This window comes from Burkholderia sp. CpTa8-5, from assembly GCF_017815045.1.
In the GTDB taxonomy this organism is placed as follows: Bacteria; Pseudomonadota; Gammaproteobacteria; order Burkholderiales; family Burkholderiaceae; genus Burkholderia; species Burkholderia sola.
In genome coordinates this window covers 56025-157946 of record NZ_JAGIQD010000015.1, presented here as the reverse complement: position 1 = coordinate 157946, position 101922 = coordinate 56025, and the positions used below count along the sequence as shown (strand labels likewise).

Annotated in this window: 90 protein-coding genes, 1 tRNA gene and 1 pseudogene (1 of these 92 cut by a window edge); 45 read left to right on the top strand and 47 right to left on the bottom strand. The window is 68.2% G+C overall.

All coding sequences use genetic code 11. From position 1 onward, the window contains the following. Positions 1-1015: 1015 nt before the first annotated feature. The 3 genes from J8I35_RS22695 to J8I35_RS22685 all read right to left on the bottom strand — a co-directional run bounded on the left by J8I35_RS22695 (position 1016) and on the right by J8I35_RS22685 (position 2799). Entirely contained in the window at positions 1016-2230 is a 1215-nt protein-coding gene (locus J8I35_RS22695; RefSeq protein WP_209926954.1) for an integrase arm-type DNA-binding domain-containing protein, read from the bottom strand. A gap of 163 nt (positions 2231-2393) precedes the next feature. Further along, a tRNA-Arg gene (locus tag J8I35_RS22690) sits at positions 2394-2468 on the bottom strand. A gap of 148 nt (positions 2469-2616) precedes the next feature. Further along, the gene (locus J8I35_RS22685; RefSeq protein ID WP_006478164.1) at positions 2617-2799 is read right to left on the bottom strand and encodes a rubredoxin; all 183 of its coding nucleotides are present in this window, start codon (positions 2797-2799) and stop codon (positions 2617-2619) included. Between the two features lie 199 nt (positions 2800-2998). Here J8I35_RS22685 and J8I35_RS22680 point away from each other — a divergent pair, with 199 nt between their 5' ends. From J8I35_RS22680 to J8I35_RS22660, 5 genes are all read left to right on the top strand, one after another. Then, complete coding sequence (locus J8I35_RS22680) at positions 2999-3403, top strand: DUF4399 domain-containing protein (protein WP_209926953.1); 405 nt, start codon at positions 2999-3001, stop codon at positions 3401-3403. 228 nt (positions 3404-3631) lie between these two features. After that, the gene (locus J8I35_RS22675; RefSeq protein WP_209926952.1) at positions 3632-5617 is read left to right on the top strand and encodes an ATP-binding cassette domain-containing protein; all 1986 of its coding nucleotides are present in this window, start codon (positions 3632-3634) and stop codon (positions 5615-5617) included. Between the two features lie 220 nt (positions 5618-5837). After that, positions 5838-7820 carry a DNA topoisomerase IV subunit B gene (gene parE / locus J8I35_RS22670; protein ID WP_050017499.1) on the top strand — a complete coding sequence of 661 codons (1983 nt, stop codon included), beginning with the start codon at positions 5838-5840 and terminating at the stop codon, positions 7818-7820. Positions 7821-7896: 76 nt separating this feature from the next. Beyond that, a complete protein-coding gene (gene parC, locus J8I35_RS22665; protein WP_124637646.1) occupies positions 7897-10218 on the top strand; it encodes a DNA topoisomerase IV subunit A in 2322 nt (773 codons plus the stop codon). A gap of 262 nt (positions 10219-10480) precedes the next feature. Further along, complete coding sequence (locus J8I35_RS22660; protein ID WP_050017501.1) at positions 10481-10939, top strand: CopD family protein; 459 nt, start codon at positions 10481-10483, stop codon at positions 10937-10939. Between the two features lie 59 nt (positions 10940-10998). Here J8I35_RS22660 and J8I35_RS22655 read toward each other — a convergent pair whose 3' ends face one another. Beyond that, positions 10999-11883, bottom strand: coding sequence for a LysR family transcriptional regulator (locus tag J8I35_RS22655; protein WP_209926951.1), 885 nt, complete (start codon positions 11881-11883; stop codon positions 10999-11001). A 112-nt stretch (positions 11884-11995) separates the two neighbouring features. Between J8I35_RS22655 and J8I35_RS22650 the strand changes: the two genes are divergently transcribed. After that, positions 11996-12442, top strand: coding sequence for a multidrug/biocide efflux PACE transporter (locus J8I35_RS22650; protein WP_050017503.1), 447 nt, complete (start codon positions 11996-11998; stop codon positions 12440-12442). A gap of 45 nt (positions 12443-12487) precedes the next feature. Here the strand turns inward: J8I35_RS22650 and J8I35_RS22645 are convergent, their stop codons facing one another. From J8I35_RS22645 to J8I35_RS22615, 7 genes are all read right to left on the bottom strand, one after another. Then, positions 12488-13693, bottom strand: coding sequence for a chromate transporter (locus J8I35_RS22645; protein WP_050017504.1), 1206 nt, complete (start codon positions 13691-13693; stop codon positions 12488-12490). Positions 13694-13895: 202 nt separating this feature from the next. Continuing rightward, positions 13896-16235, bottom strand: coding sequence for an EAL domain-containing protein (locus J8I35_RS22640; RefSeq protein WP_050018122.1), 2340 nt, complete (start codon positions 16233-16235; stop codon positions 13896-13898). A 216-nt stretch (positions 16236-16451) separates the two neighbouring features. After that, positions 16452-17336 carry a PhzF family phenazine biosynthesis protein gene (locus tag J8I35_RS22635; protein WP_124651413.1) on the bottom strand — a complete coding sequence of 295 codons (885 nt, stop codon included), beginning with the start codon at positions 17334-17336 and terminating at the stop codon, positions 16452-16454. A 13-nt stretch (positions 17337-17349) separates the two neighbouring features. Beyond that, entirely contained in the window at positions 17350-17808 is a 459-nt protein-coding gene (locus J8I35_RS22630; protein ID WP_006478174.1) for a RidA family protein, read from the bottom strand. 45 nt (positions 17809-17853) lie between these two features. Beyond that, entirely contained in the window at positions 17854-19035 is a 1182-nt protein-coding gene (locus tag J8I35_RS22625; RefSeq protein WP_050018120.1) for a PLP-dependent aminotransferase family protein, read from the bottom strand. Between the two features lie 165 nt (positions 19036-19200). Next, on the bottom strand, positions 19201-20109 hold the full coding sequence (locus J8I35_RS22620; RefSeq protein ID WP_209926948.1) for a DMT family transporter: 909 nt from the start codon (positions 20107-20109) through the stop codon (positions 19201-19203). Positions 20110-20156: 47 nt separating this feature from the next. After that, a complete protein-coding gene (locus tag J8I35_RS22615) occupies positions 20157-20849 on the bottom strand; it encodes a VOC family protein (protein ID WP_124554821.1) in 693 nt (230 codons plus the stop codon). 230 nt (positions 20850-21079) lie between these two features. Between J8I35_RS22615 and J8I35_RS22610 the strand changes: the two genes are divergently transcribed. The 4 genes from J8I35_RS22610 to J8I35_RS22595 all read left to right on the top strand — a co-directional run bounded on the left by J8I35_RS22610 (position 21080) and on the right by J8I35_RS22595 (position 25747). Then, positions 21080-22540, top strand: a complete 1461-nt coding sequence (locus tag J8I35_RS22610) for a PLP-dependent aminotransferase family protein (RefSeq protein ID WP_050018117.1) — start codon at positions 21080-21082, stop codon at positions 22538-22540. Positions 22541-22767: 227 nt separating this feature from the next. Further along, a complete protein-coding gene (gene htpG, locus J8I35_RS22605) occupies positions 22768-24666 on the top strand; it encodes a molecular chaperone HtpG (protein ID WP_050018116.1) in 1899 nt (632 codons plus the stop codon). Between the two features lie 8 nt (positions 24667-24674). Further along, entirely contained in the window at positions 24675-25271 is a 597-nt protein-coding gene (locus J8I35_RS22600) for a chorismate lyase (RefSeq protein WP_175978831.1), read from the top strand. Continuing rightward, on the top strand, positions 25271-25747 hold the full coding sequence (locus tag J8I35_RS22595; protein WP_209926941.1) for a DNA-deoxyinosine glycosylase: 477 nt from the start codon (positions 25271-25273) through the stop codon (positions 25745-25747). Before J8I35_RS22600 ends, J8I35_RS22595 begins: the two co-directional genes overlap by 1 nt. 64 nt (positions 25748-25811) lie before the next feature. On the opposite strand, the gene J8I35_RS22590 is transcribed toward J8I35_RS22595, so the two are convergent. Together J8I35_RS22590 and J8I35_RS22585 are read right to left on the bottom strand one after the other, a co-directional pair. Beyond that, complete coding sequence (locus J8I35_RS22590; RefSeq protein WP_124554825.1) at positions 25812-26135, bottom strand: helix-turn-helix transcriptional regulator; 324 nt, start codon at positions 26133-26135, stop codon at positions 25812-25814. Next, entirely contained in the window at positions 26132-26494 is a 363-nt protein-coding gene (locus J8I35_RS22585) for a type II toxin-antitoxin system RelE/ParE family toxin (RefSeq protein ID WP_209926939.1), read from the bottom strand. Before J8I35_RS22585 ends, J8I35_RS22590 begins: the two co-directional genes overlap by 4 nt. A gap of 389 nt (positions 26495-26883) precedes the next feature. Here J8I35_RS22585 and J8I35_RS22580 point away from each other — a divergent pair, with 389 nt between their 5' ends. The 3 genes from J8I35_RS22580 (at position 26884) to J8I35_RS22570 (ending at position 29790) form a co-directional block, all read left to right on the top strand. After that, positions 26884-27801: a spermidine synthase gene (locus J8I35_RS22580; protein ID WP_050018112.1), complete on the top strand. Its 918-nt coding sequence runs from the start codon at positions 26884-26886 to the stop codon at positions 27799-27801. 199 nt (positions 27802-28000) lie between these two features. Continuing rightward, positions 28001-28243, top strand: a complete 243-nt coding sequence (locus J8I35_RS22575) for a DUF3311 domain-containing protein (protein ID WP_006490660.1) — start codon at positions 28001-28003, stop codon at positions 28241-28243. Beyond that, complete coding sequence (locus tag J8I35_RS22570; RefSeq protein ID WP_050018111.1) at positions 28240-29790, top strand: sodium:solute symporter family protein; 1551 nt, start codon at positions 28240-28242, stop codon at positions 29788-29790. The genes J8I35_RS22575 and J8I35_RS22570 overlap by 4 nt, the downstream gene beginning before the upstream one ends. 89 nt (positions 29791-29879) lie before the next feature. Here J8I35_RS22570 and J8I35_RS22565 read toward each other — a convergent pair whose 3' ends face one another. The 5 genes from J8I35_RS22565 to J8I35_RS22545 all read right to left on the bottom strand — a co-directional run bounded on the left by J8I35_RS22565 (position 29880) and on the right by J8I35_RS22545 (position 35006). Continuing rightward, positions 29880-30335 (bottom strand): VOC family protein, encoded by a 456-nt coding sequence (locus tag J8I35_RS22565; protein WP_209926937.1) that lies wholly within the window; start codon positions 30333-30335, stop codon positions 29880-29882. 242 nt (positions 30336-30577) lie between these two features. Beyond that, positions 30578-31531 carry a transaldolase gene (tal, locus tag J8I35_RS22560; protein WP_050018123.1) on the bottom strand — a complete coding sequence of 318 codons (954 nt, stop codon included), beginning with the start codon at positions 31529-31531 and terminating at the stop codon, positions 30578-30580. A gap of 168 nt (positions 31532-31699) precedes the next feature. After that, the gene (locus J8I35_RS22555) at positions 31700-32911 is read right to left on the bottom strand and encodes a benzoate/H(+) symporter BenE family transporter (RefSeq protein WP_050018109.1); all 1212 of its coding nucleotides are present in this window, start codon (positions 32909-32911) and stop codon (positions 31700-31702) included. 55 nt (positions 32912-32966) lie between these two features. Then, positions 32967-34142 (bottom strand): VWA domain-containing protein, encoded by a 1176-nt coding sequence (locus J8I35_RS22550; RefSeq protein WP_050018108.1) that lies wholly within the window; start codon positions 34140-34142, stop codon positions 32967-32969. Between the two features lie 21 nt (positions 34143-34163). After that, positions 34164-35006: a MoxR family ATPase gene (locus tag J8I35_RS22545; protein WP_050018107.1), complete on the bottom strand. Its 843-nt coding sequence runs from the start codon at positions 35004-35006 to the stop codon at positions 34164-34166. A gap of 242 nt (positions 35007-35248) precedes the next feature. On the opposite strand from J8I35_RS22545, the gene J8I35_RS22540 reads away from it, so the two are divergent. Together J8I35_RS22540 and J8I35_RS22535 are read left to right on the top strand one after the other, a co-directional pair. Continuing rightward, positions 35249-35608 carry a cytochrome c gene (locus tag J8I35_RS22540; RefSeq protein WP_006478192.1) on the top strand — a complete coding sequence of 120 codons (360 nt, stop codon included), beginning with the start codon at positions 35249-35251 and terminating at the stop codon, positions 35606-35608. A gap of 40 nt (positions 35609-35648) precedes the next feature. After that, positions 35649-36008 (top strand): cytochrome c, encoded by a 360-nt coding sequence (locus J8I35_RS22535; RefSeq protein WP_006478193.1) that lies wholly within the window; start codon positions 35649-35651, stop codon positions 36006-36008. 106 nt (positions 36009-36114) lie between these two features. Here the strand turns inward: J8I35_RS22535 and J8I35_RS22530 are convergent, their stop codons facing one another. Continuing rightward, entirely contained in the window at positions 36115-36549 is a 435-nt protein-coding gene (locus tag J8I35_RS22530; RefSeq protein ID WP_006490655.1) for a DUF1841 family protein, read from the bottom strand. Positions 36550-36774: 225 nt separating this feature from the next. Here J8I35_RS22530 and J8I35_RS22525 point away from each other — a divergent pair, with 225 nt between their 5' ends. Further along, positions 36775-37704: a DMT family transporter gene (locus tag J8I35_RS22525; RefSeq protein ID WP_050018106.1), complete on the top strand. Its 930-nt coding sequence runs from the start codon at positions 36775-36777 to the stop codon at positions 37702-37704. 103 nt (positions 37705-37807) lie between these two features. On the opposite strand, the gene nth is transcribed toward J8I35_RS22525, so the two are convergent. Further along, on the bottom strand, positions 37808-38452 hold the full coding sequence (gene nth, locus J8I35_RS22520; RefSeq protein ID WP_050018105.1) for an endonuclease III: 645 nt from the start codon (positions 38450-38452) through the stop codon (positions 37808-37810). Then, positions 38449-39467, bottom strand: a pseudogene (gene rsxB, locus J8I35_RS22515) (electron transport complex subunit RsxB). The gene nth and the pseudogene rsxB overlap by 4 nt, the downstream one beginning before the upstream one ends. Positions 39468-39622: 155 nt before the next feature. On the opposite strand from rsxB, the gene J8I35_RS22510 reads away from it, so the two are divergent. Then, a complete protein-coding gene (locus J8I35_RS22510) occupies positions 39623-40255 on the top strand; it encodes a TetR family transcriptional regulator (RefSeq protein WP_050016340.1) in 633 nt (210 codons plus the stop codon). Between the two features lie 110 nt (positions 40256-40365). Here J8I35_RS22510 and phaZ read toward each other — a convergent pair whose 3' ends face one another. After that, the gene (phaZ, locus tag J8I35_RS22505) at positions 40366-41856 is read right to left on the bottom strand and encodes a polyhydroxyalkanoate depolymerase (RefSeq protein ID WP_124651425.1); all 1491 of its coding nucleotides are present in this window, start codon (positions 41854-41856) and stop codon (positions 40366-40368) included. 212 nt (positions 41857-42068) lie between these two features. After that, a complete protein-coding gene (locus tag J8I35_RS22500) occupies positions 42069-43898 on the bottom strand; it encodes a glycoside hydrolase family 15 protein (protein WP_050016342.1) in 1830 nt (609 codons plus the stop codon). A 166-nt stretch (positions 43899-44064) separates the two neighbouring features. Between J8I35_RS22500 and J8I35_RS22495 the strand changes: the two genes are divergently transcribed. After that, positions 44065-45312, top strand: coding sequence for a lactonase family protein (locus J8I35_RS22495; RefSeq protein ID WP_209926933.1), 1248 nt, complete (start codon positions 44065-44067; stop codon positions 45310-45312). Between the two features lie 122 nt (positions 45313-45434). On the opposite strand, the gene J8I35_RS22490 is transcribed toward J8I35_RS22495, so the two are convergent. Together J8I35_RS22490 and J8I35_RS22485 are read right to left on the bottom strand one after the other, a co-directional pair. Further along, entirely contained in the window at positions 45435-49745 is a 4311-nt protein-coding gene (locus tag J8I35_RS22490; protein WP_209926931.1) for a DNA translocase FtsK, read from the bottom strand. Positions 49746-49922: 177 nt separating this feature from the next. Further along, a complete protein-coding gene (locus tag J8I35_RS22485; RefSeq protein ID WP_050016347.1) occupies positions 49923-50468 on the bottom strand; it encodes an META domain-containing protein in 546 nt (181 codons plus the stop codon). Positions 50469-50684: 216 nt separating this feature from the next. On the opposite strand from J8I35_RS22485, the gene purT reads away from it, so the two are divergent. The 4 genes from purT to J8I35_RS22465 all read left to right on the top strand — a co-directional run bounded on the left by purT (position 50685) and on the right by J8I35_RS22465 (position 54517). After that, positions 50685-51899: a formate-dependent phosphoribosylglycinamide formyltransferase gene (purT, locus tag J8I35_RS22480; RefSeq protein WP_050016349.1), complete on the top strand. Its 1215-nt coding sequence runs from the start codon at positions 50685-50687 to the stop codon at positions 51897-51899. A gap of 18 nt (positions 51900-51917) precedes the next feature. After that, a complete protein-coding gene (locus J8I35_RS22475) occupies positions 51918-52103 on the top strand; it encodes a DUF6726 family protein (protein ID WP_050016351.1) in 186 nt (61 codons plus the stop codon). Positions 52104-52196: 93 nt separating this feature from the next. After that, on the top strand, positions 52197-52577 hold the full coding sequence (locus tag J8I35_RS22470) for an MliC family protein (protein WP_124637629.1): 381 nt from the start codon (positions 52197-52199) through the stop codon (positions 52575-52577). 446 nt (positions 52578-53023) lie between these two features. After that, positions 53024-54517 carry a DEAD/DEAH box helicase gene (locus J8I35_RS22465; RefSeq protein ID WP_209926929.1) on the top strand — a complete coding sequence of 498 codons (1494 nt, stop codon included), beginning with the start codon at positions 53024-53026 and terminating at the stop codon, positions 54515-54517. A gap of 265 nt (positions 54518-54782) precedes the next feature. On the opposite strand, the gene gluQRS is transcribed toward J8I35_RS22465, so the two are convergent. Together gluQRS and J8I35_RS22455 are read right to left on the bottom strand one after the other, a co-directional pair. Continuing rightward, on the bottom strand, positions 54783-55679 hold the full coding sequence (gene gluQRS, locus J8I35_RS22460; protein WP_209926927.1) for a tRNA glutamyl-Q(34) synthetase GluQRS: 897 nt from the start codon (positions 55677-55679) through the stop codon (positions 54783-54785). Positions 55680-55714: 35 nt separating this feature from the next. Continuing rightward, positions 55715-56569, bottom strand: a complete 855-nt coding sequence (locus tag J8I35_RS22455; RefSeq protein WP_209926926.1) for a sulfurtransferase — start codon at positions 56567-56569, stop codon at positions 55715-55717. A gap of 216 nt (positions 56570-56785) precedes the next feature. Here J8I35_RS22455 and dnaE point away from each other — a divergent pair, with 216 nt between their 5' ends. The 3 genes from dnaE to J8I35_RS22440 all read left to right on the top strand — a co-directional run bounded on the left by dnaE (position 56786) and on the right by J8I35_RS22440 (position 63047). Then, positions 56786-60319, top strand: coding sequence for a DNA polymerase III subunit alpha (gene dnaE, locus J8I35_RS22450; protein WP_209926925.1), 3534 nt, complete (start codon positions 56786-56788; stop codon positions 60317-60319). Between the two features lie 311 nt (positions 60320-60630). Then, entirely contained in the window at positions 60631-61719 is a 1089-nt protein-coding gene (locus J8I35_RS22445; RefSeq protein ID WP_209926955.1) for a glycosyltransferase family 9 protein, read from the top strand. Between the two features lie 149 nt (positions 61720-61868). Next, complete coding sequence (locus J8I35_RS22440; RefSeq protein ID WP_209926924.1) at positions 61869-63047, top strand: glycosyltransferase family 9 protein; 1179 nt, start codon at positions 61869-61871, stop codon at positions 63045-63047. 138 nt (positions 63048-63185) lie between these two features. Here the strand turns inward: J8I35_RS22440 and J8I35_RS22435 are convergent, their stop codons facing one another. From J8I35_RS22435 to J8I35_RS22425, 3 genes are all read right to left on the bottom strand, one after another. Beyond that, positions 63186-64466, bottom strand: coding sequence for an O-antigen ligase family protein (locus tag J8I35_RS22435; RefSeq protein ID WP_209926923.1), 1281 nt, complete (start codon positions 64464-64466; stop codon positions 63186-63188). A 132-nt stretch (positions 64467-64598) separates the two neighbouring features. Then, positions 64599-65441 (bottom strand): glycosyltransferase, encoded by an 843-nt coding sequence (locus J8I35_RS22430; protein ID WP_209926922.1) that lies wholly within the window; start codon positions 65439-65441, stop codon positions 64599-64601. Positions 65442-65561: 120 nt separating this feature from the next. Continuing rightward, positions 65562-66314 carry a glycosyltransferase family 2 protein gene (locus J8I35_RS22425; RefSeq protein WP_050016370.1) on the bottom strand — a complete coding sequence of 251 codons (753 nt, stop codon included), beginning with the start codon at positions 66312-66314 and terminating at the stop codon, positions 65562-65564. 224 nt (positions 66315-66538) lie between these two features. Here J8I35_RS22425 and msbA point away from each other — a divergent pair, with 224 nt between their 5' ends. Together msbA and J8I35_RS22415 are read left to right on the top strand one after the other, a co-directional pair. Beyond that, entirely contained in the window at positions 66539-68290 is a 1752-nt protein-coding gene (gene msbA / locus J8I35_RS22420; RefSeq protein WP_244137952.1) for a lipid A export permease/ATP-binding protein MsbA, read from the top strand. A gap of 104 nt (positions 68291-68394) precedes the next feature. After that, the gene (locus tag J8I35_RS22415) at positions 68395-68784 is read left to right on the top strand and encodes an RcnB family protein (protein ID WP_050016374.1); all 390 of its coding nucleotides are present in this window, start codon (positions 68395-68397) and stop codon (positions 68782-68784) included. 79 nt (positions 68785-68863) lie between these two features. Here J8I35_RS22415 and J8I35_RS22410 read toward each other — a convergent pair whose 3' ends face one another. From J8I35_RS22410 to J8I35_RS22390, 5 genes are all read right to left on the bottom strand, one after another. Continuing rightward, on the bottom strand, positions 68864-69430 hold the full coding sequence (locus J8I35_RS22410; RefSeq protein ID WP_124631394.1) for an FUSC family protein: 567 nt from the start codon (positions 69428-69430) through the stop codon (positions 68864-68866). A 41-nt stretch (positions 69431-69471) separates the two neighbouring features. Next, positions 69472-70731, bottom strand: coding sequence for an MFS transporter (locus tag J8I35_RS22405; protein ID WP_209926921.1), 1260 nt, complete (start codon positions 70729-70731; stop codon positions 69472-69474). Continuing rightward, entirely contained in the window at positions 70728-71699 is a 972-nt protein-coding gene (locus J8I35_RS22400) for a PRC-barrel domain-containing protein (RefSeq protein WP_124554842.1), read from the bottom strand. The genes J8I35_RS22405 and J8I35_RS22400 overlap by 4 nt, the downstream gene beginning before the upstream one ends. Before the next feature lie 91 nt (positions 71700-71790). Next, positions 71791-71943 carry a hypothetical protein gene (locus J8I35_RS22395; RefSeq protein WP_209926920.1) on the bottom strand — a complete coding sequence of 51 codons (153 nt, stop codon included), beginning with the start codon at positions 71941-71943 and terminating at the stop codon, positions 71791-71793. A gap of 138 nt (positions 71944-72081) precedes the next feature. After that, positions 72082-72417 (bottom strand): 50S ribosome-binding protein YggL, encoded by a 336-nt coding sequence (locus J8I35_RS22390; RefSeq protein WP_209926919.1) that lies wholly within the window; start codon positions 72415-72417, stop codon positions 72082-72084. A gap of 210 nt (positions 72418-72627) precedes the next feature. Between J8I35_RS22390 and J8I35_RS22385 the strand changes: the two genes are divergently transcribed. Further along, positions 72628-72807 carry a hypothetical protein gene (locus tag J8I35_RS22385; RefSeq protein WP_050016386.1) on the top strand — a complete coding sequence of 60 codons (180 nt, stop codon included), beginning with the start codon at positions 72628-72630 and terminating at the stop codon, positions 72805-72807. A 2-nt stretch (positions 72808-72809) separates the two neighbouring features. Next, positions 72810-73190 (top strand): DUF1493 family protein, encoded by a 381-nt coding sequence (locus tag J8I35_RS22380; protein ID WP_209926918.1) that lies wholly within the window; start codon positions 72810-72812, stop codon positions 73188-73190. 85 nt (positions 73191-73275) lie between these two features. On the opposite strand, the gene rng is transcribed toward J8I35_RS22380, so the two are convergent. The 9 genes from rng to upp all read right to left on the bottom strand — a co-directional run bounded on the left by rng (position 73276) and on the right by upp (position 81151). Continuing rightward, positions 73276-74745 carry a ribonuclease G gene (gene rng, locus J8I35_RS22375; protein ID WP_050016390.1) on the bottom strand — a complete coding sequence of 490 codons (1470 nt, stop codon included), beginning with the start codon at positions 74743-74745 and terminating at the stop codon, positions 73276-73278. Between the two features lie 8 nt (positions 74746-74753). Then, positions 74754-75386 carry a Maf family protein gene (locus tag J8I35_RS22370; RefSeq protein WP_050016392.1) on the bottom strand — a complete coding sequence of 211 codons (633 nt, stop codon included), beginning with the start codon at positions 75384-75386 and terminating at the stop codon, positions 74754-74756. A 51-nt stretch (positions 75387-75437) separates the two neighbouring features. Further along, complete coding sequence (gene rlmH / locus J8I35_RS22365; protein WP_006478222.1) at positions 75438-75908, bottom strand: 23S rRNA (pseudouridine(1915)-N(3))-methyltransferase RlmH; 471 nt, start codon at positions 75906-75908, stop codon at positions 75438-75440. A gap of 19 nt (positions 75909-75927) precedes the next feature. Next, a complete protein-coding gene (gene rsfS, locus J8I35_RS22360) occupies positions 75928-76371 on the bottom strand; it encodes a ribosome silencing factor (RefSeq protein WP_209926917.1) in 444 nt (147 codons plus the stop codon). A gap of 4 nt (positions 76372-76375) precedes the next feature. Next, positions 76376-77101, bottom strand: coding sequence for a nicotinate-nucleotide adenylyltransferase (locus tag J8I35_RS22355; protein ID WP_245170367.1), 726 nt, complete (start codon positions 77099-77101; stop codon positions 76376-76378). Between the two features lie 14 nt (positions 77102-77115). Next, positions 77116-78039, bottom strand: coding sequence for an oxygen-dependent coproporphyrinogen oxidase (gene hemF / locus J8I35_RS22350; protein WP_050016398.1), 924 nt, complete (start codon positions 78037-78039; stop codon positions 77116-77118). Between the two features lie 118 nt (positions 78040-78157). Continuing rightward, a complete protein-coding gene (gene purD, locus J8I35_RS22345; protein WP_050016400.1) occupies positions 78158-79438 on the bottom strand; it encodes a phosphoribosylamine--glycine ligase in 1281 nt (426 codons plus the stop codon). Between the two features lie 105 nt (positions 79439-79543). Further along, on the bottom strand, positions 79544-80272 hold the full coding sequence (locus J8I35_RS22340; RefSeq protein ID WP_006478227.1) for a YebC/PmpR family DNA-binding transcriptional regulator: 729 nt from the start codon (positions 80270-80272) through the stop codon (positions 79544-79546). Positions 80273-80500: 228 nt separating this feature from the next. Then, the gene (gene upp / locus J8I35_RS22335; RefSeq protein ID WP_006478229.1) at positions 80501-81151 is read right to left on the bottom strand and encodes a uracil phosphoribosyltransferase; all 651 of its coding nucleotides are present in this window, start codon (positions 81149-81151) and stop codon (positions 80501-80503) included. Positions 81152-81361: 210 nt separating this feature from the next. Here upp and J8I35_RS22330 point away from each other — a divergent pair, with 210 nt between their 5' ends. Together J8I35_RS22330 and J8I35_RS22325 are read left to right on the top strand one after the other, a co-directional pair. Further along, a complete protein-coding gene (locus J8I35_RS22330; protein WP_050016403.1) occupies positions 81362-82141 on the top strand; it encodes an SDR family oxidoreductase in 780 nt (259 codons plus the stop codon). Positions 82142-82193: 52 nt separating this feature from the next. Continuing rightward, entirely contained in the window at positions 82194-82586 is a 393-nt protein-coding gene (locus J8I35_RS22325; RefSeq protein WP_050016404.1) for a methylglyoxal synthase, read from the top strand. A gap of 308 nt (positions 82587-82894) precedes the next feature. Here J8I35_RS22325 and J8I35_RS22320 read toward each other — a convergent pair whose 3' ends face one another. Both J8I35_RS22320 and J8I35_RS22315 read right to left on the bottom strand, forming a co-directional pair. Then, positions 82895-83326, bottom strand: a complete 432-nt coding sequence (locus tag J8I35_RS22320; protein ID WP_209926915.1) for a hypothetical protein — start codon at positions 83324-83326, stop codon at positions 82895-82897. A 101-nt stretch (positions 83327-83427) separates the two neighbouring features. Further along, positions 83428-83781 carry a Rap1a/Tai family immunity protein gene (locus J8I35_RS22315; protein WP_209926913.1) on the bottom strand — a complete coding sequence of 118 codons (354 nt, stop codon included), beginning with the start codon at positions 83779-83781 and terminating at the stop codon, positions 83428-83430. 501 nt (positions 83782-84282) lie between these two features. Here J8I35_RS22315 and J8I35_RS22310 point away from each other — a divergent pair. The 14 genes from J8I35_RS22310 (at position 84283) to J8I35_RS22245 (ending at position 100146) form a co-directional block, all read left to right on the top strand. Continuing rightward, positions 84283-85257, top strand: coding sequence for a quinone oxidoreductase (locus J8I35_RS22310; RefSeq protein ID WP_209926912.1), 975 nt, complete (start codon positions 84283-84285; stop codon positions 85255-85257). A gap of 303 nt (positions 85258-85560) precedes the next feature. Then, complete coding sequence (gene kdpF, locus J8I35_RS22305; protein WP_006752209.1) at positions 85561-85653, top strand: K(+)-transporting ATPase subunit F; 93 nt, start codon at positions 85561-85563, stop codon at positions 85651-85653. Beyond that, the gene (gene kdpA / locus J8I35_RS22300; protein ID WP_209926910.1) at positions 85650-87455 is read left to right on the top strand and encodes a potassium-transporting ATPase subunit KdpA; all 1806 of its coding nucleotides are present in this window, start codon (positions 85650-85652) and stop codon (positions 87453-87455) included. Before kdpF ends, kdpA begins: the two co-directional genes overlap by 4 nt. Positions 87456-87509: 54 nt before the next feature. Continuing rightward, the gene (kdpB, locus tag J8I35_RS22295) at positions 87510-89594 is read left to right on the top strand and encodes a potassium-transporting ATPase subunit KdpB (RefSeq protein ID WP_050016412.1); all 2085 of its coding nucleotides are present in this window, start codon (positions 87510-87512) and stop codon (positions 89592-89594) included. Positions 89595-89619: 25 nt separating this feature from the next. Beyond that, positions 89620-90201, top strand: coding sequence for a potassium-transporting ATPase subunit KdpC (gene kdpC, locus J8I35_RS22290; RefSeq protein ID WP_209926908.1), 582 nt, complete (start codon positions 89620-89622; stop codon positions 90199-90201). A gap of 150 nt (positions 90202-90351) precedes the next feature. Beyond that, complete coding sequence (locus tag J8I35_RS22285) at positions 90352-93195, top strand: sensor histidine kinase KdpD (RefSeq protein ID WP_050016416.1); 2844 nt, start codon at positions 90352-90354, stop codon at positions 93193-93195. Then, complete coding sequence (kdpE, locus tag J8I35_RS22280) at positions 93188-93886, top strand: two-component system response regulator KdpE (RefSeq protein ID WP_050016417.1); 699 nt, start codon at positions 93188-93190, stop codon at positions 93884-93886. The genes J8I35_RS22285 and kdpE overlap by 8 nt, the downstream gene beginning before the upstream one ends. 152 nt (positions 93887-94038) lie before the next feature. Beyond that, positions 94039-94320, top strand: coding sequence for a DUF333 domain-containing protein (locus tag J8I35_RS22275; RefSeq protein WP_050016419.1), 282 nt, complete (start codon positions 94039-94041; stop codon positions 94318-94320). Between the two features lie 152 nt (positions 94321-94472). Then, positions 94473-94793, top strand: coding sequence for a quaternary ammonium compound efflux SMR transporter SugE (sugE, locus tag J8I35_RS22270; RefSeq protein WP_089488688.1), 321 nt, complete (start codon positions 94473-94475; stop codon positions 94791-94793). Positions 94794-95010: 217 nt separating this feature from the next. Continuing rightward, on the top strand, positions 95011-95628 hold the full coding sequence (locus J8I35_RS22265; protein ID WP_050016423.1) for a DUF4126 domain-containing protein: 618 nt from the start codon (positions 95011-95013) through the stop codon (positions 95626-95628). After that, positions 95625-98240, top strand: a complete 2616-nt coding sequence (locus J8I35_RS22260) for an FtsX-like permease family protein (protein ID WP_124554854.1) — start codon at positions 95625-95627, stop codon at positions 98238-98240. Before J8I35_RS22265 ends, J8I35_RS22260 begins: the two co-directional genes overlap by 4 nt. A 44-nt stretch (positions 98241-98284) precedes the next feature. After that, on the top strand, positions 98285-98695 hold the full coding sequence (locus J8I35_RS22255; protein ID WP_006488211.1) for a group II truncated hemoglobin: 411 nt from the start codon (positions 98285-98287) through the stop codon (positions 98693-98695). Between the two features lie 105 nt (positions 98696-98800). Further along, positions 98801-99532 carry an alanyl-tRNA editing protein gene (locus tag J8I35_RS22250; RefSeq protein ID WP_124554855.1) on the top strand — a complete coding sequence of 244 codons (732 nt, stop codon included), beginning with the start codon at positions 98801-98803 and terminating at the stop codon, positions 99530-99532. Then, positions 99529-100146, top strand: a complete 618-nt coding sequence (locus tag J8I35_RS22245) for a DUF924 family protein (protein ID WP_209926907.1) — start codon at positions 99529-99531, stop codon at positions 100144-100146. The genes J8I35_RS22250 and J8I35_RS22245 overlap by 4 nt, the downstream gene beginning before the upstream one ends. 162 nt (positions 100147-100308) lie before the next feature. On the opposite strand, the gene J8I35_RS22240 is transcribed toward J8I35_RS22245, so the two are convergent. Next, positions 100309-101922, bottom strand: partial view of a glycosyl transferase gene (locus J8I35_RS22240; RefSeq protein ID WP_209926905.1) — the 3' portion only. 279 nt of this gene lie beyond the right edge of the window; the window shows 1614 of its 1893 coding nt (coding positions 280-1893); its start codon lies off the right edge, out of view; it ends in the stop codon at positions 100309-100311.

Genomic DNA, 101922 nt, shown 5'->3' with positions numbered 1-101922 from the left:
TTGATCTCGTGCTCGCGAATCAGCGCCTCTCAGAGGTCAAGTTCTGATCGTCAAGACGGCCTCAGATTGACGCTTACGGTTTATCTCCAGTATCTCCAGCGTTCTCCAAATCGTTTGGAGACACGCGAAGCCTTACCCCACAAGGCTTTGCGGCCGATTCAGGCGTTTATCTCCAAATCTCCAACTCGTTTTGCACTGAGCGGACAGGCGTCGTCTGTCTGCGTCGACCATGAAGCCAGACGGGGCGCGGCTCTCCGGGATTTGACGGGCGTCGGAGGCGTGTTTTCGAGGGGGTGTTCGCGATGCGCCCCGATCGAGCATTGTTGCGTCGGCCGCAAGTGTCGGGGTGGCCGGAAAGCGGGGGACCCTGCGTCTAGGGCAAAGACGCGGGGGCTCACACCCGCGTGTTTTTTCTACTGTCGGCGCTCCTAAGGGGGGACATATTCATAGATCGAGTCCAATCCACAATCTATGGTCAGTCCGATGAAAGAGCGGATTTTTGCCCGCTCGGCCCACCATTACTTGTGACAAAATGTTTCTGCAGACGATGCTAGGAGAGGCGCTATCAATCGGGGGAGTTCGTGTCGCGACCTCTTTATGTGCGACGCAGCGCGCTGGCCGTTTGCCAGCAAAACAGGAGGCAAACAAGATGACTAGTTTGTTCATAAATGAAAAGCCTGCGGGGTTCACCGTCGAGCCGGCACATTCAACCGTTCCACTTGGGACTTTCAGGACTCAGGCGGAAGCGATTGATTGGGCAAAGAGAAATCACCCAGCAAGCGCTTTGCATGTCGCTCGTGTCCGACATCTGAGTGACAAGCGCATCCCGGACCATTGGCGTCGCGTCTAATCGCTCGAATATGGTTGATCCTTCTATTCGCAGTGACCTGCCATAATCAATAAGATAGAGCTAATAGACAGGCTTAATCTGTGGCTCAGTCCGCAAGCGGTGGACTCTACCCGCTTGCGGACATACTGAAATGCAGTGAGCGACAGTCGCGCACGACGGACGAATCTATCTTGCCGTCGCGATTGGGATGATTTCAGCCCCGGCTTTGAGCTTGTCGAGGTGATCTCCCCACGTCTGCATCATTCGCCTACGCTCTGGCAGGTATTCAGCGTGAACGTAGGCGGCCGTCACTTGATTTCGTTCGGCGTGCGCCATCTGGCGCTCTACAACGTCCCGACCGAAGCCGAGTTCACGCAGAGCTGTAGCCGCCAGTCCGCGAAAGCCGTGCCCGGTCATCCGCGACTTGTATCCCATGCGATAGAGCGCGTAGAGCATGGTGTTGTTCGAAATGTGGCTCCGGCCTTGCACGCTATAGAACACGAATCGATGCTGGGCGTTGAGCGCGCGGAGCTGGGCGAGCACGTCGAGCGCTTGCCGTGATAGCGGCACGATGTGCGGGTCGCGCATCTTCATGCGTTCAGGCGGAACGCGCCACTCTGCGGCGGCCTCGTCAAACTCCGACCACTCTGCACGAATCATTTCCGTTGTCCGCACGAAGGTCAGCGCCATCAGGCGGAGCGCGAGCCGGGTGACTAGGTCGCCTTGGTAAGCGTCGATGTCTCGCATGAGCTGCGGTATCTCTGTCGCCTTGACGCGGGCCATGTGCTGCACGCCGGGGCCTTTCTTCAAGACTGTCTGCGCATCGATGTCGGCCGCCGGATTCCTGGAGCATCTACCGGTCATGATCCCGTACTGGAAGACCGCGCGCGAGCGCTGGAGGATCCGCTTCGCCGTCTCGCGCACTCCGCGTGCCTCGACCTCGCGAACAATGCTGAGCATCTGCGGGGAATCGATCTCCGCGATCGGGCGAGGGCCGATCTTCGGGAACACGTCGACCTCAAGCGAATTCAGCACCTTCTCCGCGTAGCCGTCGCTCCAGCCCGGACGCTGGGAGTCGAACCACTCGCGGGCTACCGCTTCGAATGAGTTGGCCGCCGCGATCTCGGCGGCCCGTCTTGCGTCCTTCTTCGCCTCGCCCGGATCGATTCCGGCCGCGATCTGCTCGCGGGCCTCGTCGCGTTTCTTCCGTGCCGTCGCGAGCGTGACGGCCGGATAGACGCCGAGGGCGAGCGTCTTCTGCTTGCCAAGGAAGCGGTATGAGAAGCGCCAGTACTTCGCGCCGTTCGGTTGGACGAGCAAGAACATTCCGTTGCCGTCCGTGAGTTTGTACGGGGCCGCGCTGGCCTTCGCGTTCCGTACCTGCACGTCAGTGAGAGGCATTGTTGGTATCTGTGTTGTTGGTATCTGCTGATACCAACAAAAATACCAACACTTTCTCCGGCTGTCACTGAGCAACCTTGAGTAACGATGGGAGCTAGAAGACCGCCGGACGGGCCTCAGCGGGCGATTTCTTGTGAATCTTGGGGATGGTTTGGGGCTTGACTGGTCCCCCCGACAGGAATCGAACCTGTATCTAGCGCTTAGGAGGCGCTTGTTCTATCCATTGAACTACGGGGAGAGCCATATCCGGGCAATCGCGCGAAAAACCGCGAGCCGGACGGCGGTGTGGACAGCGCGCAGAGTATAGCAAACGCGCGGCGCGTCGGCGGGGCGGAATGCACCCGCGACGCGCGTATCGCGAGATCACCCGCGACCGAAACAGAAACTCAGAAATCGACGACGACGAAATCTTCCTTGCCCACGTCGCACAGCGGGCAGCGCCAGTCCGCGGGAATGTCGGCGAAACGCGTGCCGGCCGGAATGCCTTCGTCGGGCAGCCCTTCCGCTTCGTTGTAGACCCACCCGCAAATCAGGCAGACCCAGCTCTGGTATTCGGTTACTTCGCTCATGTTGCGCTCGGGATAAAGAAAATTCGGCGATGCCGTCCGCAGCCTCGCTGGCGGACGAAAGGCGCAATGTTACCGGAATTTCGTCGAACGCCAGCGCAACGTCGTTTTAAACGTACGCATCGCGAACAACGCAACTGAAACACGCCCGCTGTTCGTGCGGTGTATGCTTCCGAGGCTGTCCAATCATAAGGAGAATGCGATGCTGAACAGAAAGTGGATCGCAGGTGCGGTATGCGTCGCGGCGATGGCCGTGTCGACGATCGCGCGGGCCGAGGCGCGCGTGTATTTCGAAGCGCCGAGCGACGGTGCGACGGTGTCGAATCCGGTGCATGTGAAGTTCGGTCTCGAAGGCATGGCGCTGAAGCCGGCCGGCGACATGACGCCGGATACCGGTCACCATCACCTGCTGATCGACGGCCGGCCGATTCCGAAAGGCGACGTGATCCCGGCGAGCGAACGTTCGCTGCATTTCGGCAAGGCCCAGACCGAGACCGACGTGAAGCTGCCGCCCGGCCAGCACACGCTGACGCTGCAGCTCGGTGACGGCGCGCACCGTTCATACGGTCCCGAACTGAGCTCGACGATCACGGTCAACGTGAAATAACCGTGCATCCCGCGCTGGCGCGCGATGCGCCGCGGGGGATCTGCCGATCGGCCGGCCCCTGGGATCCGGCCCGCATCCGCGTGCTCATGCGGGCACGCAAACCGTAGCCGGCATCCGAAAACCGGAGGTCGGCCACACCGCCCACGATACCGCGTCGGCGCCCATCGGAAACGCCCCGCGGCACTCGTCCATCCAGCCGAGCCGATGCCGGCCTCCGCGCCCGGTACAATGGGCGCTTCCGATTTCTCTCTTCGCCGTCTCCCCATGTCGCTCTATTCCATTACCGGCGCGCAGCTCGCGTTCGGTCACGTCGCGTTGCTCGATCACGCGGATTTCTCGCTGGAAGCCGGCGAGCGGGTCGGCCTGATCGGCCGCAACGGCGCGGGCAAGTCGTCGCTGCTGAAGATCGTCGCCGATCTCGCGAAGCCCGACGACGGGCTGGTCACGCGCCAGCAGGAGCTCGTGACCGTCTACGTGCCGCAGGAGCCCGAATTCGAGCCAGGCGCGACGGTGTTCGACGCGGTCGCGTCGGGGCTCGGGCATACGCGCGAATTGCTCGAAGAATACGATTCGATCGCGCACCGCCTCGCGGAGATACCGGAGGGCGCCGAACACGATGCGCTGCTCGCGCGGATGAACGCGCTGCAGTCGTCGCTGGACGCGCACGACGCGTGGAGCTGGCGTACGCGCGTGTCGATGACGCTCGCGCAAATCGGCCTGACGGACGGCGACGCGAGCGTCGACGCGCTGTCGGGCGGGATGCAGAAGCGCGTCGCGCTGGCGCGCGCGCTGGTGCTGCAGCCCGATGTGCTGCTGCTCGACGAACCGACCAACCACCTCGACTTCGACGGCATCCGCTGGCTCGAGGAGCTGCTCGTCGCGCAGCGCGCGGGCCTGCTGTTCATCACCCACGATCGTGCGTTTCTCGATCGCGTCGCGACGCGCATCGTCGAGCTCGATCGCGGCCGGCTGCTGTCGTACCCGGGCAATTTCTCCGCGTACCAGACGCGCAAGGCGCAGCAGCTCGAAGTCGAGCGCGTGGAGAACGAGAAGTTCGACAAGCTGCTCGCGCAGGAAGAAGTGTGGATCCGCAAGGGCGTCGAAGCGCGCCGCACGCGCAGCGTCGGCCGCATCGCGCGGCTCGTGCAGATGCGCAACGAGCGCGCGGAGCGCCGCAATGCGCAGGGCAACGTGAAGCTCGACGTCGCGCAGGGCGAGAAGTCCGGCAAGATCGTCGCGGAGCTGACCGACGTGACGAAGCGCTACGGCGGCCGCACGGTGGTCGACCGCTTCTCGACGACGGTCATGCGCGGCGACAAGATCGGCTTCGTCGGCCCGAACGGCGCTGGCAAGACGACGTTGCTGAAGCTGATTCTCGGCGACCTGAAGCCCGACGAAGGCACGGTGCGCACCGGTACGAACCTGCAGGTCGCGTATTTCGACCAGATGCGCGCGCAGCTCGACCAGGAGAAGAGCCTGGCCGACACGATCAGCCCCGGCAGCGAATGGGTCGAGATCGGCGGCGTGCGCAAGCACGTGATGAGCTATCTCGGCGATTTCCTGTTCGCGCCGGAACGCGCGCGTTCGCCGGTGAAGTCGCTGTCGGGCGGCGAGCGTAACCGGCTGCTGCTCGCGCGCCTGTTCGCGCGCCCGGCCAACGTGCTGGTGCTCGACGAACCGACCAACGACCTCGACATCCCGACGCTCGAACTCCTCGAAGAACTGCTGGCCGACTACGACGGCACGGTGCTGCTGGTCAGCCACGATCGCGCGTTCCTCGACAACGTCGTGACGTCGGTGATCGCGGCCGAGGGCGACGGCAAGTGGCGCGAATACGTCGGCGGCTTCACCGACTGGCAGATCCAGAGCGAGCGCTCGGAGCAGCTCGCGCAGCAGGAAGCGGCGAAGCGCGCGGTCAAGGAGGCGGCGCCCGCGAAGGACGAACCGGCGAAGAGCGCGGCCGGCCGCAACGCGCAGCGCACGGTGAAGCTGTCGTTCAACGAGCAGCGCGAGCTCGATTCGCTGCCGGAGAAGATCGCCGCGCTCGAAGCGGAGCAGAAGACGATCAATGCGCAGCTCGAGGACGGCGCGATTTTCGCGAAGGATCCGCAGGAAGGCACGCGCCTGACCGAGCGGTTCGCGGCGATCGACGACGAACTGCTCGCCGCGCTCGAACGGTGGGAAACGCTCGAGGCGAAGCGCAAGCCGGTGTGACGCGCGCGGTGCGCGCCGATCCCGCGATTGGCGCGCCACGCGGAACCAGTAAAATACCGCGCGTCCAGGGTCGCGCCGCACACGCCGCGCGCCCGCTTTCGGAGCAGTCCAAGCACACCGTTGTTTCGATTCGCTTTTTTACGGAACTCAACGTTTTGTCCACGACGTTATCCACACGAGGTGTGGACAACGTCCCGATGAATGACGAAATTCAGCGCCTATGTCAACGAAGAAACCCAGCGCGGCCTATAGCGAAGCATCGATCAAGGTGCTCAAGGGTCTCGAGCCGGTCAAGCAGCGGCCCGGCATGTATACCCGTACCGAGAATCCGCTGCACATCATCCAGGAAGTCATCGACAACGCGTCCGACGAGGCGCTCGGCGGCTACGGCAAGCAGATCACGGTCACGCTGCACGCCGACCAGTCGGTCTCCGTCGAAGACGACGGCCGCGGCATCCCGTTCGGCATGCACCCCGAAGAGGGCGTACCGGTCGTCGAGATCGTGTTCACGCGCCTGCACGCGGGCGGCAAGTTCGACAAGGCCGCGGGCGGCGCGTATACGTTCTCGGGCGGCCTGCACGGGGTCGGCGTGTCGGTGACGAACGCGCTTGCGACGCGTCTCGACGTGACGGTATGGCGCGACGGCAAGATCGCCGAACTCGGCTTCGCCGACGGCGACGTCGTGAAGCCGCTGTCCACGCAAGGCGCGGGCCGCGGCGAGAAGAAATCCGGCACGCGCGTGCAGGTGTGGCCGAATCCGAAATACTTCGATTCGCCGAACCTGCCGCTAGGCGAGTTGCAGCGCCTGCTGCGCTCGAAGGCCGTGCTGCTGCCGGGCGTCGAGGTCGTGCTCGTCAACGAAAAGACCGGCGAGCGCCAGACGTGGAAGTATGAAGACGGCCTGCGCGGCTACCTGCTCGACGAAATGAACGGCAGCGAGCTGCTGATCCCGCTGTTCGAAGGCGAGCGTTTCGCCGATGCGCGTTCGACCGACGAAACCTTCGCCGAAGGCGAGGGCGCATCGTGGGTCGTCGCATGGAGCGAGGAAGGCTCGCTCGTGCGCGAGTCGTACGTGAACCTGATTCCCACGCCGGCCGGCGGCACGCACGAGTCGGGGCTGCGCGACGGTCTCTACCAGGCGGTGAAGAGCTTCGTCGAACTGCACAACCTGCAGCCGAAGGGCGTGAAGCTGCTCGCGGAAGACGTGTTCGCGCGCGTGTCGTTCGTGCTGTCCGCGAAGGTGCTCGATCCGCAGTTCCAGGGGCAGATCAAGGAACGGCTGAACAGCCGCGACGCGGTGAAGCTCGTGTCGTCGTTCTCGCGTCCGGCGCTCGAACTGTGGCTGAACCAGCACGTCGAGCACGGCAAGAAGCTCGCCGAACTCGTGATCAAGCAGGCGCAGGCGCGTACGCGCGCCGGCCAGAAGGTCGAGAAGCGCAAGAGCTCGGGCGTCGCGGTGCTGCCGGGCAAGCTGACCGATTGCGAGACGGAAGACATCGCGCGCAACGAACTGTTCCTCGTCGAGGGCGACTCGGCGGGCGGCTCCGCGAAGATGGGCCGCGACAAGGAATACCAGGCGATCCTGCCGCTGCGCGGCAAGGTGCTGAACACATGGGAAACCGAGCGCGATCGTCTCTTCGCGAACAACGAGGTGCACGACATCTCGGTCGCGATCGGCGTCGATCCGCACAGCCCGGACGATACCGTCGACGTGTCGAACCTGCGCTACGGCAAGATCTGCATCCTGTCGGACGCGGACGTCGACGGCTCGCACATCCAGGTGCTGCTGCTCACGCTGTTCTTCAAGCATTTCCCGCAACTGATCGAGCGCGGCCACGTGTACGTCGCGCGCCCGCCGCTGTTCCGCGTCGACGCGCCGGCGCGCGGCAAGAAGCCCGCGCAGAAGCTCTATGCGCTCGACGACGGCGAGCTCGAAGCGATCCTCGACAAGCTGCGCAAGGACGGCGTGCGCGACACGCAGTGGAGCATCAGCCGCTTCAAGGGCCTCGGCGAAATGAGCGCCGAGCAGCTGTGGGACACGACGATGAATCCCGACACGCGCCGCCTGATGCCGGTGAAGCTCGGCGAGCTCGACTACGAGGCGACCGTCGCCCGGATGACGATGCTGATGGGCAAGGGCGAGGCAGCCGCGCGGCGCGGCTGGCTCGAGGAAAAGGGCAACGACGTCGAAGCGGATATTTAAGCGTTAAGCGGAGCTTCCGCGCGGCCGGGCATGACGCCCGGCCCGGCCTCACGCCACTTACGAATACGGAATTCAGATGGACGACAATACTTCCGATCTCTTTGCCAGCCCCGACGCGCCCGAGAGCGACGCGCTGACGCTCGGCAACTACGCGGAGCAGGCGTATCTCAGCTACGCGGTCAGCGTCGTGAAGAGCCGCGCGCTGCCCGACGTGTGCGACGGCCAGAAGCCGGTGCAGCGCCGGATCCTGTTCGCGATGAACGAAATGGGCCTCGGCCCCGACGCGAAGCCGGTGAAGTCGGCGCGCGTGGTCGGCGACGTGCTCGGTAAATACCACCCGCACGGCGACCAGTCGGCGTACGACGCGCTCGTGCGTCTCGCGCAGGATTTCTCGCTGCGCTACCCGCTGATCGACGGGCAGGGCAACTTCGGTTCGCGCGACGGCGACGGCGCGGCGGCGATGCGTTACACGGAAGCGCGGCTCACGCCGATCGCGAAGCTGCTGCTCGACGAGATCGACCAGGGCACGGTCGACTTCATGCCGAACTACGACGGCTCGTTCGAGGAGCCGAAGACGCTGCCGAGCCGCATGCCGTTCGTGCTGCTGAACGGCGCGTCGGGCATCGCGGTCGGCCTCGCCACCGAAATCCCGTCGCACAACCTGCGCGAAGTCGCGGCCGCGGCGGTCGCGTTGATCCGCAATCCGAAGCTCACGCACGCGGAGCTGATGAACCTGATCCCCGGCCCGGATTTCCCGGGCGGCGGCCAGATCATCTCGAGCGACGCCGAAATCGCGGCGGCGTACGAATCGGGCCGCGGCAGCCTGAAGGTGCGCGCGAAATGGAAGATCGAGGATCTCGCGCGCGGCCAGTGGCAACTCGTCGTCACGGAGTTGCCGCCGAGCACGTCGGGCCAGAAGGTGCTCGAGGAAATCGAGGAACTGACCAACCCGAAGCTCAAGCTCGGCAAGAAGACGCTGACGCCCGAGCAGCTGAACACGAAGAAGGCGATGCTCGACCTGCTCGACGCGGTGCGCGACGAGTCGGGCAAGGAAGCGGCGGTGCGGCTCGTGTTCGAGCCGAAGTCGCGCACGATCGACCAGACGGAATTCGTGAACACGCTGCTCGCGTACACGAGCCTCGAATCGAACGCGACGCTGAACCTCGTGATGATCGGCGCCGACGGCCGGCCGGGCCAGAAGGGCCTGCTGACGATCCTCGACGAATGGGTGAAGTTCCGCCAGCTGACGATGACGCGCCGGTGTCGCCATCGTCTCGCGAAGGTCGACGACCGCATCCACATCCTCGAAGGGCGGATGATCGTCTTCCTGAACATCGACGACGTGATCCGCATCATCCGCGAGTCGGACGAGCCGAAGGCCGCGCTGATGAGCGCGTTCGGCCTCAGCGAGCGGCAGGCCGAGGACATCCTCGAAATCCGGCTGCGCCAGCTCGCGCGGCTCGAGAAGATCAAGATCGAGAAGGAACTCGAAGCGCTGCGCGACGAGAAGGCGAAGCTTGAGGACCTGCTCGCGAACGAAAGCGCGATGAAGCGGCTGATGATCAAGGAGATCGAGGCCGACGCGAAGCAGTACGGCGACGATCGCCGCACGCTGATCCAGCAGGAAAAGCGCGCGACGTTCGAGGCGAAGGTGGTCGACGAGCCGGTGACGGTGGTCGTATCGCAGAAGGGCTGGGTGCGCGCGCTGAAGGGTCACGGGCTCGACCCGGCCGGCTTCACGTTCAAGGCGGGCGACCATCTCTACGCGGCGTTCCAGTGCCGCACGCCGGATCGCCTGATCGCGTGGGGCAGCAGCGGCCGCGTGTATTCGGTCGACGTGTCGGTGCTGCCGGGCGGGCGCGGCGACGGCGTGCCGGTCACGTCGCTGATCGAGCTCGAATCGGGCTCGCACCTGATGCACTACTACGCGGCGCCGGCCGACCAGCAACTGCTGCTCGCGTCGAGCAACGGCTTCGGCTTCCTCGCGAAGGTCGGCGACATGGTGAGCCGCCTGAAGGCCGGCAAGTCGTTCATGACGATCGATACGGGCGCGGTGCCGCTCGCGCCGATGCCGGTGCTGCCGAACGCGACGCAGGTCGCGTGTCTGTCGAGCGGCGGGCGCTTGCTCGTGTTCGGGATGGACGAGATGAAGACGCTGTCCGGCGGCGGGCGCGGCGTGATCCTGATGGCGCTCGACGACAAGGAAACGCTCGTGCAGGCGCTGGCGATCGATCCGGCCGGCGTCGTGCTGATCGGCACCGGCCGCGGCGGCAAGGTGCAGGACGACACGCTGTCGTATGCCGGGCTCGCGCCGCACATCGGCAAGCGCGCCCGCAAGGGCCGCGCGCCGGACACGAAGCTCAAGGTCGTCACCGAGTTGCGTCCGCTGCTGGGCTGACGCCGCGCGGTCGACCGGACCGTCCGGTTCACCCGGTTCGGCCGCGATCGAAGGCCGCACGTCCGCTTCGGCGGGCGTGCGGCTTTTTCTTTCCGGCGCAGGAATGCGGGTAAGCAAGCGTGGCGCTGTCACGCGGAATTTGCAAAATAGTGTGAAATCGCGTCGAGGGTCCGAACCGCCGCGCGGCTGACGGGTCGAACGTCGCTTGATGCCGCGTGCGACGCGGCCGTTCGCTGCACCCACTCATCACAGGATCGTCCCCATGTCCCACGCCGTTGCCGTCGCGCTGTTTCTTCACCTGCTGGCCGTCGCCGTGTGGGTGGGCGGGATGGTCTTCGCGCACTTCTGCCTGCGCCCCGCGCTGTCCGACCTGTCGCCGCAGTTGCGGCTGCCGCTGATCGAAGGCGTGTTCGGCCGCTTCTTCAACTGGGTGTCGGGGGCCGTGATCGTGATCCTGCTGTCCGGCGGTTTCCTGCTGATGAGCTTCGGCGGCGCGCACGCGACGTGGTCGCTGCATGCAATGGCCGGGCTCGGCGTCGTGATGATGCTGATCTTCGGGCACATCCGCTTCGCGCTGTTCCCGCGCATTCGCCGTGCGGTGCAGGCGCAGAACTGGCCGGACGGTGCCCGCGCGGTGAATGCGGTGCGGCTGCTGGTCGTCGTGAACCTCGTGCTCGGCGTCGTCACGATCGGCGCGGCCGTGCTGTCGCGCGGTTTCTGACCGGCCGGCGTCAGCCCTTCGCCCTCGGCCGTCGGCCGCACGCCCGGCGGCGCGCGCCGCTATGCGGCCAGCATCGCGTCGAGCAGCCATGAGCCGGCCGGCCCGAGCGGCCGGTTGCGCGACCAGACCGCATCCACCCGTACACGGCGCGGCCAGCCGCGCGCGCGCAGCTCGCACAGGCGGTCGCGCGCGAAGTGCTCGACCATCCAGCGCGGCAGTTCCGCCCAGCCGAACCCGAGTACGGCCATCTCCAGCAGCATCAGGTAGCTCGGCGCCAGCCAGTGCTGCGTGCCGACGACGATCCGGTCGTCGGTGCCGCGACCTTCCGTTTTCACGTAGGTATTGAGGCGCAGTTCGCGCACGTCGCGCAGCGCCGCGTGCGGCACCTCGGCGTCGCCGTATTCGGCGAGCGCGTGCGTGCGGCCGACGAACAGCCCGATCTCCGATTCCTCGGCCACCGTCGCCGCGCCGATATCGGCCGGGTAGGCCGCGCGCGCGGCCATCAGCCCGAGTTGCGCGCGACCCTGCTGGATCAGGTCGAGCACGTCGTCGTGCTCGGCGATCTGGCATTCGAGCTCGAGCGCCGGAAAGCGCCGTTCGAGCGCCATCAACGTTTCCTCGTAACGCTTCGACTGGTAGGTATCGGACACGACGAGCGTGAGCCGCGCTTCCTCGCCGTGCGCGAGCCGGGCGGCCGTGCGGTCGATCGCCGCGCTGGCCTCGAGCGCGCGCTGCACCTGCGGCAGCAGCGCGCGGCCGGCATCGGTGAGCGTCGGCGTGCGCGTCGAGCGGTCGAACAACTGCACGCCGAGATCGATCTCGAGATTCGCGATCGCTTCCGACACGGTCGACTGACGCTTGCCGAGCTTGCGGGCCGCGGCCGTAAACGAGCCGAGCAGTGCCGCTTCGGCGAATGCGAGCAGCGCTTCCGGGGCGTGGTACATGCAGGGCTCCTGGTGACTTCATATCGGTAAAACCGATGATATCAAACTGGATTCACACGGTTGTGCCGATCAGAATGGCCAGCATGAATCAAGTCATGCATCGGAGAGCATCATGAAACAGACGAATAAAACGGTGACGGAACGCCTGCTGCACGCGCTGACGTTCGAACTGGTGGCGATCGCGCTGTGCGCGCCGATCGGCGCGTGGCTGCTCGACATGCCGGTGTCGCACGTCGGCGTGCTGACGGTGATGGTGTCGTTGATCGCGATGGCGTGGAACATGACCTTCAACACGCTGTTCGACCGCTTCGAGCGGCGGGCCGGGTGGTCGCGCACGCTCGGCATGCGGATCGCGCACGCGGTGACGTTCGAGCTCGGCCTCGTCGCGATGGTGGTGCCGGTTGCCGCGTGGTGGCTGAACGTGAGCCTCGTCGAGGCGCTGCTGCTCGACCTCGGCATCGTGCTGTTCTTCCTGCCTTACACGTTCTGCTTCAACCTCGCGTACGACGCGCTGCGCGCCCGCTGGATCGCGCGCCGGGTCGCGGTGCAGGCCGGTTGACGGAGTCAGGCCGGCCAGCGCGAGCAGGGCGACGGCCGCCGCCCGTCAGTGCGCGGCCCACAGCCACACGCTGCACACGGCGGCGACCACGCCGTACACGGCATAGACGGGCACCTTGAAGCGCGTGAAGCACAGTGTCGCGAACGCGCCCGTCAGCCAGTAAACCGGGTCGGCCGGTTCTCGATGCAGGATCTTCACGACGGCGACCACGAGAAAGGCCGTCGTTGCCGCGCGCAGCAGGCGCATCCCGTGCTCGAAGCGCGAATGGCGCTTGAGCCGGAACAGATGGTTCTGCGCGAACACGACGAGGCACCCGGACGGAATGAACAGCGCGGCGGTGGCGAGCAGCGCGCCGGCCCAGCCGTCGGTCAGGTAGCCGAGAAACGGCACGACGTTCAGCAACGGCCCCGGCGCGACCGGCGACAACGCGAACGCCAGCGTGAAGTCGTGATCGGAGATGCCGGTCGCCGGCGACACGAACAGCGTCTTGAGCACCGGTAGCGCGGAGAAGCCGCCGCCGAACAGCGTCATGCCGGCGCCCGCGAGGCGCGGCCACAGCAGATCCGCCTGGTAATCGCCGGGCAGCGGCACCGCGAACAGCACGACGAGCACGCCGAGCAGCACGAGCAGGCCGCGATCGCGCCTGGACAGCGTGAAATCGACCGTGTCGCGTTGCGACGGCCCCGTCAGCCAGCCCGCTGCGAACGCGGCGAACAGAATCGCGACGAAAGCGGCCGGACTATGCGCGAAAGCAAGCAGAATCGTCGATAACGCGGCGATCGCCTGTTCGAGCCGCGTACGCGCGAGCGAGCGCAACTGCTTGACCCACGTGACGCCGATCAGCGCGGCGAGCACCATCCCGAAGTGATTGATCAGCACCGGCGCGGCCAACGAGCGCACGAGCGGCGTCTGATAGAAGATCGCGAACAGCGTCATCAGGACCGAGAACGGCAGCACGCTGGCAATGCCGGCGATCCATGCGCCGGCACGGCCATGCAGCGTCTGGCCGACCTGCACGGCGACATTGCAGCCGACGGGGCCCGGCACGAGCCACGCGAGCGCGACGAGATCGCCGAAGACGTGCGGCTCGATGCGCTGCAGCCGCTCCACGTAGTGGCGTTCGAGCTGCGCCATCATCGAAAGCCCGCCCCACGAGACGGCCGAAATGCTGGCGACGACCTTGAACAAGGTCCATAGGGATGCCGGTGCCTCTTCGACACGCGCGGTCGCTTCGACTTCGACGGTTGTCATGATTGTGTGGTTGGCGCAGGGCCAGATCTCTCGCGTAAGGCCGTGGCAACGGCCCGCCGACACGTCGGCCCTCCCGATTGTCCGCCGCGCATCGTGACACTACCATGCGCGAAAACGCTAGTTAATGAACTAAACGAACGGATCGGAAAACGTAACAATTGCGGCGGTGCGCAAACGCGCGCCGCGGCTGCGGCGGTGCGGCTCAGCCGCCCGTGCTGCCGGTCGCGCGATGCGCGACGACGTTCGGATGATCGCCGCGCACGCCGAAGCGTGCGATCAGCGCGGGAATCGCATCGGCCGGCACCGGGCGCGAGAACAGGAAGCCCTGCGCCTCGATTTCGCCGAGCGCGGACAGCCACGTGATCTGCTCCTCGGTTTCGGTGCCCTCGACGACGACGGTCAGCCCGAGCGAGCGCGCGAGATGCACGATCGACGACACCATCACGCACACGCTGCGATCGGTCGGAATCGCCTGCACGAACGAGCGGTCGACCTTCAGCGTGTCGACCGAGAAGCGGTGCAGGTACGACAGCGACGAATAGCCGGTGCCGAAATCGTCGAGCGCGATCCGGATGCCGAGCTTTTTCAGCGCGACGATCTTCTCGGACACGAGTTCCGGATATTCCATCATCGCGGTTTCGGTGATCTCGATCTCGAGCCGGTTTGCGTCGATGCCGGTGTCCTGCAGCGCCTGCGAGATCGTCTCGATCAGGTCGCCGCGCCAGAACTGCACGGGCGAGATGTTGACCGCAAGCGTCAGCGTGTCGTGGCCTTCGTCGTGCCAGCGTGCGATCTGCGCGCATGCGGTGCGGATCACGAAGTCGCCGATCGGCACGATCAGGCCGGTCGATTCGGCGATCGAGATGAATTCGTTCGCGGAGATCACGCCGTGTTCGGGATGATCCCAGCGTGCGAGCGCCTCGAAGCCGGTGATCGTGCGGTGCGTGAGGTCGATCTTCGGCTGATACGCGAGGAACAGCTGCCCCTCGGCGAGCGCGACGCGCAATTGCTGTTCCCAGCGCATCAGGTGGTCGGCGCGGTGCGACAGGTGCGGCGCATAGAACTGGTAGCAGTTCTTGCCGGCGTCCTTCGCGCTGTACATCGCGAGGTCGGCCTTTTTCAGCAGGTCGATCTCGCTTTCGTTCGCGACGGTGTGCAGCGCGATGCCGATGCTCGCGTGCAGCACGAACGAACTGCCGCGTACGTCGAACGGCTCGCTGAACATCCGGATGATCGCTTCCGCGAGCCGCACCGCGCGCCGCTCGACGTCGTCGCCCTTCATCACGACGACGAACTCGTCGCCGCCGATGCGCGCGAGCGAGCCTTCGTCGCCGACCGCATCGGCCAGGCGCGACGCGGTCATCTGCAGTACGATGTCGCCGGCGTTGTGGCCGAGCGTGTCGTTGACGGTCTTGAAGTTGTCGAGATCGATGAACAGCAGGCCGAGCCGCGACAGGCTCGCGGGCATCGACACGTCGTTGCGCAGCCCGCGCAGCGTCGCATAGCGGTTCGCGAGGCCGGTGAGCAGGTCGTATTCGGCGAGCTGCGTCATTTCGCGCTCGCGCCCGAGCAGCTTGCCGATCAGGCCCGTCGCGACGCCGAAGAACGCGAGCATCGCGAGCGTGATGAAGCTCGTCATCAGCAGGTAGACGTTGCGCGTGTGGGTGTAGTCCGCGAACTCTTCCGTCTGCGACAGCCCGACCATCACCGCGAGCGGGTAGCCGTCGAGGTGGCGGTACGACACGATGCGCGTCACGCCGTCGATCGGATCGATGATCGTGCCCGTCACGCGCTCCGCGATCGGGTAGACGCCCGACGCCGAAAACGCGCCCGGCGCATTGCTGACCGAGCCCGTGCGTCGCGCGAGCACCGCGCCCGTGTCGGACACGACCGCGATCACGCCTTCCTTGCCGATCGCCGCGTTGTTGTAGAAATCGTTCGTGAAGTAGCTCGGGTCTTCCGACACCACGACGATGCCTGCGAAGCTGCCGTCCGGATTGTTCAGGCGCCGCGTCATCTGCAGCGTCCAGTGGCTCGACACGCGGCCGAGCACGGGCTTGCTGATGAAGAGGCGGTCGTCGTTGTGCGCGAGGTGGACCTTGAAGTGCTCGCGGTCGGACAGGTTGATCGGCTGCGGATGGAGTTCGGCGGTGTTCGCGAACAGGATGCCCTTCGCGTTGACGAGCGATACCTGGATCAGCGTGTCGCTCGGTACGACGCCTTTCTCGACGGCGCTCGCGAGATTGAAGCGCGCCGGCGACTTCTCGAATTCGAACTTGACGAAGCGGGTGATCTGGTCGACCTGGTGGATCGCCTTGACCGTATGCTGTTCGAGCGCGGACGACAGGATCGCCGCGGAAGCCGCTGCTTCCTTGTACGCACTGTCCTTTTCAACGGACAGCCGCGCGATGATTACGGCCCACAGCAGCGCGAGCGCCAGCATCCCGAGCAGCGGGATGGCAAACAGCGCACGCCGGCGCGATTTGCGCGGCGCGCGCAGCGGCCGGTTCGGCGGCGTGTGGTTGGACCGGGCGGAGCTCATCGAAGAGGGCGGCGTCCTGCTCGCGTGCGCCATCCGTCTGGATGGCCGACTATGGTTCGGATTGTCCCGACGTCTGTTCGTTCGCGGGACGCGCAACCATGGACAGACCTCCGAAACAACGGATTAGGCCCGATATTACTGGCTGGAACGTTTTTGCGATAGCTGGGCAAAGCGCGGGGCGCCGGACGAGCCGGCGCCATCGCACATCGCGAAATGTCAGTCGGGCGACCGGAACGTGCCGTCGACGACCGTGACGACGTCACCGCCGATCCAGGTCGTGCCGTCCGCGTCGTAGTTGACGAAGATGCGGCCGTCGCGGCCGATCGCCGTGCCCTGGCGGGCCGTATACGACGGGCCGGGGCGGCGTTCCTGCCGCGTCAGCAGCCCGGCCAGCGCGGCGTTCGCGCTGCCGGTGACGGGGTCCTCGCCGGGGATGCCGAACTTGCCGCCCGTCATCAGGCAGCGGATCTCGAACGTCGCGGGGCCGCCTTCGGCATGCGGCGCGTAGGCGGCGAGGCCGTCCACGCCGTAGCGGTGGGTCAGCGCCGCCAGTGCGGCCGGATCGGGCGACAGGCCGATGCACGCGTCGGCCGACTTCAGCCGCACGACCAGCCACGGCGCGCCGTTGTCCACCGCGCACGGCTCGGCGTCCAGGTCGAGCGCGTCGCTGCGCAGCGCGGCGGCCAGTACCGCGTAGTCCGAACGGTCGAGCGGCGTGACGCGTGCCGGCGGCGCGGCGAACGCCCAGCCGTCGGCCTGCTCGCGCAGTGCGACGCGGCCGACCCCGCACTGCTGGATCAGCCGGCCCGGCGTGCGCGGCCGCGCGCCGCTTTCGAGGAACGCATGCGCGGTGCCGAGCGTCGGGTGGCCGGCGAACGGCAGTTCGCCGCCCGTCGTGAAGATCCGTACGCGATAGTCGGCTTCCGGATCGGTCGGCGTGCAGAGAAACGTCGTTTCCGACAGGTTCGTCCAGCGGGCGATCTCGAGCATCGCGTCGTCGCCGAGCGAATCGGCGTCGAACACCACGGCGAGCGGATTGCCCTTGAACGGCACCGACGTGAACACGTCGACCTGCTTGAAACGAACGAGACGGCCGGGCATCGCGCGGCGCCCGTTACGCGACTTCGGCGATCAGCTCGATCTCGACGCACGCGCCGAGCGGGATCTGCGCGACGCCGAATGCCGAGCGCGCATGCTTGCCCGCGTCGCCGAACACTTCGGCGATCAGCTCCGATGCGCCGTTCGTCACGACGTGCTGTTCGGTGAAGTCGAGCGTCGAGTTGACGAGGCTCATCAGCTTGACGATGCGCGTGACCTTGTTCAGGTCGCCGGTGTGCGCGTGCAGGGTGGCGAGCAGGTCGATCGCGATCGAGCGCGCGGCCGCCTTGCCGTCTTCCGTTTGGAGATCGGCGCCGAGCTTGCCGGCCCAGACCTTGCCGTCCTTCTTCGCGATGTGGCCCGACAGGTAGACCGTGTTGCCGCTTTGCGCGCTCATCACGTAGGCCGCGGCCGGTGCGCCGGCGGTCGGGAGCTCGATGCCGAGCGACTTCAGTTTGTCGTAGACGTTAGCCATGCGTTCGATTCCTCGTAGAGAGTCGTGACAGGGAAAAAAGGGGGATCAGAGGCGCTCGCGCAGCAGCTTGCCGAGGCGCGCGACGCCTTCCTCGATCTTTTCGGGCGGCACCGTCACGAACGACAGGCGCAGCGTGTTCTGCTGCGCGTTCTCCGCGAAGAACGGCGCGCCCGGCACGAAGGCGACGTGGTTGTCGACGGCCGCGGCGAGCAGCTTCATGCTGTCGATCTGCGCGGGCAGGTTCACCCAGATGAACATCCCGCCTTCCGGGCGGTTCCACGTGACGCCTTCCGGCATGTGGCGCGCGAGCGCGCCGAGCATCGCGTCGCACTGCGCGCTGTACAGCTCGCGGATCGTCGGGATGTGCTCGTCGAGGAAGCCGTCCTTGATCACTTCGTGCGCGATGCGCTGCGTGAGCGTCGGCGTGTGCAGGTCGGTGGCCTGCTTGGCCTGCACGAGCTTGAAGTGGAGTTCCTCGGGCGCGATGATGTAGCCGATCCGCAGGCCCGGCGCGAGCACCTTCGAGAACGTGCCGAGGTGCACGACGTGGTCGGGCGCCATCGACAGCATCGTCGGCAGCGGCTCGCCCTGGTAGTTCAGCGCGCCGTACGGATCGTCCTCCAGCACCGGGAACGGGCTCGACTGCGCGAACGCGGCGAGCGCGCGGCGGCGCTCGACGGGCAGGCGGCGGCCGGTCGGGTTCTGGAAGTTCGGCTGCGCGTACAGCAGGCGCGCGCCTTGCGTGAGTTCGGGGGTGAGACCTTCCGGCAGCAGGCCCTGCTCGTCGGTGGGCACCTGCACGTAGCGCGGCTCGTACAGCGAGAACGATTGCAGCGCGCCGAGGTAGGTCGGGGTTTCGACGAGGATCGGGCTGTCCGGGTCGATCAGCGCCTTGCCGAGCAGGTCGAGCGCCTGCTGCGAGCCGGTCGTGATCAGCACCTGCGACACGCGCACGCTGTAGCGCTCGGCGATCCATTCGCGCAGCGGCAGGTAGCCTTCGGTCGCGCTGTACTGAAGCGCGGCGGCCGGCGCGTCGCGCAGCACGCGGTCGGCGGCGGCGCGCATGCGTTCCGCCGGGAACGTCGCGGGGGCGGGCAGGCCGCCGGCGAACGAGATGACCTCGGGGCGTTCCGTGACCTTCAGGATCTCGCGGATCGCGGAGCTCGTCAGCTTGCGGGCGCGTTCGGAAAGCTGCCAGTGCGGCGGATGCAGGTCGTTCGGATTCATAGTCTCCTCGTTCGGATATCGTGGTCAGTCAAGAAAGGTCGTTCGGGCGCATCGCTTCGACGCTGCCGGGTGGGCAGTACGGGCACGATGAAGCCTTCGCGGCTGGGTAAGCACGGCCAGTCAGGCAAAACCGATCAGGCAAAACGTCCATTATGGCGCAGCTCATCAGCCGGCGCGAGCGGGACGCGGCGCCGTGGCGACCGCCGAGCGGCGCCCGAGCACCACGGTCGCGATCACGGCAGCCGCGAACAGCCACGTCGACGACGTGACCGTTTCGCCGAACAGCAGCGCGGAAAAGGCGATCGTGAAGAAGATCTGCAGCAGTTGCACCTGGCCGACGCGCGCGGTGCCGCCCATCGCGAGCCCCGCGTACCACGCGAAAAAGCCGATGCATTGCGAAAAGAGGGTCACGTAGCCGAACGCGAGCCACGTGCGCAGCGCGAGCGGGCCTGGATGCGCGGCGTGCTGCATCCAAGCGAGCCAGCCGACCGGCAGCACGAGGAACGGCGCCGACACGACGAGCGCCCAGCAGATCACCTGCCAGCCGCCGATCTGGCGCGCGAGGCGCGCGCCTTCCGCATAGCCGAGCGCGCCGATGCCGACCGCGACGAGCATCAGCGCGTCGCCGGCCTGCACGGTGCCGCCGCCGTCGCGCAGCGCGAACGCGATCACGAGCGCGCTGCCGGCCACCGCGCTGGCCCAGAACGCCTTCGACGGCCGTTCGTGCGACAGCCACGCCGCATACAGCGCGACGAACAGCGGTTGCAGCCCGTTGACCACCGCGCCGTGCGAGGCCGGTACCGATTTCATCGCCCATGCGGAGAACACCGGATACGCGATGATCACGCCGGCCGACGTGATCGCGAGGCTCTTCAGTTGCGCGCGGGTCGGCAGCCGCTCGCGGCGCCACCACAGCAGCAGGCCGGCCGGCACGGCGGCGGCGAGCGCGCGGCCGAGCCCGTTGAGCAGCGGATTGAGTTCGGAGACGACGATCCGCGTCATCGGCAGCGTCAGGCTGAAGATCATCACGCCGATCAGGCCGAGCAGCATGCCCCGGGTTTCGCGCGAATTCATGTCGTGGGTGTCTCCGTCTTGCAGGGTGGTTGTGATCGGGTGGGCGCTCAGCGCAGCGTGCGCGCGCCCTGCGGCGTGTCGAATTCGGCGACGAGCGCCGGTGGGCCGTCGGTGGATTCGACGTCGAGCAGGTGGGCGGCGCCGAGCCAGTCGAGCTGCTCGCGGATCGTATCCGCATGCGGGTGGACGCCCTTGAGCGCCTTCAGCGCGACGCCGTCGTTCGGCAGCGATTCGGCCGGATGGCGCGGGCTGTCCCACTGGATCAGCGACGGCACGAGGCCGTCGCCCGCGCCTTGCCACGCGGGGAAGCTGCCGTCGTCGGGCACCGTGAGGCCCCAGCTCAGGTCGCCGCGCCGCATCGCGACGACGGGCGCGATGCGGGCCGGGTACTGGCGCTGCCACAGCACAAGCTGGCGCGGGCGGTCGACGCGCGCGACCCAGTGCGCGAGAAACGGGCCTTGCGCGAGTCGCGCGTGCATCGACGGGTCGTCGAGCCCGAACAGCCGCGCGCGCGGCGGCTTCGCCTCGTCGCCCGGCGCGGGCGTGTCGGGGTCGATCGCGATCACTTCGAGGTAGAGCCCGCCCCACGCGCCGAACAGCGCATTGTGGGTCCGCATCAGCGGGTGGCGGCCGCCGCCGGCCGGTTCGATGCCGAGCGCGTCGGCGACATGGCGCACGCCTTCGTCGAGGGTGCGCGCGGCGATCACGAGATGGTCGAGTGTCAGGGAGCGGGCTGGCATGAGCGTCGGTCGGGAAGCGAAAGTTTCATGGTAGGCGGGCGACGGGCCGGACGGGGGCCGGACCAGCCGGCGCACCGGCCGCGACGCGGGCCGGCGGGCGCAGCGCCACGTGTGGCTGGGTCGGACCGGCGGCCGCACGATCGCCATTCCGGTCAACTGTAATCGTCGCTACCGGCACAGTAACGGTACAATCGGCGCGATAGCCTTCGGTACAGTTGGAGCTGCCGCCCATGTCCACCGTCCCACTCGCCCAGATTCCCGCGCCGCACGACACGGCCACGCTCACGCTCGTCGACCAGCTGGTCCAGTGGGCGCGGCGGCGTATCGACGAGCGCGTGTTCCGTCCCGGCATGCGCATGCCGTCGATCCGCAAGCTCGCGCTCGACAAGAGCGTGTCGCGCTTCACCGTCGTCGAGGCCTACGAGCGCCTCGTCGCGCAGGGCTACCTCGACTCGCGGCGCGGCTCCGGCTTCTACGTGCGCGAGCGCACGGGCGCCGGCCCGCAGCCGGCCGACGGCGTCGCGCGCACGGCCGAGGCCGCGCCCGTGCACAACACGATCGACGTCGTCTGGCTGCTGCGCAACATGCTGCACACCGTCAGCCCGGAGAAGGGCCCGGGCCTCGGCTACCTGCCGGGCCGCTGGCTCGACGGCGAGCTGATCACCGGCGCGCTGCGCGCGCTCGGGCGCCAGTCGGGCGCGCAGATGCTCGGCTTCGGCACCGCGCAGGGCTTCCTGCCGCTGCGCCAGCAACTGCAGACGCGCCTCGCCGAAGTCGAGATCGGCGCGAAGCCCGAACAGATCGTGCTGGTTTCCGGCATCACGCAGGCGATCGACCTGATCTCGCGGATCTACATGCGGCCGGGCGATGCGGTGATCGTCGGCGATCCCGCGTGGTTCCAGATGTTCGGCCGTTTCGCGGCGCAGGGCGCGCAACTCGTCGGGATGCCGTATACGCCCGACGGCCCCGACCTCGACGCGCTCGAAACCCTGGTGCAGATGTGGCGGCCGAAGATGCTCGTGATCAACTCGGTGCTGCAGAACCCGACCGGCACGTCGCTGTCGGCCGCGCAGGCGTTCCGGATCCTGAAGCTCGCGGAGGCCTACGATTTCCTCGTCGTCGAGGACGACGTGTACGGCGACCTGTGCCCGCCGAGCTACCCGGCCACGCGCTTGGCGAGCCTCGACCAGTTGAAGCGCGTGATCTATCTCGGCAGCTATTCGAAGACGCTCGCGGCGAACCTGCGGGTCGGCTACGTGGCCTGCGCGCCGGAGATCGCGAAGGCGGTCACCGACCAGAAGATGCTGGTCGGGATGACGACGCCCGAGCTCAACGAGCGCGTGCTGTACAAGATCCTGACCGAAGGGCATTACCGGCGCCACGTCGAGCGGCTGCGCGCGCGGCTCGACGGCGTGCGCGACAAGACCGCGCGGATGCTCGAGCGCACGGGGCTCGGGCTCTTCACGATGCCGGCGGCCGGGATGTTCCTGTGGGCCGACACGGGCGTCGATTCGGACGCGCTCGCGGCGGTCGCGCACGAAGCCGGCTTCCTGCTGACGCCGGGCAGCCTGTTCTCGCCGCAGCAATCGCCGTCCACGTGGATGCGCTTCAACGTCGCGAATTGCGGCGATCCGGCGCTGCCGGGGCTGCTGGCGCGTTATATCGATTCGGCGGTGCGGCGCGCGTCGTGACGCGGCGCGGCCGGCCGGCTCTTGAAATGCCCGGCGCCGTCCCCAGATACGCGCGCAAACCGCTGGCGCCAGGCGGTCGTCCCAACCGGGCCGTCCCAACCGGGCCGTCCCAGGCGGTCGTCCCAACCGGGCCGTCCCAGACGGGCCGTCCTTCATGGGTCCGCCGGCATCGCGCGCCGGGCGCCGGCGTCCCCCCTTTCCAGTTCAAGTAAGAGGAAACAGCATCCATGGCACACGAAACGATGAGCTTTCAGGCAGAGGTCAAGCAACTCCTCCACCTGATGATCCATTCGCTCTACAGCAACAAGGAAATCTTCCTGCGCGAACTGGTGTCGAATGCGTCCGACGCGGCCGACAAGCTGCGTTTCGAAGGGCTCGCGGACAGCGCGCTGTACGAGAACGATCCGAACCTGCGCATCCGCATCGGCTTCGACAAGACCGCGCGCACGATCACGATCGACGACAACGGCATCGGGATGAGCCGCGACGAGGCGATCGCGAACCTCGGCACGATCGCGCGTTCGGGCACCAAGGAATTCTTCACGAAGCTGTCGGGCGACCAGCAGAAGGACGCGGCGCTGATCGGCCAGTTCGGCGTCGGCTTCTACTCGGGCTTCATCGTCGCCGACAAGATCACTGTCGAAACGCGCCGCGCGGGCCTGCCGGCGAATGAAGCCGTGCGCTGGGAAAGCGCGGGCGAGGGCGATTTCACGATCGACGCGATCGAGCGCGCGCAGCGCGGCACGACGATCACGCTGCACCTGCGCGAAGGCGAGGACGAGCTGCTGTCGTCGCATCGCCTGAAGTCGATCATCCAGAAGTACTCCGACCACATCGCGCTGCCGATCCTGATGCGCAAGGAAGAGTGGGATCAGGAAAAGGGCGAGATGGTCCTGAAGGACGAGGACGAGACCGTCAACCAGGCGAGCGCGCTGTGGACGCGCTCGAAGAGCGACGTCACCGACGAGCAGTACACGCAGTTCTACCAGCACATCGCGCACGATCACCAGGATCCGCTCACGTGGACGCATAACCGCGTCGAGGGTCGCAGCGAATACACGCAGCTGCTGTTCGTGCCGGCGCACGCGCCGTTCGACCTGTGGAACCGCGACTATCGCGGCGGCCTGAAGCTGTACGTGAAGCGCGTGTTCATCATGGACGACGCCGAGCAGCTGCTGCCGCAGTACCTGCGCTTCGTGAAGGGCGTCGTCGATTCGGCCGACCTGCCGCTGAACGTGTCGCGCGAGATTCTGCAGGAAAGCCGCGACGTGAAGGCGATCCGCGAAGGCGTGACCAAGCGTGCGCTGTCGATGCTCGAGGAGCTCGCGAACGCGGAAGACGATGTCGGCAAGGAGAAGTACAAGACGTTCTGGGGCGCGTTCGGCCAGGTGCTGAAGGAAGGCCTGGGCGAGGATCACGCGAACCGCGAGCGCATCGCGAAGCTGCTGCGCTTCGCGTCGACGCACGGCGACACCGACGCGCAGGACGTGTCGCTCGCCGACTACGTGTCGCGCATGAAGCCTGAGCAGAGCAAGATCTACTACGTGACCGCCGATACGTGGCAGGCCGCGAAGAACAGCCCGCATCTCGAAGTGTTCCGCAAGAAGGGCGTCGAGGTGCTGCTGCTGACCGACCGCGTCGACGAATGGATGCTGTCGTTCCTGCACGAATTCGACGGCAAGCCGCTCGCGAGCGTGGCGCGCGGCGATCTCGATCTCGGCGAACTGAACGACGAGGAGAAGAAGGCGCAGGAGCAGGCCGGCGAGGCGATCAAGCCGGTCGTCGAGAAGATGAAGGAAGCGCTCGGCGACAAGGTGAAGGAAGTGCGCGTCACGTTCCGCCTGACCGATTCGCCGTCGTGTCTCGTCGCGGACGACAACGACATGAGCGGCTACCTGCAGCGGATGCTGAAGGCGGCCGGCCAGAACGCACCGGCGATGCAGCCGATCCTCGAGATCAACCCGGAGCACGCGCTCGTGAAGCAGCTGAACGCCGACAGCGCCGATTTCGGCGACTGGTGCCATCTGCTGTTCGATCAGGCGCTGTTGGCCGAAGGCGGCATGCTCGACGATCCGGCGAGCTTCGTGAAGCGGACCAACGCGCTGCTGCTGTCGCGGGCCGCGTGAACGCGCGCATGCGATTCGACGGCGCACAGGCCGGCTGGCGCGAGACGCCGCGGCCTGGCTGCACGCTCGACCAGCGCGACTGGCTGACGCGCGGCGGATCGCTGACCGCGCACCTCGCGCGGCTCGGCCGCGTGACCGTGCGCGTGACGCGCGAGGCCGTCGACGCGCCGTGGTTCGACGAGCCCGACGCGCTAGCCAGCTCGCCGCGCGCGCCGATGTGGGTGCGCGAGGTGATCCTGTCGGTCGACGGCACGCCGTACGTCGCCGCGCACAGCATCGCGCCGCTCGCGGCCAGCAAGGGCGTGTGGCAGGCGATGCGGCGGCTGCGCACGCGGCCGCTCGCGGAGCTGCTGTACAGCGATCCGCAGGTCGAGCGCTCGGCGCTCGTGAGCCGGCGCGTGATCGCCGGTCATCCGCTGTATGCGCTCGCGAGCCATGCGTTGCAGGGCGCGCGCGCGCCGCATGCGTTTGCCGCGCGGCGCTCGGTGTTCCAGCGGCACGGCAAGCCGCTGATGGTCACCGAGTGCATGCTGCCGACGCTGTGGCGCCATCTCGCCGCGCACGGCGACGGGCCGCGATCGGTCGGGTCGCACGGAGACGTGTGATGCTGCAAGGTTTTCCGCCGGTCGTCGCGCCGGATACGCACACGATGATCCTCGGCAGCTTTCCGGGCGAGGCGTCGCTCGACGCCGCGCAGTACTACGCGCATCCGCGCAACCAGTTCTGGCGATTGTTGGGTGCGGTGCTCGGCGAGCCGGGGCTGCATGAGCTCGCGTATGACGCGCGGCTCGAGCGCGTGCTGTCGCACGGCATCGGCATCTGGGACGTCCTCGATGCATGCCATCGCCAGGGCAGTCTCGATTCCGCCATCAGGAACGCGAAGCCGAACGACTTCGATTCGTTGCGCGAGCATGCGCCGTTGCTCAAGCGCGTGTGCTTCAACGGCAAGACGGCAGGGCGGTTTGCCGATGTGATCGGCGCGGCGGGTTATGAAACCCTCGTGTTGCCTTCGTCGAGCCCGGCGAATGCGATGTTGTCGTTCGAGCAGAAGCTCGAATACTGGCGCCGAATCGTACTTTGATCGACCGGGCGCTGCCGGCAGCAGGGGCGGCCAGCGCATCGGAGCGATCGAAACGACGCCGTCGTCAGGCAGCGAATACGACTTCGATGTGTCCTTCGGCTTCCGACCGACGGTCGGGCCCGACGACAATCTGCACGTCGCGTCCGAGCTTCGCCAGACATTCGAGCATCTTCGTTTCGCTCACGCCGCGGAACTGTCCGCGCAGCATGTTCGACAGCTTCGGCTGAGGAATGCCGAGCAATCGCGCCGCGTGCTGCTGCGTCCATTTGCGCGCCTTGATGATTTCCGCGATCTTCGCGGCGAGTTGCGCTTTCACCCGCATTTCGTCGGCATCGCGCATGCCCAGATCAGCGTAGACGTTCCCGCTTCCCTGTTCGATTTCGATCATCGCTTTTCTCCTGTTGCGTGGGCTTCGGCCGCTTTCAGACGTTCGCGGACGAGGTCGCTGTCCGGCCTGGGTGTCGCGATGCCGCTCGACGATTTCTTGTGGAAACCGTGCAGCACGTAGACGCTGTTTCCAAACTTCACCGTGTAGACCGCGCGGTACGCGCCGTTGTCTTCCGATTCCACGATCTCCAGCACGCCCGCCGATCCGAATCCCTTCAAGAGCTTGGCGTGATCGTGCTTGCGTCCCGTCTGCGCCAGATACAGCGCATAGCCGAACGTGTCCTGCACGGCTTCGGGCATCGCCATCAAATCCTTGCGCGCCGAGCCGAGCCAGTACAGCGGTTTGATGTATGGATCCATCGATCAATTTATCCCTATTTGGGTATAATTTCAAGGGCCACGGAGGAAGTCGGTGCGGCCGTTCGAATGCGGTGTGAGGAGCGGGGCAGGCGGGCGGCGCCCACCGACGGGCGGTCGGTTCAGCCGTCGGGTGCCGCCGAAGGGAAGCGCGATGTGAACGCCCGGCCGGGTGACCGTTGCTTCATATTGTTGCGTCGCGTGGAGAGTCGAGACAATTCAGCCGTTCGACAGAGCGCTGTCGCCGTGTATCGATGACTGAAGGAGGGGCGTCGGCGACGAACCGCGACCGCATGGGCGGTCGACCGCGCTGGCCGCCGGCGGCCTCCGCCCTCCACCAATGCTATCCTCTCGTCCGCTCATCCAGCATCACCCAGCGAGATTCAACCAACATGACCCGACTGATCAAGCGTGCGTCCGCCGAGGCGCGCGCGTTCAAGCAACGCAAGCCGTCCGCGTACAACGGCTCGGAAAAACTCCAGCCGCCGCGCGTGAAGCGCCGCCCGGACATCGACGAACACGACGACGTGCCGGTGCTCGAAGCGCCGCGCAAGCCGCGCTTCGCGCCCGTGACGTTCTCCGAAGAAGGCGGCGTGCGCTTCCTGCACTTCGGCACCGAGTGGGTGCAGGGCGCGATGCGGATCTCGAAGCCGCTGCATATCGAGCTCGAATACGCGCAGCAGATGATGGCGTGGCTGCTGTTCCTGGAAACGCCCGGGCGGATCGTCCAGCTCGGGCTCGGCACCGGCGCGCTGACCAAGTTCTCGCACCGTTTCCTGCCGCACGCGAAGGTCGAGGCCGTCGAGCTGAACCCGGCCGTGATCGTCGCCGCGCGCACGATGTTCGCGCTGCCGCCCGACGACGCGCGCCTCGTCGTACACGAAGCCGACGCATGGGATTTCGTCAACGACCCGGCCAACCGCGGCACGACCGGCGCGATCCAGATCGACCTGTACGACGCGACCGCGCGCGGCCCCGTGCTCGACAGCGTCGCGTTCTATCGCGCGGTGCGCGGCTGCCTCGCCGACGCCGGCATCGCGACGATCAACCTGTTCGGCGATCATCCGAGCTTCGTGCGCAACATGAAGCACCTGAACGCGGCGTTCGATCACCGCGTGATCGCGCTGCCCGAAGTGCACGACGGCAACCGGATCGCGATCGCGTTCTCGGGCCCCGCGCTCGACGTGCCGTTCGCGCAACTGGAAGCCCGCGCGAAGCTGATCGAGGACACGCTGAAGCTGCCCGCGCGCAAGTGGGTGAAAGCTTTGAAAGCCACGACCGGCGCACGCGACGCCGCGTTCGCGATCTGACGTCGCAGGCACCGGCGACAGGCCGGTGCAACCGCACGACAAGGGGCGGATCACCTCGGGTTCGCCCCTGCTTGACCGCGTGCTCGCGGCTCCTATACTGGCGCGAAGCCAGGGGAGCCGCAGCCTACCCGTTTTGCCGCTCCTCTCGGCGCCGTACCCGCTCAACAAGATCGATAACCGGGATAGAAGAGGAGACGTCATGGCTCACGATGCCGACGCCAACCGGGCCGCCAAGCGCTGGCTCTGGCTGCTGGTACTGCCGCTGATCGCGATGGTCTGGGTACCGTCGTACAGCAAGATCGAACCGCAATGGCTCGGTTTTCCGTTTTTCTACTGGTACCAGTTGCTGTGGGTCTTCATCAGCGCGGTGATCACCGCGTTCGTGTATTTCAAGACCAAGAACGCATGGAAGGCGAGCGGCACGCAGGGAGGTGCGCAATGAATCTCGGCGCGACCTTCGTCTTCGTCCTGCTGTTCATCGGCGTCACGATCATCGGTTTCCTGGCCGCGAACTGGCGGCGCGGCGATCTTGCCCATCTCGACGAATGGGGCCTTGGCGGACGCCGCTTCGGCACGATCGTCACGTGGTTCCTGCTCGGCGGCGATCTCTACACGGCCTACACGTTCGTCGCGGTGCCCGCGCTCGTGTTCGGCGCCGGCGCGATGGGCTTCTTCGCGCTGCCGTACACGATCCTGATCTATCCGTTCGCGTTCGTCGTGTTCCCGAAGCTGTGGAGCATCGCGAAGCGGCACGGCTACGTGACGGCCGCCGATTTCGTCAATGCGCGCTACGGCAGCCGGATGCTCGCGCTGGCGATCGCGGTGACGGGCATCCTGGCGACGATGCCATACATCGCGCTGCAGCTCGTCGGCATCGAGGTGGTGATCGGCGCGCTTGGCTTCGACACGACCGGCTTCGTCGGCGACCTGCCGCTGATCATTGCGTTCGCGATCCTCGCTGCCTACACGTACACGTCGGGGCTGCGTGCGCCCGCGATGATCGCGATCGTGAAGGACGTGCTGATCTACGTCACGATCGCCGCCGCGGTGATCGTGATCCCCGCGAAGCTCGGCGGTTTCGGGCACATCTTCTCCGCGGTGCCGCCCGCGAAGCTGCTGCTGAAGGCGCCCGACGCGATGAGCCTGAACGGCTACAGCGCGTACGCGACGCTCGCGATCGGCTCGGCGCTCGCGCTGTTCCTGTATCCGCACTCGGTCACGGCGATCCTGTCGTCGTCGTCGGGCAACTCGATCCGCCGCAACATGGCGATGCTGCCCGCGTACTCGTTCGTGCTCGGCCTGCTCGCGCTGCTCGGCTACATGGCGCTCGCCTCCGGCGTGAAGGACATGCCGCAGTACGCGCCGTACTTCAAGGCGTTCGGCCCGAACTTCGCGGTGCCCGCGCTGTTCCTCGAGTACTTCCCGTCGTGGTTCGTCGGCGTCGCGTTCGCGGCGATCGGCATCGGCGCACTGGTGCCGGCGGCGATCATGTCGATCGCGGCCGCGAACCTGTACACGCGCAACATCCATCGCGAGTTCGTGAACCGCAACATGTCGCACGACCAGGAAACGCACGTCGCGAAGCTCGTATCGCTGATCGTGAAAGTCGGCGCGGTGGCGTTCATCCTCGGACTGCCGCTGACCTACGCGATCCAGCTGCAACTGCTCGGCGGGATCTGGATCATCCAGACGCTGCCCGCGATCGTGCTCGGCCTGTACACGCGCGTGCTCGACCATCGCGGCCTGCTGGCCGGCTGGGCGGCCGGCATCGTGTGCGGCACGTGGATGGCGGTCTCGCTGAAGCTGGCGAGCTCGATCTTCACGATCCACCTGTTCGGCCTCGCGATTCCCGGCTACGCGGCCGTGTGGTCGCTGATCGTGAACCTGGTGGTGTCGGTGGCGGTGAGCGTGCTGGTGCGCGTGATGGGGATGACGCATGCGGAGGATCGCACGCGGCCGGAGGATTATCTCGACGTCGTCGAGGGCTGATACGGGCGGTGCGCGGCCGTGTGCCGCGCACGCGTCGCGCAGCAACGAAAACGCCCGCCACCGCAAGGTGGCGGGCGTTCGTTCTTGCGTCAGCCCTGCGCGCGTTTCGCGAGTTCCTCGCGCTGCGACAGATCCTCGACGTTGACCATCCAGTGCACGCCGAAACGATCCTTCGCCATCCCGAAGCCAAGCGCCCAGAACGTCTTGCCGAACGGCATCGTCACTTCGCCGCCGTCGGCGAGCGCATTGAACAGCTTCTGGCCTTCGTCGACCGTCGTCGGGTTCAGCGACAGCGAATAGCCGGCGTGCGCGGCGCCCGCTGGCTGGCTGCAGTCCCCGTCCGAGCACATGATCATCGACTCGCCGATCGTGAAGCTCGCGTGCATCACCTTGTCGGCCATCTCCGGCGACATCGGGTAATCGGGATTCGGCGGCGCGTCCTTGAAGTGCATCTTGAACATCGTCTTCGCACCGAGCGCCTTTTCGTAGAAATGAAGGGCTTCGTCGGCACGACCGTAGAACGTCAGGTACGGTTGAACTTGCATCGTTGTCTCCTGGAATGTGCGATGCCGACGCGTCGGCGCTGGCGTGGCGTCGTGCAAGACTGACTGGGGAAAAGGGTGCATCGGGAGGCGGCCGTCGTACCCGTGACGTGGATTGTAGTGCGCGCGCTTGACGATGGAATGAAAAATAAAACGGCTGCGAACACGAAATTCGCAGCCGTTTTCAGCGCGTGGGCTGACGCCTGTCGTCAGGCTTGCTGACAGCCGCTGACGCGCGGCGCGATTCAGCGCAGCGCGTCGATCAGCTTCTCGAGCTTCACCGCGTCGGCGGCGAACACACGGATGCCTTCGGCGAGCTTTTCGGTCGCCATCGCTTCGTCGTTCAGCTGGAAGCGGAACGATGCCTCGTCGATCGCGACGCGCTCGGCCGGCTTGTCCTGCAGCGTGTCCGGCGACAGCTTGCGTGCGACCGTGTCGTTGCTCTCCTGCAGCTTCTGCAGCAAATCGGGACTGATCGTCAGCAGGTCGCAGCCGGCGAGCTCGGTGATCTGGCTCGTCGTGCGGAAGCTCGCGCCCATCACTTCGGTCTTGTAGCCGAACGTCTTGTAGTACGTGTAGATGCGGCGCACCGACTGCACGCCCGGATCGTTCGCGCCGCCGTCGCGCGCTTCGTTCCATTCCGCGCCGGCCTGCTTCTTGTACCAGTCGTAGATGCGGCCGACGAACGGCGAGATCAGTTGCGCGCCGGCTTCCGCGCACGCGGCGGCCTGCACGAGCGAGAAAAGCAGGGTCATGTTGCACTTGATCCCTTCCTTCTGCAGCACCTCGGCCGCACGGATTCCTTCCCACGTCGACGCGAGCTTGATCAGGATGCGCTCGCGCCCGACGCCGGCCGCTTCGTACAGCTTGATGAGCTCGCGGCCCTTGTCGATCGAGCGCTGCGTGTCGAATGACAGGCGTGCGTCGACCTCGGTCGACACGCGGCCCGGGATCAGTTTCAGGATTTCGGTGCCGAACGCGATCAGCAGGCGGTCGATGATGAAATCGGTGCTTTCGTTGCGATGATCGCGGACGGTTTTCTCGAGGATCGGCTTGTACGCATCCTTCTGGACGGCCTTCAGGATCAGCGACGGGTTCGTGGTCGCGTCCTGCGGCTTGTATTGCGCAAGCTGCTGGAAGTCGCCCGTGTCGGCGACGACGGTCGTGTACTGCTTCAGCTGGTCGAGTGCGGTAGTCATGGCGATTCGGAAGAAGAGCGCGGGGCGCCGGGTTCTCACGGGCCGCGCGAGCGCGGCGGCGAAGCGAAGCGGCGCCGGGCGCCGCTTCCGATCCATCATTTTAGGCCCGATTCGTGTCGCGCACGTTTTGGCGCGTCGGGCGCGCGCCGCGGCGGGCGGCGAGCCGCGTCACGCGGGGCGTCGCGCGTTCAGAATCACCTGCGTGACGACGCCCGCGACGAGCCCCCAGAACGCCGGGCCGATCGACAGCAGCGTGAGGCCCGATGCGGTCACCATGAACGTGACGAGCGCCGCTTCGCGTTGTTTCACGTCCTGCATCGCGTTCGCGAGCCCGCTCATGATCGAGCCGAACAGCGCGAGCGCGGCGACCGACACGACGAGCGCCTTCGGCAGCGCGGCGAACAGCGCGGCGATCGTCGCGCCGAAGATGCCGGCGACCAGGTAGAACGTGCCGCACCACACGGCGGCCGTGTAGCGCTTCGCGCGATCCTCGTGCGCTTCGGGGCCCGTGCAGATCGCGGCCGTGATCGCCGCGAGGTTCACGCCGTGCGAGCCGAACGGCGCGAGCAGCAGCGACGCGAGGCCGGTCGTCGCGATCAGCGGCGAAGAAGGCGTCTGATAGCCGTCCGCGCGCAGCACCGCGATGCCCGGCACGTTCTGCGACGCCATCGCGACGACGAACAGCGGAATGCCGATGCTGACGATCGACGCGATCGAGAATGCGGGCATCGTGAGCACGGGCTGCGCGAGCGCGATGTGGAAGCGGCTGAAGTCGAGCAGCCCGAGGCCGCCGGCCGCCGCCGTGCCGACGATCAGCGTCGTCGGAATCGCGTAGCGCGGCGCGAGCCGCTTCACGATCAGGTAGGTGAAGAACATCGCGAGCACGAGCGCGGTCTGGAACTGCGCGGCGCGGAAGATCTCGATGCCGATCTCGAACAGGATGCCCGCGAGCAGCGCGGCCGCGATGCCGGCCGGAATGCGCTTCATCAGCGTGTCGAACAGCCCGCTCACGCCGACGGCCGTCAGCAGCAGCGCGCACACGACGAACGCGCCGATCGCCTCCGGGTAGGGCACGCCGGGCAGCGACGCGACCAGCAGCGCGGCGCCGGGCGTCGACCATGCGACGACGACGGGCGCGCGAAAGCGCAGCGACAGGCCGATGGTCGTCAGCGCCATGCCGATCGACAGCGCCCAGATCCACGACGAGATCTGCGCATCGGTGAGGTGGGCGGCGCGGCCGGCCTGGAACATCAGCACGAGCGAACTCGTGTAGCCGGTCATCATCGCGACGAAGCCGGCGACGAGCGTGGACACGGACGTATCGGCAAAAAAGCGGCGGCCGCCGGCGCGGCTCGCGCTCGCGGTGGGCGAAGGGTTCATGCTCTCTCCGGGGCGGCCGCTCGGATGCGGCCTGGGTATCTGCGGGTGGGTGTCGTTACTTGCTGAGTGCGCGCATCGCGGTTTCGAGGCCCGCGAGCGTGAGCGGATACATGCGCTGGCCGAGCACGTCGCGAATGATCGCGACCGATTGCCGGTATTCCCATAGCCGCTCGGGCTCGGGGTTCAGCCATGCATGGTGGGGGAACTGGTCGGCGAGGCGGCGCAGCCACACGGCGCCGGCTTCCGGGTTGTTGTATTCGACCGAGCCGCCGGGCTGCAGCACTTCGTACGGGCTCATCGTCGCGTCGCCGACGAAGATCAGCTTGTAGTCGGGCGTGAACTTGTGCAGCACGTCCCACGTCGCGGTGCGCTCCGAGTGGCGGCGCCGATTGTTCTTCCACAGGTGGTCGTACACGCAGTTGTGGAAGTAGAAGAATTCGAGGTGCTTGAATTCGGCCTTCGCGGCCGAGAACAGCTCTTCCGTGCGCTTGATGTGGTCGTCCATCGAGCCGCCGACGTCGAGCAGCATCAGCACCTTCACGTTGTTGTGGCGCTCGGGCACCATCCGCAGGTCGAGCCAGCCGGCGTTCGCGGCCGTGCTGCGGATCGTGCCGGGCAGGTCGAGCTCCTCGGCCGCGCCCTCGCGCGCGAAGCGGCGCAGCCGCCGCAGCGCGACCTTGATGTTGCGCGTGCCGATCTCGACCGAATCGTCGTAGTCGCGGTACGCGCGCGCTTCCCACACCTTCACCGCGGTGCGGTTGCCGTTCGACGGGCCGCCGATGCGCACGCCTTCCGGGTTGTAGCCGCCGTGCCCGAACGGCGACGTGCCGCCGGTGCCGATCCACTTGTTGCCGCCTTCGTGGCGTTCCTTCTGCTCGTCGAGCAGCGCCTTCAAACGCTCCATCAGCTTGTCGAGGCCGCCCATCGCTTCGATCTGCGCCTTCTCCTCGGGCGACAGCTCGCGCTCGAGGCGCTTCTCGAGCCAGTCGAGCGGGATGTCGAACGCCTCGGACGGCAGCGCGGACACGCCGTGGAAATACGCGCCGAACGCCTGGTCGAACTTGTCGAAGTACTGCTCGTCCTTGACGAGCGTCATCCGCGCGAGGAAGTAGAACGCGTCGATCGACGGCGAGATCAGCCCGGCCTTCAGCGATTCGAGCAGCGTCAGGTATTCCTTCACCGAGACGGGCAGCTTGGCTGCGCGCAGCGCGTAGAAGAAATTGAGCAGCATGGCCGGGCCTTCGCGGGTGGGTTACCGGTTGTGCCGGTTCATGTAGACGAGCCGTTCGAGCAGGCTCAGATCCTGCTCGTTCTTCAGCAGCGCGCCGGCGAGCGGCGGCACGATCTGCTTCGCGTCGGCACTGCGCAGCGCGTCGGCCGGGATGTTCTCGGCGAGCAGCAGCTTCAGCCAGTCGAGCAGCTCGGACGTCGACGGCTTCTTCTTCAGCCCCGACACGCCGCGCAATTCGAAGAAGCTCTCGAGCGCCGCGCGCAGCAGTTCCTCGCGGATGTTCGGGAAATGCACGGCGACGATCTTCTGCATCGTCGACGGATCGGGAAACTGGATGTAATGGAAGAAGCAGCGGCGCAGGAACGCGTCGGGCAGCTCCTTCTCGTTGTTCGACGTGATGATGACGAGCGGACGGTGCTTCGCGCGAATGGTCTCGCGCGTCTCGTACACGTGGAACTCCATCCGGTCGAGCTCGCGCAGCAGGTCGTTCGGGAATTCGATGTCGGCCTTGTCGATCTCGTCGATCAGCAGCACGCTCGGCTGCTCGGCGTCGAACGCCTGCCACAGCACGCCCTTGACGATGTAGTTCGCGATGTCCTTCACGCGCGCGTCGCCGAGCTGCGAATCGCGCAGCCGCGACACGGCGTCGTATTCGTACAGGCCCTGCTGCGCCTTGGTGGTCGACTTGATGTGCCACTGCAGCAGCGGCATGCCGAGCGCGGCGGCCACTTCCTCGGCGAGCATGGTCTTGCCGGTGCCGGGCTCGCCCTTGATCAGCAGCGGACGTTGCAGCGTCAGCGCGGCATTGACCGCGAGCTTCAGATCGTCGGTGGCGACGTACTGCGAGGACCCTTCGAAACGCATGGCGGCGCTCTTCTTCAACGGGAAAAAACCCAGTATAAGTCAGAAGGGCTGTCCGGGCGGGCCGCGCCCGCGTATCGTTGCGGGGCTGTGGCGGGGCCCGCCGGGGCGCCGTATGGACGCATTCCCCGCCGACGCGGTACAATCTGGCCGTTTTTTTGGCCTGCGTGGCGACCGACAAGCAAAACGGCGCGGGCCGTTGCCGCTTCGGCGCCAGTTTCCCCTCAAGCTAGGTTACAAGAGCTATGAACAAATTCGTCGGCAAACACGTCGTTGTCGCAGCGCTCGTGGCGCTCGCGGGCAGCGCGCAGGCGGCCGGTGTGGTCGGCAACCCGAAGGACGGGGCGAGCAAGGCCGCCATGTGCATCGGTTGCCACGGCATCCAGGACTACCGTGCGGCGTACCCGGAGGTCTACCGGGTGCCTGTCCTCGGCGGCCAGAACCAGCAATACCTCGAGAACGCGCTGAAGGCCTACCGCAAGAAGGATCGTCACTTCCCGTCGATGAATGCGATCGCCGGCTCGCTGACCGACCAGGACATCGCGGATCTGTCGGCGTACTACGCCGCCCAGAAGGCCGACACGAAGGACAACCCCTACAAGTAAAGCGCGCGCCGCCGATCTCTCCGGCGGGACAGGAGCATTCATGAACAACGCATTCAAGACGGCGGCGGTTGCACTGGCGGCCGGCCTCGCGATCGGTACCGCGCACGCAGCGGACATCTCGAAGGGCAAGGAACTGGTCGAGTCGCACAACTGCGCGGCCTGCCACGGCGCGCAGCTGAACAAGCCGATCAACGCGGAGTACCCGCGCCTCGCCGGCCAGCACGCCGACTATCTCGTGTGGGCGATGCGCCAGTACCAGATGGGGCTGACGAACCCGCTGATCGGCCGCAACAACGCGATCATGCAGGCGCAGGTCCAGAACCTGTCGGTCAGCGACATGAAGGACATCGCGTCCTACATCGAGTCGCTGAAGGAAACCGACCTCGTGTTCAAGAAGTAAGCGCGACGGGCCTCAGCGGCTCGCGCAGCAGGAATGCCCCGCCTCGGCGGGGTATTTTTTTGTCCGCGGCCCGGCGCAGGTCGATGTGCCGGCCGCGGGGCACTACTCAGTCGCGCGACGCGCGGCGCAGGATGCGCTGCAGGTACGCGTCGGTATCGGGCGGCGTGTTCGTGCGCTGCGCTTCCCAGATCGTCTCGCCGAGGCATTCCATGATCGCGTGCTGCGCGTCGTGGGTCGAGTCGAGCTTCGCGGCCAGCTTGTCGTGCGCGGCGCGGATCCCGGGCGGCTGGTCGATCGACAGCTGCTCGCTGATCGCGAGGTGCATCGACAGGTGCAGGAACGGGTTCGTCCGGCCTTCCTCGGGCGTGTAGTTGCGCGCGGCCGCGCCGTCGGCGTCGGCCAGTTCGTCGTGGTATTCGGGATGCTCGACGATCCAGTCGGCCGCGATCGCTTCCAGCGGCGTCAGGATCTCGCCTGCGCGCTGCTTGCGCCAGGTCTCGGTGAAAAAGCGACGCACGTCGTCGCGGCTTGGATTGAACATGGTGGGGAAACGTCGTGATTCGGGCGGCGTCATGCCGCGTCGCGCATTGTACGCCGGCGCGGCCGACGGCGCTGGCGGTGGCCACCAGGGCGGCTGGAGGCGGGGCGGGTGTTGCGGCCGCCCGTCGCGCAACGGGTAAGCGCGGGCTAGGCTCGCCGCCGCCGCGCCGCTACACTCCGACGATTCCCGTCACGGCGCGTTGCTCGCCCGCTTTCATCTTTCATCATGACCGCCATCGTCCGCTCCTCGTCCGCCGCGCTGCAGGGCGCGCTCTACGTCGCGTTGTCCGCCGCCGCATTCGGTGCGATGGCGATTTTCGGCCGCTATGCGTATGCGGCCGGCGTCGACGTGCTCGGGCTGTTGATCGTGCGCTTCGCGATCGGCGGCGCGGTGCTCGCGGCGATCGCGCGGCACCGCCGCGTCGCCTGGCCGCGCGGGCGGGCGCTCGCGCCGCTGGTGGCGATGGGCGCGCTCGGCTACGTCGGCCAGTCGTTCTGCTATTTCAGCGCGCTGCAGCACGCGCAGGCGAGCCTCGTCGCGCTGCTGCTGTACCTGTATCCGGCGTTCGTCACGCTGCTGGCCGCGTGGTGGCTCGGCGAGCGCCTCACGCGTGCCAAGGCCGTCGCGCTGGTGCTGTGCGTCGCGGGCTCGGCGCTGATGGTCGGCGGCGGGCACGGCGAGCCGCTCGGAATCGCGCTCGCGCTGGCCGCCGCGGTGATCTACTCGCTGTACATCGTCGGCGGCACGAAGGCGACGCGCGGCGTCGATCCGCTCGCGACCACCGCGATCATCTGCTTGTCGGCCACCGCGACGCTCGTCGCGATCGCCGTCATGCGAACGGCGGCGTTCGGCGCGCCGCCGCGCTGGCCCGCGACGGCCGGCGGCTGGGCGTCGATGCTCGCGATCGCGCTCGTGTCGACGGTCGCGGCCATGCTCGCGTTCTTTTCCGGGCTCGAGCGGCTCGGGGCCGCACGCACGTCGATGCTGTCGACGCTCGAACCGGTCGTGACGGTCGCGCTCGCGGCGCTGCTGTTCGGGGAAGCGTTGTCGCCGCTGCAGTGGGCGGGCGGCGTCGCGATCCTGGCGGCCGTGCTGGCGCTCGTGCGCGCGGGCGGCGCGGCCGCCGACGACGCGACGGCGACGTCGAATGCATGACGGGGAAGAGGAAGCCGCCGGCGCGCAACGGCGCCGGCCGGTATCGCGCGCGGCCCGAGCGGCCGGTGCGATGCGTGGATACGTCAGTCGCGGCTGACGCGCGTCACTCGTTGGGCGGCGGCGTCTTCGGCCGGAACTCGCACAGCGGCTCGATCGCGCAGTGCCAGCATTCGGGCCGGCGGGCCTTGCAGACGTAGCGCCCGTGCAGGATCAGCCAGTGATGCGCGTCCTGCAGGAATTCCTTCGGCGTGAACTTCTCGAGCGCGGTCTCGACGGCCCGCACGTCCTTGCCCGGCGCGAGCCCGGTGCGATTCGCGACGCGGAAGATATGCGTGTCGACCGCGATCGTCGGCTGGCCGAACGCGGTGTTCAGCACGACGTTCGCGGTCTTGCGGCCGACGCCCGGCAAGCCTTCGAGCGCTTCGCGATCGGCCGGCACTTCGCCGTCGTAGCGCTCGAGCAGGATCCGGCACGTCGCGACCACGTTCTTCGCCTTGGTGCGATAGAGGCCGATCGTCTTGATGTACTCGGTGACGCCTTCCTCGCCGAGCGCGACGATTTGTCGCGGGGTGTTCGCGACCGGGAACATTTTCCGCATCGCTTTGTTGACCGACACGTCGGTCGCCTGCGCGGACAGCATTACGGCAATCAGCAGCTCGAACGGCGTCGAGTATTCGAGCTCGGTGGTCGGATGCGGATTGAGGCTCTGCAGCGTTTCGTAGATCGCGCGTCGTTTGTTGGCGTTCATGGAGCGTTCTGGTCGGGCGGCGCGGCCGGGTCGTCCGGACCGCCGCTGCCTGCGTCGTTGTCGGGGTCGTTGCTGCCCGAGGCCGCGTCGGCATCGCGCTGCGCCTGCTGTTCGGCGAGCCGCTTGCGGCGCGCCTCGGCCGCGTCGATCTGCGCCTGGACGGCCGCGCTCACGCCCTCGGTGTTCTTCGGCCCGGCGCCTTGCCCGGACAGCTCTTCCTTCTTCTTGCGCGCGCGTTCGAGCGCGGCGGCGATGATCGCGCGTTTCTTCGCTTCGGCGTCGTCGGCCGGTGCGGCGGCCGGCGTGCCCGCCGAGCCGGGCTGCGCGGCCGATGCCTCCGCGGCCGGCTTCGCGGCGCTGGCCGCGCGGCGGGCGGCGGCGCGCGCTTCGGCGGCCTCGCGCTCGCGGCGCTGGCGCGCGAGCCGCAGGTCGTGGCGTTCGCGCGCGGCGTCGGCCTGTTCCTGCGACCACGCGTCCCAGCCCGTGCGATCGCCGGTCACCGGCAGCATCGCGATGCAGTCGACCGGGCACGGCGGCACGCACAGGTCGCAGCCCGTGCACAGCGACGCGACGATCGTGTGCATCTGCTTCGGCGCGCCGACGATCGCGTCGACCGGGCACGCCTGCATGCACAGCGTGCAGCCGATGCACAGGTTTTCGTCGATGAACGCGAGCGCGCGCGGATGCTCGGTGCCGTTGACGGGGTTCAGCGGAATCACCGGCTTGCCGAGCAGGCTCGCGAGGCGCGCGATGCCTTCGGCGCCGCCGGGCGGGCACTGGTTGTAGTTCGCGTTGCCGGCGGCGATTGCCTCGGCGTACGGACGGCAGCCGTTATAGCCGCACTTCGTGCATTGCGTCTGGGGAAGCAGATCTTCGATGCGATCCGCGAGTGTTTTGGAATCGGTCACGGTGACGACAGGCTGACAACAGGCGCAGCGGCGCCGAATGGCTCTCGACCGCGTCGGGCGCGGCCGGAAAGGTTTGCCAAAGCTCGATTATCGCCGATTTCCCGCATTGCGCCGGACGCCGTCTATGCGCATAATCGAACCGCTTTTTTGCAGGGGCTCAGCAGGAGGGCGGCCGCCCGCGGCGCGCCCGTTCCAGGGCGGCCGGCGCCGAGGCGGTGGGGTGTCGGTCCGAATCAAGCGGCTCACATAGCAAAGCGCCACCATGAATCAGCCAAAAATCAAAAGAGATCCTGAAGGCACGCGCCGCCGCATCCTGATGGCGGCAGCCGAAGAGTTCGCGAATGGCGGGCTGTTCGGCGCGCGCGTCGATCAGATCGCGCGCCGGGCCGAAACGAACGAGCGCATGCTCTATTACTACTTCGGCAGCAAGGAGCAGCTCTTCACGGCGGTGCTCGAACACGCGTTCTCCGCGCTGACGGAGGCCGAGCGCGTGCTGGATCTCGACGGCGTCGCGCCGGTCGAAGCCGTCACGCGGCTCGCGCATTTCGTGTGGGACTACTACCGCGACCATCCGGAGCTGCTCCGGCTCATCAACAACGAGAACCTGCACGAAGCGCGCTATCTGCACAAGTCGACGCGGATTCGCGAGATGATGTCGCCGATCGTCGCGAAGCTCGGCAACGTGCTGATGCGCGGCCAGAGGGCGGGGCTGTTCCGCGGCGACGTCGATCCGCTGCGCTTCTACGTGACGCTGTCGGGGCTCGGCTACTACATCGTGTCGAACCGCTTCACGCTCGCCGCGACGCTCGGCCGCGACTTCACCGACACCGACGAGCGCGCGGAGATGGTCCGGATGAACACCGAGGTGCTGCTCGCCTATCTGCTGCGGCGCTGACGCGACGAACGCAGGAGCCGACGAGCCGCCCCATCGCGGCCGCGGCCGAATAAAAAAACGCCGCCGTTGCGCGAAGCAACGGCGGCGTTTTTGCGTCGGGATGCGGCGCGTCAGGCGGCCTTGCGGGCCCGCACGGTTTTGGCGCGCGGGCTGCCTGCCGCGCGTTTCGCCGCGGGCGCGGCCTTCGCGGCGGGCGTCCTGGCGGGCGCGACCGTCACGGCCGGCGCCTTCACGCGCGTGCGTTTCGCGGCGGTGGCGCGCACCGCCGTTTCCGGCTCCGGCTTGGCGGCCGGCACGACGCCGATCGCGGTCGCATCCTGCGCATCGACGGGCAACTTCGTCGCGCCGTTCTTCGGCTCCGGCGCATGCTCGCGGATGAAGTCGCGCAGTTGCGGATAGATGATCGTGCGCCAGCGGCGGCCCGAGAAGATCCCGTAGTGGCCGCACTTCTCGGCGGTCAGGCTGCGGCGATCGTCCTGCGGGATGCCCGTGCACAGCTCGTGCGCGACGTGCGTCTGGCCGCTGCCCGAGATGTCGTCGAGTTCGCCCTCGATCGTCATCAGCGCGGTGTGCTTGATGTCCTGCGGACGCACGCGCTCGCCCTCGACGTCCCACGTGCCTTCCGCGAGCCGGAATTCCTGGAACACGACGCGGATCGTCTCGAGGTAATACTCGGCGGCCATGTCGAGCACCGCGTTGTATTCGTCGTAGAAGCGACGGTGCGCTTCGGCGTCGTCCTCGTCGCCGCGCAGCAGGCTCTGGTAGAAGTCCCAGTGCGATTGCGCGTGGCGCTCCGGGTTCATCGCGACGAAGCCCGTGTGCTGCAGGAAGCCCGGATACACCTGGCGGCCTTCGCCCGGATAGTTCGCGGGCACCGTGTGGATCACGTTGTTCTCGAACCACGCGGTCGAGTGTTGCGTGGCCAACGAGTTCACCGACGTCGGGCTGCGGCGCGCGTCGATCGGGCCGCCCATCATCGTCATCGTGAGCGGCGTGTCCTCGCCGCGGCTCGCCATCAGCGAAATCGCCGCGAGCACCGGCACCGTCGGCTGACATACCGAGATCACGTGGAGGTTGCGCGCGCCGATGTGACGGATGAATTCCTGGATGTACGCGATGTAGTCGTGCAGGTGGAACGGGCCGACTTCGACCGGCACCATCCGCGCATCGATCCAGTCGGTGATGTAGACCTTGTGATCCTGCAGCAGCGTGCGCACCGTGTCGCGCAGCAGCGTCGAGTGGTGGCCCGACAGCGGCGCGCAGACCAGCACGACCGGTTCGTCCTTCAGTTGCGTGACGGCGTCGGCATCGTCCGAATAGCGCTTGAAGCGCAGCAGCCGGCAGAACGGCTTCTCGATGATCGTCTGCTCGACGATCGGGATGTTGTGGCCGTCCTTGACGATCTGATGAAGGTTGAATTCCGGCTTTTCGTAATCCTTGCCGAGCCGATACATCAGCTCATAGGCGGCCGCCATCCGCGGCGCGCCGGGCATCAGCGAGAACGGGCTGGACGGATTCGCGAACGACTTCGACGCGGCCTGGGCCCAGGCCGTGAGCGGGCTCAGCATCGCCCGCTGGAATTCGTGCAGTTGGTAAAGCATGCAGGCTACTCCCGCGTGGGGGGACGGTGCGCAAGGGCGGCGTGAGGCGTCGCGGCGTGCCGTGTGGATCAGCGGCCGGCCATGTTGCATTGCAGCCGGACAATCTCGTCGATCATATCGGACAACGATCGTTTGTGCAATGCAACATTTCCCGGTTTTTTCATCAAATTTTTGCGATTTGACGATCTATGAACAAGGGCCCGCGCCGCCGCTCAGCGGCCGGTGGCCACGGCCGGCGCGGGCTGGCCGGCCGCGCGCGCCATCGCGTCTTCATGGTGCATCAGGTTCATCGCGGTATGCACGAGCGCCACGTGCGAGAACGCCTGCGGGAAGTTGCCGACGAGCCGCCCGGCCACCGGGTCGTATTCCTCCGCGAGCAAGCCCAGGTCGTTGGACAGCGCGAGCAGCCGGCTGAAGAGCCGATGCGCGTCGTCGATCCGGCCGAGCAGCGCGTAGCTGTCGACCAGCCAGAAGCTGCACGCGAGAAACGTGCCTTCGCCCGGCGGCAGGCCGTCGTCGTATTCGGTCGTGCGGTAGCGCATCACGAGCCCGTCGTGCAGCAATTCCCGTTCGATCGCGTCGACCGTGCCGACGATGCGCGGGTCTTCCGGCGGCAGGAAGCCGAGCTGCGGCAGCAGCAGCACGCTCGCATCGAGCTCGTCGCTGCCGTAGCTCTGTGCGAACGCCTGCTTGCCTTCGTGCCACGCGTTCGCGCAGACGTCCGCATGAATCCGCTCGCGCAGCGCGCGCCAGCGGTCGAGCGAGCCGGGCAGCCGGAACATTTCCGCCGACTTGATCGCGCGGTCGAACGCGACCCACGCCATCACCTTCGAGAACGTGAAATGGCGGCGGCCGCCGCGCGTTTCCCAGATCCCTTCGTCGGGTTCCTGCCAGATCTTCTCGAGGTGGTCGAGCAGCGCGCACTGCACCGACCAGACCGTGTCGTCGGCCTGCAGGCCGCCCACGCGCGCGAGATGCAGCGCGGCCATCACCTCGCCGAACACGTCGAGCTGGAGCTGGTTCGCGGCGCCGTTGCCGACGCGCACCGGCAGCGAATCCTGGTAGCCGGGCAGCCAGTCGAGCTCCATTTCCGGCAGCCGGCGCTCGCCGGCGATCCCGTACATGATCTGGATCTGCTCGGGCGAGCCGGCCATCACGCGGCCGAGCCACGTGCGCCACGCGCGCGCCTCGTCGTAGTAGCCGCCGCGCATCAGCGCGAGCAGCGTGATCGTCGCGTCGCGCAGCCAGCAGTAGCGGTAGTCCCAGTTGCGGTTGCCGCCGATCTTCTCGGGCAGCGAGGTGGTCGGCGCGGCGACGATGCCGCCGGTCGGCTCGTACGCGAGCGCCTTCAGCGTGATCAGCGAGCGGCGCACGGCGGCCGCGTAGCGGCCCTGCACCTGGCAGCGGCCCGACCATTCGAGCCAGTAGTTCTCGGTGCGCGCGAGCATCGACAGCGGGTCGCGCGCCGGCGGCAGCCGCATGTGCGACGCCGCGTAGCCGAGCGAGAACGGCACGCGCTCGTCGGCGCTCACCGTGAATTCCGCGAGCGTATGGAGGTTCTTGCCGGTGAGCGGCACCGGCGTGCGCAGCACGACGGTATCGGGGCCCGCGATGGCCTTCATGCCGTCCTCGCGGGTCAGTTGCGTGACCCACGGAATCGAGAAGCCGTAGTCGAAGCGCAACACGAGCTCCATGCGCATCTTCATCGTGCCGTGGCGGCCGACGACGATCCGCACCAGTTCGGACCAGCCGTTGCCGGGCGGCATGAAGTCGATCACGGTGACGGCGCCGTCGGCGCTTTCGTAATCGGTTTCGAGAATCAGCGTGTCGCCGCGATAGCGGCGTGTCGTGTGCGTGATCGCGGCGTCGGCGGCCGGAGCAAGCAGCCAGCGGCCGTGCTCGGGCGTGCCGAGCAGCGCCGCGAAGCAGGCGCCCGAATCGAAGCGGGGCCAGCACAGCCAGTCGACGGAGCCGTCTTTTGCGATCAGCGCGGCCGTGTGGCCGTCGCCGACGAGGGCGTAGTCTTCGATCAGGGCGGGCATGGGCAGGCGATCCTTGGGTATTCGAGTTCACAATGCGGACGTCGGCGGCCCGGACTTCACGCCCGGGCGCCGCGCCCCGTATACTCGGCCGGGCGGCGGAGCGCATGAACGGCCGGCGTTTCGTCCTATCTCAACACTTGAAGCGACTCGATGCAAGGAGGATTCAATGGCCAACCGTTTACGGGAGCGTGACGCACGCGCTTCGACACGAGGGTTGCCGCTTAGGTTCGCTCACTGGATGAAAGGTTTCGCGATCGTGCTTTCCCTGTCCGCGACCCACGCATTCGCGCAGCAATCGTCCGCCCCGGCCGACGGCGTCTACAACCTGCTCGTCGGCACCTATACGGGTGGCGGCAGCGACGGGATCTACGTTTATCGCTTCGATACCAAAACCGGCAGCGTCGCGCCGGTATCGTCGGCGAAGACCGTGAATCCGTCGTATCTGTTGCCGAGCCGCGACGGTCGCACCGTCTACGCGGTCAACGAACTCCCCGGCGACGACGGGCCCGCGACGCAGCGCGGCGGCGTCAGCGCGTTCCGCTTCGACGCGAAGACGGGCGCGCTGAGCTTCATCGAGCGCGTATCGTCGGAAGGGAACGACCCTTGCTATCTCGCGCTGTCGCCGGACGGCAAGTACCTCGTGACCGCCAACTACTCGGTCGCGGCCGACCCGGGCGGCAGCTTCGCGGTGTTTCCGCTGCGCGACGACGGCGCGGCCGGCCAGGCCGTGCTGGCGGTCCACCACGAAGGCACCGGGCCCGTGAAGGGCCGCCAGGACGGCGCGCACGTGCATTCGACGGTGTTTTCGCCGGACGGCCGCTACCTGTTCGTGCAGGATCTCGGCGCGGACAAGATCTACGGCTACCGCTACACGGTGGACGGCAGCCGCGGGCTGATCAGCCCGACCGACACGCGCTACACGCCGGTGAAGGCAGGCTCCGGCCCGCGTCACATGGTGTTCGGCGCGGACGGCCGCTTCGCGTACGTGACGAGCGAGCTCAACGCGTCGGTCGAGGTGTTCGGCTATCACGACGGCAAGCTGACGCCGGTCGAGACGGTGCCGATGACGGCGCCGGGCTTCAAGGGCAAGGTCGGCGGCGGCGCGATCCACCTGTCGCCGGACGGCCGCTTCCTGTACGCGAGCAACCGCGGCGACGCGAACGACCTGGTGATCTACGCGGTGAACCAGGCCGACGGCCGGTTGAAGCGCGTCGGCCGCCAGTCGAGCCTCGGCAAGACGCCGCGCGAATTCCTGATCGACCCGACCGGCAAGTGGCTGATCGTCGGCAACCAGGACAGCGATACGTTCTACGTGTTCAGCCGCGACGTCGAAACGGGGCAGCTCGGCGCGAATCCGCAGAAGGTCGCGGTCGGCAAGCCGGTCGACTTCAAGCTGGTGCCGGTCGCGCAGTAAATCGCGGCCGATTCCCGGTCGATGCAAGAAGGGCGCTGCCGATGCAGCGCCCTTCGTATTTGCGGCAGCCGCTTGCGCGGCGCGCGCCCGTATCGATGCCGGCGGCCGTGCTGCCGGCTTGCTCAGTCGGCCGCGGCCGGCACGAGCACCTCGCGGCTGCCGTTGATGCCCATCGCCGACACGAGGCCCGCGGCTTCCATCTGCTCGACGAGCCGCGCCGCGCGGTTGTAGCCGATGCGCAACTGACGCTGCACCGACGAGATCGACGCGCGCCGCGTGCGCACGACGAACGCGACGGCTTCGTCGTACAGCGGATCGGCTTCCGCATCCGGCGCATCGCCGAACAGGTCCTGCGTCGCGCCGTCGGCGGCCGGGCCGTCGAGAATCCCTTCCTCGTACTGCGGCTCGCCGAACTGCTTCAGGTACTCGACGATCCGGTGCACTTCCTCGTCGGCGACGAACGCGCCGTGCACGCGCTGCGGATAACCGGTGCCCGGCGGCAGGAACAGCATGTCGCCCATCCCGAGCAGCGACTCGGCGCCCATCTGGTCGAGGATCGTGCGCGAGTCGATCTTCGACGACACCTGGAACGCGACGCGCGTCGGGATGTTCGCCTTGATGAGGCCCGTGATCACGTCGACGGACGGCCGTTGCGTCGCGAGGATCAGGTGGATGCCGGCCGCGCGCGCCTTCTGCGCGAGGCGGGCGATCAGCTCCTCGATCTTCTTGCCGGCGACCATCATCAGGTCGGCCAGCTCGTCGATCACGACGACGATCAGCGGCAGCGTCGACAGCGGCTCCGGATCCTCGGGCGTCAGCGAGAACGGGTTGCCGATCTTCTTTTCCTTCGCCTCTGCGTCGCGGATCTTCTGGTTGAAGCCCGCGAGGTTGCGCACGCCGACGGCCGACATCAGCCGGTAGCGCTTCTCCATTTCGCCGACGCACCAGTTCAGCGCGTTCGCCGCGAGCTTCATGTCGGTGACGACCGGCGCGAGCAGGTGCGGGATGCCTTCGTAGACCGACAGCTCCAGCATCTTCGGGTCGATCATGATGAGCCGCACGTCTTCCGGCGTCGCCTTGTACAGCAGCGACAGGATCATCGCGTTGATCGCGACCGACTTGCCCGAACCCGTCGTGCCCGCCACGAGCATGTGCGGCGCCTTCGCGAGATCGGTGACGACCGGGTGGCCGGTGATGTCCTTGCCCATCGCGATCGTCAGTTGCGACGGCGAATGCTGGTACTGCCGCGATTCGAGGATCTCCGACAGGCGGATCATCTGGCGCTTCGCGTTCGGCAGTTCGAGACCCATGCAGGTCTTGCCGGGGATCGTCTCGACGACGCGGATCGACGTGAGGCCGAGGCCGCGCGACAGGTCCTTCATCAGCCCGACGATCTGGCTGCCGCGCACGCCGAGCGCGGGCTCGATCTCGAAGCGCGTGATCACGGGGCCGGCCGATGCGCCGACCACCGTCACCGGCACCTTGAATTCCTGCAGCCGCTGTTCGATCACTTGCGCGGTTTGCGCGAGGTGTTCCTCGGTGATCGTTTCGACGTCGTCGGACGCGGGCTCGAGCAGGTCGAGCGTCGGCAGTTCGACGTTGAACGACGCGGGCGCGTGGAATTCGAACGCGTTCGGGCGCGGCGGGCGGGCGGGGGGCGCGGCCGGGGCCGGTTCGGTCGTCTCGATTGCGTCGGTGGCCGGTGCGCCGATGGGCGGGATCGCGACGGGCGGCGGCGCGGAAATGACGGGTGCCGGCGTGGGCGGGAGGTTCGCGCCGGGGACGGTTGCCGCGGGCGGTGTGGCGGTCACGTCATGCGACACGGACCAGCTCGCCGACGAGGCGGCAGGCGCGGGCTGTGTCGTGAGCGTCGGGGTCGCGACTGCGGCAGGGACAGTCGCGATCGACGGCGCCTGCGTCGCGGTGGCCGCACCGATGGACGTCGGCGATCCGCCTGCAGCGGCGCCTGCGACTTGGTAAGCCGGCGTCGCGGCGGCCGTGGTCGTCGGCGCGATCGCGCTGAAGGACGGTGACGCCGGTGCGGACGCGGCTGGCGACGCGGGCAGGATTGCCGGCTGCGGCGTGCCTGCGCCCGATGAGCCGGATGGAGCGAAGGTCGTTGTACCGGTCGACGTGGTTGCCGTGTCGGCGGAAAACGTCGATGCCGGCGCGGAAGACGGCGCAGCGATGGGTGCGGACGTGAAAGTCGCCAGTGTCGCCGTGGCGGGCGCCGGTGTTGCAGGCGCTTGCGCAGTCGAACCGAACGTCGAACCCGACGCGCCGGTCGTCGACGGCGTCGCGGCGGGCGCATCGGTCGATCCGGGCGTCGAAGCGGGGGGAAGCGAACCGTAAGTCATGCCCGTGACACCGGCAGGCGATGCCGATGCGGCCGGTTGCGACGGCAAAGCGGACGCCGTGCCGGTCGCGCCGACCGGCGAAACGGCGGCGGCGGCGGGCGCGATGCTCGATGCGGGCGCAGTCGAGTCAGGCGCCGTGCTGACCTGCGGCGATGCGGCGACAGCCGCAGCCGTCGATGCTGCGGCAAACGGCTGGACCGCCGGCGCTTTCGGCAATTCCGCGGCGACGGTTGTCTGCGTCGCGGCAGGCTGCATCGTCGGCGCAGTCCAATATGTAGCGGCCGTCGCGCGTTGAGTGACGGCCGACAACGGTGCCGCGGGTTCCGCCTCGACCGGCTTGGCAGCTTCCGGTGCAGCGCGATCGATTGCAGGCGCCGGTTGTGCGTCGTCGTTGTCGTCGATATCGACGGACGCGGTCGGCTCGCTGATGCCGAGATCGCGAACGGCTGCAGCACCTGCTGGCGTGAAGGCTGAATGGGTGGACTCCGATCCCGCGCCGTGCGCCAGCGACTCGGCGATCGGGCTTTCGGTCGACACGTCGAGCGCAGAAGCTGCCGGGCTGACGACGTCTTCCCACGGCGCGAGGTCGATGGGCGCGTCGATCGACGGCGCGGTGGCCGCTTCGTCGACGTGACGGATCTCGTCGTCGGCACGATGCGAGAACGCGGCATCGTCGATGCCGGGATTCCACCGTGCGTTCGATTCAGCGTCATCGAATGCAGGAGTGGACAAATCGCCGACCGGAGCCTGCGCGATACCGGATTCCGCCGGCATGAAGGCGTCGAGCACGATCGGTGCGCCGTCGTCGTATGCGGGTGAGGTAGCGGATTCGGCCGGAACTTGGGCGTCCTGGGCTGCGACGCCGTGCGCCGCGGAGACGAACGCGTTCGACGCGGCTGCCGATGCCGATGCCGCGACGCTGCCCGCTGCCGCGGTTACGCCGGCCACGGCAGCGGCTGGGGCCGCCGCGTGCGTCGCATCGCCCGACTGCGCGCCGCCCAGCGTCGCCCATTGCGCGGTGCTGGCCTCGATCGAGCGCAGCGTGTCGTGAACGCTCGGCGCCGGCGTAATCGGCGCGGCCGGCTTCTCGTTCCACGCATAGAGCGGCGCGCGCGCCGGCGCGGGGGGCGCCGGGCGGCGTCGGGCCGCGTCCGGCGACAGGCCGGCTGCCGTCGTGCCCGCGACCGGGCGCACCGGCGGACGCTGCGTTTGCGGCTGCGTACCGGCCGGTCGTGGCGTGACCGTGGCGCGCGGCGCCGTCTGCGTCAGCGCGGCGGCGGCCGGTCGCGCGGCGGTCGGACGCGGCCGGACGGGTTCGAATCCGGCCGGCAGCGGCGCCGGCGCGGGGCGCGGCATTTGCGCGTTCGCCGCGGCGCGCGCGAGGCTGGCGGTGCTGCCGGTGGTCGGCGGCGGCATCGCGCTGGCCGGGATCGGCGCGGCCGGCGCAGGCGTGCGCTGCGGCGCGGTCGGCTTCAGCCAGCCCGACGGCGCGACGGGCTCCGCAAGCGGACGCGGTGGCGTCTTGCTGCGCGGCTTCGGTCGCGCCTGCGGGTCGGGTTTCCACACCGTCGGGCGCGAATACCGGCCGTTCTGGCGCGGCGCCATCGAGTTGACGGTGTGGGCGGTGGTCGGCTGTACGACGTCGTCGTCGCGATGCAGCGCGCTGCGCGGCAGGTCGGCGATCCCGCGCGCGTCGTCGTCGCCGCCGTCGCGCGACAGCTTGACGCCGAACGACGTGTCGACCCACGCGGCGAACTGCCGCCAGCCGATGCCGGTCAGCCAGGGCAAGCCGGCGAAGAACAGCACGACCATCGCGACCGGCGTGCCGATCGGGCCGAGCACGTGGGCGAAGCCGGCCGAGCACGCATGGCCGAGCGCGTTCGTGTCGGGGCCCGACAGCGGGCTCGTCAGCGTGACGCTTGAGACGAATACCGCGGCGAAGCCGAGCCACAGGCGGATCGAGCCGCGGCCGGCGAGCCCGGCGCCGCCGGGCAGCATCGCCTGCACGAGACGCCAGAAGAGAAGGAGGAACCAGACGGCGGAGATGCCGAACCAGCCGAAGACAACCGTGTGCATGCTTTGAAACAGGAGTGGGGAGGGGCGCGCGGGGCGCGACCCGCCGAGTTTAACCGGCCGGCGAACAAGACTCTAACGCGGCGTGATTCCGATTCACGCCGCGCGACGCACGTGGATCGCACATGCGCGTCGCGCGCCACGCGAAGGCGGTCGGTCGGCCTTCGCGCGCGCCGTGCATCAGGGGCTCCGGTGCGTGAACGTCAGTGTTGCGCCGGCCTGCGTCACGATCTGCAATTGCTGGGGCGCGCGCATCTGTACGCCGGTCTTCTCGATGTGGGCGAGCGCGTCGAGGTACGCGGATTCGAGCTGGCCGCCGAGCGTGTTCGGGCAGGCCATCCGCGTGCCGGCGAGCGGGCCGAAGCTCAGCAGGCCGTTCTTGATCGCGTAGGTGCCCATGTAGCGGTTGCAGCCAGAGAACCCGCTCGCGCGCCGGATGCCCGAGTCGGTCGACAGCGCGAGCCTGATCGGCTCGCCGTTGTCGCCGTGCGGGATCGCGCGTGGCGTGCCGTCGGCGTTCACCCAGCTGGTGAGTTCCCAGCTCGTGTCGTCGAGCAGCTGGACGGCGGCCGGGTTGTACGGGTCGGGCGCGGGGGCGGCGGAATCGGGATGGGTCGGCATCGCGCAGGCGGCGAGAAGCGTGGCAAGCGTCAACGCGCAGAGCGGCGCGCGCAACGGGCGAAGCAGGCCGGTGCGTGCGCGTGCGGCGGCAGACAGGTGGGACATGAGCCTCGTTCCTCTTCGGATTCTGATCAAGGCGTAAGAGTAACGCACCCGCCCCGCGGCAGGCGAGCCGACACTTCGCGTGCGAAAACGTTCGCGGGGCGCCCACGGGCCTCGCGCGATCGCGCGCGGGTGCGGCCCAACCGCCCAAACCGGCTCCGATGCCCGTGTTAACATCGAAGCCGTTTTCGTCCTCCAACAGAACCAGCGGGAAATCACATGCAGATCGGTCAGCGGCTCGGTACGCCGCTTTCACCCTCGGCCACGCGCGTCATGCTGCTCGGCGCGGGCGAGCTCGGCAAGGAAGTCATCATCGCGTTGCAGCGTCTCGGCGTCGAAGTCATCGCGGTCGATCGCTATCCGGACGCACCGGGCCACCAGGTCGCGCATCGCGCGCACGTGATCGACATGACGGACCCGGCCGCGCTGCGGGCCATCGTCGAAGCCGAGCGCCCGCACCTGATCGTCCCCGAAATCGAGGCGATCGCCACCGACGCGCTCGCGGCGATCGAGGCGTCCGGTCTCGCCGAGGTGATCCCGACCGCGCGCGCGACGCAGCTCACGATGAATCGCGAAGGGATCCGCCGGCTCGCGGCCGAGGAACTCGGCCTGCCGACTTCCCCGTATGCGTTCGCGGATTCGTTCGAGGCCTTCAGCGGGGCCGTCGCGAAGATCGGCATGCCGTGCGTCGTGAAGCCCGTGATGTCGTCGTCGGGCAAGGGGCAGTCGGTCGTGAAGACCGCCGCCGACGTGCAAGCCGCGTGGGACTACGCGATGGCGGGCGGGCGCGTGAACCACGGCCGCGTGATCGTCGAGGGCTTCGTCGATTTCGACTACGAGATCACGCAACTGACCGTGCGCGCGATCGACCCGGCGACGCTCGACACGCGCACCTACTTCTGCGAGCCGGTCGGCCACGTGCAAGTGGCGGGCGACTACGTCGAATCGTGGCAGCCGCAGCCGATGAGCGCGGCGGCGCTCGAGAAGTCGCGCGAGATCGCGCACAAGGTGACCGAGGCGCTCGGCGGGCGCGGGTTGTTCGGCGTCGAGCTGTTCGTGCGCGGCGATGACGTCTGGTTCTCCGAGGTGAGCCCGCGGCCGCACGATACGGGCCTCGTCACGCTCGCGTCGCAGCGCCAGTCGGAATTCGAGCTGCATGCGCGGGCGATTCTCGGGCTGCCGGTCGATCCGGCGCTCGGCACGCCGGCCGCGTCGGCGGTGATCTACGGCGGGCTCGACGAGCGCGGGATCGCGTTCGAAGGCGTGCGCGACGCGCTCGCGGTGCCGGGCGCGGACCTGCGCCTGTTCGGCAAGCCGGAGAGTTTTGCGAAGCGGCGCATGGGCGTCGCGCTGGCGACCGGCGCGACCGTCGACGAAGCCCGCGAACGCGCGAAGCGCGCGGCCGCGGCCGTGCGGCCCGTGTCGGCGCGTTGACGGAACGAGGAGACGACGATGGCGTCGAGGTGGTTGCGTATTGGAAAGCTGGGCGCCGCGCTGGCGCTCATCGCGAGTCTCGCGGGCTGCGGCCTCGCGGCCGCGCCGTGCCGGGTGGCGTCGGCCGGGCTCAAGATCGTGCCGCTCGTCGGCCATGTCGCCGCGGCGCCGACCGATGCGTGCGCGGACGTGATCGATCCGTGATTCCGGCGGCCGACGCGATTTCCCGCAGCCTGATAAACAATAACCGCGCGCCCGCCGATGGCGCGCTTCCACCCGTCTCGTGAGAGGACCTGCATGATTCGCCCAACCCTCGCCGCGCTTGCGCTCGCCGGCAGTGCCGTTTCCGTCGCGCATGCCGCGCAACTGACCGTCGAAGAGATCGACGCAGACGCGCGCCAGCCTACCGTCTACCAGTGCGCGAACCACAAGGCGCCGGTGCGTGTGTCGTACTGGCTCGCGGGCAACGGCCAGAGCTTCGCGCTCGTGCCGGTCGACGGCAAGCAGATGCTGTTCGTCGACACGGTGTCGGGGTCGGGCGCGCGCTACCAGGCCGGCCGCTATACGTGGTGGACGAAAGGCAAAGAAGCGACGCTGCGCGACGAGATCGCCGACCCGAAGTCGCCGCCGCTGCTGGGCGATTGCGTGCAGGTCGATAAGAAAAAGAAGAAGGGCTGAGCAGCGGGCGCGGAGCCTGTTCGCCCTGACCGGTTGCGCCGGGCTGAAGGCCCGTACGCGCGGCCGACGGCGGGCATCCCGATGCGAGATTGCGCGATCGAACCCCTGATATTTTTCATCCGCCGATACGGCTACGCCGATCGGCCAGCCGCTCGCCTCCGCAGGCCGGGGCAGGCCCGCCGCGCGAACCGCCGTCGCGACCGTTCGCGGCGTTGTCACGGACAGATGCCCGCACGGTGCTACAATACGGCCCTTTCCGCCGGCATTCGCGCCGAACGGAGTCCGTACGGCCTGGCGTCCAGCGTTCGCATTGAACCGGTCCCAAGCGCCAGAGCGGCGCCGCGCGGCGCGCCGCGGCTCCGTCTATTTCCGAATTGTGATGAGCGCAGGCCCCGGCCGGCCTGACGCACGATGTCCCCGCCGCGCCTTTTGAGCGAAACGCCACCATGTCCGATTCTGTCGCCAAGCCCGTCGACGCAACCTTCGATCAATTCGGCCTTGCCCCCGATATCCTGAAAGCCATTGTCGAGCAGGGCTATACGACGCCGACGCCGATCCAGGCGCAGGCCATTCCGGTCGTGCTCGCCGGCCGCGACGTCATGGGCGCCGCGCAAACGGGCACCGGCAAGACCGCGAGCTTCTCGCTGCCGATCATCCAGCGCCTGCTGCCGCAAGCGAACACGAGCGCGTCCCCGGCGCGCCACCCGGTGCGGGCGCTGATCCTCACGCCGACCCGCGAACTCGCCGACCAGGTCGCCGCGAACGTGCACGCGTATGCGAAGCACACGCCGCTGCGCAGCGCGGTGGTGTTCGGCGGCGTCGACATGAACCCGCAATCGGCCGAACTGCGCCGCGGCGTCGAGATCCTGATCGCGACGCCGGGCCGCCTGCTCGACCACGTGCAGCAGAAGACGGCGAACCTCGGCCAGGTGCAGATCCTCGTGCTCGACGAAGCCGACCGGATGCTCGACATGGGCTTCCTGCCCGATCTGCAGCGCATCCTGAATCTGCTGCCGAAGGAGCGCCAGACGCTGCTGTTCTCGGCCACGTTCTCGGGCGAAATCAAGAAGCTCGCATCGACCTACCTGCGTAACCCGCAGACGATCGAGGTCGCGCGCAGCAACTCGACGAACGCGAACGTCACGCAGATCGTCTACGACGTCGCGGAGGGCGACAAGCAGGCGGCCGTCGTGCAGTTGCTGCGCGATCGCGGCCTCAAGCAGGTGATCGTGTTCTGCAACAGCAAGATCGGCGCGAGCCGGCTCGCGCGCAATCTCGAGCGCGACGGCGTGGTCGCGTCGGCGATTCACGGCGACAAGACGCAGATCGAGCGGATGCAGGCGCTCGACGCGTTCAAGCGCGGCGAGATCGAAGCGCTGGTCGCGACCGACGTGGCCGCGCGCGGCCTCGACATCGCCGAGCTGCCGGCCGTGATCAACTTCGACCTGCCGTTCAGCGCGGAAGACTACGTGCACCGGATCGGCCGTACCGGCCGCGCGGGTGCGACGGGCGACGCGCTGTCGCTGTGCAGCCCGAACGAGCGCAAGCAGCTCGCCGATATCGAGAAGCTGATCAAGCGTCCGCTCGACGTGCAGACGCTCACGCTCGACAAGCCGGCGCGCCAGCGTCACGATGAACGTGGCGGCGAGCGCAATAGCGAGCGCGGTGGCGAACGAGGTGGCGAGCGCGGCGGTCGGCGCGATCGCGACGAGCATCGCGGTGCATCGGGTCGCCGGTCGGGCAGCACCGAGCGCGGCGGCCATCATCGCCGCCACGAAGCGCCGGTCGATGATTTCTTCCTGAAGCCGTACGAGCCGTCGGCGTCCGCGAAGCAGCCGGACGACGCGCAGCCCGCGCAGCAGCCGGAAAAGAAAGGGCCGAAGCGCCAGGTCGCCGCGCTGCTCGGCGGCTTCGGGATGCCGCGCAAGCCGTCGGCGTAAGCCGGGCGGAGCGCAGCGGCGGCGCGTCGGCGCTGCCGGACAAGCGGGTGCATGCGACGAGCATGTGCCCGTTTTTCATTGGGCGACGCGATCGGGGCGGGGCGTGCGCGCGGCCGCGAAAGCTTGCCGCGTGCGGGATTGGATATTTTGATGCGGTGTCGCAGCGGACGAGGTGCTCCGGCTTCCGTCACGCTTTCATGCGGTCGGATGCGCCGCTGACGGATGCCGGAACGCAGTCGCTACGGGCCGGTGTCGCGCAGGCGGTTCAACCGGCGCGCGGCCCGAAGCGACGTGCCCACGCGTCGGTCGCGGCCGCGTAGAACGCGTCGATCGTATGGCCCGGTAGATCGCCGCCTTCCGCCAGACCGAGATGCGCTGCCGCCGCCCGCAGCGCCGGCAGCGGATCGTGGCGCTCGAGCGCCGTCGCGCCCGTCTGCTTGCTGAGCTTTTCGCCGTTCGCATCGACGACGACCGGCACGTGCAGGTATGCGGGCGTCGGCACGCCGACGCAGCGCTGCAGATAGATCTGGCGCGCGGTCGAATCGAGCAGATCGGCGCCGCGCACGACGTGCGTGATACCGGCGTCGGCATCGTCGACGACGACCGCGAGCTGATACGCCCATTGGCCGTCCGCGCGTTTCAGCACGAAATCGCCGACTTCGGTCGCGAGGTTCTGCGATTGCGTGTGCTGCCAGCGGTCGTCGAACGTGACGACCGCGTCGCTGCCGTCCGGCACGCGCAGCCGCCATGCGCGTGCAGGCTTGCCGTGCAGGCCGGTGCGGCAGGTGCCCGGATACGCGAGCGTCGTGTGGCGTTCATGCGCGGCGCGCAGCGAATCGGCGATTTCCTTGCGCGTGCAGCCGCACGGATACACGCGCCCCGCCGCGACGAGCCGCTCGAGCGCGGTCGCGTAGGCCGCGTCGCGCGTACTCTGCCAGACGGGCGGTTCGTCGGGCGTCATCCCGAAATGCGCGAGCGTTGCGAGGATGTCGTCGGCTGCGCCGGGCACCGTGCGCGGGCCGTCGAGATCCTCGATGCGCACGAGCCAGATGCCGTCGTGCGCGCGTGCGTCGAGCCAGCTCGCGAGCGCGCCGACCAGTGAGCCGAAGTGCAGCGGCCCGGTGGGCGAGGGCGCGAAGCGGCCGCGATAGCCGGGGTTCATCGGCGGGGCGCGGTGAGACGGGGGGAGGCGCGCCGTTACGCGGCGCTGGCTGCCTGCGCGCAGGCCGGGCACGACTGGCCGGGCACGTAGCTCGGCGATCGTTGCGCTTCCGGCGTGACGACCGCGCGGCACGCGAAGCACGTGACGTTCTCGGTGGGCTGGAGTTGCGGATTCAGCGCGGTGCGGTAATCGAACACGAAGCAGTCGCCGTGATAGTGGGCGCCGCCGACTTCCTCGAAGTACTTCAGGATCCCGCCTTCGAGCTGGTACACGTTGTCGATGCCGATTTCCTTCATGTGGATCGCGGCTTTCTCGCAGCGGATGCCGCCGGTGCAGAACGACACGACCGTCTTGCCTTCGAGATCGGCGCGGTTCGCGTCGATCACTTCCGGGAATTCGCTGAACTTGTCGATCCGGTAGTCGAGCGCGTTGTCGAACGTGCCGACGTCGACTTCGAACGCGTTGCGCGTGTCGAGCATCACGACCGGGCGGCCCGTGTCGTCGTGGCCGCGGTCGAGCCACGTCTTCAGCGTGCGCGCATCGACGAACGGCGCGCGGCCGAGTTCCGGCTTGATCGCGGGCTTCTTCATCGTGATGATCTCGCGCTTCAGGCGCACGAGCATGCGGCGGAACGGCTGCGAGTCGGACAGGCTTTCCTTGAACTGCAGCGTCGCGAACTTGCCTTCGAACAGCGGATCGTGGCGGATGTACGCGATGAACGCGTTGGTGGCTTCGCGCGTGCCGGCGATGAACAGGTTGATGCCTTCCGGCGCGAGCAGGATCGTGCCGCGCAGGCCGAGTTCGTTGCAGCGGGCGGTGACGAGCGGACGCCATTGCTCGTTCGCGTCGAGCGACACGAAGTGGTAGGCGGCGAGGTTGACGATGGTCATGATGGTCCGACGGGAAAACGGCCGCACGGCGGCCCGCAAAAAAGGGTGCGAAGCCGGGGCGTTGATTCGAAAAACCGTATTATCCCGCAAACGGCGCGGGCATCGGTATCCGGCCGATCGGCCAGCCGCGCGACGCGTCGCCGCGTGCATCGGCCGAACGGCCAAAACGGGCATTTTTTGGGCAGCCTGCGCGGCGAGGCGGCTACAATAGCGCCCATGTCAGATCCTCGCTTCGTCCATCTTCGCGTTCACTCCGAATTCTCGATCGCCGACGGCATCGTGCGCATTGACGACATCGTCAAGGCGGCCGCCGCGGACGGTCAGGGCGCGCTCGCGCTCACCGATCTCGGCAACGCATTCGGTCTCGTCCGTTTCTACCAGGAAGCCCGCGGCAAGGGCATCAAGCCGATCGCCGGCTGCGACGTCTGGATTGCCAATCCGGACGACCGCGACAAGCCGTCGCGGCTGCTGCTGCTGGTCAAGGACAAGGTCGGTTACCTGAATCTCTGCGAGCTGCTGTCGAAGGCGTGGCTCACGAACCAGTACCGCGGCCGCGCGGAACTCGACGCGAGCTGGCTCGACGGCGAGCTCGCGCAGGGGCTGCTCGCGCTGTCGGGCGCGCAGCAGGGCGATATCGGGCTCGCGCTGGCCGCGGGCAACGAAGAAGCCGCGCGCCGTCACGCCGAGCGCTGGGCGCGGGTGTTTCCGGGCGGCTTCTACATCGAGCTGCAGCGTTACGGCCAGCCGGGCGCCGAGGCATACATCCAGCAGGCCGCGACGCTCGCCGCGTCGCTGAAGCTGCCGGTCGTCGCGACGCACCCGACGCAGTTCATGACCGACGACGATTTCACCGCGCACGAGGCGCGCGTGTGCATCTCGGAAGGCGACATCCTCGCGAACCCGCGGCGCCAGAAGCGTTTCACGACCGACCAGTATTTCCGCACGCAGGACGACATGGCCGCGCTGTTCGCCGACCTGCCGTCGGCGATCGCGAACACGGTCGAGATCGCGAAGCGCTGCAACCTGAAGCTCGAGCTCGGCAAGCCGAAACTGCCGCTGTTCCCGACGCCGGACGGCATGTCGCTCGACGACTACCTGGTCCAGCTGTCGAAGGAAGGGCTCGAGACCCGCCTCGCGCAGTTGTATCCGGTCGAAGCCGAGCGCGACGCGCAGCGCGACACGTACTACAAGCGCCTCGAATTCGAGTGCGGGACCATCACGAAGATGGGCTTTCCCGGCTACTTCCTGATCGTCGCGGACTTCATCAACTGGGCGAAGAACAACGGCGTGCCGGTCGGCCCGGGCCGCGGCTCGGGCGCCGGCTCGCTGGTCGCGTACGCGCTCGGCATCACCGATCTCGATCCGCTGCGCTACAACCTGCTGTTCGAGCGCTTCCTGAACCCGGAACGCGTGTCGATGCCCGACTTCGACATCGACTTCTGCCAGCACGGCCGCGATCGCGTGATCCAGTACGTGAAGGAGAAATACGGCGCGGACGCCGTGTCGCAGATCGCCACGTTCGGCACGATGGCCGCGAAGGCGGCCGTGCGCGACATCGGCCGCGTGCTCGACCTCGGCTACATGTTCACCGACGGCGTCGCGAAGCTGATTCCGTTCAAGCCCGGCAAGCACGTGACGATTGCCGACGCGATGAAGGAAGAGCCGCAGCTGCAGGAGCGCTACGACCACGAGGACGAAGTCCACCAGCTGCTCGATCTCGCGCAGCGCGTCGAGGGCTTGACGCGTAACGTCGGGATGCACGCGGGCGGCGTGCTGATCGCGCCCGGCAAGCTGACCGATTTCTGCCCGCTGTACACGCAGGGCGACGACGGCGGCGTGGTCAGCCAGTACGACAAGGACGACGTCGAAGCCGTCGGCCTCGTGAAGTTCGACTTTCTGGGTCTCACGACGCTGACGATCCTCGACTGGGCCGAGCGCTACATCCGCCGCCTCGATCCGTCGAAGGCCGACTGGTCGCTCGCGCAGGTGCCGCTCGACGATCCGGCGTCGTTCCAGATCCTGAAGAAGGCCAACACGGTCGCGGTGTTCCAGCTGGAAAGCCGCGGGATGCAGGGCATGCTGAAGGATGCGCAGCCCGACCGCTTCGAGGACATCATCGCGCTCGTGTCGTTGTACCGTCCGGGCCCGATGGACCTGATCCCGAGCTTCTGCGCACGCAAGCACGGGCGCGAGAAGGTCGACTATCCGGATCCGCGCGTCGAACCCGTCCTGAAAGAGACCTACGGCATCATGGTCTATCAGGAGCAGGTGATGCAGATGGCGCAGATCATCGGCGGCTATTCGCTCGGCGGCGCGGACTTGCTGCGTCGCGCGATGGGCAAGAAGAAGCCCGAGGAGATGGCCAAGCATCGCGAGATCTTCGCCGAGGGTGCGGCGAAGAACGGCCTCACGCGCGAGAAATCCGACGAGATCTTCGACTTGATGGAGAAGTTCGCGGGCTACGGCTTCAACAAGTCGCACGCGGCCGCGTATGCGCTGCTCGCGTATTACACCGCGTGGCTGAAGGCGCACCATCCGGCCGAATTCATGGCGGCCAACATGACGCTCGCGATGGACGACACCGACAAGGTGAAGATCCTGTTCGACGACTGCGTCGTGAACAACCTCGCCGTGCTGCCGCCGGACATCAACCAGTCGCATTACCGGTTCGAGCCGGTCGCGGAAACCGACGGCAAGCGCTCGCGCACGATCCGCTACGGACTCGGCGCGGTGAAGGGCAGCGGCCAGAACGCGATCGAGGAAATCCTGCGTGCGCGCGAGGAAAAGGCGTTCACCGACCTGTTCGACTTCTGCGAACGGATCGACCGGCGCGTCGTCAACCGCCGCACGGTCGAGGCGCTGATCCGCGCCGGCGCGTTCGACTCGCTGAACCCGAACCGTGCGCAGTTGATCGCGTCGGTGCCGCTCGCGATGGAAGCGGCCGATCAGGCCGAAGCGAACGCGATGCAGGCCGGGCTGTTCGACATGGGTGCCGAGTCGCCGCATGCGCACGCGCTCGTCGACGAACCCGCGTGGGACGACAAGCGCCGCCTGCAGGAAGAAAAGGCCGCGCTCGGCTTCTACCTGTCCGGTCATCTGTTCGACGCGTATCGCGAAGAAGTGCGCCGCTTCGTGCGACAGAAGGTCGGCGACCTGAAGGAAGGGCGCGACAAGCTCGTCGCCGGCATCATCGCGTCGCTGCGCACGCAGATGACCCAGCGCGGCAAGATGCTGATCGCGCTGCTCGACGACGGCTCCGGCCAGTGCGAGATCACGATCTTCAACGAACAGTTCGAGGCGAACAAGGCGCTGTTCAAGGAAGACGAGCTGCTGATCGTGCAGGGGCAGGCGCGCAACGACGCGTTTACCGGCGGCATTCGCTTCACCGCCGATACCGTGATGGATCTCGAACGCGCCCGTAGCCGCTATGCGCAGGCCGTGCGGCTGACGATGAACGGCAACGCCGACGCGCTCGCGCTGCGCCGCGTGCTCGAGCCGCACGTGTCGAACGACGATCCGGCCGCGGCGAACGTGGTCGAAGCGCCCGCGCCGCGCGGCGGGGGGCGCGATGGCGGTCGGCGCCCGCCGGCGCCGCTGCCGAACGGGCTTGCCGTCCAGATCCACTACAGCAACGCGCGCGCGCAAGGCGAAATGCGCCTGGGCGACGCGTGGCGCGTGAAGCCGAGCGACGTGCTGCTGGCGGATCTGCGCGCGGCGTTCGACGGCAGCGTCGTCGAAATCACGTACTGACCGCGCCCCGCTTCGGCGGCGGTCGCGCAGAGGCGGCCCGCCGCATCGCCATCGTGCGGTGCGGCGGGCCGTTTTTACGTGTGGCGGCAGCCGGGGTCTTGGGCTGGCCATCCGGACGCTATACAATCCCGCGCTAACCGTCCGAACGCGACGCGTGCCGCGGGTTCGCATGGCGAGCATCGCCGATAGCGCGCGTAAACAGGGGCGGGATCCGTGCGGCGTGCGGCAGCGCGCGGCACGGTAAGCCCTCGGACCAGGATGCCGTGGAACGGCCCGTCGCGACGATAAAAACTGATTGTCCCCACATGACCATGGCCAATGGAAACCCGCCGCAGCGGATCCTCGTGATCCGGATTGATTTTCTGGGCGACATGCTGTGCACGACGGCGTTTCTCGGCGCGCTGAAGGCGCGTTGGACGGGCGCGGAGCTGCATGTGGTCGCGAACCGCTACAACGCGGCCGCGCTGGCCGGAAACCCGGACGTGGATACGATCCACACCTACGTGTACAGCCGCCAGTGCGAGCGCAACGATCGTCCCGGCCGGATGCGCGCATTCCTCGACCGGCTGCGCCTCGTGCGCCGTCTGCGCCGCTTGCGGTTCGACCTCGTGATCGTGCCGAACGGCGGCATGCATCGCAGCAGCATGCAGTTCGCGCGCCAGCTTCGCGCGAAGGATTGCCGCTGGCACGATGCCGAGACCGAATTCGACGATCGCAAGCCCGAGCATGTCGCGCGGCGGCCGATGTGCCACGAAGCGTTGTCGGGCTTCCGGCTCGTGCCCGAACTCGGTTGCGCCGATCTCGATCGCCTCGCGCTGTCGGTGCATCCCGATCGCACGCTGCAGGAAACGTGGCATCGGCTGCTCGGCGCGCGCATGAAGCCGCGCGTCGGGCTGTTCGTGTCGAACAAGGCGGTCGAGCGCCGCTGGCCCGCCGACCGCTGGCGCGACCTCGGCGAGCGCCTCGCACCGGTCGCCGACGTGATCGTGTTTCGCGATCCGGCCATCGGCCACGCTGCCGAAGGCGAGTTGTGGCGCGACGTGAATGCACAGCATGTCGCACCTTCGTCGGTCGCCGAGCTGGTGGCGGCCGCGAGCCTGCTCGATGCGATCGTCTCGGCCGACAGCGCGCCCGTGCATCTTGCGTCGGCGCTCGGCGTACCGGTGGCCGCCCTGTTCGAGGATCGTCCCGAGAAATACCTGCGCTGGCATCCGCTCGGCGTGCCGCACGTGATCCTGCGCGCGGGCCCGACCGTCGACGCGATCGGTATCGATGCGGTCGAGCGCGCGGTGCGCCACCTGCTGCCGCAGGCCGGCCATCGCGACGAAGCCGCGGCCGGTACGGCGCTCGCGCAACCGGCCGCCGCCACGTCACCTGCGATCGCGCCGATCGCATCGTAGCGCCGGGCGCGTCGTGCGGCCGCGTCCCGCACGACGCTGCGCCGGCGGGGCCGCATCGCGGCAGCCTGCGCGGCCGGTGCGCGATGCCGCGCCGGCTGCTGCAAAATCCTGTACATTGCCAGCCTTGTTCAGCCAGCCAGACGATCACCGTGGCCCTGTTTTCCTCCGCCCGTCCGCCCAGAACCATCCTCGTTGCCGCGCCGCGCCGTATCGGCGACGTGCTGCTGACGACACCGCTCGTCCGGTCGCTGAAGGCCCGCTGGCCGGACGCGCAGATCGACATGCTGGTGTTTCGCGGCACCGAGGGCGTGCTCGAGCACAATCCGGACGTGCGGCGCGTGATCGTGGTCGCGCAGCGCGCGGGGTTCGGCGAGCGGCTGCGCGACGCGCTGTCGATGTGGCGCCGCTACGATCTCGCGTGCGCGGCGCTGAGTTCCGACCGGCCGCGTTTCTACAGCTGGTTCGCCGGCCGCAAGCGGGTCGGCCTCGTCGACCCGAACCGCGTCACGTGGCTCACGCGGATGATGCTGAACGGGATCGCGATCAATCACCATGAATCCGCACATACGGTCGTCAGTACGCTCGCGCTTGCGCCGGTGATCGGCATCGAGCCGGTGTCCGAGGTCGTCGCACCCGGCATCGGCGACGATCCCGCGCGGCGCGCACGTTTCGACGCGTGGCTCGCCGAGTCGCCCGCGATCCGCGCCGGCAAGCCGCTGGTCGTGCTGCATCCGTATCCGATGTTCCGCTACAAGCAATGGCGGCTCGACGGCTGGGTCGAGATGATCGGCTGGTTGCGCGAGCAGGGCTTCGCGGTCGCGCTGTCGGGCGGCCCGGCCGATCGCGAGCGCGAGTATGCGGAGCAGATCGCGAGCGAGGCGGGTGGCGACGTGCTGAACCTGGTCGGTCGCCTGACGTTCGGCGAGAGCGCGGAGCTCGTGCGGCGCGCGCGGCTCTTCATCGGGCCCGACACCGGCGCGACGCACGTCGCGGCCGCGACCGGCACCGACACGATCGCGCTGTTCGGGCCGTCCGACCCCGTGCGCTGGGGGCCGTGGCCGCAGCACTGGCCCGCGACCGAGAATCCGTGGTCGCTGCGCGGCTCGGGCCGGCACGGGAACGTGTGGCTGCTGCAAGGGGAAGGCGACTGCGTGCCGTGCCGGCACGAAGGCTGCGAGCGTCATGTCGACAGCCGCAGCGACTGCCTCGTTCATCTCAGTGCGCAGCGCGTGAAGGCCGCGGCAGCCGAGATGCTCGGGCTGAATCCGCCGGGCCCGGCCGACATCGTCGTCGACACGTCGCGGCTGCACCGCACCGGATCCGACTGACGCGCGGCAAGCGCGCGTTTTTCTTCGTTCGCAGGGGGCGTGTTTCGCGGAGAGCCGCGCGGCTCGCCCGCATCGGCGGTGGATGTCCGCTGCCCCGAACCCGGCCGGGCAGGGCAGCGGAACGTATGCCGGCGTGCGTTACACGCTGCGCCGGATCGCCGACGTTTCGCGCGGCAGCGCTTCGCCGCGTTCGCCGCAACCGAGCAGGATGCCGGCCAGCAGCACGATCAGGTGCCCTTCGGCGAAATCCAGCAGCAGCGAATTCGCGAGGCTGCCGATCGCGAAGATCGCGAGCCACCCGAGCAGCAAGTGCTGCGAGCGCGGATCGAGCGTACGGCTGCCGCGCGCGATCTGCACGATCAGGTTGACGAACAGCAGCAGGCCGATCGTACCGAGCTGCACGGCCATCAGCAGGTATTCGTTGTGCGGGTTCGACGTGAGCTGCCCTTCGGCGGCCGTCTTGCCGGCCGTGAGCTTCTCGAATTCGGATTCGAGGCCGCCCGCACCGTAGCCGATCACCGGGCGCTGCCGATACAGCTCCAGCCCCTTCTTGTACCACTCGAGGCGCAGCCCGGTCGACGTGGCCGCATCGCTCTGCCGGTATTGCTGCACTTCCGTCACGACCTTCGTCAGCCGGCCGTTGTGGACCGTGCATGCAGCAACCACGAGCGCGACGCCCGCCAGGACGAGCACGCCGGCGGCAAGCCCCGCGCGCAGCGCGGACTGCCGGCGCAGCAACAGCACGAAACGCACCGCGACGACGAGGATCAGCAGCAGCGCGATGACCTGTCCCGTGCGTCCCTGCAGCATCACGAACACGTTGACGAGCGACCACGCGGCGACGCCCGCACAGGCGGCGCGCGACAGCGCCGTGCGGGCCGCGAGCGCGAGATCGGCCGCCTGGTAGAACAGCAGCGCGCCGAACATGCCGGCCGCGATGTGGTTCTTGAACACCCACGCGCGCGACAGCGGCAGTTGGGTCGCATACGCCGGCCCGATCGCGGTGAGCCCGAGATAGTTGGTCGTCGACAGCAGCAGGATCACGCACAGCGTGCCGAACCAGCAGCGCCGCACGATCGGCGCCCAGTTCGAATGACGGAACGCGAGCACGGCGAATGGCAGCAGCAGCAGCTTGTCGTACTTCGCGACCCAGTTCCACGCCTTGTTGTGCGGCGCGACCGTATAGGTGACGCTCGCGGCCAGCGCGGCCAGGATCAGCAGCGCCGCGAGCGAAGCCGGGTCGGTGACGAACGAGCGCAGGTCGCGCCAGAACTCGGGGGAGATCACGAGCGCGGCGGCGAACAGCCCGCAGAACACGTTGGTCAGCGCGGTCGAAACGGGCACCATGCAGAGCGCGGCGACGGCGAATGCGCGGGCGGCGGTCAGGCGCCGCGTGGCGGGAGCGGAAAACGAAAGCATCGGAACCTGTCGTATGGACGAATGCGGCTTGCGGGCATCTGCGCCGCGTCGCTTATCCCGGCGAGAGACCCGGGACGAACGGCGCAGTATACGCGAAGCAGGGCAGGTTTCCGTGCGGTTTTCGGGGCGGGATCAGATGAACGCGCGCTTGATCCGCGAGCGCAGCAGCGCGCGCTTGAGGCGGCCTTCCACCACCGGTGTATCGAGCGCGATCTGCGTGCCGAGCGGCTCGCCGCGATGCAGGTAGTAGCGGTCGAACGTCGCCTGCGTCATGCCCCATTTGTTCAGGAACTGGCGGCGGCCGTCGTTCTTGACGATCTTGCCGGTGCTCTTCTGCTGGAAGTGGTACACGAGGCTGTCGCCGACGCCGACGAAGATCCGGCAACCGGCGTCCCAGAATTTCATCGAGAAGTCGTTGTCGCTGCTCATGCCCGGCGACAGCTCGCTGCTGTAGCCGCCGATGCGGTTCCACCAGTCGCGGTGCACGAGCGTCGGCGGCCAGGTCGAGCCGAGCCAGTCGGCACGCACCAGCTTCGGAGTCGCGGCGACGAGGCCCGCCGCGTCGAACTGCTCGGCGTCGCGGCCGAAATTGCTGACGACCACGCACGGGTTGCGCGTGTCGACCGGCTCGACCATCGTGCCCGACAGCATGAACAGGTCGGTGGGCATCTGTTCGATGCGGCGCACGAGCGCCGTGTCCCAGCCCGGGCAGCAGAACATGTCGTCGTTCATGTAGACGACGTAGTCGCGCGTGGCGCGCGCGGCGGCCAGGTTGACCGCATGGCAGATGCCGATGTTGGTCGGCGACGCGGTGTGTTCGATCCCTTCGTTGCGCACCCAGTCGAGGGTGCCGTCCGAGCCGTCGTTCACGTGCACGATGATCTGGTGGTCGTACGCGGAATGCCGGCGCAGGCTGTCGACGACGAGCTTGAGGTACGGCAGGTTGTTCCAGGTCGGGATGATGATGGAGAACATGGCGGTCGGATTCGGTGGTCGTCGTGACGGGCGGCGCGCAGCGCGGCCGCTCGGGCGGGCACGCACGGTGCGCGCAACCCGGCATTGTAACGCCGTGCCGATCGCGCACCGGGCGGGTGCCTAGCGGGTCGGCTCGTGACCGAGCTTCAGGAAGCGGTAGTACACGGTTTCCGCGTTGAACACCGCGATCATGAAGCCCGCGCGGCCGTCGAGGAACCCGCGCCGCAGCACGTAGGTGCGCACGAACGCCCACGCGCCGCGGCCGAGCGCCTTGCCGAAGCCGCCGCGCTGGCCGGCCGCGCGGCGCTGGCGCGCGCCGGCCGTCGAATACGCGTCGAGCTTGCGCACGACCGTTTCGAAATCCTCGTACGAGTAGTGCATCAGCTTGCCGGTCAGGCGCTGCGCGGCGGTATCGAATACGAGGCGCTCGTGCACGAGATCGTCCGAGAACCGTGCGGTGCCGCGCCGGAACAGCCGCGGCACCCAGTCCGGATACCAGCCGCTGTGATGGATCCACTGGCCGCAGAAGCTCGACAGCCGGTCGAGCGCATAGACCTGCGCGGCCGGCGCGCGGATCGCGTCGCGGATCGACCGCGCGAGTTCCGGCGTGACGATTTCGTCGGTATCGAGCGACAGGATCCAGTCGGTGCCGAGCGCGTCGAGCGCGCGGTTCTTCTGCGGGCCGAAGCCCGGCCAGTCGCGCTCGACGATCACGCGCGCGCCGTGCGCCTGCGCGATCGCGACGGTATCGTCGGTGCTGCCGCCGTCGATCACGACGACGTCGTCGGCGAACGACAGCGCATCGAGACACTGCGCGAGCCGCGCGGATGCGTTGAGGGCGATGAGGGCGACGCCGAGGGAGGGTTCAGCCATGAAATCGTCGGAAAGGCGGAGAAAACGGTGAGCGGCAGTATACCTTCGGCCCGGCCGCGGCCCGCATCGGCGACGGGCGTGCCCGCGGGGGCGGTGCAGCTATAATGTTGAGCCCTTTCCGGCACCCGCCCGACGGGGCGCACACCCGGGCGGCCACGCGCCGGGCGCCGCATCGCGGCTCAAGAAGGATTGCCTTGGAAACCCAGAACACTCTTCGCAAACCGATGGACGGCACCGGCACGTCGCCGCTCACGGTCCTCAAGCGCCTGTGGCCGTACATCCGGCCGCTCGTCGGCATCGTGGTGCTCGCCGTGATGACGATGGGCGTCGTCGCGGCCACCGAAGCCGGCATTCCGGCGCTGCTCAAGCCGCTGCTCGACCACGGCTTCGGCTCGCACGGCAGCGACAGCGCGAAATGGTACGTGCCGATCGCGGTGATCGGCCTCGCGCTGGTGCGCGGCGTCTCGCAGTACACGTCGAATTACCTGCTCAACTACGTATCGAACCGCATCCTGCTGCAGTTGCGGCTCGAAATGTTCCAGCGGATGCTCCACACGGGCGCGTCGTTCTTCCAGCGCGAAACCGCGAGCACGGTAATCAACGCGATCGTGTTCGAGGTCAACCAGATCCTGTCGGTGCTGACGGGCGTGATGGTCACGCTCGTGCGCGACTCGCTGACGGTGATCTTTCTGCTCGGCTACCTGTTCTACCTGAACTGGCGGCTCACGCTGATCGTCGCGGTGATCCTGCCGGGCATCGGCTGGCTCGTCAGCAAGATCAACCGCCGGCTGCGCCGCCTGAACCGCGAGCACCAGACGCTGACCAACGAACTGTCGTACATCGTCGAGGAGACGGTCGGCGGCTACAAGGTCGTCAAGGTGCACAACGGCGAAGCGTACGAGATGGACCGCTTCACGACGATGAGCAAGCGCCTGCGCGGCTATGCGATGCGCATGACGATCTCGGGCGGCCTCGCGCAGCCGCTCACGCAGTTCCTCGCGTCGATCGCGCTCGCGGTCGTGATCACGATCGCGGTCGTGCAGTCGTCGAACGACCAGACGACGGTCGGCGGCTTCGTCGCGTTCGTCACGTCGATGCTGCTGGTGATCTCGCCGCTCAAGCACCTGATCGACGTCAACCAGCCGCTGCAGCGCGGGATGACGGCCGCCGAGCTGATCTTCGGGCTGATCGACGAGCCGGCCGAGCCGCAAGGCGGCGGGCGGCCGCTGTCGCACGCGCGTGGCGAGATCGAGTTCCGCTCCGTGTCGTTCGATTACGGCGCGGCCGAGCGGCCGACGCTCGACCGCATCTCGTTCAAGGTCGCGCCGGGCGAAATGATCGCGCTCGCCGGCCCGTCCGGGAGCGGCAAGACGACGCTCGTGAACCTGCTGCCGCGCTTCTTCGACCCGACGGACGGCACGATCCTGGTCGACGGCGTGCCGGTTGCCGACTACGATCTTCACGCGCTGCGCAGCCAGATGGCGATGGTGAGCCAGGACGTCGTGCTGTTCAACGACACGATCGCCGCGAACGTCGCCTACGGGCAGACGCCCGACCGCGCGCGCGTGCAGGCCGCGCTCGAGGCCGCGAACCTCGCCGATGCGGTCGCCGCGATGCCCGACGGGCTCGATACGCTGGTGGGCGGCAACGGGATGCGGTTGTCCGGCGGCCAGCGCCAGCGGCTCGCGATTGCGCGCGCGATCTACAAGGACGCGCCGATCCTGATCCTCGACGAAGCGACGTCGGCGCTCGATTCGGAGTCGGAGCGCCACGTGCAGGCCGCGCTCGAGCGGCTGATGGAAGGCCGGACGACGCTGGTGATCGCGCACCGGCTGTCGACGATCGAGCGCGCGGACCGCATCCTCGTGCTCGAGGCCGGCAAGATCGTCGAGGAGGGCAGCCACGACGAACTGCTGCGCCACGGCGGCCTCTACGCGCACCTGCACCGGATCCAGTACCAGCAGCAGGCGGCGTGACGCGCGGTCATGCGGCCGCGCGACGGCCGCAATACCGTGTGCTAGTCTTCATCGGGCAGTCCCGGTCGTTTCTTGTTCGACGTGACACCACGGAGGGAAGGACAATGAAGAGGATGCACGGCACGATGCTGGCCGCCCTGATCGCGGCCGGCTGCGCCGCCACCACGGCGATGGCGCAGGATCACGGCAACCACGGCAATCGCGATGACCACGGCGGCCCCGGCATGCATCGCGGGCATGGCCCGAAACATGTGCCGCCCGGCCACGCGATGCATCGCGACGACGTGCCGCCGCGCTGGGCCGACGGGCCGCGCCGCGACTGGCACAAGGGCGACCGGCTGCCGGACGAATTCCGCGATCGTCAATACGTGGTCGACGACTGGCGCGGCTATCACCTGAGCGCGCCGCCGCGCGGCTATCACTGGGTCGGCGTCGGCGGCGACTACCTGCTCGTGCAGATCGGCTCGGGCATCGTGCTGCGGGTCGGTCCGTAACCGCCCGGCCTGTCCCCGTCACCGTCACGCAGCGTTCCGATCGTTCATCCGGCTGCCGGGCGCGTTGCCCGGCGCCGCGTTACTTTGCCGCCGCGCGGCGGAACCAGCGCCGCTCGATGCTCGACATCGCCCAGCACACGCCCAGCGCGCACACCGTGCCGAGCGTCACTTCGCCGAACCGGATCAGCGGAACGTCCCACAGCGGGCCGTTGCCGGGGAACAGCAGCACGATCGTCGCGGTCACGCCGCCGAGCCGTGCCGCGCTGCCGATGTTCAGGCACCAGCAGCAGACGATCACGACCGCGACCGTGATCGCATACGCAACGAGGCGATCGCCGCCCAACGCCGCACCGGCGAAGCCCAGGGCGCCGCCGACCATCGCACCGATGAACTGGTCGCGCGACAGCGACATCGTGTCCGAGTAGTTGTGCTGCGTGACGGCGATCGCGGTGATCGCCGCCCACACCGCCTGCTCGCTATGCACCGCGCGGCCGATCGCATACGCGAGGCACGCGCCGCACACGGCCTGCACCGCCATCAGCCCGCCTTGCGCGAGCCGCTCGCTGAATGACAGCCCCTTGAACAGATCGAAGATCGACTGCTGGATCTGCTGGCGGGCTTCGTTGAGTGTCCTGATCGTATCCATCGTGCATCGGCCAAGAAGCGGGTAGCGGCGGCGCGCCGCCGTCAATGCGCCTGTTCGGGCGAGGCGGGCGCCGGTTCGTCGGCTGTCGCGTCGCCGTTGTCGACGCGCGTTTCGGGCATCACGAACCAGACCAGCAGCACCGCGAGCGCGCCTGCCGCGGCGAGCCCGAAGAAACTGACCGCGTTGCCGAAGTGATCGGCGACGTAGCCGGCCACGGCCGTGCTGAGCGTCGCGCCGATCCCGGCCGCGAGCCCGAACAGCCCGATACACAGGTTGTAGCGGCCCTTGCCGCCCGCGACGTCGGCCGCGATCAGCGGCAGCATCACGCCGAACACCGCCGCGCTGATGCCGTCGAGCATCTGCACCGGCACGAGCAGGTACGGGCTGCTGACGCCGGCGAACAGCAACGCGCGCACCGGCAGCGCGGAGAAGCCGAGCAGCAGGATCGGCCGGCGCCCCCAGCGCTGCGCGGAACGGCCGACCCACGGCGACAGCATCGCGACGATCGCCTGCGGCACGATGATGCACGCGGCGATCACGAGCTGCACGTTCTCGCCCATCCCGGCCGTGACTTCGCCGGCCGCGAGGTTCAGCATCGCGGCGTTCGACAGGTGGAACAGCACGACACAGGCCGCGAAGATCAGCATCCGGCGATCGCGCAGCAGTTCGAGCAGCGTTTCGCGCTCGCCGGCTTCGTCGACGTCGTCAGGCTTCGACGACTGCGGAATCACCTGGTGCGTCGGCTGGATCATCGCCAGCGCGAACAGTGCGGGCAGCGCCAGCACGGCGGTCAGCCAGAACACCGCGCGCGCGGAGAAGTATTCGCCGGTGAGCCCCATCAGGCCCGCCGCGACCGCGCTGCCGATCGACGCCCAGCGCGCGTTGCGGCCGAGCCGGTCGCCGAGGTCGGCGCGGCCGACGAGCGAGAACGAGATCGCGGCCATCGCCGGCACCAGCATGCAGCTCGCAAAACCGTGGAACACCTCGGCGGCGATTACCGGCACGATCGTCGGGCTCGACGCGAGCAGCACCGCGGACAGGATGATGGCCGCGATCGCCCACGCGGCCGCGCCCTTCTTGTTTTTCAGCGCATCGACGGCCGCGCCGCCCGGCACCTGGCTGACCATCGCGCTGATCGTGCCGATCGACAGCACCATGCCGATCTCGCCCTGCGTCCACTTGTGCGACGCGAGGTAGGACGCGATGAACGGACCGAACCCGGTTTGAACGTTTGCAACGAAAAAGTTGAGCCAGTCGAGGGCCCGGAGACTGCGAACGCTGACGGAATGCTTGATCGTCATCGGGTGGCACTCGCAGACGAAGCCGGCACCGCTGCCGCCGGGGCAACGGGCGGGAAAACCGCGACGATCGGCTTGTCGGCCGCGTACGGCGGCGCTGCCTTGATCTGCGCGTCGTTCAGGTCGAGCTGCGGGTGCAGCGCCTTGTCGCGCGTGACGAAGCGCAGCGCGCCCCAGCTCGCGGCGATCGAACGGCGGTCGGTATTGACGAGCCCGCCGAGGTCGAGCACGACGGCCTGCGGTTGCGCGCCGCGGTCGATCAGCACGTCGACGATCCGGCCGATCTTCGTGCCGTTCGGGCGTTCGACATCGCTGTCGAGCATCGGCAGCCGCGTCGCCGGCGACGCCGCAGCCGAGCCCGACAGCGGCACGGCCTTCGGCCGCGCGGCCGGCGGCAGGTCGCCCGACGGCACGTCGAGCACGATCGGCTCCTGTTTGCCGCCCGGCGTGAAGCGGAACACGTTCCACGGGAAGATGACCTTGCGGTCGCCGATCCCCATGAAGCCTTGCAGGTTGACGATCATCTCGCGCGGCTTGCCGCCCGCGTCGACCACCATGTCGACCGCGCGGCCGACCACCTTGCCGTTGCGGCGCGCGACTTCGCTGTCGAGCAGCGCATGGATCTGGGTGCGGTCGAGCGCGCGCGTCGCGACGAGCGGCGGGGGCGGAGGCGGCGGCGGGGTCGGCGATTCGGGGCGCTGCACGGGCTTCGGCCGTGCCACTTCGCGGTGCGGCTTCTTCGGCGCTTCCGGTTCCTCCGGTTGCGTCGGCGCGGGCACCGGCGGCATCGTCAGCGGCTCGCCGGCGGTTTCCTCGACAGGCTCGACGAGCGCCTCGCTGATCGGCGCGGGCGGGTTCTGGACCGGCAGCAGCCCGCAGCCGGACAGCAGCGCGGCGGCGGCGACGATCAGGAAGACCGTCGAGGACGGCAACGACTTGCGGGATGCGGGAAACGGGAGTCCGCCGCTCATTGACACTCACTCCATGGGTCGGGGCGGCCCGAGGGCACGCGGCTGGCGATGGATGGCGGGTGCGGGCGGCGCACCACGCGAGGGTGAGAGTTTAACGTGTCTTGCTTTCAGGACCGATTTCGATGGCGGGTTGCAGGCGGACCGTCGGGAAAAGGAAGGGATCGGAGGCCGTCGCGGGCGGCTCCGGCGACTGATCGACGACGATGCGGGCGCCGGCGCTGCTACCGTCGGTGCGTTGGCTCAACGCGCCGAGCTGCCGCACGCGGACAGCAACGAGAGCGCCGCAACGCCAGCGGCCATCATGATCATTCTGCAGAAACGACGTCGACCTGGCCCGCCGTGGTGGCGGGGCGCTGCCTGAAGGCAGCGTCAAACCGGGAGATCAGGCGTCCGGATACCACGCGTCGGCGAATTCGCTGACCTGGACGTCCTTCAGCTCCGGACGCGCGGCCAGCCACCCGCGCACGAGCTCGCGATCGGCGTCGGTCGTCGTGCCGCGCGGCGCGCCGGAGATCACGTACGCGCCGATGCCTTCGTCCGCGGACGCGACGGTCAGCAGCCCGTTCGCTTCGACGAAGTCGATGAACGCATCGATCAACTGGCCGCGCTCGAGGTCGGTCATGTCGTTGCGGTAATGCGCGGTGGCGTTGAACGAGAGTTCCTGGAATTCGCCGATGTGGAGTTTCTTGCGCTGGCGGCGGTTGTGGCGTGTGCTCATGGTGTGTGACGAGTGAACGAGAGGTGGGAAAGGATAGCGCGGCGGATGGCGCGCGCACCCTGTCGACGTGCGGCATGGGCGAGGCTGGAGGCGAAAGAGGGCGTATCGCGGGACCGTTCCCGAAACTGTTCTTAAACAATTGCGCGATGCGCCTTTCGCCGTGCGGCCTGGTCAAGCGGCCTATTACACGCTTGACCGAATGATACAGGGATGGCGAGCGTGTTCGGCTTTGCTAAGGTCTGCGGTCATTCGAACAACCACGAGGGCCGTATGTCGAACAATCGCTATGCGTACGAGGGGCGCGAGGATCTCACGCCGCGAGCAGTCATCATGTTCAGCACGGTGCGCCGGTGTAACGCCGTGGCCAAACCAGAAGCCAGGGTGTTCTGATCGTGCCGACCGATACGTGGGAAAAGCTGGCCTCATTTGCACGCGAAGAGCTTGGTCGACCGCTGTTCGGCGGTCAGTTGAGGATCGAACCATCGTCCCGCCTCGAAGACGATCTGGGCGTGACGGGACTCGACGCAGTCGAGTTCATCGACAAATGGGCAGAAACATTCGGTGTGCAGGCCTCCGAGTTTCCTTACGACCGCTATTTCGGTCCTGAGGGCCAAGACATGGTGACGACGTTTCTCGCGCTGTTTTCGGAGCGTTACCGTAAGCCGCCGCGCGTGCCACTTACACTCGCCATGCTGGAAGAAGCGATGCGTCTCGGCCGATGGGATACCGAAGCGATCGAGCGCTTCGCCCGGGAAGCGCCCGACGACGAATAGCCATTCGACGATACATGCAGGTCGAGGTTGCGCGAAATCCGCGCCGCGCCGGGCACGCTTCGCACAACCTTGCACGAGCCCACCGTTACATCAGCACGATGTCGTACTGCTCCTGGCTCAGATTCGACTCGACCTGCAGCGACACCGGTTTGCCGATGAAGTCGATCAGCATTGCCAGATGCTGCGATTCTTCGTCGAGGAACAGGTCGATCACCTGCTGCGCGGCGATCACGCGGAATTCGCGCGGGTTGAACTGCCGCGACTCGCGCAGAATCTCGCGCAGGATGTCGTAGCACACGGTGCGCGACGTCTTCACCTGGCCCTTGCCCTGGCAGGTCGGACACGGTTCGCACAGCACGTGCGCGAGCGATTCGCGCGTGCGCTTGCGCGTCATCTCGACGAGTCCGAGCTGCGAGAAGCTGTTGACCGTCACGCGCGTGCGGTCGCGCGACAGCGCCTTCTTCAGCTCGGACAGCACCGCGTCGCGATGCTCGGCGTTCTCCATGTCGATGAAGTCGATGATGATGATCCCGCCGAGGTTGCGCAGCCGCAGCTGCCGCGCGATCGTGTGCGCGGCCTCGAGGTTGGTCTTGAAGATCGTGTCGTCGAAGTTGCGCGCGCCGACATAGCCGCCCGTGTTCACGTCGATCGTCGTCATCGCCTCGGTCTGGTCGATCATTAGGTAACCGCCCGACTTCAGGTCGACGCGGCGCGACAGCGCGCGCTGGATCTCCGTCTCGATGTTGTACAGGTCGAACAGCGGCCGCTCGCCCGTGTAGTGATGCAGCTTCGGACTCACGGCCGGCGTGAACTCGCCCGCGAATTCCGACAGGCGCTGGTAGGTCTCGCGCGAATCGACCTGGATGCGCGTCGTGTCGTCGTTCGCGAAATCGCGCAGCACGCGCTGCGCGAGATCGAGATCCTGGTACAGCAGGCTCGTCGCCGGCAGCCGCTGCGCCTGCGCGACGATCGTCGCCCAGGTCTTGCGCAGGTACGCGACGTCGCCGGCCAGTTCGTCGGAGGTCGCATCCTCGGCGATCGTGCGCACGATGTAGCCGCCTTTCTCGTCCGGCGGGATCACGGCGGTCAGGCGCGCGCGCACGGCCTCGCGCTCGGCCTCGCTCTCGATCTTCTGCGAGATGCCGATATGCGGCTCCTGCGGCAGGTAGACGAGCGTGCGGCCCGCGATGCTGACCTGCGTCGACAGCCGCGCGCCTTTCGTGCCGATCGGATCCTTGATCACCTGCACCATCAGCGTCTGGCCTTCGAACACGATCTTCTCGATCGGCTGGTGCGGTGCGCCCGACTGCGGCTCGCCCGCGAGGCGCGGATGCCAGATGTCGGCGACGTGCAGGAACGCCGCGCGCTCGAGGCCGATGTCGATGAACGCCGACTGCATGCCGGGCAGCACGCGCACGACCTTGCCGAGATAGATGTTGCCGACCCGTCCGCGCGACAGCGTCCGCTCGACGTGAAGCTCCTGCACCGCACCTTGCTGGACGAGTGCGACGCGCGTTTCCTGCGGCGTGAGGTTGATCAGGATTTCTTCGTTCATGGTGCGGTTCAGAAGGCGACGCGTGCGGTACGCAGCAGCGCGGCAGTCTCAAAAAGGGGCAGACCCATGATACCTGAATGGGATCCGTCGATTCGCTCGATGAATTCGGCCGCGCGGCCCTGGATCGCGTACGCGCCGGCCTTGCCGAACGGCTCGCCGGTGTCGACGTAGCGCGCGAACGCGTCGCGCGATGCGTTTGAAAAGCGTACCGACGAGCGCGACAGCGCGGGCGGCAGCAGTTCGCCGTCGGCGCCGATCACGGCGACGGCGGTCAGGACTTCGTGTGCGCGGCCCGCGAGGCGGGTGAGCATCGCGAGCGCATCGTCGGCGTCGGCCGGCTTGCCGAGGATCGCGCCATCGATGGTCACCGTGGTGTCCGCAACGAGCACCGGCGCGGGCGGCTTGCCGCTCGCGATGAGGCGCGCACGCGCGGCCTCGGCCTTCGCGACGGTCACGCGCCGCACGTACGCGTCGGCGGCTTCGCCGGGCAGCTCGGCCTCGAGCGCCTCGGCGTCCTCGTCGGGGCGCGGCAGCAGCAGCTCGAAGCGTACGCCGATCTGCAGCAGCAGCTCCTGGCGGCGCGGGCTTTGCGAGGCGAGGTAAAGGATCGGGAAAAGCGCGGGGGACGTGCTGGACGGCATGGTGTCGTTATCTCGTTAGGCGCGCGTGGCGCGCGTCTCGAGGACGACACGTCATGCGCGGTGGTAGGGGTGATTCTGCGTGATGCTCCACGCCCGGTAAAGCTGTTCGGCGAGCAGCACGCGCACCATGCCGTGCGGCAGCGTCATGCTCGAAATGCGCAGCAGCACGTCGGCGCGCGCTTTCAGGTCCGGATCGAGCCCGTCAGCGCCGCCGATCACGAACGCGACGTCGCGGCCGTCCTGCTGCCAGCCGGGCAGCGCCTGCGCGAGCTGCATCGTGGTCCAGTCGCGGCCGCGCTCGTCGAGCGCGACGAGGCGCGCGCCCTTCGGCAGTGCGGCCTCGATCTTCTGCCGCTCGGCGGCCATCACGCTTTCGGCGCTGCGGCCGCCCGAACGCAGTTCAGGCTTGATTTCGCGCAGCTCGATGCGCAGTTCGGGCGGCATCCGCTTCGTGTATTCGTCGAAGCCGGATGCGATCCAGCCCGGCATCTTGTGGCCGACCGCGAGGATGAAAAGCTTCATCGGGACGACTCGCTGCGACTCAGCGGCGGCGGGCCGCCGTCTTGCGCGCCGGGCGTGCGGGCGCGGCTTCTTCCTCGTCGTCGTCTTCGCTGGCCGTCGCGAAGCCGTTGCCCTTGCCGCCGCCGAGCTTCATCCGCACGGGCTTGTCGCCCCAGATTTCCTCGAGGTTGTAGTACTGGCGCAGCGCCGGTTGCAGGATGTGCACGACCGCGTCGCCGCAGTCGACCAGCACCCATTCGCCGGTGTCCTCGCCTTCGGAGCTGACGACGTCGCCGCCGGCTTCCTTGACCTTGTCGCGCACGTTCGACGCGAGCGCCTTGGTCTGTCGGTTGGAGGTGCCCGACGCGACGACGACGCGGTCGAACAGTTCGGTCAGGTGGCTGGTGTTGAACACCTTGATGTCTTGCGCCTTGACGTCTTCGAGGGCGTCGACGATCACGCGCTGCAGTTTGCGAATATCCATGGATTCAGGAATGGTAGAGGCGATGTTGAAGAATATAGGCCCATACGGCGGCCGGCACATGTTCGGCCGACGCGTCGGCCATTTGCGCATGGCGTGCGATGCATGCGCGCAGGTGCGCGCGGATGTCGGTCGCGGCGATGTCGAACGAAAGGGTCGTATCGATCAGCAGGCTGCCTGCCGGCGTGGCCTTGAGCACGTCGGCGCAGGCCTGCCGCGCGGCGATCTCCCGCGCGACGTCCGGCGGCGCCGCGCCGAGTTCGAAGCCCGGGCGCGTCGACACGCCGATGTGCGCGTAGTCGAACAGCGTGCGCCAGTCGCGCCACGTATCGAGGCGCACGAGCTGGTCGGCGCCGATCAGCAGCGACAGCGACGCATCCGGGCCGATCCGCTCGCGCCAGCGCGCGAGCGTCTCGACCGTGTAGGTCGGCCCGGTGTGCTCGATCTCGTCGGTGGCGACGGTCACGGTCACGCCCGGCAGCACGAGCGAATCCGCGGCCGCGCGCGTCATCGCGAGCCGGTGCTCGGCGGCCGACACGTCGCGCTTCTGGTACGGCTGTCCGGCGGGCAGCAGCACGAGTTCGGTCAGGTCGAGCAGCGCGGCGAACCGGCGCGCGAGCGCGAGATGACCGTCGTGGATCGGGTCGAAGGTGCCGCCCAGCAAGCCGATACGACGCGGCAGCGGGGCGGGGCGGGCGGTGGTGTCCAGAAACGCGTCCTTTCGTTGGGGCAGCGGCACGCGCGGGCTCAGACCCAGTCGCGCGGCACGAGGAAGTCGCTGTAAAGGCGCGCTTCCGGCGAACCCGGCTCGGGTTGCCAGTTGTAGCGCCAGTTCGCGACCGGCGGCATCGACATCAGGATCGACTCGGTCCGGCCGCCGCTTTGCAGGCCGAACAGCGTGCCGCGGTCGAACACGAGGTTGAATTCGACGTAGCGGCCGCGGCGGTAGGCCTGGAAGTCGCGTTCGCGCTCGCCGTACGGCAGTTCGGCGCGGCGCTCGACGATCGGCAGGTAAGCGTGCAGGAACGCATCGCCGACGCTTTGCATCATGTCAAACGAGCGTTCGAAACCGGGTTCCGAGAAATCGTCGAAGAAGATCCCGCCGATGCCGCGCGTTTCGTTGCGGTGCTTCAGGAAGAAATATTCGTCGCACCATTGCTTGAAGCGCGGGTAGAGCTCGGCGCCGAACGGGTCGAGCGCATCCTTGCAGGTCTGGTGGAAATGCCGCGCGTCGTCCTCGAAGCCGTAAACCGGTGTCAGATCCATGCCGCCGCCGAACCAGAACACGGGGTCTTCGCCCGGTTTCGTCGCGATCAGCATCCGCACGTTCATGTGCACGGTCGGGCAGTACGGATTGCGCGGGTGCAGCACGAGCGACACGCCGAGCGCCTCGAAGCCGCGGCCCGCGAGCTGCGGACGCGCCGCGCTCGCCGACGGCGGCAGCGCGTCGCCCGCGACGTCGGAAAAGCCGATTCCCGCGCGTTCGAACACGCGGCCGCCTTCGAGAATCCGCGTGCAGCCGCCGCCGCGCAGGCGTTCGGCCGGCCCGCGCTGCCACGTGTCGGTCGCGAGCGGCGTGCCGTCGAGCGCGCCGAGCGCGTCGGCGATGCGTGTCTGCAGGCCCTGGAGGTACGTGCGCACACGCGCCACGTCGTAGGTCGAATCGGTCATGTCTGGACTGGCTGCCCCCACCCGGAGCGGGGGCCGTAAAAAAAGCATCTGCCGGGCATTCTATCGAACCCCGGCAGACGGGTCGCCGCCGCGCGGGCGCGGGGCGGCGATGGCGACGTCACGCGCTCTTGCGGTTGAGCGCGCGAAAGCCGATGTCGCGGCGGTACTGCATGCCTTCGAAATTGATCTGGTTGATCGTGTCGTACGCATGCTGCTGCGCTTCGCGCACCGAATCGGCGAGGCCGACCACGCACAGCACGCGGCCGCCGGACGTCACGAGCTTGTCGCCGTCATTGAGCGTCGTGCCCGCATGGAACGTCACGGCCTGTTCGGTCTCGGCCGGGATGCCGTTGATGCGGTCGCCCTTGCGCGGCGCGTCCGGGTAACCGTGCGCGGCCAGCACGACGCCGAGCGCGGTGCGGCGATCCCAGTCGAGCTCGACCGTGTCGAGGGTGCCCGCGATCGCCTGCTCGACGACCTTCGAGAAATCGCTCTTCAGGCGCGCCATGATCGGCTGCGTTTCCGGGTCGCCCATCCGGCAGTTGAACTCGAGCGTGCGCGGATTGCCATCCTTGTCGATCATCAGGCCCGCGTACAGGAAGCCCGTGAAGCGGATGCCGTCCTTCTCCATCCCGCGTACCGTCGGCATGATGATCTCGCGCATCACGCGGGCGTGCATCTGCGGCGTGACGATCGGCGCGGGCGAATATGCACCCATGCCGCCGGTGTTCGGGCCGCGATCTTCGTCGAGCAGGCGCTTGTGGTCCTGGCTGGACGCCAGCGCCAGCGCGTGCTTGCCGTCGACCATCACGATGAAGCTCGCCTCCTCGCCATCGAGGAATTCCTCGATCACGACGCGCGCGCCGGCATCGCCGAGCTTGTTGCCCGACAGCATCATGTCGACGGCCGCATGGGCCTCTTCGAGCGTCATCGCGACGACGACGCCCTTGCCGGCCGCGAGGCCGTCGGCCTTCACGACGATCGGCGCACCCTTCGCGTCGATGTACGCGTGGGCGGCGGCCGCGTCGGCGAAGGTTTCGTAGTCGGCCGTCGGAATGTTGTGGCGCTTCATGAACGCCTTCGCGAAATCCTTCGAGCTTTCGAGCTGCGCGGCTTCGCGGGTCGGGCCGAACACCTTCAGGCCGCGTGCGCGGAACAGGTTGACGATGCCGGCCGCGAGCGGTGCTTCCGGCCCGACGAGCGTGAACGCGACGCCTTCGCGTTCCGCGAAATCGGCGAGTTCGTCGAGCGCCGTGATGTCGACGTTCTTCAGACGCTCGTCCTGCGCCGTGCCGCCATTGCCCGGCGCGACGTAGACCATCTGGACGCGCGGCGACTGCGCGAGCTTCCACGCCAGCGCATGTTCGCGGCCGCCGGAACCGACGACGAGTAGTTTCATGGGATTCCCCGCAGACTAGAAAACAGGGCGGCCGGCACGCTCAGGCGCGCCGGCCGCGAAATCGGTCGGGCCGCCGCCGCAACGCTGCGCACGGCGGCCGGCATCTCATTCCTCGACGATGACGGCGTTCGTATACACGTCCTGCACGTCGTCGAGGTTCTCGAGCGCGTCCAGCAGCTTCTGCATCTTCGCCGCGTCGTCGCCGGTGAATTCGACTTCGTTCTGCGGCTTCATCGTCACTTCGGCGAGTTCGGCCTTGAAGCCCGCGGCTTCGAGCGCGTCCTTCACCGCCGAGAATGCCTGCCAGTCGCACAGCACTTCGATCGAGCCGTCGTCGTTCGTGTTCACGTCGTTCGCGCCGGCTTCGAGCGCGGCTTCCATCAGCGCGTCTTCCGACGTGCCGGGCGCGAACAGGAACTGGCCGACGTGATCGAACATGAACGCGACCGAGCCGTCGGTGCCCATGTTGCCGCCGAACTTCGAGAACGCGTGGCGGACTTCCGCGACCGTGCGGGTGCGGTTGTCGGTCAGCGTGTCGACGATGATCGCCGCGCCGCTGATGCCGTAGCCTTCGTAACGGATTTCTTCGTAGTTCGCGCCGTCCGCGCCGCCGACGCCGCGATCGATCGCGCGCTTGACGTTGTCCTTCGGCATGTTCGCGTCGGCTGCCTTGTCGACCGCGAGACGCAGGCGCGGGTTCGAGTTGACGTCGCCGCCGCCGAGGCGCGCCGCCACCTGGATTTCCTTGATCAGGCGGGTCCAGATCTTGCCGCGCTTCGCGTCGGCCGCAGCCTTCTTATGCTTGATGTTGGCCCATTTCGAATGACCAGCCATACCTTTCTCCGTGCCCGGGCGCGCAGCGCGGGCGATTGTTGCAATGTGTCGTTGAATCGGCGGCCGTGTCGGCGGGCATGAAGCCGCGGGGCCGCGCGTGTCGAGTGGATCGTGATTTTATCACGCGGCGACCGCCGGTTCGGGGCCGCCGCGCATGGCCGAACGGCCAGGGCGGCCGTCGCGGCGCGCCGGGCCGCGCGGCACGGCGGCGCCGGCCGCTCGGTTCCGTCAGTTCTTGGTGCCGAACAGGCGGTCGCCGGCGTCGCCCAGGCCCGGCACGATGTACGCGTGCTCGTTCAGGTGCGAGTCGAGCGACGCGACGAACAGCTTCACGTCCGGGTGCGCGTCCTGGAACACCTGCACGCCTTCGGGCGCGGCGACCAGCGCGACGAACATGATGTTCGCGGCCGGCACGTTGCGGCGCTTGAGCACGTCGACCGCATGCACGGCCGAATAGCCGGTCGCGACCATCGGGTCGCACAGGATGAAGATGCGGTCTTCCAGGTCCGGCAGGCGCACCAGATATTCGACCGGGCGGTGGTCTTCGGCGCGGTACACGCCGATGTGACCGACGCGCGCGGACGGCACCAGGTCGAGCAGGCCGTCCGACATCCCGATGCCCGCGCGCAGCACGGGCACGATCGCGAGCTTCTTGCCGGCGATCACCGGCGCGTCGACCGCCACCAGCGGGGTTTCGACCCGCTTGGTCGTGATCGGCAGGTTGCGGGTGATCTCATAGCCCATCAGCAGCGTGATCTCGCGCAGCAGTTCGCGGAACGTGCGCGTGGACGTGTCCTTGTCGCGCATGTGCGTGAGCTTGTGCTGGATCAGCGGGTGATCGGTGATGAAGAGGTTCGGGAAACGGCTGTCCTGTTTCATGACGGGGTGCCTTGGCGGCAAAAGGGGATCGGGGGCGGCGGCGGGCGCGAGGCCGGCCGTCGCTCATGGCCGCAATTTTACCAAGGCGCGCCGCGCGATCCGGATATTATCGACGTCTCACGACAATCCGCGTGCCGCGCACGCCCGCTCGCCCGCCCGCCGGCGGCCACGCGGGGCCGCGCCGGCACGCGCGCCACCAGGGAAACGACGATGGATCTCGGCATCGAAGGAAAGACCGCGCTCGTGTGCGCGGCGAGCAAGGGCCTCGGGCGCGGCTGCGCGGAAGCGCTGGCCGCCGAGGGCGTGAACCTCGTGATCGTCGCGCGCACGCGCGACACGCTCGAGGAAACCGCGGAAGAGATCCGCGCCGGCGCGAACGTGTCGGTCACGGCGGTCGCGTGCGACATCACGACGCCGGACGGCCGCGCGGCCGCGCTCGCCGCGTGCCCGCAGCCGGACATTCTCGTGACGAATGCCGGCGGCCCGCCGCCCGGCGACTTCCGCGACTTCTCCCACGACGACTGGATCCGCGCGCTCGAGGCCAACATGCTGACGCCGATCGAGCTGATCCGCGCGACCGTCGACGGGATGATCGGCCGCGGCTTCGGCCGGATCGTCAACATCACGAGTTCGGCCGTGAAGGCGCCGATCGACGTGCTCGCGCTGTCGAACGGCGCGCGCTCGGGGCTGACCGGCTTCGTCGCGGGGCTGTCGCGCAAGGTCGCGGGGCAGGGCGTGACGATCAACAACCTGCTGCCGGGGCTGTTCGACACGGACCGGATCGCGACGACGCTCGCCGCGTCGGCGAAGGCGCAGGGCGTGTCGGTCGACGAGATGCGCGCGCGGCGCACGAAGGACATCCCGGCCGGGCGCCTCGGCACGCGCGCGGAATTCGGCGCGGCCTGCGCGTTCCTGTGCAGCGTGCATGCCGGCTACATCACCGGGCAGAACTGGCTGCTCGACGGCGGCGCGTATCCGGGTACGTTCTGACCCGCGCTTTTCGATTCACGACGACAACAACCGAACGACGAAGGAACTGGAGATGAGCAAACCCCGCATCGCATTGATTGCGCACGACGCGAAGAAGGACGAGATCGTCGCGCTCGCGGGCCAGTATCGCGAGACGCTCGCGCAATGCCGGCTGGTGGCGACCGGCACGACGGGCGGCCGGATCGCCGCCGCGCACGGGCTCGAGGTCGAGCGCAAGCTGTCGGGGCCGCTTGGCGGCGACCTGCAGATCGGCGCGGAACTGGCCGACGGCCGCGTCGACATTGTCATATTCCTGCGCGATCCGATGACCGCGCAGCCGCACGACCCCGACATCACCGCGCTGGTGCGCGCGTGCGACGTGCACGACGTGCCGGTCGCGACCAACGTCGCGACCGCGCGGATGCTGCTCGACGATCTGGCGCGGAACATGCAGGATGTTTGCTAGGCAGCTGTTGAAGAGCGCCGCGCTTTAGCGGTCGGGAGCTTCGTTCAAGAAGTTGTCGTATGCGATCGGCCGCGGAGTGTCGGACGGATCGTGCCGAATGCTTCGCTGTCGAGCGAGCGGGCCGGTGCATTGCCACGCAACGGCCGGGTTCGAAGGCTTCAGCGCGCCACTCATGACGGCACCGCTTCTTGGCGTGATGGCCTGGCACACAATCGAGCTGGCGAGCGCGCTTGCGCGTTCGGCGAAGCCGTCGGCTGGCTGACTACGGCGTCGACCAAGGCACGTGCATCCGCGCGCGAGGGCCTCGATTACGGTGATTTGCTCGTTCCCCTGAACGATAGAAGGGATTCGATTCCTTGTAGCAGTTCGGGCAAGAAGGACTGATCCAGCCCGCAATACCCCGTGATGCATGCTCCCTCGGGAGGGGGCGGCTGAAAGCGCCAGTCGCCCACGATTGCGCGTCGATCAAGTGTTCGCAATATCAGCTCAAACCCCGGCTCAACGCCAGTTAGCTCCGCTCGTTGCCCGGCTTGAAGCTGCGTTTGAATGGATTGAATCTGTTGCCGAAATTGTCGCAACTCGTCGGGCATGACACTCCATTGCCCTTCCGCCTGGATACTCGGTACCGTCAATTGGATTCGTACATCGATCCATTCAAGATACGGCCCTCCCGGTTCGTCGCGTCGCGCAGCAACGGGCTCCATTTGAAGTCTAAAGTCATCTGTGTCGATGGTTAGCATGTGTTCAACGTTAAGAGCGCAACCTTCCGAGACGTTGTGATCAGTCGGCCCAGCTACCCGTTCGTTCCGGTGAGAGGCAATGTCCGGTATTTCGGGCGCTGCTAATGGCACGGGTATTTTTGTCGCAAGACGTATATGACCAGGACTGCCGCATTTGCCCTCAGCGCATCTCTCGGCCATTTCCCGAGATCGTGGAGCACTTCCGAATCGATTTCCCCCGGTTTGACACGCCCGTTGTCGCACCAGTCCTGGCCTTCGGTCGCATCGGCCACGCCTGCCAGATACCCGGCCATAGCGTGGCGCTCGGCGCCAGCATACGGCGTGTTGTCGGAACGGCTCAGGCCGTCGAGCAAACGGGTGCCGTCCGCACGCGGTATCGGGGCCGCGGTTGCGCTGCCGATACTTGCGGATAGCGACGCGAAAGCGATCACATTCCAGACAAGCGCGAGCTTCATGGGGTGGACTGGGCGAATTGGGCAGCAGGCAAATTAGCACGGCCGTCGTCTCGTAAATGACCATGGCCAGAACCGGTTGTCGGGCCGATCGACGTCGACCTTCGTCGGTTCGGGAAAAGCGCGTCGACACCGCGCGGGAGATCCTTTGCGCACGGGGCGCGAGGCGAGAAATGACCAACGGCCCGGTTCGGCCATCGCGGCGCGAGCGACGTGACGTCAACGTTACAAAGTGTGCCGAACATCATTGACTGCGCAAGCGAAGGAAACGAGCGGCAGCGACCGGTCTCATACCGCGCCGTTTTCCTCATGCGCGGCCCATGCCATCCATTTCCCGCGAAAACCCTACCGATGTGAAGGGATTGCGACGACGCGCTGCGCGACCGCGCACGACGCGCGAGAATCCTCCGCTACGACCCGTGTTCACGCGCATCGCCGCAGCGGCAATGTCGATGCATTCGCCGAACCGGATTTCCAGATTCCAGACAGAAGAGGAGCAAAACGATGCCGAAAGCAATCCGATACGACCAGCCGGGCGGCCCGGACGTGATGAAGTGGGTCGATGTCGACGTCGGCGCGCCGAAGGCCGGCGAAGTCCGCATCCGGCAACACGCGGTCGGGCTCAACTACATCGACGTGTATTTCCGCACGGGCCTGTATCCGCAACAGCTGCCCGGCGGCCTCGGAATGGAGGCGGCGGGCGAGGTGACGGCCGTCGGCGACGGCGTGACCGCGTTCAAGGCCGGCGACCGCGTCGCGTATGTCGGCCAGCCGCCCGGCGCGTATGCGCAGGAGCGCGTGATGCCGGCCGAGCGCGTCGTGAAGCTGCCGGACGGGATCAGCGACGACGACGCGGCGTCGGTGATGCTGCAAGGCCTGACCGCGCATTACCTGCTGCGCCGCACGTACCCGGTGAAGGCCGGCGACACGATCCTGATCCACGCGGCGGCCGGCGGCGTCGGGCTGCTCGTGTGCCAGTGGGCGAAGGCGCTCGGCGCGACCGTGATCGGCACGGTCGGCTCCGACGAGAAGGCCGAACTCGCGAAGGCGCACGGCTGCGATCACCCGATCGTCTACACGCGCGAGAACTTCACGCAGCGCGTGAAGGCAATCACGAACGGCGCGGGTGTGCCGGTCGTCTACGATTCGATCGGCAAGGACACCTACGTCGGTTCGCTCGACAGTCTCGCGCCGCTCGGCTACTTCGTCAGCTTCGGCAACGCGTCGGGCCCGCTGCCGCCGATCGACTCGAAGGAATTCTCGTCGCGCGGCTCGCTGTTCTTCACGCGGCCCACGCTGTTCTCGTACATCGCGAAGCGTGCCGATCTCGACGCCGCGGCCACCGAATTGTTCGACGTGATTCTGTCGGGCAAGGTGAAGACGAGCATCAACCAGCGCTACCCGCTCGCGGAAGTCGGCCGCGCGCATGCCGACCTCGAAGCACGCAAGACCACCGGCTCGACGATTCTCGTTCCCTGACCGTCCCCCGTGCCGGCGCGACGCCGGCACGCGCCTGTTGCGGGCGGCGCTGCAGCGCCGCTCGTCCCGCCTCGTTTTGCGCCAGTCCCGCCGCACGCGTTTACGCGTTTTTTACACCCGCCCCGACACCTTTGACCCGCCCTTTACGTGCGTTCCCATAAGGTTCTAGTCGTCCGATTTCGACGACGGAGAACAAAAAATGGATGGGGTTTTCATCGGCGCACTGGTGCTCTTCACCGCGCTGATCCTCGGTTTGCTTGCCGGTTGCGACAAGCTCGTGCAATACGGTCGCGGGGGGCGCGCATGACCTGGATGCTTTGGCTGGCGGGCGCCTCGACGGCCCTGCTGTTCGCGTATCTCGTCTTTGCGCTGCTGCGCGCGGAGGACATCGAATGAACGCGAACAACCTGTTGCAGACGCTGCTGTTCATCGTCGTGCTGCTCGCGGCGGCCGTGCCGGTCGCGCGCTACCTCAGCGCGGTGATGGATGGCAGTTCGCGCGTCGTGCGCGTGTTCGGCCCGCTCGAACGCGCGCTGTACCGCGTCGCCGGCGTCGACGCCGGCACCGAGATGAACTGGAAGCAGTATGCGATCGCGACGATCGCGTTCAACGCGCTCGGCGTGCTGTTCCTCTACGGGCTGTTGCGCCTGCAGGGCTTCCTGCCCGGCAACCCGCAGCAGTTCGGCGCGATGACGCCCGACGGCGCGTTCAACACGGCCGTCAGCTTCGTCGCGAACACGAACTGGCAGGACTACACGCCCGAGCAGACCGTCAGCTATCTGTCGCAGATGCTCGGCCTGACCGTGCAGAACTTCCTGTCGGCAGCGACCGGCATCGTCGTCGTGATTGCGCTGATCCGCGGCTTCGCGCGTCACACCGCGCAGACGATCGGGAACTTCTGGGTCGACCTCACGCGCGTGACGCTGTACGTGCTCGTGCCGATGGCGGCGCTCGTCGCCGCGCTGCTGATGAGCCAGGGCGTGCTGCAGAACATGAAGGCGTACCAGGACGTGCCCGTGCTGCAGGCGAGCACCTACGCGGCGCCGAAGCTCGACGCGCAGGGCAGCCCGGTGAAGGACGACAAGGGCAACGCGGTCACGGTGCCGACTCCGCTGACGAAGCAGACGCTCGCGATGGGGCCGGTCGCCTCCCAGGAAGCGATCAAGATGCTCGGCACCAACGGCGGCGGCTTCTTCAACGCGAACTCCGCGCACCCGTTCGAAAATCCGACGCCGTTCGCGAACTTTCTGCAGATCTTCTCGATCCTGATCATCCCGGCCGCGCTGTGTCTCGTGTTCGGCCGGGTGATCGGCGACCGCCGGCAGGGCATCGCGGTGCTCGCGGCGATGACGGTCGCGTTCGCGGTCGCGACCGGCGTCGAGGTGAGCGCCGAGCAGGCCGGCAACCCGACGCTCGCCGCGCTGCACGTCGACCAGTCGGCCGGCGCGCTGCAGCCGGGCGGCAACATGGAAGGCAAGGAAACCCGCTTCGGGATCGCACAGACCGGCATCTTCACGGTCGCGACGACGGCCGCGTCGTGCGGCGCGGTGGACGCGATGCACGATTCGCTGACGCCGGTCGGCGGCCTCGTGCCGATGCTGCTGATGCAGCTCGGCGAGGTGGTCTTCGGCGGCGTCGGCTCTGGCCTCTACGGGATGCTCGTGTTCGCGCTGCTCGCGGTGTTCGTCGCCGGCCTGATGATCGGCCGCACGCCGGAATACGTCGGCAAGAAGATCGAGTCGTACGAGATGAAGATGGTGTCGATCGTCGTGCTGCTCACGCCGCTGCTCGTGCTGGTCGGCACGTCGATCGCGGTGTTGGCGGACGCGGGCAAGGCCGGCATCTCGAACCCGGGCCCGCACGGCTTCTCGGAAATCCTCTATGCGTTCAGTTCGGCCGCGAACAACAACGGCAGCGCGTTCGCGGGCCTGACGGTCGGCACGCCGTTCTACAACTGGATGACCGCGATCGCGATGTGGTTCGGCCGCTTCGGCACGATCGTGCCGGTGCTGGCGATCGCCGGTTCCCTCGCCGCGAAGAAGCGCCTCGCGGTGACGAGCGGCACGCTGCCGACGCACGGCCCGCTGTTCGTCGTGCTGCTGCTCGGCACCGTGCTGCTGGTGGGCGCGCTGACCTACGTGCCGGCGCTCGCGCTCGGCCCGGGTGTCGAGCACCTGATGATGTGGCTGGGCGCTTGATGCGCGCCCGCATCGCGACACACTGAAAAGACTGAAGAGCTTGAAGAGATCGCAATGACTCAACATTCCGCAACACGGTCCATGTTCGATCCGGCGCTGCTGCGCCCGGCGATCGTGGATTCGTTCAAGAAACTCACGCCGCGCACGCAGTTCCGCAACCCGGTGATGTTCTGCGTGTACGTCGGCAGCATCCTGACCACGATCCTGTGGATCGCGGCGCTCTCGGGCCAGGCCGAGGCGCCCGCGGGCTTCATTCTCGCGATCGCGCTGTGGCTGTGGTTCACGGTGCTGTTCGCGAACTTCGCCGAAGCGCTCGCCGAAGGGCGCTCGAAGGCGCAGGCCGCGTCGCTGCGCAGCGCGAAGAAGGACGTGATGGCGAAGAAGCTCAACGAGCCGCATCCGAAGTCGCCGATCCGCATCACGACCGCGTCCGACCTGCGCAAAGGCGACGTCGTGCTGGTCGAGACCGGCGACGTGATCCCGGCCGACGGTGAAGTCGTCGACGGCGTCGCATCGGTCGACGAATCGGCGATCACCGGCGAATCCGCGCCGGTGATCCGCGAATCGGGCGGCGACTTCTCGTCGGTGACGGGCGGCACGCGCGTGCTGTCCGACTGGATCGTCGTCAAGGTCACAGCGAACCCCGGCGAGGCGTTCCTCGACCGGATGATCGCGATGGTCGAAGGCGCGAAGCGCAAGAAGACGCCGAACGAGGTCGCGCTGACGATCCTGCTCGTCGCGCTGACGATCGTAATGCTGCTCGCGACCGCGACGCTGCTGCCGTTCTCGATGTTCTCGGTCGAAGCGATGAAGGCCGGCCACGTGGTGACGATCACCGCGCTCGTCGCGCTGCTCGTGTGCCTGATTCCGACGACGATCGGCGGGCTGCTGTCCGCGATCGGCGTGGCCGGGATGAGCCGGATGATGCAGGCGAACGTGATCGCGACGTCGGGCCGCGCGGTCGAAGCGGCCGGCGACGTCGACGTGCTGCTGCTCGACAAGACCGGCACGATCACGCTCGGCAACCGTCAGGCGTCGACGTTCGTGCCGGCGCCGGGCGTGACCGAGGAAGCGCTGGCCGATGCCGCGCAACTGTCGTCGCTCGCCGACGAAACGCCGGAAGGGCGCAGCATCGTCGTGCTCGCGAAGGAGCGCTTCAACATTCGCCAGCGCGACATGGCGCAACTGCATGCGACGTTCCTCGGCTTTTCCGCGCAGACGCGGATGAGCGGCGTCGATCTGCCCGGCCGCGAGATCCGCAAGGGCGCGGCCGACGCGATCCGCCGCTACGTCGAAACCCACGGCAGCCGCTTCCCCGAAGAAGTGCGCCGCGCGGTCGACGACGTCGCGCGCCGCGGCAGCACGCCGCTCGTCGTGGCCGACCTGCAGGACGGCGCGGCGCGCGTGCTCGGCGTGATCGAGCTGAAGGACATCGTGAAGGGCGGCATCAAGGAGCGCTTCGCGGAGCTGCGCAAGATGGGCATCAAGACCGTGATGGTGACGGGCGACAACCGGCTGACGGCCGCGGCGATCGCGGCGGAAGCGGGCGTCGACGATTTCCTCGCGGAAGCGACGCCGGAAACCAAGCTCGCGACGATCCGCGAGCACCAGGCGGCCGGGCGTCTCGTCGCGATGACGGGCGACGGCACCAACGACGCGCCGGCGCTCGCGCAGGCCGACGTGGCGGTCGCGATGAACACCGGCACGCAGGCGGCGAAGGAAGCCGGCAACATGGTCGACCTCGACTCGAACCCGACGAAGCTGATCGAGATCGTCGAGATCGGCAAGCAGATGCTGATGACGCGCGGTTCGCTCACGACGTTCTCGATCGCGAACGACATCGCGAAGTACTTCGCGATCATCCCGGCCGCATTCGTGACGACGTACCCGCAATTGCGCGTGCTCGACATCATGCATCTGACGTCGCCGGCGTCCGCGATCCTGTCCGCGGTGATCTTCAACGCGCTGATCATCGTCGCGTTGATCCCGCTCGCGCTGAAGGGCGTGACCTATCGGCCGCTCGGCGCCGCGTCGCTGCTGCGCCGCAACCTGCTGGTCTACGGCCTCGGCGGCGTGCTGCTGCCGTTCCCGTTCATCAAGCTGATCGACATGACGCTCGCCGCGCTCGGCTGGGCCTGAGCCGGCCGTCCCTGAAGGAACCATCATGAAATCGTTGATTCGCCCGCTCGTCGTGCTGTTCATCATCCTGACCGCCGTGACGGGGCTCGCTTACCCGGCGGTGATGACCGTGTTCGGTCAGGCCGTGTTCCCGTCGCAGGCCAACGGCAGCCTGATCGAGCAGAACGGCAAGGTCGTCGGCTCCGCGCTGATCGGCCAGTCGTTCGACGCGCCGAAGTATTTCTGGGGCCGGCTGTCGGCCACCGCGCCGATGCCGTACAACGCGGCCGGCTCCGGCGGCTCGAACTTCGGCCCGCTGAACCCGTCGCTCGCCGACCAGGTGAAGGCGCGCATCGCCGCGCTGCGCGACGCGGGCACCGACCTGTCGAAGCCGGTGCCGGTCGACCTCGTGACGGCGTCGGCGAGCGGCCTCGATCCGGAGATCACGCCGGCCGCGGCCGCGTACCAGGTCGAGCGCGTCGCGAAGGCGCGCAACCTGGCGCCGGACGCGGTCGCGCAACTCGTCGCCGCGAACACGGCGGGCCGCCAGTTCGGCGTGCTCGGCGAGCCGCGCGTGAACGTGCTGAAGCTGAATCTCGCGCTCGACGCGGCGCAGGCCGCGCACTGAGCGTGCGGGCGTGCGGGTTCCCCGGCGCGGCTGGCTGCGCGCCGGGCCCGACTTTGTTTCGACGGCGCGCGCCGTCTTTGCCTTTTGCGGCGATTTGGAACCACAATGGCTGTATCTCGCGCGCCATCCGGCGCGCCGCCCTTCTGACGCATGAACCGCCCCGATCCCGACCAACTCCTCGACAAGCTGCAGCGCGATGAAGAAAAGCAGCGGCGCGGCCAGCTCAAGATCTTCTTCGGCGCGTCCGCCGGCGTCGGCAAGACCTACGCGATGCTGCAGGCCGCGCGCCAGCGCGTGCAGGAAGGCGTCGACGTCGTCGTCGGCATCGTCGAGACCCACGGCCGCAGTGAAACCGCCGCGCTGCTCGACGGCCTCGACGTGCTGCCGCCCGCCCGCATCGACTATCGCGGCCGCACGCTCGCCGAATTCGATCTCGACGGCGCGCTCGCGCGTGCGCCGCAACTGATCCTCGTCGACGAGCTCGCGCATTCGAACGTGCAGGGCGCACGGCACCTGAAGCGCTGGCAGGACGTCTACGAGCTGCTCGATGCGGGCATCGACGTGTATACGACCGTCAACGTCCAGCATCTCGAAAGCCTGAACGACGTGGTCGGTGCGATCACCGGCATTCGCGTGTGGGAGACCGTGCCCGATCGCGTGTTCGACGCGGCCGACGAAGTCACGCTCGTCGACCTGCCGGCCGAGGAATTGCTCGAGCGGATGCGCGACGGCAAGGTCTATCTCGCGCAGCAGGCCGAGCGCGCGGTGCGCAACTTCTTCCGCAAGGGCAACCTGATCGCGCTGCGCGAGCTCGCGCTGCGGCGCACGGCCGATCGCGTCGACGCGCAGATGCGCGAGTACCGCGCAGACCGTTCGATCCAGCGCATCTGGCAGGCGCGCGAGCGGCTGCTCGTGTGCGTCGGCCCGGGCGCCGAAGCGCCGACGCTCGTGCGCGCGGCGGCGCGCCTCGCCGCGAGCCTGAAGGCCGACTGGATCGCCGTGTACGTCGAGACGCCGCGCCTGCAGCGGCTGCCCGACGCGCGGCGGCAGCGCACGCTCGACGCACTGAAACTCGCGGCCGAGCTCGGCGCGGAGACGGTCACGCTCGCCGGGCCCGACGCGGTCGCCGCGCTGATCGGCTATGCGAAGGTGCGCAACGTATCGAAGCTCGTCGCGGGCGGCTCGCCGAAGGTCGGGCTCGCGCGCCGCTTCGCACGGCCGTTCGGCGAGCAGCTGGCGGAACGCGCGGGCGACGTCGACCTGATGCTGATCCGTGCGTCCGCGAGCGACGAGACGCGCGCCGCGCCGCTCGACGCGCGGGCGCGCGACTGGCGCGACGCGTTCGCGCAGTTCGGCACGCACCGTTCGCCGCCGCGCCACTACGCGTATGCGGCCGCGATCTGCGCGGCGATCACCGTCGTCGCGAGCGTCGTGTCCGGGCGGCTCGACCTCACGAACCTCGTGATGCTGTACCTGCTCGGCGTGGTGTTCTCGGCGGTGCGGCTCGGCCGCGGCCCGGGCGTGCTGCAGTCGTTCCTGTCGGTGGCCGCGTTCGATTTCTTCTTCGTGCCGCCGCGCATGTCGTTCTCGGTCAGCGACACGCAATACCTGCTGACCTTCTTCGGGATGCTGCTGACGTCGCTCGTGATCAGCCACCTGACGTCGACGCTCACGCGCCAGGCGAGCGTCGCGCAGCGCCGCGAGCGCCGCACCGGCGCGATCTACGCGATGGCGCGCGAGCTCGGCGCGGCGCTGACGACCGAGCAGATCGTCGAGATCGGCAGCCGTCACGTGGGCGAGGTGTTCCGCGCGCGCGTCGCGTTCCTGCTGCCCGACAGCGCGGACCAGGTGCGGCAGAAGATCGAGGAGCCCGACGCGGTCGTCACGCTGACGGGCGCGGAGCTCGACAGCGACGTCGGCCAGTGGGTGTACGACCAGCAGAAGCCGGCCGGGCGCGGCACCGATACGTTGCCGGCGACGGCCGCGCTGTACCTGCCGCTGAAGGCGCCGATGCGCACGCGCGGCGTGCTCGCGGTCGCGTCGCGCGAGCCGCGCGAACTCGAGGTCCCCGAGCAGCAGCGGATGCTCGACGCATTCGCCGCGCAGATCGCGCTCGCGCTGGAGCGCGTGCACTACGTCGAGATCGCGCGCGACGCGCTCGTCAACATGGAATCCGAGCGGCTGCGCAACTCGCTGCTGTCGGCGATCTCGCACGACCTGCGCACGCCGCTCACGACGATCGTCGGTTTTTCGTCGATGCTCGCGAACGGGCGCGCGGCCGCGCAGGCCGGCGACGCCGCGGCGGCCGGGCGGCTCGCGCAGCGCGAGGGCGAACTCGTCGACGCGATTCACGACGAGGCGCTGCGCATGACGGGCATCGTCACGAACCTGCTCGACATGGCGCGGCTGCAGGCCGGCAGCCTGCAGCTCAAGCGCCAGTGGTCGCTGCTCGAGGAAACCGTCGGCGCCGCGCTCGCCGCGTGCCGGCGCGTGCTCGCGCGCCATCCCGCGCACGTCGCGCTGCCGGCCGACCTGCCGCTGCTGCAGATGGACGCGGTGCTGATGGAGCGGTTGTTCACCAACCTGTTCGAGAACGCGGCGAAGTACACGCCGCCCGATACGTCGCTCGACATCGGCGCGGAGCGCGTGACCGACGACGGCCATCCTTTCGTGTGCGTGCACGTCGACGATCACGGCCCGGGCCTGCCGGTTGGCATGGAAACGCGGATCTTCGACAAGTTCACGCGCGGCGAGAAGGAATCGGCGACGCCGGGCATCGGGCTCGGTCTCGCGATCTGCCGCGCGATCGTCGAGGCGCACGGCGGTAAAATCGGCGCGCTCAACCGCACCGCGCCCGACGGCCGCGTGACGGGCGCGCGCTTCTGGTTCACGCTGCCGGTCGACACGCCGCCGGCGGCACCCGCCGTGCCCGACGACGAATCCGACCTGCCGGACGCATCGCCCCCATCCGAGTCATTGCCCGACCATGAGTGAACCCAGCCTGACCGTCGTCCTGATCGAGGACGAAAAGCAGATCCGCCGCTTCGTGCGCGCCGCGCTCGAGGAGGAGGACATCGCGGTGTTCGAAGCCGAGACGGGCAAGCAGGGGCTGATCGACGCGGCGACGCGCAAGCCCGACCTCGTGATCGTCGATCTCGGCCTGCCCGACACCGACGGCCTCGACGTGATCCGCGAACTGCGCGGCTGGTCCGAGGTGCCGGTGATCGTGCTGTCCGCGCGCACGCAGGAAGAGGAGAAGGTGGCCGCGCTCGACGCGGGCGCCGACGACTACCTGACCAAGCCGTTCGGCGTGTCCGAACTGCGTGCGCGGATTCGCGCGCAACTGCGCCGGCGCAACCAGGGCGGCGCGAACGAGTCGCCGAAGGTGACCTTCGGCGGCGTGACCGTCGATCTCGCGCTGCGCCAGGTGTGGCGCGACGACGCGATCGTGCACCTGACGCCGCTCGAATACCGGCTGCTCGCGACGCTCGTGCGTCACGCGGGGCGCGTGCTCACGCACCGCCAGCTGCTGCGCGACGTGTGGGGGCCGTCGCACGTCGAGAGCCATCATTACCTGCGCATCTACATGGCGCATCTGCGCCAGAAGCTCGAGGCCGATCCCGCGCAGCCCGAGCACATCGTCACCGAGACGGGCGTCGGCTATCGGCTCGTCGGCGCCGTGTGACGGACGGGGCGCGGCCAAGCATGCGGCCGCGGCGTCGCGCCCCGGCAGGGTTGCGCCGGCGCGACAGCCTCGCGACCGGCGCCGGCCTTGCACACCCGCTGCGCAATCCCCGCTATCCTGACCGTTCCGCGAACCAAATCGAGGAGCGTGCAATGTCCGTCCGTCTGGTCGTCATCTGTGCGCTGGCGCTCGCTGCGCCCGGCGCGTTCGCCCAGCCGCTGCCGCCCGGGCAGCACCCGCCCGCGCAGGCGGCGCTGGCCAATCCCGCGTCGGTCAACTGCGAGAAGCTCGGCGGTCGCCACGTAATCCGCAACCTGTCGAGCGGGCAGGTCGGCATGTGCGTGTTCAAGGACGGCCGCGTGTGCGAGGAGTGGGCGCTTTACCGCGACGACCGCTGCGTCGGCGGCGGCGCGCCGAAGCGCGTGGCGAACTGACCGCGTCCTGACGATCGCGCCCCGCATCGGCGACGGCCTGCCAGGCCGCCGGCAGGTCCGTAAGCTACTTGTTATACTCGGCGCCGCCCGGGGACGACCCCGGGTCATTCGCTTCAACGGGGACGGCCCCATCCGATACGGAGTACGTCGAGATGGCGTGGGTATGGTTGTTGATCGCCGGTTTGCTGGAAGTGGCCTGGGCGGCCGGCTTGAAATCGTCGGACGGCTTCACGAAGCTCGGTCCGTCGGTGTTCACGATCGCGACGGCGCTGGCCAGCTTCGGGCTGCTCGCGGTCGCGATGCGCCAGTTGCCGCTCGGCACCGCGTACGCGGTGTGGACGGGCATCGGCGCGGTCGGCGCGTTCGTGTTCGGCATCGTGATGCTGGGCGAGGCGCTGACCGTCGCCCGCGTCGCCAGTGCGGCGCTGATCGTCGCGGGGCTGGTCGGCCTGAAATTGTCGTCGGCCGCCTGACGACGGACTCGGCGGCGCGCCCGCGCCCGCGCGCCGCCCCGCGTCGCGGAATTGCGCCGGTCGCCCGTCCAGCCTGTCTATAATGGAACGTATTCGGGCCTGAATCCCGTCGTGCTGCGCGCGGCACGCGGTGCCGGTCGCCACGCGCCGCGCGGCCGGTCTGTCCGACCCGATCCGATCAATCGGCAAAACGCACGGAAAGTGCAAGGAGAGGGCCATGATCGAAGCCATTTCGCTCGGCGCGGGACTCGCGTGGGCGAGCGGCCTGCGCCTGTACCTGACGGTGCTGATCGCCGGCGTGCTGGCACGCTTCGGCTGGCTCCATCTGCCCGACACGCTGGCCGTGCTGATGTCGCCGTGGGTCATCGGCGCCGCGGCCGTGCTCGCCGTCACCGAATTCCTGGCCGACAAGATCCCCGCGTTCGACTCGCTGTGGGATGCCGTGCATACCTTCATCCGCATTCCGGCCGGCGCCGTGCTCGCGGCCGGTGCGCTCGGCCATGCCGATCCGACCATGCTGGCGGTCGCGGGGCTCGCCGGCGGCTCGCTCGCCGGCGCCGCGCATGTGGCGAAGGCCGGCACGCGCGCGCTGATCAACCTGTCTCCCGAACCGATTTCGAACTGGATTGCGTCGTCGACCGAGGACGGTCTCGTGGTCGGCGGGCTCGTCCTCGCGTTCTTCGTTCCGCTCGCGTTCCTCGTGCTGCTTGCCGCGTTCATCACGGCGTCGGCGTGGGCGCTGCCGCGCCTGTGGCGCGGCGTGTCGGGTGGCTTTCGCGGGATGGCTAACCACATGGTGTCGCGGCTCAACTCGATCGGAGGGAAGCGCGATTGAAGGGGCCGCAACACGCGGCGCAGCCGCCGGCCGGACACTCCGGCCATGACGGGCGCACGCATGCCGGCCGCTTCGGCCTGCGCGACCTGATTCACCAGGCTGCCCGGATGACCGCGCGCGACTGGCGCGCGGGCGAATTGACGCTGCTGGTCCTCGCGCTGGTGCTCGCGGTCGCGGCGCTGACGAGCGTCGGCTTTCTCGCCGATCGGCTGCGCCAGGGCCTCGAGCGCGACGCGCGCCAGATGCTCGGCGCCGATTTCGTCGTGCGCGCCGATCGCCCCGTCGATCCGTCGTTCGACCGCCAGGCGCGCGCGCTCGGCCTGCGTACCGCGACGACCGCCATCTTCCCGAGCATGATCGGGTCCGCCGCGGGCGGGCAGGCCGCCGACGCCGCGCCGTCGCGCCTCGCGGCCGTGAAGGCCGTGTCGCCCGGCTATCCGCTGCGCGGCGCGGTCGAGATCCTGCCGGCCGGTGCGACCACTGCGCAGAAGGCGTCCGCGATCCCCGCGCCGGGCACCGTATGGGCCGACCCGTCGCTGCTCGACGCGCTGCACCTGAAGGCGGGCGATACGGTGCGCGTCGGGCTGCGCACGTTCACGGTCGCCGCGGCGATTACCCGCGAACTCGATCGCGGCTTTTCGTTCGTCAATTTTTCGCCGCGGCTGATGATGCGCGCGGACGAGCTCGCCGCGACGGGGCTCACGGGCTACGGCAGCCGCGTCACGTACCGGCTGCTGGTCGCCGGCGACGCAGCGGCCGTCGCACGCTTCGAAACCTATGCGCACGCGCGCGTCGACGGCGGGAAACTGCGCGGCGTCGGGCTCGAGTCGTTGCAGGAGGGGCAGCCGCAGGTGCGGCAGACGCTGGATCGCGCGCGCCACTTCCTGACGCTCGTCGCGTTGCTGACCGCGCTGCTCGCGGCGGTCGCGATCGCGATGGCCGCGCAGCGCTACATGCGGCGTCATCTCGACGGCTGCGCGACGATGCGCTGCCTCGGCGTGAGCCGCCGCACGCTCGGCGCGTTGTTCGCGCTCGAATTCGTCGGCGTCGGCATCGTGTCGGGCGCCGCGGGCGCAGTGCTCGGCTACGGTGGCCACTGGGCGCTGCTGGCCGCGCTCGGCAGCCTGATCGACGTCGTGCTGCCGCCGCCCACGTTGTGGCCGGCGCTGATCGGCATGGGCGCCGCGCTCGTGCTGCTGCTCGGTTTCGCGCTGCCGCCGCTCGTGCCGCTAACGCGCGTGCCGCCGGTGCGTGTGCTGCGGCGCGAGTGGGGCGACGCGTCGCGCACCGCGTGGGCCGCGTATGCGGTCGGCGTCGTGCTGTTCGCGGGGCTGCTGATCGTGGCCGCCGGCAACCTGAAGCTCGGCCTGATCGTCGCGGGCGGTTTTGCCGGCGCGCTGGTCGGGTTCGCGCTGATTGCCCGGCTCGTGCTGTTCGCCGCCGCGCGCGCGGTGCGCAATGCGCGCGTGGCCGCGGGCGTCGGCTGGCGTTACGCGCTGGCGTCGCTGCACCGGCGCGGCACGGCCAGCGCGCTGCAGATCACCGCGCTCGCGCTCGGCCTGATGTGCCTGCTGCTGATCGCGATCACGCGCAACGACCTCGTGGCGGGCTGGCGGCAGTCGACGCCGCCCGATGCGCCGAACCAGTTCCTGATCGACATCCAGCCCGACCAGCGCGCCGACGTCGCCGCCTATCTGGCCGCACACGGCGTGCGCGACGCGGTGCCCGCGCCGATGGTGCGCGGCCGCCTCGTCGCGATCAACGGCAAGCCGGTGAATCCGGACGCGTACCCGTCGGAAGAGGCGCGCCGGCTCGTCGATCGCGAATTCAACCTGTCGTATACGACCGACCTGCCGTCCGACAACCGGATCGTCGAAGGCGACTGGTTCGGCGCCGCGGCCACGCCGCAGATCTCGATCGAAGCCGGCCTCGCGAAGACGCTGAACGTGAAACCGGGCGACACGCTGCGCTTCGACGTGACGGGGCTGACGGTCGACGCGCCGATCACGAGCGTGCGCAAGCTCGACTGGGGCTCGTTCCGCGTCAACTTCTTCGTGCTGATGCCGCCGCCGGTGCTGAAGGATTTCCCGGCCGTCTACCTGACGAGCTTCCATCTGCCCGCATCGAACGCCGCGCTGCTCGATCCGCTGATCGCGCGCTACCCGAACCTGACCGCGATCGACGTCGCGCCGATCCTCGCGCAGTTGCAGCGGATGATGCTGCAGGTGGTCGGCGCCGTGCAGTTCCTGTTCGCGTTCACGCTCGCGGCCGGCGTGCTCGTGCTGTACACGGCGCTTGCCGGCTCGCGCGACGAGCGCGTGCGCGAGGCCGCGCTGCTGCGCGCGCTCGGTGCGTCGCGCGCGCAGGTCAACGCGGTGCAGCGCGCGGAATTCGTCGTGGTCGGCGCGCTGGCCGGCGTGCTCGCGTCGGCGGGCGCGATCGCGGTCGGCTGGGTGCTCGCGTCGCGCGTGTTCGACTTCCAGCTCGCCGTCGATCCATGGCTCGTGCCGGCCGGCATCGCGGCCGGCGTCGTCTGCGCCGGTGCGGCCGGCTGGCTCAGCCTGCATAATGTGTTGCGGCGCCCCGCGCTGCAGTCGCTGCGCGACGCGTGAGCGTCGCCCGCGGCCCCGAAGATCCCGTTTTCCGACTATCCGTAATGACCGATGTGAATGACGATGCGCCGTCGCAGCCGACGGCGTTCGAGCTCGTGGGCGGCGAAGCCCGCGTGCGCGAAATGGTGGACCGCTTCTACGACCTGATGGACCTCGAGCCCGAGTTCGCGCAGATTCGCGCGCTGCATCCGCCGTCGCTCGACGGTTCGCGCGACAAGCTGTTCTGGTTCCTGTGCGGCTGGCTCGGCGGCCCCGATCACTACATCAGCCGGTTCGGCCATCCGCGGCTGCGCGCGCGGCATTTGCCGTTCCCGATCGCGTCGGTCGAGCGCGACCAGTGGCTGCGCTGCATGGCGTGGGCGATGGAGGATGTCGGGCTGCCGGAGCCGCTGCGCGAGCGGCTCATGCATTCGTTCTACGACACGGCCGACTGGATGCGCAACCGGCCCGGTTGATCGACCGGTACGCCGCTGCCCGCGCGCGGGACGATCTGCGTCTGGGCGCACGTGCGGGCCGGCGCGACACTGGCCGTTTCCTCCATCGACACGAGGCTCATCCCGATGACGACACAGGCGCTGTTTCGCGAAGACGCGTACCTGATGCAATGCGACGCGATCGTCGAGGCCGTCGGCGACGACGGTATCCGGCTCGACCGCACCGTGTTCTATCCGCTCGGCGGCGGCCAGGCCGGCGACACCGGCACGCTGACGCTGCCCGACGGCAGCACGATCGCGATTGCCGATACGCGCAAGGCGAAGTTCGACGGCGCGACGCCCGACGATGCCGTGCACGTGCCCGCGCCGGGCCAAGACGCGCGCGTCGCGACGCTGGCCCCCGGCACGCGCGTGGTCGCGGCGATCGACTGGCAGCGCCGCCACCGGCACATGCGCCTGCATACGGCCGCGCACCTGATGTGCGCGGTGCTGCCGTACGCGGTCGACGGCTGCAGCGTGACGGCCGACTACGTGCGGCTCGATTTCGCGACGTCCGACGCGATCGATCGCGACGACGTCGAGCGGCGCCTCGCGGGTTTCGTCGCCGGCGCGCATCCGGTCACGACCGAATGGATCACCGACGACGAGATGGCCGAGCGGCCCGAACTCGTCCGCACGATGAGCGTGAAGCCGCCGATGGGCCTCGGCCGCGTGCGGCTGCTGCGCATCGAGAACGTCGACCTGCAGCCGTGCGGCGGCACGCACGTGCGCAACACGTCCGAAATCGGCGGGCTGCGGGTCGCGAAACTGGAAAAGAAGAGTGCGCGCACACGGCGCCTCGTACTGGAGTTTGCATGACGATCGATACCGGGAAAGCGGGCGCGGCGGCGCTCGATCCGCAGGCACGGGAGATTCTCGATTTCTGGTTCGGCGAGCCGGGCTCGGCCGAGTTCGGGCAGAACCGCAAGGTCTGGTTCAACGGCGGCGCGGCGTTCGACGACGTGCTGCGCACGCGTTACGGCGCGCTGCTCGATGCTGCATGCGACGGCGCGTGCGATCACTGGGCCGCTTCGCCGTCGGGCGCGCTGGCGTTGATCGTCGTGCTCGACCAGTTCTCGCGCAACATCCATCGCGGCACGCCGCGCGCGTTTGCCGCCGATCCGAAGGCGCTCGGGCTGGCCCGCCGCGTCGTCGCGGCCGGCTGGGACGCGCGGTTGCCGAGCGGGCATCACCGCGCGTTCGCGTATCTGCCGTTCGAGCACGACGAGTCGGTCGAGAGCCAGCGCGAGGCCGTGCGCCTGTGCGCGGGCATCCGCGACGAGGCCGGGTGCGAGCGCTATCACCGCTACGCGTTGCTGCATGCGGCGGTCGTCGAGCGCTTTGGCCGCTTTCCGCACCGGAACGCGATTCTCGGTCGCGCGTCGACCGACGAGGAAGCGGCGTTTCTGCGGGAGCCGGGCTCGTCGTTCTGACGATCCGTTCGTTGGCGAGACGAAGGAGCGGGGCGGCGAACCCCACGACGCTTGCGGGTTGCCGGTATTGCAGCGCAGGCTGCGCGGCGCTCGAATGGACGATCGGCCCGTGCCGAAGAAGAAAGCGAAGGCGGGCAGGGCAGCGCAGCGCGCCGCCCTGTGTTACTGCGGGTGCTGTTCGGGCGTGCGCACGTAGACGCGCAGCAGCTCCTCGTTGTCGCCCGGGCGGGCGCCGGTCCAGAACAGCTTCCATTCGTCGCCGGGCGCCGGATCGACGGCCCGCACGCCCTGCACGATCATCCACGTGCAGCGCGTCGTCTTCGCGTCGTCGATCGGCGTGTGCTGGATGCCGGAGAAGTAATACAGCATCGGTGCTTCCGATTCGCCGAGTCCGTGCAGGCTCGCCATGCAGTCGCCGTCGTTCCATTCGAGCGCGAGATGCGCGTTCAGGTCGTCGAACACCGACCGGTAGCTCTTCGCGACGTCGAGCCACGGCAGCAGCAGCGTATAGATGAGCCCCCACGCGACCAGTGTGCCGGCGCCCCACGACAGCGCGCCGCGCCACAGGCCCGTCGTGCGTAGCTTCGGCAGCAGCGTCAGCCAGCCGACCGTCAGCGCGAGCGCGCTGGTCACGAGCGCGGGCTGGATCGGCATCGTCCAGTCGAGCGGCAGCCAGCGGCCGAGCAGTGCGAGATCGGCGCGCGACGCGGCCGGATCGGCCATCACCGCCCAGATCGCCCACGCGAGCACGACCGCCATGCCGAACAGGATGCGGCTCAGGTAATCCCACGCGAGATGCAGCCGGCGCGGCAGGCGGTCGATCGCCTGCGCGGCGATCAGCGCGAGCGGTGCGAAGAACGGCAGGATGTAGAGCTGGCGCGACGTCGCGGACACCTGCAGTACCACCAGTCCGATGCCGGCGAACAGCACGGGCAGCGCGATGCGCGGCGTACGCCAGTCGCGCCATGCGCCGCGGGCGAGCGCGACGATCGCGAGCGGCGCGACCGGGAAGCCGACGAGCAGGAACGCGCGCAGGATGAAGAACGGCTTGTCGTTTTCGGCGCCCAGTTCGGGAACGGAGAAGCCGAAGAAGCGGCCGACGTTGTTGTCCCAGAACCACGTCATGAACAGCGTTTCCGAGCGCAGGAACAGCGCGGTCGGCCAGATCAGCGCGAACGGCGCGAACACGAGCGCGGCGACGCCGAGCGCGCGTGCGAACGAGCGGGTGCGGCAGGCCGGGTAGAGCACCAGCGTGCAGACGAGCGTGGCCGCGAACACGAGCGGCACGAACAGCCCCTTCGCCATCAGCGCGATGCCGACGCCCGCGCCGAAGATCGGCGCGGCCCAGCGGCCGGCCGGGTGCGCCGGCAGCCCGTGACGCATCGGCTGCGCACGCGCGACGTGCTGCATCACGAGTTCCAGCAGCCCGCAGAACGCGATGGCGGTGCCGGCAAACAGCGCGACGTCCGTCATCATGTCGTGCACGTGCTTGATCACGACGAGCGTGCCCGCGCTCAGCACGACCGGGCCGAGCACGCGCAGGTCGAACCAACTGTCCGCGCGGCTGGCTACGCGGGCGGCGCGCGCGATGAAGCCGAACGCGAGTGCGGCGAACAGGGCGCTCGCGAGGCGCGCCGCGTCGTGCAGCGGCATCGCGCGCTGCAGCAGCCACGCGAGGCTGGTCGCGACCCACGCGTAAAGCGGCGGCTTCTCCATGAACGGCAGGCCGGCATTGGTCGGGACGACGAAATCGCCGGTCTCGAGCATGTGCTGGAT

Excerpts from the sequence above, each read along its gene's own strand:
- J8I35_RS22660 (WP_050017501.1), top strand. The coding sequence starts at position 10,481 with ATGTCCCACGCCGTTGCCGTCGCGCTGTTTCTTCACCTGCTGGCCGTC.
- J8I35_RS22250 (WP_124554855.1), top strand. The coding sequence starts at position 98,801 with ATGACGACACAGGCGCTGTTTCGCGAAGACGCGTACCTGATGCAATGC.
- upp (WP_006478229.1), bottom strand. The coding sequence starts at position 81,151 with ATGAAACAGGACAGCCGTTTCCCGAACCTCTTCATCACCGATCACCCG.
- J8I35_RS22390 (WP_209926919.1), bottom strand. The coding sequence starts at position 72,417 with ATGAGCACACGCCACAACCGCCGCCAGCGCAAGAAACTCCACATCGGC.
- J8I35_RS22285 (WP_050016416.1), top strand. The coding sequence starts at position 90,352 with ATGAACCGCCCCGATCCCGACCAACTCCTCGACAAGCTGCAGCGCGAT.
- J8I35_RS22575 (WP_006490660.1), top strand. The coding sequence starts at position 28,001 with ATGGCTCACGATGCCGACGCCAACCGGGCCGCCAAGCGCTGGCTCTGG.
- J8I35_RS22510 (WP_050016340.1), top strand. The coding sequence starts at position 39,623 with ATGAATCAGCCAAAAATCAAAAGAGATCCTGAAGGCACGCGCCGCCGC.
- J8I35_RS22385 (WP_050016386.1), top strand. The coding sequence starts at position 72,628 with ATGGCGAGCGTGTTCGGCTTTGCTAAGGTCTGCGGTCATTCGAACAAC.
- J8I35_RS22655 (WP_209926951.1), bottom strand. The coding sequence starts at position 11,883 with ATGTACCACGCCCCGGAAGCGCTGCTCGCATTCGCCGAAGCGGCACTG.
- J8I35_RS22570 (WP_050018111.1), top strand. The coding sequence starts at position 28,240 with ATGAATCTCGGCGCGACCTTCGTCTTCGTCCTGCTGTTCATCGGCGTC.
- parC (WP_124637646.1), top strand. The coding sequence starts at position 7,897 with ATGGACGACAATACTTCCGATCTCTTTGCCAGCCCCGACGCGCCCGAG.
- J8I35_RS22315 (WP_209926913.1), bottom strand. The coding sequence starts at position 83,781 with ATGAAGCTCGCGCTTGTCTGGAATGTGATCGCTTTCGCGTCGCTATCC.
- J8I35_RS22445 (WP_209926955.1), top strand. The coding sequence starts at position 60,631 with ATGGCCAATGGAAACCCGCCGCAGCGGATCCTCGTGATCCGGATTGAT.
- J8I35_RS22455 (WP_209926926.1), bottom strand. The coding sequence starts at position 56,569 with ATGACCATCGTCAACCTCGCCGCCTACCACTTCGTGTCGCTCGACGCG.
- J8I35_RS22525 (WP_050018106.1), top strand. The coding sequence starts at position 36,775 with ATGACCGCCATCGTCCGCTCCTCGTCCGCCGCGCTGCAGGGCGCGCTC.
- kdpC (WP_209926908.1), top strand. The coding sequence starts at position 89,620 with ATGAAATCGTTGATTCGCCCGCTCGTCGTGCTGTTCATCATCCTGACC.
- J8I35_RS22590 (WP_124554825.1), bottom strand. The coding sequence starts at position 26,135 with ATGATCGAAATCGAACAGGGAAGCGGGAACGTCTACGCTGATCTGGGC.
- J8I35_RS22425 (WP_050016370.1), bottom strand. The coding sequence starts at position 66,314 with ATGGCTGAACCCTCCCTCGGCGTCGCCCTCATCGCCCTCAACGCATCC.
- kdpF (WP_006752209.1), top strand. The coding sequence starts at position 85,561 with ATGACCTGGATGCTTTGGCTGGCGGGCGCCTCGACGGCCCTGCTGTTC.
- htpG (WP_050018116.1), top strand. The coding sequence starts at position 22,768 with ATGGCACACGAAACGATGAGCTTTCAGGCAGAGGTCAAGCAACTCCTC.
- J8I35_RS22430 (WP_209926922.1), bottom strand. The coding sequence starts at position 65,441 with ATGTTCTCCATCATCATCCCGACCTGGAACAACCTGCCGTACCTCAAG.
- J8I35_RS22580 (WP_050018112.1), top strand. The coding sequence starts at position 26,884 with ATGACCCGACTGATCAAGCGTGCGTCCGCCGAGGCGCGCGCGTTCAAG.
- J8I35_RS22565 (WP_209926937.1), bottom strand. The coding sequence starts at position 30,335 with ATGCAAGTTCAACCGTACCTGACGTTCTACGGTCGTGCCGACGAAGCC.
- J8I35_RS22410 (WP_124631394.1), bottom strand. The coding sequence starts at position 69,430 with ATGGATACGATCAGGACACTCAACGAAGCCCGCCAGCAGATCCAGCAG.
- J8I35_RS22275 (WP_050016419.1), top strand. The coding sequence starts at position 94,039 with ATGTCCGTCCGTCTGGTCGTCATCTGTGCGCTGGCGCTCGCTGCGCCC.
- hemF (WP_050016398.1), bottom strand. The coding sequence starts at position 78,039 with ATGACCGATTCGACCTACGACGTGGCGCGTGTGCGCACGTACCTCCAG.
- rlmH (WP_006478222.1), bottom strand. The coding sequence starts at position 75,908 with ATGAAGCTTTTCATCCTCGCGGTCGGCCACAAGATGCCGGGCTGGATC.
- J8I35_RS22625 (WP_050018120.1), bottom strand. The coding sequence starts at position 19,035 with ATGAATCCGAACGACCTGCATCCGCCGCACTGGCAGCTTTCCGAACGC.
- J8I35_RS22555 (WP_050018109.1), bottom strand. The coding sequence starts at position 32,911 with ATGAACCCTTCGCCCACCGCGAGCGCGAGCCGCGCCGGCGGCCGCCGC.
- rsfS (WP_209926917.1), bottom strand. The coding sequence starts at position 76,371 with ATGGATATTCGCAAACTGCAGCGCGTGATCGTCGACGCCCTCGAAGAC.
- J8I35_RS22370 (WP_050016392.1), bottom strand. The coding sequence starts at position 75,386 with ATGCCGTCCAGCACGTCCCCCGCGCTTTTCCCGATCCTTTACCTCGCC.
- J8I35_RS22685 (WP_006478164.1), bottom strand. The coding sequence starts at position 2,799 with ATGAGCGAAGTAACCGAATACCAGAGCTGGGTCTGCCTGATTTGCGGG.
- J8I35_RS22615 (WP_124554821.1), bottom strand. The coding sequence starts at position 20,849 with ATGCCAGCCCGCTCCCTGACACTCGACCATCTCGTGATCGCCGCGCGC.
- J8I35_RS22630 (WP_006478174.1), bottom strand. The coding sequence starts at position 17,808 with ATGGCTAACGTCTACGACAAACTGAAGTCGCTCGGCATCGAGCTCCCG.
- J8I35_RS22545 (WP_050018107.1), bottom strand. The coding sequence starts at position 35,006 with ATGCGTTTCGAAGGGTCCTCGCAGTACGTCGCCACCGACGATCTGAAG.
- gluQRS (WP_209926927.1), bottom strand. The coding sequence starts at position 55,679 with ATGAACCCCGGCTATCGCGGCCGCTTCGCGCCCTCGCCCACCGGGCCG.
- J8I35_RS22600 (WP_175978831.1), top strand. The coding sequence starts at position 24,675 with ATGCGATTCGACGGCGCACAGGCCGGCTGGCGCGAGACGCCGCGGCCT.
- J8I35_RS22650 (WP_050017503.1), top strand. The coding sequence starts at position 11,996 with ATGAAACAGACGAATAAAACGGTGACGGAACGCCTGCTGCACGCGCTG.
- J8I35_RS22675 (WP_209926952.1), top strand. The coding sequence starts at position 3,632 with ATGGGCGCTTCCGATTTCTCTCTTCGCCGTCTCCCCATGTCGCTCTAT.
- J8I35_RS22680 (WP_209926953.1), top strand. The coding sequence starts at position 2,999 with ATGCTGAACAGAAAGTGGATCGCAGGTGCGGTATGCGTCGCGGCGATG.
- J8I35_RS22415 (WP_050016374.1), top strand. The coding sequence starts at position 68,395 with ATGAAGAGGATGCACGGCACGATGCTGGCCGCCCTGATCGCGGCCGGC.
- J8I35_RS22585 (WP_209926939.1), bottom strand. The coding sequence starts at position 26,494 with ATGGATCCATACATCAAACCGCTGTACTGGCTCGGCTCGGCGCGCAAG.
- J8I35_RS22640 (WP_050018122.1), bottom strand. The coding sequence starts at position 16,235 with ATGAGCTCCGCCCGGTCCAACCACACGCCGCCGAACCGGCCGCTGCGC.
- msbA (WP_244137952.1), top strand. The coding sequence starts at position 66,539 with ATGGACGGCACCGGCACGTCGCCGCTCACGGTCCTCAAGCGCCTGTGG.
- J8I35_RS22435 (WP_209926923.1), bottom strand. The coding sequence starts at position 64,466 with ATGCTTTCGTTTTCCGCTCCCGCCACGCGGCGCCTGACCGCCGCCCGC.
- nth (WP_050018105.1), bottom strand. The coding sequence starts at position 38,452 with ATGAACGCCAACAAACGACGCGCGATCTACGAAACGCTGCAGAGCCTC.
- rng (WP_050016390.1), bottom strand. The coding sequence starts at position 74,745 with ATGAACGAAGAAATCCTGATCAACCTCACGCCGCAGGAAACGCGCGTC.
- J8I35_RS22255 (WP_006488211.1), top strand. The coding sequence starts at position 98,285 with ATGACCGATGTGAATGACGATGCGCCGTCGCAGCCGACGGCGTTCGAG.
- kdpE (WP_050016417.1), top strand. The coding sequence starts at position 93,188 with ATGAGTGAACCCAGCCTGACCGTCGTCCTGATCGAGGACGAAAAGCAG.
- dnaE (WP_209926925.1), top strand. The coding sequence starts at position 56,786 with ATGTCAGATCCTCGCTTCGTCCATCTTCGCGTTCACTCCGAATTCTCG.
- J8I35_RS22620 (WP_209926948.1), bottom strand. The coding sequence starts at position 20,109 with ATGAATTCGCGCGAAACCCGGGGCATGCTGCTCGGCCTGATCGGCGTG.
- J8I35_RS22535 (WP_006478193.1), top strand. The coding sequence starts at position 35,649 with ATGAACAACGCATTCAAGACGGCGGCGGTTGCACTGGCGGCCGGCCTC.
- J8I35_RS22495 (WP_209926933.1), top strand. The coding sequence starts at position 44,065 with ATGGCCAACCGTTTACGGGAGCGTGACGCACGCGCTTCGACACGAGGG.
- J8I35_RS22610 (WP_050018117.1), top strand. The coding sequence starts at position 21,080 with ATGTCCACCGTCCCACTCGCCCAGATTCCCGCGCCGCACGACACGGCC.
- J8I35_RS22530 (WP_006490655.1), bottom strand. The coding sequence starts at position 36,549 with ATGTTCAATCCAAGCCGCGACGACGTGCGTCGCTTTTTCACCGAGACC.
- J8I35_RS22475 (WP_050016351.1), top strand. The coding sequence starts at position 51,918 with ATGGCGTCGAGGTGGTTGCGTATTGGAAAGCTGGGCGCCGCGCTGGCG.
- J8I35_RS22265 (WP_050016423.1), top strand. The coding sequence starts at position 95,011 with ATGATCGAAGCCATTTCGCTCGGCGCGGGACTCGCGTGGGCGAGCGGC.
- parE (WP_050017499.1), top strand. The coding sequence starts at position 5,838 with ATGTCAACGAAGAAACCCAGCGCGGCCTATAGCGAAGCATCGATCAAG.
- purD (WP_050016400.1), bottom strand. The coding sequence starts at position 79,438 with ATGAAACTACTCGTCGTCGGTTCCGGCGGCCGCGAACATGCGCTGGCG.
- J8I35_RS22465 (WP_209926929.1), top strand. The coding sequence starts at position 53,024 with ATGTCCGATTCTGTCGCCAAGCCCGTCGACGCAACCTTCGATCAATTC.
- J8I35_RS22470 (WP_124637629.1), top strand. The coding sequence starts at position 52,197 with ATGATTCGCCCAACCCTCGCCGCGCTTGCGCTCGCCGGCAGTGCCGTT.
- J8I35_RS22540 (WP_006478192.1), top strand. The coding sequence starts at position 35,249 with ATGAACAAATTCGTCGGCAAACACGTCGTTGTCGCAGCGCTCGTGGCG.
- J8I35_RS22405 (WP_209926921.1), bottom strand. The coding sequence starts at position 70,731 with ATGACGATCAAGCATTCCGTCAGCGTTCGCAGTCTCCGGGCCCTCGAC.
- J8I35_RS22485 (WP_050016347.1), bottom strand. The coding sequence starts at position 50,468 with ATGTCCCACCTGTCTGCCGCCGCACGCGCACGCACCGGCCTGCTTCGC.
- J8I35_RS22635 (WP_124651413.1), bottom strand. The coding sequence starts at position 17,336 with ATGCCCGGCCGTCTCGTTCGTTTCAAGCAGGTCGACGTGTTCACGTCG.
- J8I35_RS22400 (WP_124554842.1), bottom strand. The coding sequence starts at position 71,699 with ATGAGCGGCGGACTCCCGTTTCCCGCATCCCGCAAGTCGTTGCCGTCC.
- tal (WP_050018123.1), bottom strand. The coding sequence starts at position 31,531 with ATGACTACCGCACTCGACCAGCTGAAGCAGTACACGACCGTCGTCGCC.
- purT (WP_050016349.1), top strand. The coding sequence starts at position 50,685 with ATGCAGATCGGTCAGCGGCTCGGTACGCCGCTTTCACCCTCGGCCACG.
- J8I35_RS22695 (WP_209926954.1), bottom strand. The coding sequence starts at position 2,230 with ATGCCTCTCACTGACGTGCAGGTACGGAACGCGAAGGCCAGCGCGGCC.
- J8I35_RS22245 (WP_209926907.1), top strand. The coding sequence starts at position 99,529 with ATGACGATCGATACCGGGAAAGCGGGCGCGGCGGCGCTCGATCCGCAG.
- J8I35_RS22645 (WP_050017504.1), bottom strand. The coding sequence starts at position 13,693 with ATGACAACCGTCGAAGTCGAAGCGACCGCGCGTGTCGAAGAGGCACCG.
- J8I35_RS22320 (WP_209926915.1), bottom strand. The coding sequence starts at position 83,326 with ATGCTAACCATCGACACAGATGACTTTAGACTTCAAATGGAGCCCGTT.
- kdpB (WP_050016412.1), top strand. The coding sequence starts at position 87,510 with ATGACTCAACATTCCGCAACACGGTCCATGTTCGATCCGGCGCTGCTG.
- J8I35_RS22310 (WP_209926912.1), top strand. The coding sequence starts at position 84,283 with ATGCCGAAAGCAATCCGATACGACCAGCCGGGCGGCCCGGACGTGATG.
- J8I35_RS22340 (WP_006478227.1), bottom strand. The coding sequence starts at position 80,272 with ATGGCTGGTCATTCGAAATGGGCCAACATCAAGCATAAGAAGGCTGCG.
- J8I35_RS22595 (WP_209926941.1), top strand. The coding sequence starts at position 25,271 with ATGCTGCAAGGTTTTCCGCCGGTCGTCGCGCCGGATACGCACACGATG.
- J8I35_RS22330 (WP_050016403.1), top strand. The coding sequence starts at position 81,362 with ATGGATCTCGGCATCGAAGGAAAGACCGCGCTCGTGTGCGCGGCGAGC.
- sugE (WP_089488688.1), top strand. The coding sequence starts at position 94,473 with ATGGCGTGGGTATGGTTGTTGATCGCCGGTTTGCTGGAAGTGGCCTGG.
- J8I35_RS22550 (WP_050018108.1), bottom strand. The coding sequence starts at position 34,142 with ATGCTGCTCAATTTCTTCTACGCGCTGCGCGCAGCCAAGCTGCCCGTC.
- J8I35_RS22500 (WP_050016342.1), bottom strand. The coding sequence starts at position 43,898 with ATGCCCGCCCTGATCGAAGACTACGCCCTCGTCGGCGACGGCCACACG.
- phaZ (WP_124651425.1), bottom strand. The coding sequence starts at position 41,856 with ATGCTTTACCAACTGCACGAATTCCAGCGGGCGATGCTGAGCCCGCTC.
- kdpA (WP_209926910.1), top strand. The coding sequence starts at position 85,650 with ATGAACGCGAACAACCTGTTGCAGACGCTGCTGTTCATCGTCGTGCTG.
- J8I35_RS22325 (WP_050016404.1), top strand. The coding sequence starts at position 82,194 with ATGAGCAAACCCCGCATCGCATTGATTGCGCACGACGCGAAGAAGGAC.
- J8I35_RS22490 (WP_209926931.1), bottom strand. The coding sequence starts at position 49,745 with ATGCACACGGTTGTCTTCGGCTGGTTCGGCATCTCCGCCGTCTGGTTC.